The following is a 115,343-nucleotide window of genomic DNA, read 5'->3' as shown; positions in this document are numbered from 1 at the left end:
CATTACGCGGTCGCATCACTGCGGCGCGCTCTCGGTTCAGGTCGAAAAACTGGCCAATCAGGGTTTGATGGCGATCATGGTGGCCAACGCACCGGCGGCGATGGCGCCGTTCGGGGCCAAGCATCCCGTGTTCGGCACAAATCCAATTGCGTTTGCCGCGCCCCGTCCAAGCAAGGATCCGCTTGTGGTGGACCTCTCCCTGTCACGGGTGGCCCGCGGCAAGGTAATGAATGCACGCAAAGCCGGTAAAGACATCCCAGAGGGCTGGGCGCTCGGCAAGGACGGCACCCCGACCACAAGTGCTGAAGCTGCGCTCGAAGGCACAATGCTGCCGATTGGAGAAGCCAAGGGCACAGCGCTGGCACTGATGGTGGAGATCCTGGCCTCGGTCATGACGGGCGCATCTAAAAGCACCGAAGCATCCTCGTTCTTTTCCGCCGATGGACCACCTCCCGGAGTTGGTCAATTCCTGATCGCCATGAAGCCGATGGATACGGAGCATTTCGCTGCTCGCATCGACGCTCTGCTCAGCCTGATTGAAACAATGGAGGGCGCGCGCCTGCCCGGCAGCCGCCGCGCTGACGCCATCGCCAAGGCGCGGGCGGAGGGCATTGACGTACCGGTCCGCTATGCCGACGCGGTCCGGAAGCTTGCAGAAAGTCATGCCTGTCTCTGACCGGCCAAAGGTCAAGGCAGGACTGGTTGAGTTTCAAAAAGGAGGATGTCGATCCGATGTACAAGCATGTCCTGATACCGGTCGCTCTTGATCATGAGACGCTGATCGGCCGGAAACTTGAAAACGCGCGCCATCTTATGGCGGATGGCGGACAAATCACGCTTTTGACCGTCCTTGAAAATATTCCGGGCTTCGTGTCCGAATTCGTGACCATGAAGGTCGACAACCATCTTACGACCAAAGTCGAAAACAAGCTGCGCGAAGCAACCGGCGGAGACGACAGCATCCAGTGCAAGGTTGTCAGTGGGAAGCCCGGTGTTCAGATTGCAGCCTTCGCCGAGGAAAATAGCGTCGATCTCATCATCGTCGGATCGCATCACCCGACCGCCCAGGATTACTTTCTCGGATCAACGGCCTCTCGCGTTGTGCGGCGGGCCGGCTGCTCCGTATTTGTCGTTCGCGGCTAACGACCGGTTTGATTGAGAAAAAGGGCCCCGCTCCAATGAGCGGGGCCAAGGTTGGGGCCACTACTGCAAGGCCGCCGGGAGAAAGAGCGCGATGCCGGGCATGGCGATGAGCGCGGCGACCATCAGACCCATGGTGAAGACGAAGGGGAGTGACCCCATCATGACATCGCTCATGGATCCACTGCGCCGGGCGCCCTGAACCACGTAGAGATTGAGCCCGACAGGCGGCGTGATCAGCGCCATTTCAATCAGCACGATCATCAAGATGCCAAACCAGACGGGATCATAGCCGAGCTCCAGAACGAGGGGCACGACGATCGGAATGGTGACGACCATCAAGGACAGTGTCTCAATGAAGAATCCGAGCACGACGTAGATCGCAACGATGACAAGAAGCGTATAGAACGGTGTCAGCCCGAGAGACCCGAGGAAATCCTGCAGCTCGCGGCCCAACCCGGCTGAAGCCAGAGTAAAGTTCAGGAACGAAGCGCCAATCACAACAAGCATGATCATTGCCGTGATCTTGATCGTGCCCAGAAGGCTAGCTTCCATCATCTTCCAGGTAATGCCGCTCGTTAGCGCTGCAATAAGCATGGCACCGGCCACGCCCACAGCGGCCGCCTCCGTCGGGGTTGCCCAGCCCATATAGATCGACCCGATGATCAAGGTGAACAGCATGATGATCGGCAGGAGCTCGGTGAGCGCCTTGAGCATGTCGATGAAGGGAAAGACACGCCGGGTTCCGCCGAGATCGGGCCGGATCGCGCAAATCAAGGCGGTCACCACCAGAAAGGCAAGTGCCAGCAAGAGGCCCGGCACGAGACCCGCCAGAAACAGCTGCGGGATCGAGGTCTGGGTCAAGAAGCCGTAGACGATCAAGTTGATCGATGGCGGGATCATGATCCCAAGCGTGCCTCCGGCTGCAATAGCGCCGGAAAACAGGCGCTGGTCATATCCGAGACGTTCAGCCTGTGGCATGGCAACGGTCGCAACTGTTGCAGCGGTTGCGACAGACGAGCCTGACGTTGCCGAGAACATTGTCGCGGTTGCCACATTGGCGTGGATCAAGCCGCCTGGAAGCCAAGAGAACCAACGGTCCAATGCCGAGTAAGTCCGGCTTGCGATCCCGGAGCGGACTAGGATCTCCCCAAGAAGCACGAAAAACGGGATGGCGATCAAGGTGGCCGATTTTGAAGACGACCAGACCATGTTTCCAAGGCCGCGTATCAAGGGAAACGAGGAATAGAACTGATCAATTCCAAAGGCGAGCAGGAACAGAACGACCCCCACGGGCAGGGAAATCGACAACAGAGCGAGCAGGGAGACTGACAGGGTTCCAATCATGTTGCAGCCTCCGCCTCACGGGCAGCTGCGTCCGCTTCCGCAAAAACACCAGCAACGCTTTCCGCTTCCTTCAAGCGGGACTGAAGTACCAGGAATGTTGCCGCGACGAGCGTGATCCAGGCTGAAAGGGCAAACCATGCCCATCCCATAAACCACGGCACCTGAACAAGCGCCAATGGTGTTTCAAGCGGTGTGTTTGCCCGGCTGCCATTCACCAGGGAGCGCTCGACAACCGGCCAGCACTTGTAGGCGATCACGGACGCAACAGCCGCCAGCGTTGCCATACAAATGAGATCGAGGACCGCCCGGCCGCGCGATGCGAAACACCCGCGCAGGAAATCGATCCGCACATGGCCCAGTTCCAGAAGGCAGTAGGCCATGCCCCAGGACGTCACGATGGCCATGACATAGCCTGCAATCTCGTCCGTCCCCCCCAGACTGCCGCCGAGCTGACGGACGAGAATTTCAGCGAGAATAAAGGCGGCGCATAGGAGCAGCCCCGCGCCCATCGCAAGTGCGATGAGCCGGTTCACTGCCTTTAGCCGGTCAATGATACGTTCACTTATGCCGGCCACCGCCGTACCCTCCTGTTGCCGTTAATTGGCGATCTGTACGCCAACCGTCTCACCGACACTGGCATTCCAGCGCTGTGCCCAGTCCCCGCCAGCCCGTTCGGCCCAGTCCGGAAGAACTTCCCCAATCAGGATGCCCCGGGCTTTCTCGAAATCGGCATCGGACACTTCAACCAGCGTCATGTTACGCGCATCACCGGCTGGGCATTCACCATTGCCCGTCAGACAGGCAATGTCATTGACCAGCGCATCTTGTGCGACCGCCCATGCTGGATCTTCAAAACCGGTTTTGATCTCGGCCTCGATCAGCGCCTTGTCGGCATCGCTTAGGCTGTTCCAGCGATCCATATTGACAGCCGTCACGACAGAATCCCAACCGCCGAGCGGAATGGGCAGAAGATGGGTTGATACTTCCCACCAGCCCGCCGAGTAGCCAGAGCCGGCGCCGGTGACCGCGCAATCGACAACACCGCGTTGAAGCGCGCCTGGGACTTCTGAGAACGAGACATTGACGCCTTCCGCGCCGAGCGCTTCCAGGAAAATCGCCGTCATGCGCCCGGATGCACGCACCTTCTTGCCCTGAAGATCATCGAGGCTGCCGATCTCGGCATTGCAGAACACCACTTGCGGCGGGTAGGGGGCGATCGCCAGGACATGCGAATTGAAACGGTCCTTGTAGATATCGGCGACCATTGGGCGGGCCGCATTGACCATCGCGCGCGCATCGTCTGCGTTCAGCGCCAGGAGCGGCACGTCCAGCCCCTCAAGCTCGGGAGCATCGGCCACCGCATAGTCGGCAACGGTCATGCCGACATCGTAAACGCCATCCCCAAGCAGGCGGAAGACATCGCCGACACCCAGCCCCATCTGATTGTGGGTGGTCAGTTCCACTTCAATGTTTCCACCGGAGGCGGCAGGGAGTTTTTCCGTCCAGAACGGGGCTTCGAACTCCTTGTGAAGCGGCAGGCCGGACCAGCTGCCGACCACCGATAGGGTTTCCGCTTGTGCCGGGGCGGCCAAAAGGGCCGTGGATGCCAAAAGTATTGTCAGTTGCGTGCGCATGTCAGTCTCCTCTGGAAAGGGGCTGGAAGGTTTCAGCGTTTTTTTGATTTGGTTGGATCACCGGTATCTCCGCAGTCTCCGGCACATCGGTGATCAGCATGTGTCCGGGTGTATGGGTAATGACCAAGGGAAGATTAGCCGAGAGAAGGGCAGCCTGAGGTGTCACGCCGCAGGCCCAAAAACACGGCACCTCATCGGGCTTTATGTCCACCGAGTCACCCCAGTCGGGCGCGGCAAGGTCACGGATGCCGATTTCCCCGGGAGAGCCGGTGTGAACAGGTGCTCCGTGGGCCAGCGGAAATTTCGAAGAGATGGCGATCGCTTCGGCGACACGGTCCCGGGGTATCGGCCGCATGCTGACCACCATGGTTCCGCCAAATGGTCCGGCTGGGGTCAACTCGATGGAGGTGCGGTACATGGGAACGGTGGTATCGGCGTCGATATGGCGGACAGGTATTCCCGCTGCGATCAACGCCGTTTCAAATGTGAACGAACACCCGAGGGCAAAACCGACATGGTCTTCCTTCCAATAGCTGGAGATATCCGGAACCGTCGCCGTGATTCGGCCATTTTCGTAAATGTTATAGGAGGGGACATCCCGGCACAGATCGACGTCGCGGCCAAGCGTCCGGAACTGCGGGCTGCCCGCATCAGTCATGCCGACAACGGGGCACGGCTTCGGATTTCGCTGGCAAAACCGGGCAAAATCAAGAGCGTGGACTTCGCGCAAAACAACCAGGTTTGCCTGTAGATAGCCAGCGGCGAGACCAGCGGTGTGGCGGGTATAGGCGCCTGACCGGATGGCGGCTCTCGCCTCTGACGGCAAGAGTGCCCGTATGTGCTCAAAACTGTTCATTGCAGGTCCGCACTCCTCAACTTCCTTGAGGATGTCGGCTGGCCCTAATCTGGTCAAATCAATAGTTTTTCCGATTTTTGATAAAATATTTTTATGTCTCAAACGTGATTTTGTGCCACTTCCGCTGCGAGCTGCGCCGCACTTTCGATCATTTGACTGCGGGGATCGGCAATATAGGACGCGGTAAATGTCAAAGGCTCTGGCGCCCAACCCGGATTGAACGTCTTCAAAGTCCCGGCGGCAACAAACGGATCGGCAAGAAGGCGCGGCAAGGCGCCGACCCCGAGCCCCGTCTCGACCAGCCGGATGGCTGCGGACAAAGAAGAGGACGGGAACAGCGCGGTATCGGTTTCCACATGCTCTTGAAGCTGGTCCCGCATGTCCCGGTAGGGCCGGGTGTTCTTGGCGTATGTGATGACCGGCTTGTCGAAAAGCCGTGCCGCCAGCGCCGGATCATCGGGGGCATCTGCGGCAGCATACCAATCGAGTTCGAAGCGGGGCAGGGCAATGTTATCAACCGAGTACTCGGACACCGGTCCGAGCAGGAAGGCAAGGTCGATTTCCCGCGCAAGCAAAGCGTTCCGCAGGCTCACGGAGACATCAACATTGAACTCGATCTGCAGTCTTGGGAACCGTTTCGACAGCTCGGTAATGAAGTCCGGCATCCAGCTTTGTGCAATCGTCTCCGATGCCCCCAAACGCAAGTGCCCTTCAAGATGGGCCGGATCTACAATGTCCCTCTCGATCTGATTGGACAGAACTTCCAGCTTCAACGCGTATTGAAGCAGCAATTCACCCTGTTTGGTGAGGCGATTCTGACCGGCACTGCGATCAAACACCTGGGTCCCGAGGGTCTGCTCAAGCCCCTTCATACGGGCCGTGACTGCAGGCTGTGTCAGGTTCAACGACTGCGCGGCCTTCACCACTCCGCCGCTGCGCACAACGATCAGAAATGTCCGCAACTGATCCAGATTGATCCGTAACATCTGCTCCGCCCTTTTTGGACGAACATTGCAGAGCTTCGAACGGAAGAAAAGCCCGCTCCCGTCAGCGTGGGCAATGGAAGCGAACGCAAAAGCACGGATTTATCGGAAAAGAGTTTGGCTGGGGAACCTGGATTCGAACCAGGACTAACAGAGTCAGAGTCTGCGGGTCTACCGTTAACCTATTCCCCAGTAACGCACGAAGTGCGCAATGTCCAAGGGCGAACCGGCGCCCGTTAGGATGAGCGCAGCGTATACATCCAACCTGCTTCAAAATGCAAGGCGGTAAGCCCATATTTTTTCCGTCGGCCCTGCCGGACTACAGTTTAACGCAAGCCTCGAGAATTCGGAACACAGGTACTTTTCGCGGCAATGCCAACCTGTTACAGTTTCGTCAACGATGAATAAGGGTTCTGACCGGACCGCTTCCCAGCGCCGGCTCCTGGAACCCGAAAGGCAAAACAGTGACGCATTCAGGCAAGGAACCGCCCGTAAATGGGCGAAGTGCCCCTGATGAGTCCGGCAGAATTGGCGCCCCAAGTGGGCCCAAGGGACAGAAAAAGCGGCGCCGCAGACGGCGTTCGGGACGGCAGGCGGATGCCAGGAAAAGCCAGTCTCAGAACACGCAGGCAAACCCGGATTCCGCCCGTGACGGGCAGACTCCCTCCGCAAGTCCCTCCGGTCTCATTACAAGTGGACCGTCCGCTCAGCCCGTTCAAAGGGCAGACGGAAACGAGCAGGAGTCTGGCCAGAACCGGCGGAAACGGCGCCGGCGCGGACGGAAGGTGCCCGCCAGTCAGCAACCACAAGCATCCGCATCAAATAACCGCGCTGCAACGCCGGATGGGACTGCCCCGGGCGAGACGGTCCGAGACGGCCAAGCCTTGCACCCGAAACGGCACCGGAAACGCAAGGGCAATGGTTTCGGGGCGCGGGCGGACCAAACGGTCGCTGCAGCCGTCGAGCCATCCGGGCCTGCGAATGCCGATACCCGGGGGGCGCATCCCCATTCTGCGAAAAACGAGGCAGGGCATCCGCATTATCCAAGACGGGGAAGCCGGGCACACCCCAGGAACGGTCATGCACGTCCGGATGCATACAGACTTGGCGGCCCGGCGGTCATTGGCCGGGCGCAACCACTCTATGCAGCGCTCGATCTTGGGACGAATAACTGCCGTTTGCTTATCGCCCGGCCCGAAGAACGCGGCTTCCGGGTCGTCGACGCATACTCAAGAATAGTGCGTCTGGGCGAGGGGGTCGGGTCTCACAAGCGATTGAGCGATGCTGCCATGGAACGGGCCATCGAGGCGCTCGACAATTGTCATCGGAAACTGGCGGATCGCGGTGTCAGCAGGTCCCGCCTCATTGCGACTGAAGCCTGCCGCGCAGCTGAAAACGGCGATACGTTCATAGAACGGGTCAAGACCGAGACGGGTCTTGCACTGGAAGTGGTCAACCGGGAAACCGAAGCGCGCCTTGCCGTTGCCGGCTGCGCATCGCTTGTCGATCATGATGCCGATGGTGTGATCCTGTTTGATATTGGCGGTGGATCCTCGGAAATCGTCTGGCTTGATCTGCGGAACCGCTGCGGAGCCCGCGGTTATGCGCTGACCCGTTTCATCCGCTCCTGGATCTCTTTGCCGGTTGGGGTTGTGAACCTTGCAGAACGCCACGGCGGCATGCATGTCACGCCGGACATTTTTGAATCCATGGTTGAAGATGCCGCATCCCATCTTGCTGCCTTCAATCTTGCAAGCAGCCTGACCGAGGCCATTGGCTCCGGAAAGGTCCATATGCTTGGAACATCCGGGACGGTGACAACGCTTGCCGGAGTTCATCTGGGATTGCGGCGGTACGACCGGCGGAAAGTTGACGGAACTTGGCTGGAAGACACGCAGGTCGGCCGCATGATTGATGAGCTGCGCGACATGCCGTATGAGGCCCGCGTGGAAAACCCCTGCATTGGTGCCGACCGTGCGGATCTTGTGCTCGCTGGGTGCGCAATTCTGGAAGCTATCCGGCGCCGTTGGACCTGCTCCCGTTTGCGCGTTGCGGACCGGGGCCTGCGGGAGGGGATCTTGACCGAATTGATGGCAGCAGACGGCGTATGGGCCCGCAAGAAAAACGGCGCGCGCACCAGCCGCGGCCGCCAAGGAAACAGAACATGAGCAGATCGAAAAAGGGATCGGGCGACCGCGGCCTTCATGTAAAGGTGAAGAGTTCCGCCGGACGACGCGAATCGTCCACCCGCTGGTTGGCGCGTCAGCTGAACGACCCCTATGTCCGCCGGGCCAAGATTGACGGCTACCGGTCCCGGGCTGCCTACAAGCTGATTGAAATCGATGACAAGCACAAATTGCTGAAACCCGGCTATCGGGTAGTCGATCTTGGATGTGCTCCAGGCGGGTGGTGCCAGGTCGCCGTCGAGCGTGTGAAATCCACCGTAGAAGCTCCGAAGGTGGTTGGAATCGATTACCTAGAAATGGACCATGTGCGCGGAACCACATTTCTCCAGAAGGACTTTCTGGACGAGGACGCACCGGCGCTGTTGATGGAAGCGCTTGGCGGTCAAAGGCCGGATGTGGTGTTGTCGGACATGGCTGCGCCGACCACCGGGCACAAACAGACGGACCATTTGAGAACGACCCACCTTTTTGAGATCGCGATCGACTTTGCGCGCCGCAATCTTGTGCCTGGTGGATCCTTTCTGGCGAAGGTGTTCCGGGGCGGAACGGAAAACGCACTCCTTCAGGACCTGAAGCGGGAATTCAAATCTGTGGCGCATCTCAAGCCGCCCGCGAGCCGGAAGGAAAGTCCGGAACTCTATGTGATTGCCAAGGGTTTCCGCGGCAGCGACCTTGACCCAGATGGCTGATAAATCTCTGGCTTCAAAGCGCGCGGATATCGCCTCTTTTCTTTCTGTCACCTGCATGTTATTGACCCGCGCCAACTTCTCCGGCACAGCCGAAGCGACTCGTAAGATGCAAGCCAAATGCCTGCTTGCGTCTTCGCCACCATTTTATAAGGGGAATTGGCCATGGCATCTTTCTTCGTTCCATCGACAGGGGTCCAGGCACTCACGTTCGATGATGTGCTGCTGATCCCCGGACATTCCGAAGTCATGCCTGGTGAGGTCGACCTGCGCACCAAGGTAACCCGCGAGCTGGAATTGAATTTGCCAATCCTGTCCTCGGCCATGGATACGGTCACGGAAGGCCGTCTGGCCATTGCCATGGCGCAGGCGGGCGGGATTGGTGTCATCCACCGCAACCTGACCCTCGACCGCCAGGCTGAAGAAGTCAGAATGGTGAAGAAATTTGAATCCGGAATGGTCGTCAATCCCCTTGTGATCGGCCCGGACGCAACGCTTCAAGATGCTCTCGATCTCATGAAGCGTTTCGGCATTTCCGGCGTTCCGGTGGTGGAAAACGGCGGATCCGGAGGCCAGGTGACCGGCAAACTGGTCGGCATTTTGACCAACCGCGACGTTCGCTTTGCCTCCAACCCCAATCAAAAAATCCAGGAGCTGATGACCCACGATGGGCTTGTTACCGTCAACGACAGTGTCAGCCAGGATGATGCCAAGCGCCTTCTTCACCAAAACCGGATCGAGAAGCTCCTGGTTGTTGACGACAATGGCCACTGCACCGGTCTGATTACCGTCAAGGACATGGAAAAGGCACAGCTGAACCCTAATGCGTCCAAGGACGCGCAAGGGCGCTTGCGTGTAGCAGCCGCGACCAGCGTTGGCGAGGAAGGCTTTGCAAGGGCAGAACGCTTGGTAGATGCAGGTGTTGATATGGTCGTTGTCGATACCGCCCACGGCCATTCCCAAAAGGTCCTGGACATGGTCAGCCAGGTCAAGAAACTGTCCAATTCAGTGCAGGTTCTTGCGGGCAATGTCGCCACATCAGAGGCAACAAAAGCTCTGATCGATGCCGGAGCGGATGCCGTAAAGGTCGGGATTGGCCCAGGATCTATCTGCACGACACGGATTGTGGCTGGCGTTGGGATGCCCCAATTGACCGCGATTATTGAATCGGTCAACGAGGCAAACAAGCAAGGCGTGCCGGTCGTGGCCGATGGCGGTATCAAATTTTCGGGTGACCTTGCAAAGGCGATTGCGGCTGGAGCGGGGTCCGTCATGGTCGGCTCCCTTCTCGCCGGAACGGAAGAAAGCCCCGGCGAAGTGTATCTCCACCAGGGCAGGTCGTATAAATCTTATCGCGGTATGGGATCGGTTGGCGCGATGGCACGCGGGTCGGCCGACCGCTATTTCCAGGCGGAAGTCACCGATAATTTGAAGCTGGTCCCGGAAGGCATTGAAGGCCAGGTGCCGTACAAGGGCATGCTTGGCAGTGTCTTGCACCAGTTGGCGGGCGGCCTTCGCGCTGCGATGGGTTATGTCGGCGGCAAGACAATCGAGGACTTCCAAAAGAAGGCCCGTTTCGTCCAGATTTCCGGTGCAGGCCTGCGCGAAAGCCATGCCCACGATGTCACAATCACCCGGGAAAGCCCGAACTACCCGTCCAACGTGTAATTAAGCCAGATGAAACAGAACCAGACGACCGGTTCTCCAGACAGGAATGACTGATGAAAGACGGCGGGCGCCTTGCTGCGGCAATTGAAGTTCTGGAGGAAATCGAGACCCGCCACCGGCCGGTTCAGGCGGCCCTCAAGGAATGGGGAACGTCTCACCGTTTCGCCGGATCCGGGGACCGGACCGTTATCGGCAACCTGGTTTTTGATGCGTTGCGCAACAAGGCGTCCCTTGGCGCTCATATGGAAGATGCTTCGGCAAGAGCGCTCGTGCTGGCAACCTACTGCCTGACTTGGGAAAAAGGGGTGGATGCGCTGACCGCAGTTCTCGAGTCGGACCCTCATGCACCGGAGCCACTGAGCGGCGCCGAGGTCGAACACCTGTCCAATAACATCGGTCCTGAGCCAACTGCCAGCGACGAGGCCGATGTTCCTGGCTGGCTCTGGCCGCAGTTTGAAGCTGTCTTTGGTGTAGATGCCGTTTCGGAAGGAAAAGCACTTGCGGCTCGGGCCCCGGTTGACCTGCGGGTGAACACGCTGAAGTCCAATCGTGACAAACTCCTGAAGCGCCTGGCACACACCGGCGCTGCGGTCACATCGCGGTCGCCAGTTGCCCTTCGGATCGCGGCCAAGCCGGGTCTGGGACGGATGCCGCATGTTCAGGCGGAGGAGGGATACCAGAAAGGCTGGTTCGAACTTCAGGACGAGGCAAGCCAGTTGGCGGCTCTCCTTTCCGGGGCAAAGCCCGGTGAACAGGTTTTAGATTTCTGCGCAGGCGGTGGCGGCAAAACACTCGCATTGGCCGCAATGATGGAAAACAAGGGTCAGCTTTACGCTTCTGACGCGGATCGCTTGCGCCTTGCACCGATCCACGAACGCCTGCAGCGGAATGGCGTCCGGAACATCCAGGTTCGCGATCCTGCATCATCTGATCTGATCGATCTTCAGGGTCAAATGGACCTGGTGTTTATCGATGCGCCTTGCAGCGGCACGGGCGTTTGGCGCCGTCGGCCAGATTCAAAGTGGCGCTTGTCGGAAAAAGCTTTAGCAGACCGCATCGCCGATCAGCGCCGTGTTCTTGAAAATGCCAGCACATACGTCAAACCCGGTGGCCGCCTGCTTTATGCCACCTGTTCAGTTCTGCCGGCAGAAAACCAAGATCAGGCGGAATGGTTTCTGGAAGCGCACCCGGAGTTTGAGGCTCTATCCGCAAAAGACGTTTGGGAAGGGGCCTTACCCGGTGTTGCCCTTCCAAAGTACGTCTCGAAAACGGGTGGCTTGCTGCTCACTCCGGCATCAACAGACACGGATGGGTTTTTCGTCGCTCTCTTCACGCGGCAACACTAAAAAGGCAGCTTGGGGCGGTCAGGAGGAATCCCGGCGTCTCAAGCCCAAGACATTCGGCAAAGCCTCGCCGTCATGTGTAGGCGATCCGGGCAATTTCCGGTCAGAAGGCGCCTGTTCCGGGTCGCCAATAGACCTTTCAAGACAAGCTTCTTCCGAAGATACGTTCTCCGCTGCCTCCATTGCGGAGACCTTTTGAACGCCCCCTTCACCAGGTCCCTGAACATCCTTCGTGAGCCGGTTTACAAGGCTCTTTACCTCGGGCGGAAAGCCCTTGCCCGCGGACAATCCGGTCAGCACCCGGCGCGCCTCTTTGGGGTAGTCCAAAGCGGCAAGCGCGGCGCCAAGCGCATTCATCGCCGCTGCATGGTCTGGATTGCTTTCCAGAACCTTCACCGCATACCGGAGCGCCAGCTTGTGGTCGCCGGTCCGACGGTTCAAAACGCTCAACCGGACAAGCAAACCTTCTGCTTGCGGCGACAACTCCAAGGCAGCTTCGGCAGCCTCGACCGCGTCCTGCAGGTCGTCCCGTCCTTCCAACGCCTGTGACAGCAAGTCGAACGGTTCCGGGTCCTTTGGCGCGGCCTGTGCGGCACGGATCATCAGTTCGACAACGTCGTCAAACCGCTTGCGCCGTAAAAGCGCTTTGCCAAGCCCAGTTAGGGCGTCAAGAAAACCGGGATCGGTTTTCAAAGCCTTCCGGTAATTTGCAATGGCCGATGGCATATCGGACGATTTGATTTGAATGTCGGCCAGGAGGGTGAGCGCGGCAGCATGGTTTGGAAGAAGGGTCACAAGCCGGCGTGCGGTGACCAACCCATCCGCGTATTGTCCGTCCTGATGTAAGACTGTTGCAAGCCCGTATAACGCATTGATGTCATCTGGCGTGCGATCCAGCACTTCAGCAAAATTCTGCCTCGCATTTTCCGTGTCACCAAGCAGCAGCTGGCAATTCCCGAGGCTTGCTCTCGCCTTCATATGATCCGGTTCAGCGAATACGATCCGCCGCAGCTGGGATTGGGCTTCCTCGACCTGGCCCGATTGCAGCATGGCAAGCGCGGTCCTGTAGGCGATTTCGGTATCTTGCGGCGCCATCTCCAGCGCCTTGAGGTAGGTTGCTAAGGCCCGGTCGAGATGCCCTGAGCGTTCCAAGGCAACAGCTTCATCAAAGGTCGTGCGAGCGGCAGCAATCATAAACGGGTCCTGGCACCTGACCGGTGATCGATCAGCGAATCAAATGTGTCGCGAATACTCACCGTAAAAGGGCGCAGAGGCTGCGGTCAAAAGCCAAATCTTGTCTTGCACAGCTTGCGCATTTTGACAGGGTTGCATCCTCCGCCCGAAACCCTGTGGACGAAGCCATCAAAGAATTACAGTGTGCAGTTCCCAGATCGCAGGAAGTGGGTTCAAATTCGTCAAAAGAGACGCTAGAAGCTGCCCATGACCCATCAACACGACCGCCTTCTCATCATCGATTTCGGATCGCAAGTAACGCAGCTGATCGCCCGACGTTTGCGCGAGCTGAATGTCTACTGCGAGATCCATCCCTTTCAGAACGTCACAGATGCGTTTCTGGCCGAGTTCGCGCCCAAGGCCGTGATCTTCTCCGGCGGACCGGACTCCGTGACGCGGGAAGGATCTCCGCGCCCACCGGAAAGCGTCTACGGTCTTGGGGTTCCGATCCTCGGCATCTGCTATGGCCAGCAAGTGATGATGCAGCAGCTCGGCGGCGAAGTGCATGGCGGCAAGATTTCCGGCGGTGGAGGCACTGCCGAGTTCGGCCGGGCCTTCGTGACACCCGCCGGTACCGATCTGTCGATCCTGAACGGCTGGTTTGCCGGTGGCAAGGAACAGGTCTGGATGAGCCACGGCGATCATGTTGCCAAGCTCGCACCGGGGTTCGAGGTTTTCGGCACCTCGCCAAACGCACCGTTTGCGATCACCGCCGACACAGGCCGGAATTTTTATGCCGTCCAGTTTCACCCGGAAGTGCATCACACGCCGAACGGCAAGACGCTTTACGAGAATTTCGTCAAGCTCGCCGGTTTTACTGGCGACTGGACGATGGGCGCCTATAAGGACGATGCCATCGAAAAGATCCGTCAGCAGGTCGGCGACAAGAAGGTCATCTGCGGTCTGTCCGGCGGGGTTGACAGTTCAGTTGCCGCAGTCCTGATCCATGAGGCGATCGGCGATCAGCTCACCTGCGTGTTCGTCGATCACGGCCTGATGCGTCTCAACGAGGCGGATGAGGTCGTCTCCATGTTCCGGGACAACTACAACATCCCGCTGATCCATGCGGATGAGAGCGATCTGTTCCTCGGCGAACTGGACGGCCAGTCCGACCCGGAAACGAAACGCAAGATCATCGGCAAGCTTTTCATTGATGTGTTCCAGAAACACGCCAACGAGATCGAAGGCGCCGAGTTCCTGGCTCAAGGAACGCTCTATCCGGACGTCATCGAGAGCGTCAGCTTCTCGGGCGGGCCTTCGGTGACGATCAAGTCGCACCACAATGTCGGCGGTCTTCCCGAAAAGATGGGCCTCAAACTTGTCGAGCCGCTCCGCGAGCTGTTCAAGGACGAGGTGAGGGCGCTTGGCCGCGAACTCGGCCTGCCGGAAAGCTTCATCGGCCGTCATCCCTTCCCGGGACCGGGCCTTGCCATCCGGTGTCCCGGTGAAATCACCCGGGACAAGCTGGACATCCTGCGCAAGGCGGATGCGGTCTATATTGACCAGATCCGCAAGCACGGTCTCTACGACGAGATCTGGCAGGCCTTCGTTGCGATCCTGCCCGTTCGCACCGTCGGCGTGATGGGCGATGGCCGGACTTACGATTACGCCTGTGCGCTTCGGGCCGTGACCTCCGTCGACGGCATGACCGCCGATTATTATCCATTCAGCCACGACTTCCTGGGCGAAACGGCGACGCGAATCATCAATGAGGTCGAAGGCATCAACCGCGTGACCTACGACATTACGTCGAAACCTCCGGGCACGATCGAGTGGGAGTAGTCTCCACCCGGCCTTGAAACCTGCTCATCCATGCGCATCCTGATCCTGACCGACGCCTCCGACCGGCACTTCTATTTCTGCAACCGGATTGCGTCGGAAGCGGACCATGTCGTGGGCATCATTACCGGCGGAAAAGAGATCAACCGCCCGTGGACAGAGCAGGTCAAAAGAACGTTGACGCGGCATCCTCTGCAATCCGCCCGCCAGTTTTATTTCAAGAAGCGTTATCGAAGTTACGGGCGGGCCATCCGGGTTGAAAAACGCGAAGCCGAGAAACGCTTTTTTGCCGATGGCGCCCGGCAATTTACAGAGACCTTTTCGGAGTTGGTGATCGGGCCTCTCCAGCCATCCGACAGGTCCATCAACGACAGGCGATTCGTGGAACTGATCCGATCATCCGAACCGGATGCTATTGTTGTCATGGGAACATGCATCCTGGGCAGCGCCATCCTGAAGAGCGCGCCGGTCATCTTGAACATGCATACGGGATTATCGCCCTACTACCGGGGGGGACGGACAAATTTCTGGCCATTTATCGAAAATGACCCCGGTTACTTTGGCGTGACCGTTCACAAGATGTCATCTGGGATCGACACCGGAGACATCGTTTATTCCGAACGGATCAAGGTCGAGACAGGCGACACGTTCGGGTCGATCAACGCAAAGAGCATCGTTGCGGGAACGGGTCTTATGATCAAGGCGCTCAAACACTTGCGGGCCGGGACGATGAACGCGCTGCCGCAATGGACGCCTGGAAAACTGTTTCATGACCGCGACTGGACTTTGAAGGCGGCAAAAATCTATTTCGACAACCGCGAGGCCCTCATCGAAAGGCAGATCCAAGGCGAAACCGAAGACGCCTTTTCGGCCATAGTCACCGTCGAGAATGGGCGGGCAAAGAATGGCTAGGCTTTTGAACCGGGCCCTTTATGCGCATGTGATTTTGTACCATGCCGTTTTTGAAACCGTACCGGATGCCATCAACACACATTTTCACAATGTTACGCCAGACGTCCTATATGCGCAGCTTGCGTGGATGAAGCAGTATTTTGATTTCGTGACCGTTGACGAGTTGCGCGCACGTCCTGACCGGGAGGGAACCTGCGCTGTCACATTCGACGATGCCTACAAGTCCGTCTTTCAGAATGCTCTGCCTGTCCTGAACGATCTTAAGATCCCGGCGACAGTGTTCGTGATCGGCTCGACTCTCAGTGGATCTATTTTTTGGCGCGATAAGATCCGCTGGATCATGAAAAACGGTGCAACGGAAGACTTTCTGGAAGCGGCTTCGCCGTTTTGCACTGAGCATGGAATCCGGTCCGCAAATTTCTACAAGCAAACCAAATCACAGAGCGTCCATACTGCTGAGCTAGTGAGGCACGTCGATGATTTCCTGCAAATGCATGAGGCCTTCGAATGGGATGCTTTGAAGCTTTGCGCGGAACAGCAGCAAGAGCTCCTGGACCATCCTCTCCTCAGCTACGGCAACCACACCCATCACCATTATGTCCTGCCGTCGCTTGAAGCGGATGCGAAACGCGCTGAAATCGGTGAAACCGCAAAGCTGCTGACAGAATGCGGGAAAAAACTGAGCGGTGTTTTTTCAATTCCATTTGGCGGCCGCAACATGTTCGACGCGGAAACGCTGAGGCTCATTCACAACGCCGGATACGATGCTGTGTTATTGTCCCGGACGCGGGTGAACCACGTGACGCGCGGGGCGCTGCCGGAGATATCCGGCGTGCCCTACCTTGAACGCTATATGGCCCCGGAGACGCTTGAGATGTTTCAAGATGGTATTGTCGCACTCATCGCGGACGCAGCGGCGCGCGCGACGTCCACCTAAAACAAAAACAATAGCGGCCATGCCCCCACATCACACCAGACCGAGCCTCGACCCAGACTGCGCTTCTTGCGCCGCACTTTGCTGCGTTGTCTTTGCATTCGACCGGTCGGAATCGTTCGCCTATGACAAGGGCGCAGGAGAAGTCTGCAAGAACCTTGCGCCGGATAACACGTGCAAGATTTTCGAAAAACGAAGTGCGCTCGGTTATCAAGGATGCATTACCTACAATTGCTATGGGGCCGGACAGCGGGTCACCCAGGAAGTGTTCAACGGCAGAAGCTGGCGCGACGATAAGGCTCTTCTGACGCCGATGGGAGAGGCTCTTTCGGTCCTGAGACGGATCCATGAACAGTTGATGCTTTTGCGCGCGGCTACAGGTCTGCCGCTTTCGGAATCTGAAAAGGAAGTTCTCTATCGCCTTGAAGGCAGGCTGACCCCGGAAGCTGCCTGGACCCAGGATGCGCTGGCAGGCTACCCGATTGACACGGTTTGCCGGGACGTGGCTGTGTTTTTAAAGCAGTTGCAGCGTCACGTTTAAGGACCTGTTACTTGGCGCAGGCAATACAAAATGCCGCCAGAGGGTCAACGTACAGTCTCTTGGCGGCTATCTCCTCACCGCACGACACGCAATACCCGTAATCACCATCATCAAGCCGGTTTAGAGCGGCATGAATTCTCTGAATGTCTGCGCGCCGCTGACGTTCGGAGGCTTGCGCCATGGCCTGGCCTTGCAAGGCATCCATACGGGACAAGCGTCCGACGGCCTGCTGATCAAGCGCGACCGTCGCGCGCGCTTCCTCAGACAGCGCACTTAGCTCTTCCAAATCGACTTTCATCGCCAGCAATCTGTTCCGGACGCTTGATGCATCGTTCATCCGACACCCTCCACAGCTCAGCATGGCCGCGGCACTAACTTTTTTCAAGCAGCCGTGTCAGACGGCTCCGCTGCGACACTCTTTCGGCGATTAACGGCATCGTGACTTTGCAACCGCTTGCAATGCAACCAGTATCGCGTTGTGCATTCGGCGGAATATTTCGCACGGACAATAACGTTCGGCCTCACAGTAACCCAACCAGGGTTCGGGCCTAATATCCGTTCAATTTACAACGGCATATACAGCTCAAAAAGGGACACTCATGAAAACTCTGCACCTCCTGGCAGCAAGCTTGTTTGCCGGTCTGGTTTCGGTCTCTAGTGACGCTGCGCAGGCGGGCGATGTTGAAATCGTCAATGCGGAGGCACGAAAATCGGGCGACAGCTGGACGTTTTCAGTCACCTTGCGCCATGAAGACACCGGCTGGGAGCACTATGCGGACCAATGGGCGGTCTATAGCACTTCTGGCGACTTGCTGGGCGAGCGGGTCCTGTTTCATCCGCATGTCGAGGAGCAGCCGTTTACACGGTCACTGTCCGGCGTCAAAATACCGGACGGGATGACAAAGGTGATCATCCGGGCGAGGGACAATGTGGACGGCGTCTCACCGCAGGCGTTTGAATTGACTTTGCCGGATTGAGGGCATTCGGCCGGCCGAAGCGCGAAGCGGTTCTCAGCCTTGTCCGTTCACGAAGGCGAGAATCCCATCCGCGACAAACTGGACCGACAAGGCGGCCAGCAGAACGCCAAGAAGCCGGGTGATCACCAACTGGGCCGTGTCTCCAAGAGCCCGCTCAATCCGGTCGGCAAGCAAAAATGCGCCCAGGCAGCTCAGCAGGATGATCGTGATCACACCGCCAAGACCCGCATAGGTCATTGTGTCCGGGGCCTGGCTGGACAAAAGAATAATCGCGGAGATCGCCGCGGGCCCTGATATCAACGGGATTGCCAGCGGGAAGATGGCTAGTTCGTTCACGGTGCCATGATGGGCGTCGGACGACTCGACCGCTTTTTCAGCCGTCTCGGTCTTGCGCTCCTGCCGCTTGCCGAAAATCATTTCAATCGCAATCAGGAACAGCAAAATGCCGCCAGCAACCCGGAAGGCTGAAACGGAGATCCCAAGAACGTTCAGTACGGTTTGCCCGGTGAAGTAAAAAACACCCAAAATGGCTGCAGCTGTGACCGTTGCCCGGATCGCGACCCTGCGCCGGTCTGCCGGGCTCATTCCGGCCGTTACGGCGAGGAACATGGGGGCAAGCCCAACAGGATCAATGGTGACGAAAAGCGTCGCAAATGCATTGATGTAATAGTCGAGCATGACCCTGTCCGGTCTCCGTAACTGGCGTTGATTCCGGCCTGTTCTAGCGGCCTTTGCGCAAACACGCGACAGCGCGTCCCAAACTATTTTTCGAGCCTGTGCATACCCTTTGTAACCGTCTGTAATTAATGACGAATTACTGAGGCGGAAAACTGTCGGCTATTTGGTCTGCAGAATTGAATCGGATATAAAAGAACCAGCAATAACAAACAAATGAGTGTCTTCCTTGGCTGACCAGGACAACAGCACACCTTCAGGCGCATCGCCCTCCGACATCAAGCCGATCTCAATCGTCGACGAAATGAAAGCGAGCTATCTCGATTACGCCATGAGCGTGATCGTGTCGCGCGCGCTTCCCGACGTACGCGACGGCCTGAAACCCGTTCACCGGCGCATTCTCTACTCCATGAACGAGAACGGTTACGATTGGAATAAACCGTACCGGAAGTCGGCCCGCGTGGTCGGGGACGTCATCGGTAAATACCACCCGCACGGTGACAGCGCGATTTATGAAGCGCTTGTCCGTATGGCGCAGCCTTTCTCCCTGCGGCTTCCCCTCATTGATGGCCAGGGCAACTTCGGCTCCGTCGACGGCGATCCCGCCGCGGCGATGCGCTACACCGAATGCCGACTGGAGAAAGTCGCTCACAAGCTTCTGGACGATATCGACAAGGATACGGTCGATTTCCAGGAAAACTACGACAACTCCGAAACCGAACCGGTTGTTTTGCCGGCCAAGTTCCCGAACCTCCTGGTCAACGGAGCCGGCGGTATCGCGGTTGGAATGGCGACCAACATTCCGCCCCATAATCTGGGCGAAGTGATCGACGCAGCCATCGCCATCATGGAAAATCCGGCGATGACGCTGGAAGAGATCATGCAGATCGTACCGGGGCCAGATTTCCCAACCGGCGGTATGATCCTCGGGCGCGCGGGTATTCGCAATGCCTTTGAAACGGGGCGCGGCTCGGTCGTCATGCGCGCCAAGGTCGATACGGAGGAAATCCGCAAAGACCGCTGGGCGCTGATCGTCACCGAGATCCCTTATCAGGTCAACAAATCGACCATGATCGAGAAGATCGCGGAAATGGTCCGCGACAAGCGGGTCGAGGGAATTTCGGATATCCGCGATGAGAGCGACCGCTCCGGCATGCGCGTTGTCATCGAACTCAAACGCGATGCAGTGCCCGATGTTGTGTTGAACCAGCTCTACCGGTTTAGCCAATTGCAGACCTCGTTCGGCTGCAACATGGTGGCTCTGAACGGCGGCAAGCCGGAGCAGATGAACCTGTCCGACATGCTGCGGGCGTTTGTTTCATTCCGCGAGGAAGTGATCCAGCGCCGGACGCGTTTTCTTCTCAAGAAATGCCGTGATCGGGCGCACATCTTGGTGGGTCTCGGCATTGCCGTTGCCAATATCGACGAAGTCATCAAGCTCATCCGGGCAGCTCCAGATCCGGCAACCGCCCGGTCGCAATTGATGGAGCGGAACTGGCCCGCCAAGGATGTTGAAGATCTGATCCGCCTGATCGACGATCCGCGTCACATGGTGCAGGAAGACGGGACCTATAAGCTGTCGGAAGAACAGGCCCGGGCGATCCTGGATCTGCGTCTGCAGCGTCTGACCGCAATGGGCCGTGAAGAAATCGAAGAAGAGTTGAACAAGATCGGCGCGGAGATCTCGGATTACCTGGATATCCTGCGCTCCAGAGCCCGGATCCAGGAAATCGTCCGGTCCGAAATGCTGGAAATCAAGGAAGAATTTGCGACACCGCGCCGAACTGAAATCATTGAAGGCGGAGCGGATTTCGACGAGGAAGACCTGATCCAGCGTGAAGACATGGTCGTGACCGTGTCCCATGGCGGCTATATCAAGCGTGTGCCGCTGGCCACTTACCGTGCGCAGCGGCGCGGCGGCAAGGGCCGGGCGGGCATGGCCACCAAGGATGAGGATTTCGTCACCCGCCTGTTTGTTGCCAATACCCACACGCCGGTTCTGTTCTTCTCGTCCCGTGGCATTTGCTACAAGATGAAGGTCTGGCGTTTGCCGCTCGGCGGCCCGACCTCGCGTGGCAAGGCTTTGGTCAACATGCTGCCGCTCGAGCAGGGCGAACAGATCACCTCCATTCTGCCACTTCCGGAGGACGAGGAAACCTGGGCAAATCTCGACGTCATGTTCGCGACAGTGCGCGGCACGGTTCGGCGAAACAAGCTCTCCGATTTCGTCAACATCAACCGCAACGGCAAAATTGCGATGAAACTGGAAGATGGCGACGGCATTGTCGGGGTTGATACATGTTCTGAGCATTCGGATGTCATGCTGACCACCAATTCCGGCCAGTGCATCCGCTTCCCGGTGACAGATGTCCGTGTCTTCGCCGGACGGAACTCGGTTGGCGTTCGCGGGATCCGTCTTGCGGACGGAGATCATGTAATCTCCATGCAAATCTTGCATCACATTGATGTCGATGCCGAGGAGCGTGCCGCCTACCTGAAGCTCTCCCGTGCGCTGCGCGGCGAGGCGGATGAGAACGGCAATGGTGCGCCAGATGAAGAAGGCGTTGTTGCCGGCGATCTGCCGCAAGAACGCTATGCGGCCATGAGCGCCGCAGAGCAGATCATTCTGACCATATCCGAGAACGGATACGGCAAGCGTACCTCGTCCTTTGAATACCGGGTCACGGGCCGGGGCGGAAAAGGCATTACCGCAATGGCGGTCAATAACCGGAACGGCGGTCTTGTTGCGTCCTTCCCGGTTGAGGAAAGCCATCAGATCATGCTTGTAACGGATGGCGGCCAGCTGATCCGCTGCCCAGTGGACGGCATCCGGATTGCCGGCCGGGCAACACAGGGCGTGATCGTCTTCAAGACAGCCGACGATGAAAAGGTCGTCGCCGTCGAAGGGATTTCCGAAGTCGACGAAGACGAAGATCTGCTAGAGGCCGAGGAAGGCACAGCGCCAGACGGTGAAACTAGTGGAGAGACACCAACTGATAACTCCGGAGACGCGAATACCGGCGAAGGCGAAGGCGAGGGCGGCCCGGAGGCCTAAACCTTACGGCTTCCGGCATCGTCCGGGATCTGAAACGACAACAGCGGCCAGGGTGGAACCTGAGCCGCTGTTTGCCGTTCGGGGGGAGGTCAATTTGAAAGTTAGTTGGCGGCCGGGTACCGGGCCAGGATCGTTTCATTGACGGTCGGGCTGGCTTTCTCCACCGTCGTATAGGAGACATTACGCACCTTGCGGCCGCCATTCAGAGCAGACGCACAGTCTTCGCTCCAGGCGCCCCACGCTTGTGAGTCGCAGGAATTTGCACGGTCCGGACCGGCTGCGCGGTCGGACTTTGTGGCAAGCAGGCCCTGGGTTGCCGTATGTGTCAGTTCCCCGGCCTGCGAGGCCTTGCTGGAATTGATCGTGAAAATCCCGGCCGCAGCGACCGTCAGGACGGCAAGCAGGAAGACCACTGCAATTTTCATATGCGCGGTCTGGTCTACTGCTTCTGCGGAAATCGCAAAGGGCTGAAACCCGGTCCGGGTTTCGTTCAAGGGGGTTTCCTGCATGCTCCTCATTTTCTTGGCTCCTGCTCACGCCGTATGTCGATGGAGCCACCATGCCCCAGTCCGGGCAAGGGGGATGTGACCCCTGTCACATTTTGGCGGGTGATGAGATTTGCAGCACTTGAAGCCGCTATGCCTTGTGGCCTGCGGGCCGGCAGAGTATGGAAGAACCCATGACACGTATCGCGCTCTATCCGGGTTCCTTTGATCCGGTCACAAACGGCCATATGGACATTTTGCGGCAAGCGCTCGCGCTGGCGGACAAGGTGGTCGTCGCTATCGGCATTCATCCGGGCAAATCACCGCTTTTCAGTTTCGAAGAACGGGTCAACCTGATTCACGCATCCGCGGAAGCAGAGTTCTCCGGCGCTGAAGCTGCCCGGATTGAGGTGATTTCCTTTTCAGACCTCGTGATCAATACGGCCCGGTCCCAAAATGCATCCTATCTTGTCCGTGGTCTGCGGGACGGCACTGACCTTGACTACGAAATGCAAATGGCCGGAATGAACGGAACCCTGGAGCCGGACATCAGAACGGTGTTTTTGCCCGCTTCGCCAAATGTTCGCCACATCACCGCGACACTTGTCCGGCAGATCGCGAAAATGGGCGGGGAAATCTCGGCATTTGTTCCAAAGCCCGTTGCAGATCCGCTCCGGGACCGGGCAAACCCGGTGCCGAACTAAAATATCCACCTGAATTGAACTCTAGGAGACCCCAGTGTCACGACTATTTGCAGTTTTCACTCTGCTGGCCAGCCTGTTTGTTCTGCCGGCCACAGGCCTTGCTCAGGATCTGGATCCTGAAAACACGCTGTATCTGGACCTCAAGGACGGTCGGGTGGTTATTCAGCTGCGTCCGGATCTGGCCCCAAACCACGTTGCTCGGATCAAGGAGCTGACACGCGAAGGGTTTTATGACGGCATCGTCTTCCACCGCGTCATCGACGGCTTTATGGCGCAGACCGGCGACCCCACTGGAACAGGAATGGGCGGGTCAAACAAACCGGACATCAATGGCGAATTCAGTCAGGCGCCGTTCAAGCGCGGCACCCTTGGAATGGCGCGTTCCTCCAGCCCGAACAGCGCGAATTCTCAGTTCTTTATCATGTTTGACGACGGTGACTGGCTAAACGGCCAATACACCGTGTTCGGCGAAGTCGTGGATGGCATGTCTTTTGTCGACAACATCACAAAGGGCGAGCCGCCTGCGAACCCCGACAAGATCGTCAAAATGCAAGTTGCAGCGGACGCCGGCTAAAGCACCGCACAGACTCACAAAACATCCCAAAGGAGACCATAATGGCTGACATCAAAGACGCCGAAAACACATTGCTCATGGAAACCAGCCAGGGCTCGATTGTCATTGAAATGAAACCGGATCTTGCCCCGACCCACGTGGCCCGGATCAAGGAACTGGTGCGCGAAGGCTTCTATGACGGCATCAAGTTTCATCGTGTGATCGACGGTTTCATGGCGCAAACCGGCTGCCCGCAAGGCACTGGCACCGGCGGCTCCGGTCAAAAACTGAAAGCCGAATTCAGCCAGGAAAAGCACGTGCGCGGCACTTGCTCCATGGCGCGCGCCATGGACCCGAACTCCGGCGACAGCCAGTTCTTCATCTGCTTCACGGATGCACCATGGCTCGATGGCCAATACACCGTTTGGGGCCAGGTCATTGACGGCATGGACAATGTCGACAAGATCAAACGTGGTGAGCCGGTCGTTGATCCCGACAACATTGTCTCCTTGAAAGTCGCAGCTGACGCTTAAGTTCAGACACCACAAGCTTATGGCACAGCGCGGGTGGCAACATCCGCGCTGTGTTTGTTTCCGCTTCCGGTTGACCTAATGCCAATCGGGCAGTATCAGCCCCAGCGAACACCCCCGAAAACCGGACCAATCAGCCTTCACCATGCGTGTCGATCAATTTGACTTTGAACTTCCCAATGAACGGATTGCCTTGCGGCCCGCACGTCCCCGCGACGCGGCCAGAATGCTCGTTGTGCGGCCTGGGCAAACACCTGAACTAAGCGACAAGGGCGTACGCGATCTTCCCGCTCTTTTGGAGCCCGGTGATGCACTTGTCTTCAACGATACGAAAGTCATTCCGGCACAGCTTGAGGGCAAACGGATCCGTGGGGATATTGAAGCCGGGATCAGCGTTACCCTGCACCTGAGGTCTGCAGCTGACCGGTGGAAGGCTTTTGTGCGGCCGGCCAAGAAACTCCAGATCGACGACCTTGTTGTTTTTGAAGGCAATGGTGCTCGGTTGACGGCGACGGTGAGGGAAAAGGCCGACGGCGGCGAGGTTCTGCTGGTCTTTGATTGTTCGGGACCGGATCTGGATGTTGCCATTGCACAGGTGGGTCACATTCCCTTGCCGCCATACATTGCGCAAAAACGCGGCGAAGATGAACAGGACCGCCAGGATTATCAGACCATCTTTGCCGAAAAAGATGGCGCCGTCGCAGCCCCGACAGCCGGATTGCATTTCACGCCAGAGCTGCTGGAGGCCATCAAGGCGCGCGGCATCGAGATGCACAGGGTGACCCTCCATGTCGGGGCAGGCACCTTCCTGCCGGTTAAGGCCGACGATACAAATGATCACAAGATGCATGCCGAATGGGGGGAGGTCTCCGGGGAAACCGCTGCCGCTCTTCAAGCCGTCAAGGCGCGGGGCAACAAGGTGGTCAGCATCGGCACAACATCCTTGCGCATTCTGGAGAGCGCGGCGCAGGAAACCGGGACAATTGCACCTTTCGCCGACGAGACATCGATCTTCATCACGCCCGGCTACAAGTTCAAAGCAATTGACGCGCTGATGACTAACTTCCATCTGCCACGGTCGACATTGTTTATGCTGGTCTCGGCGCTGTCTGGTCTTGAGACGATGCGGGCGGCCTATCAGCATGCCATCGACACCGAATACAGGTTCTACAGCTATGGCGATGCGTCGCTGCTGTTCCCAGACGCTAGCCAGGACGCACCTTCATGACCGGGACCAAGAAATTCGGCTTCAAACTGATCACCACCGATGGCATGGCCCGCCGTGGTGAAATCACGACACCGCATGGTGTGGTCCGCACGCCGGCTTTCATGCCGGTTGGAACACAGGCAACGGTAAAAGCCATGTTCACCGACCATGTTCGGGACACCGGCGCGGATGTCGTTCTGGGAAACACCTACCACCTGATGCTCCGCCCCACTGCCGAACGTGTCGACCGGCTGGGCGGCCTGCACAAGTTTATGAACTGGCCGCACACGATCCTGACCGACAGTGGCGGGTTCCAGGTGATGTCTTTGGCACAGCTCCGAAAGCTGGATGAGGACGGTGTCCGGTTCCAGAGTCATATCGATGGCAGCAAGCACCACCTGACCCCGGAGCGCTCCGTCGAAATTCAAGGCCTGCTTGGTTCGGACATTCAGATGCAGCTTGATGAGTGCATCAAGCTGCCAAGCCCGCCCGAAGAAGTGCAGCGCGCCATGGAATTGTCGCTGAGGTGGGCGGAGCGGTCCCGTGCTCAATTTGAGAAAATGGGCGGCCCGGGCAAAGGGCAGGGGCTCTACGGCATTGTTCAAGGCGGAGATGTGCCAGACCTGCGCATCCGCTCCGCTGAAGCGCTCGCCAAACTGCCCATGGAAGGCTACTCCGTCGGCGGCCTCGCTGTTGGTGAGCCGCAGGAGGTCATGTTGAAGATGCTCGACATCACCACCCCCGTCATGCCGGTCGACAAGCCACGCTACCTGATGGGCGTTGGAACACCTGACGATCTTCTGGAGAGCGTGAAACGCGGGATCGATCAGTTTGACTGCGTCATGCCAACCCGTGCCGGACGGCATGGATTGGCATACACCCGGTTTGGCAAGGTCAACTTGAAGAACGCCCGGCACCAGGACGACCCACGCCCCTTGGACGAAGAGAGCACATGCCCGGCGACGAGCACCTACAGCCGTGCTTATCTGCACCACCTGTTTCGCGCAGGAGAAGCCCTCTCCGGAATGCTGCTGACCTGGAACAACATCGCCTATTACCAAACCCTGATGCAGGGCATGCGCGACGCGATTGAGGAAAGCCGGTTCGAGGATTTTTACGCCAAAACCAAGGAAGATTGGGCGCGCGGCGATATCGCCGCGCTGTAATCCAAACTGGAAAGCCGCCGGGCGTTAGGCTGCAAAACCCTCAGACTTGGTAAGATAGCAGCCCGAAATGCGCCAGGTGCCGTCCTCTTGCTGCTCGAAGCTATAAAGGGCAAGCCAGTTCTGCCCTTTCGGACCTGTCACATAGACTTCTTGCGTCGGGCCGAAGCTGGTCATTTTGGATTGCCCGAAAGTCACGTCTTTCGGGCGGTAGACGGGCTGATAGCCATTCCGGACCATTTCCATGAAAAACTCAGGCGTTTGAAACCTCTGCTGCAGCCCGCTTGTAGCAAAGGAAAATGCGGTCCGCGCATCATCGGCGGCAAACGCGTTCATCTGGTTCTTGATAATTGATTGGAAAACGGAACTGTCAAAGTCAGCCTCGGCTGCGGCGGGACTGAGTGTGATCAAGCCAAATAGAAGGCCCGCACCGAGTGGTTTGAGAAGAGATTTCAGCATGACCATTATCTCCGTTTCCAATGACAACGGTTAGTATACGCTGAAATTTCTTTTCCAGATCCTTTACACCCCCAATGAAACGCGACGTCAGCTAGAAGAGTTGTCTCCGTCACTATCTTCGGAGTGTTTTGGTATCACTGCCCGCCAGGCAGCTGCCCCTTCAACCCTCTCCAGTTTTCAGAAAAACTACAAACGCCACAAATGGATGGCGTCAGGCTTCAAGTCCCGGTCCAGACAGGCGGGAATATCGGCAACAAGGCCGGACCGGCCGGAAAAAATTCTGTTGATGAGCGGCCATGCATCCCCGTCTTCGAAGAAATCCCGATGCGGAACGGCAAGCACAAGGGCGTCCGCATCTCTCAAGTCTTCCTCTCCGCAAAGCTGCAGCCCATATTCTGTTCTTACATCTTTGGGAGCGGCCAACGGATCGTGAACCACCACACCGGCACCGAACTTGCGCAGTTCGTGGACGAGATCGATGACCTTCGAGTTCCTCGTATCTGGAACATTTGCTTTGTAGGTCACCCCGAGAATACCGATCTTCGGCGGCATCGCGGTCCCCAGTTTCACGCATTCCTGGATCACTTTGCCGGCCACAAAGCCCGGCATCATTTCATTGGTTCCTCTGCCCGCAAGGATTACCTGCGGCGTCAGACCGATCTCGTGGGCCTTGTGCGTGAGGTAATAGGGGTCCACACCGATGCAATGACCGCCGACAAGGCCTGGCTGGAAGGGAAGAAAGTTCCACTTGGTCCCGGCTCCGGCAAGAACATCCCGCGTGTCGATATCCATCTGATGGAACAGCACGGAAAGCTCGTTCATCAAGGCGATGTTGAGGTCGCGCTGCGTGTTTTCGATAACCTTGGCAGCCTCCGCGACCTTAATTGAGGGCGCAATATGAATACCGGCCTGAACAACCGATCCGTAGACTTGCGCCAACACGGACAGGGCGTCCTCCGATGAGGCCGATACGATCTTAACGATGTCGGCAAATCCGCGCTCGGTATCGCCCGGATTGATCCGTTCCGGCGAGTAGCCAACGTGGAAAGCCTCGCCAAGTTTGCCGCCGGATGTTTCCTCCAGGATCGGAATGGCTATGTCTTCCGTTGCACCGGGAAAGACTGTCGATTCAAAAACAACGATGGCTCCTTTTTTGAGGTTTTGCCCGGCAATCCGGGCTGCCCCTTCGAAAGGCTCCAAGTTTGGCCGTTTCGCATCGTCAACGGGTGTTGGAACCGCGACAATGACAATATCGCAGCATTTCAAGACACCAGCGTCGCTTGAAAAGGATAATTGTCTGAGATTCAGATCCCCGGCACCAACGGATCCAGTGGAATCAACGCCTCTTGTCAGCTCATCAATCCGCCGCGCGCTGATGTCAAAACCATGGACCTGATATCCTTTTGCGGCAAAGGCCACGGCCACTGGTAGGCCGACATATCCAAGTCCAATGACGCCTATGGAAACGTTCGGTAAATCGTCTGTGCTCATGTCAAACCGGAAAAAAGACCGCACTGGCGGGCGCCAGCACGGTCACTCCTAAAGGGTCTCGGCCTAGAGGATCAAGCCCGAAGTTTAGTTCCTGGAGCATCGGGCGTTTTGTCAGCAACACCCGAATATGCTTCATCAATCCCTAGTCGGTCCGCTTAGGGCGGTATGTCGGGTCCGCCTTATCGGCCGCTGGTCTAGGCTATTCGGCTGCTAGCGGCTGCTGAAGCATCTCTTCCATGAACGGCACCAGTTCGCTGGCCAGCTTTGGATCATCAAGTCCGAAGGCGATATTGGCGCTCAAAAAACCGGCCTTGCTTCCACAATCATAGCTCCGCCCTTCAAACTTCAAGGACGAGAACGCCTGATCCTGCATCAAGGACAACATGCTGTCCGTCAGCTGGATCTCGCCGCCGGCCCCTTTCCCCTGGTTTTCCAGAAGCTGGAAGATTTCCGGCTGAAGAATGTAGCGGCCGGTAATCATGAGATTGGATGGCGCCGTGCCGGGGGCAGGCTTTTCGACCATGTTCGAAATCCGGCTGGCGGATTCGTTAATCGTGTCCGCAAGCTCCACAATCCCGTATTGGTGTGTCTGGTCTTCAGGCACTTCTTCCACGGCGATGATATTTCCACCGGTCCGGTCATAGAGATCGACCATCTGCTTCAGGCAGCTGACTTGCGATTTGATGATCACGTCCGGCAACAGGATCGCAAAGGGTTCGTCGCCGATAATATCGCGTGCGCACCAGATTGCATGGCCAAGTCCGAGCGGGGCCTGCTGCCGCGTAAAGCTGGTGGAGCCTGGCTTTGGCCTGTGCGCTTCAAGGAGCTCCAGCGCGGCCGTCTTGTTGCGCGACTTCAGCGTATCCTCCAGCTCGTAGGCCATATCGAAATGATCTTCGATAACATGTTTGTTCCGGCCGGTGACGAAGGCGATATGCTCAATGCCGGCGGCACGAGCCTCGTCGACAACATATTGAATGATCGGACGGTCAACGATCGTCAGCATTTCCTTCGGAACGGCTTTGGTCGCGGGAAGAAAACGCGTCCCAAGCCCTGCGACTGGCAAAACGGCCTTCCGGATGGGTTTGCTCATTTGATGTCGTCTTTCTTTTTTCCGTCGGATCAAATCGCCCAGAAGATAGCGATACCGAACCCTTGATACAATATCGGCCCTTTCAGGGCCCATAGCCGCGCCGTAACGGTTTAAGCTGGATTGGGCAAGGCGTTAGCCGCGATTTTCCGCAATTCACACCGCCCTCCGGAAGCAAAGTCTATCACCACCAAATTTCGGATAGCAGAGAACATCTATCGGATTAAATCGATTAGATTCTGGTGCCGCTCATCCGCCGCAACTGGTTGCGGCTCGCCAAAAAGAAGGATATGGAACACGCGAAGATGGCAAGGAGTGAACGGGCGCAAAGCTCTGTCACCAGTTTTCAAAGGCACACAATGACAAGCGCAAATCGCTCGGTATCGGTCGGCAATGTGACGTTCGACAATAATGCGGCCTTCAGCCTGATCGCAGGACCATGTCAGATGGAAAGCCGTGACCATGCCTTGGAGTGCGCGGCAGCAATCAAGGAAATCACCGGGAAACTTGGCATAGCAACGGTTTTCAAGGCATCCTTTGACAAGGCCAACCGGACATCCATCTCGGCGACCCGCGGCGTTGGCCTCAAAGAAGCTTTGCCGGTCTTCGCGGAAATCCGTGAAAAATATGGCATGCCGACGCTGACCGACATCCATTCGGCTGATCAATGTGGCCCGGTTGCCGAAGCAGTTGATGTGTTGCAAATCCCTGCGTTCCTGTGCCGGCAGACCGACTTGCTGGTTGCGGCCGCGAATACCGGTGCCGTGATCAACGTCAAAAAGGGGCAATTTCTGGCCCCATGGGACATGAAAAATGTCCTTGGAAAAATCGTTGAATCAGGAAATCCCAACGTCCTTCTCACGGAGCGTGGTGCGAGTTTTGGTTACAACACACTGGTGAGCGATATGCGCTCTCTTCCAATCATGGCTGAAACCGGAGCCCCGGTGGTGTTCGATGCTACGCACTCGGTGCAGCAGCCGGGCGGGCTTGGAACATCGTCCGGCGGTGACCGGCGCATGGTCTCAGTCCTTGCCAAGGCCGCCGTTGCGGTTGGTATTGGTGGCCTGTTCATGGAAACGCATCCAGACCCGGACAACACCACGTCCTCTGACGGGCCGAATATGATCCCGCTAAAAGACCTTGGGGGTTTGCTCCGGCACCTGCAAAGCCTCGATCAGATTACAAAATCCGCCGGAGCATCCGGCGCCTAAACTGACCTTTGCCGCGGCTAGACCGCGGCTTTCTTATGCTCTACGTGTGCGCATAACTGGCCGGATACCGACCTGGCAATCGCAGAGAGTGTCTTCCCACAAGGTACATGCGACAAGGGAGTTCGTTTCATGACCGCAATTATCGACATCGTCGGACGTCAAATTTTCGACAGCCGGGGAAACCCGACTGTTGAGGTCGACGTATTTCTTGAAGACGGTTCCTTTGGCCGCGCAGCTGTCCCGTCCGGGGCTTCAACCGGCGCTCATGAGGCTGTCGAGCTGCGCGATGGCGGCAGCAAGTATCTCGGAAAAGGTGTTCAAAAAGCTGTCGACGCCGTCAACGGCGAAATCTTCGAGACCATCGGAGGCCTTGAGGCAGAAGACCAGCTTCAGATCGACAGTGCCATGATCGAACTGGACGGCACGCCGAACAAGGCACGCCTTGGCGCCAACGCCATCCTCGGCGTGTCCTTGGCCGTTTCCCGGGCAGCAGCTCAGGCATCCGGTCTTCCGCTCTACCGCTATGTCGGAGGCACGTCCGCGCGCACACTGCCTGTTCCGATGATGAACATTATCAACGGCGGTGAGCATGCCGACAATCCGATCGATTTCCAGGAATTCATGATCATGCCGGTCGGGGCTGAAAGCCTCAGCGAAGCCGTGCGCATGGGTTCAGAAGTCTTCCATACCTTGAAGAAAGCTCTGTCCGCTGCCGGTTACAACACCAATGTCGGCGATGAAGGCGGCTTTGCTCCGAACCTGGCATCCACGGATGACGCCATCGGGTTCGTCATGAAGGCAATTGAAAGCGCGGGTTACAAGCCGGGTGAGGACATGTTCCTTGCACTCGATGCAGCGTCGACCGAGTTCTTCAAGGACGGGAAATACGTTCTGGAAGGCGAGGGTAAGACACTAAGCCCTGAGGAAATGGCGAAGTATCTGGAAGATCTGGTCAACCGTTACCCGATCATCTCCATCGAGGACGGTCTTGCCGAAGACGACTGGGACGGCTGGAAGGCCACCACGGAACTGGTTGGAAACAAATGCCAGTTGGTCGGCGATGATCTGTTCGTGACCAACTCGGAGCGCTTGCGCAAAGGCATCGGCCTTGGCGTCGCCAACTCGATCCTCATCAAGGTGAATCAGATCGGAACGTTGTCCGAAACCCTGGATGCTGTCGAGACCGCCCACAAGGCTTCTTATACAGCCGTTATGTCTCACCGCTCCGGTGAAACCGAAGACTCAACCATTGCCGATCTTGCAGTGGCCACCAACTGCGGGCAGATCAAGACGGGGTCGCTGGCCCGCTCTGACAGGCTTGCAAAATACAATCAGCTGATCCGTATCGAAGAAGAGCTTGGACCTCAGGCAATCTATGCAGGCCGGTCCGTTTTGAAGGGCTGACCTTTCCAAACGGCAGACCAAGAAAACCCCGCAACCTCCAAGGTTTGCGGGGTTATTTTGTTGAAAACAGGATCGTCTTTAAAGGTTTGTCTCGGGAAACTGCGCTGCTGCGATCAACGGATCCCCGGAGTAAATTGCGGGATGGCACAGGTCCGTGACCTCCAGCAGCCGGAAACAGGCAACGGATGCATCCGCCGCATTTCCGAACGGTCCGATCAATAGGGAAACGGTCCCCGGCTTTTCTGAGCTCTCAAATAGCAACGGTCGAAGATCGCGCATGCGTTCTTCGTTCTGATCCTTGATGGTGGCCCAAGCTTGGGCCGCAGCTGCAGTCGAGGAATAGTACCCGACAAGCGCCCCGAAATCGCTTCGCTTAAGAAGGCTTTCGCCGCCACTGCTACGGAACCGGCCAGACGCGCCTGACGGAGATACAATCAGCTCATCTGGCGCAAGCCCGCCCGAAGGCGCGTTGACTGGCGCCGGTTCAAACCGCGCCTCGGGATTGATCGATGCCGTGGTTTCTGGCGGTTCAGACGTTTGCGGCAACTCGACAACGCGCACCGGATCGGTGAAGTAGGTCGGGAGGTCTACGGAAGGAGCAGGTTGGGTTTCCAACGTCCTGTTGAGATTGATGGTCCGCGGCACTCTCCGTCCATCAGCCGAATTTATTTCGGCGAGCGGCTCCTGCCGCGCCCCGCTAGCAGGGGCGGGAGCAACTTGATCCAGGCCACTCTCAGAGACCAAAAGCTCCACAGGGCCCGGCTTGGCAACCGGCACCATTGGCCGGGCACCATTGTTTGCAGCCAATAGTGCGCGCTCTGAAGGATTGGCTGCTGAAATATCATCAGCGGATCCAACTGCATCTGCCGCAGAAGTCGGTGCCTCAATGACACTTGTCTTCTTTTCCAATGCCGCAATGCGGCGTGAATAGGCGATGTTTTGCTCCGACAAAGCACTCAACCGCCGGCGGAGCCCGATGATTTCCTTTTGCAGCACTTCGATATGCGCAAGGCTGACCGGATCGGCAGTCTGGCCGGCCCCGCCAGGTACGCGCATGACCTCGATGGGCAAACGTCCGGCAACTGGCGTGGATGCCGTCGTCTCAATATCCCCAGGGGGCGGCAGCGTTATACTCGCGACTTCTGTGGACGGTATGCGCGCATGTCCGGAAGCAAATTTGAAGGACGCAAGTCCTATTGTTGCCATCAAAACCGCAGCGAACGCCCACGATAAAACCCCAACACGCATGGGCGTGAAGGTTTCCTGGACAGTTTCCCGCACTGTTTTTCTCGCTTGCGGCTGCACCACCGAATCCTGCGGTCTGGAACGAATCTCAACGAAGATAGGTCATTTGTCGTTAATTATGGTTAATGAAATGGAAACGTGGGCAAGGCTGCGAAGAGTTCTTCCAAACTTCTGTGGATCGGGGCATATAGAGCGCCGACTAACGCCCACTGGATTGGCCGCAAAAGGTACCAACACTTCATGACAACGCGTACTTGCCATTCGATTGTTCTTGCTGCCGGACTTGGCACCCGTATGAAATCCGATCTACCAAAGGTCATGCATGAAATTGCAGGTTTACCGCTGGTTGGCCACGTTCTAAAGGCGCTTGCACAAGCGGGATCCGAACGCATATCCGTTGTTGTCGGACCGCAGATGCCGGACCTTGAAGCGCTTGTTCGGGAGATCACCCCATCGGTCAACTGTTATGTCCAGACGGACCGGCTCGGAACCGCGCATGCAGCTCTGGCCGCCAAGTCGAGCCTGGAGCAGCCTGCAGACGACGTCCTTGTGCTGTTCGGAGATACACCGCTGGTGACACCGGAAACGATCTCACGGGTAAGGGACGCACTGGCAAATGGGGCTGATGTTGTCGTGCTGGGCTTTGAAACTTCCAATCCTCACGGGTATGGACGCTTGATCCTGTCAGACAACGGACTGCAGGCGATCCGGGAGGAAAAGGATGCTTCGGAAACCGAGCGGAACATTACGGCTTGCAACTCCGGAATAATGGGCTTTTCCGGCGAAAAGGCACTCTCTCTGCTTGAGGCCATCGGCAACAGCAACGCAAAGGGTGAGTATTACCTGACCGATGCTGTTGAGATTGCAAACGCGCATGGCTTGAATGTCACAGCTGTGATGGGCACTGAAGCAGAAACCCAAGGCATCAACACTCGCACGCAATTGGCCACTTGCGAAGCAGTTTTCCAGCAACGCAGACGGGAGAACATTCTTGATATTGGCGTGACGCTTCTTGCACCGGAAACGGTGTTTTTTGCGCACGACACCGAAATCGAGCCTGATGTGGTGGTGGAGCAGAATGTCGTATTCGGGCCGGGAGTAACCGTGAAAAGCGGCGCTCGAATTCGCGCATTCTCCCATCTTGAGGGAGCTGTGGTCGGGGCGGGCAGCGTTGTTGGCCCCTATGCGCGTTTACGGCCTGGAACGGTGCTCGGCGCTGACACTCGGGTTGGCAACTTCGTGGAAGTCAAGAACACCACAATGGGCCACGGCGCAAAAGCGAACCACCTGAGTTACATCGGAGACGCAAGTGTCGGTTCCAAGAGCAATATCGGCGCAGGAACAATTACCTGTAACTATGATGGCTTCTTGAAACATCGTACCGATATCGGCGAGAGCTGTTTTGTCGGATCCAACTCAACGCTGGTTGCCCCCGTCCGCTTGGACGCCGGTGCTTTTGTTGCGGCCGGAAGTACAATCACGGACACGGTGCCGGAGGATGCAATGGCATTCGGACGCAGCCGCCAGAGTGTGAAAGAGGGCCGGGCAAAAGAGCTGCGCGCGCGCCTCAAAGCCGCCAAAGACAAAAAATCATAAATTCAATCAATTGGTTCAGACGCCTGTCACGATCTGAAACAGGGTTTGATTTCATCTATCTCCCAAGCCTCGTCTAAGCAGGACGGCAAATTAGTATGGGATTTAAGGGATAACAGTATGTGTGGGATTGTCGGTATTTTGGGCGGTGAGCCTGCGGCAGGGCGTTTGGTCGATTCATTGAAACGCCTAGAGTACCGCGGATATGATTCCGCTGGCGTCGCAACACTGATCGAAGGTCAAATCGTCCGGCGCCGCGCTGCGGGGAAGCTCCGCAATCTGGAAACAGCGCTGGAGCAGGCACCGCTCGAGGGGGTAACCGGAATTGGCCACACAAGATGGGCAACGCACGGAGCCCCAACCGTTAACAATGCCCATCCGCACCAGGCCGGGAAGGTCGCACTCGTTCACAACGGCATCATCGAGAACTATCTCGAGCTCCGCGAAGAAATCTCTGCATCGGGCGCGATTCTGGACACTGAGACGGATACAGAAGTCGTCGCCCATCTGATCAACACAGGTTTGGCGGACGGTCTGTCCCCGCAAGATGCCGTTGCGAACGTCTTGCCGCGCCTGAAAGGGGCCTTCGCCCTCGCCATGATGTTTGCTGGCCAAAACGATCTGCTGATCGGTGCCCGCAAAGGTTCGCCACTGGCGGTGGGTCATGGGACAGGCGAAATGTATCTAGGGTCTGATGCAATTGCCCTGTCGCCCTTCACCGACCGGATCACCTACCTGGAAGAAGGCGATTGGGTTGTCATGACCCGGACGAGCCATCAGGTCTTCGACAAAGACAACAAACCAGTCTCAAGACCTGAAGCGAAGTCCACCGTGAACGCCGCGCTGATGGACAAGGGCAATTACAAGCACTTCATGGCCAAGGAAATTCATGAGCAGCCCGAAGTGCTCGGACATACGCTGTCGCAATATGTCGACTACACGCAAAACAAGGCCAATGTGGCGGGCTCTGAACAACTCCGGTTCAAGGATCTCTCCCGCCTGGTTATTACGGCTTGCGGCACGGCCTATCTTGCGGGTCTCGTTGGAAAATACTGGTTCGAAAAGTATGCGCGCCTTCCGGTCGACATCGATATTGCCAGCGAATTCCGGTACCGGGAGACACCGCTCAGTTCTGCCGACAGCGCCCTGTTCATTTCCCAGTCAGGTGAGACGGCGGACACACTAGCTTCCCTTAGGTACTGCAAGTCCCAGGGGGCTTCGATCGGGGCGATTGTAAACGTGCCTGAAAGCACAATTGCCAGGGAATCCGATGTCATTTTCCCGACCATTGCCGGGCCCGAGGTCGGGGTCGCATCGACAAAGGCTTTCACTTGTCAGTTGGCCGTTCTTGCGGCACTGGCGCTGCAAGCAGGCCGGGAGCGCGGCACCTTGACCTTTGAGGAGGAGGCAAAGCTCGTTTCAGAGCTAACAGAACTGCCGACATTGACCCTGAAGGCCCTCAGCAACGAGGTCGAAATCCAGAAACTGTCGCAGCAACTGTCAAAAGCAACGAATGCACTTTACCTTGGCCGCAACACCAGTTTTCCAATTGCCTTGGAAGGTGCGCTGAAGCTGAAGGAACTTTCCTATATCCATGCGGAAGGCTATGCGGCAGGTGAGCTCAAGCACGGCCCAATTGCGCTTATTGATGAGAACATTCCGGTCGTCGTGATCGCACCATTTGACGCGATTTACGAAAAGACCGTTTCCAACATGCAGGAAGTCGCCGCGCGCGGCGGCCGTATCATCCTGATCACAGATGAACGTGGGGCGGCCCAATGCGGAACTTCGCCGGAAACCGTCGTTGTGCTTCCGGAGATGTCGGACATTGTCGCGCCGATTGTCTATGCCCTTCCGGTCCAAATGATCGCGTATCACACGGCGGTCTTCATGGGCACAGATGTGGATCAGCCGCGCAATCTGGCAAAATCCGTCACTGTCGAGTGAGGTCATGACAGAACCGGCCATCATCGGCGTTTTTGAGGAAGGTCACCGTTCTGCGGTGATCGGACTTTGGACAAAATGCGGCCTTATCCGCCCTTGGAACGATCCGCACAAGGACATCGACCGGTGTCTAAGTGTTCCGCTAAGCCGGCTGTTCATCCTGGAGCAGGGGACGAAGGTGATCGGAACTGTCATGACCGGATATGACGGGCACCGGGGCGCAGTTTATTATCTGGCCGTTGACCCTGATGCGCAAAAATCAGGCCTCGGCCGGCAATTGATGAACCATTGCGAAGATTACCTGACATCGCTTGGATGTCCGAAGATTAATCTGTTCGTGCGCAGCGATAGCGAATCGGTTCAAGCTTTTTACCGCACGCTGGGTTACGAGCAGGAAACGTCGGCGGCTTACGGAAAGCGCCTCATCCCTGACACTTAGGAGCGTGCCAGCTTTGCCAGTGCGTGTTAGAGGCTGGGCGGGCTCGAGGGGCGGCTGACCACATACCCCGCGCACCCCAGCATGAAGACCGCGGCCGCAACGGCGATCCACGGATCAGGGCGGCTCATCCAGAAGAAAACCGAATACCCAAACGTCATACCTGCCAAGGCGATCAGTTTTGCCCGCAACGGGATCGCCCCATATTCGCGCCAGGCAATAACTGGTGGGCCGAATACCGGGTGTTCCAGGATTCGGTTTTCAAGGGCGGGAGAGGACCGGGCAAAGCAGGCGGCTGCCAGGATAAAAAATATCGTGCTGGGCAACAGAGGCAGAAAAGCTCCAATGAGGCCAAGCCCGACGCACCCGGTTCCAAGCACTTTAAACGTGGTCCGCCGCAAACACTGCCTCCAATTCCGGCAAATTTGAGAGAAAGCCGCCAAAAAATATTCACTGGGTGGATATCGCACCGCGATAAATAGGCTTATCTATAGGCAGGGCCGATGCACACACAAGCTTGTATAAGGATTTGATCAGGTTACACCCATGACCAAGCACAAGCATAAATCAGACGACGGCCATAAGATAGGCCAGAGGCCGGGTGCGGCAACCCGCCTGCGGAATTACTTTCTCACGGGACTGGTCATCACGGGTCCGATTGGGATCACGCTGTGGCTGACCTGGACATTCATTCAATGGGTCGACAGCTGGGTCAAACCAGTTGTGCCGAGGGTATATAATCCGGACACTTATCTTCCGTTTCCGGTTCCCGGGTTCGGTTTGATTGTCGCCATCCTAGTTCTTACGATTGTCGGTTTTCTCGCGGCAAACTTTTTAGGCCGCAGCCTGATTTCATTCGGGGAAAACCTCGTTGGACGTATGCCACTTGTTCGTAATCTTTACAGTGGCTTGAAGCAGATTTTTGAGACAGTGCTTGATGAACGCGGAAACAGCTTCTCCCGCGCGGCCTTGATTGAGTATCCCCGGCCCGGGCTCTGGGCAATTGTCTTCATTTCCACCGATACAAAAGGCGAAGTCGCCAAACGGCTCAAGGACAAGTCGGCCACGGTGTCCGTCTTTCTCCCGACAACGCCGAACCCGACCTCCGGCTTTCTCCTATTTGTTCCCAAGGAAGACATCATCGAATTGTCCATGGGGGTTGAAGACGCTGCCAAGCTGGTCATCTCGGCAGGCCTTGTCAGCCCGCATTACCCTGAGCTCCTGGAAGACGAGATCGTCAACCCGGAGGATCTGGAGAAGATCCGGAAAACCGGCAGTGATTGATTATCCGGCCCGCAGCAGCCGGATCGCGGCGTCCCGTCCGAACAGATAAAGCAGACTGCGCAGGGCTTCGCCCCGTGCGGTGTCCAGATCCGGGTCCGTTTCGAGGATGAGACGTGCGTCATCGCGCGCCGTTTCCATCAAATCGGCATGAAACTCAGCGTTTGCGATGCGAAATCCCGGTGTTCCGGACTGCCGCGTGCCCAAAATTTCACCACCACCGCGCAGTTTCAAATCTTCTTCGGCAATCAAGAACCCGTCATTGGTCTCCCGCATGATGTTCAGTCGGGCTCCTGCTGTTTCGCCAAGCGGCCCCTTGTACAGAAGCACACAGGAGGACGGCTTGTCGCCACGTCCAACCCGCCCGCGCAGCTGGTGCAATTGAGCAAGACCAAATCGTTCCGCATGCTCGATCACGATGATTGTCGCATCTGGCACATCAACTCCCACCTCGATGACAGTCGTTGCGACGAGCACGTTGGTGCGGCCCGATTTGAAATCCGCCATGGCCGCGTCCTTTTCATCCGAACTCATGCGTCCGTGGACGAGTGAAACGGTCTGGTTCAGGGCGTGTTCCAGGACGCGGTGCCGGTCGGCAACGGCTGCCAGATCGATCTTCTCAGACTCTTCGACGAGCGGACATACCCAATAGACTTTCTGTCCCTCCTGTATTGCAGAGCCGATGCGGGCAATGATTTCATCCAGCCGGTCGAGGGAAACAGAAACGGTCTTGATGGGTTTCCGGCCCGCCGGTTTGTCGGTGAGCCGGGACACATCCATATCGCCAAAGCAGGTCAAGACCAGCGTGCGCGGTATTGGAGTTGCGGTCATCACAAGAACATCGACGCCCTGGTTCTTTCCGGACAATGCGAGCCGCTGGTGGACGCCGAAACGATGCTGTTCATCAACTACCACCATCCCAAGGTTCTTGAACGCGATGGAGCCCTGGAAGAGGGCATGTGTTCCAACCACGAGATCGATATCGCCTGCTTCGAGTTGCTCCTGGCGGATCCGGCGCTCCTTCTGACTGTCTTTGCCGGTGATCAAGGCGAGCCGTATTCCGGTCGCCTCGCATAAAGGCTGCATGGACGCAAAGTGCTGGCGGGCCAGGATTTCGGTCGGCGCCATAAGTGCGCCTTGTGCTCCCGTTTCAATAACCTGTGCCAGGGTCGCAAGAGCGACCACCGTTTTTCCCGATCCAACGTCTCCTTGGAGAAGACGCAGCATCCGTACCGGCTTTGCCAGGTCCTCATTGATCTCCTGGATTGCCTGGCTCTGGCTGCCGGTCAGTTGGAAGGGTAGTGCACCAACCACCGCGGCTTGAAGCTTGCCGGATGGTGAGCGCGCAATCCCCCCGAGGGTCCGCATATGCGCCCTGACGAGGGCAAGGGCAAGCTGGCTCGCCAACAGCTCGTCATAGGCCAGCCTTTCCACAAAGGGGGAGGTGGGCTCAATGTCGCTTCGCTCTGAAGGGACGTGCAGCGTCCGCAACGCATCTGCAAAATCGGGCCAGCCCGTTTTCTGCAAATGAGGACCATTCAGCCATTCCGGCAATCTGGGCAACTTATCCAGGGCGGCCTGCATCGCCTTGTGCAAGGTCTTTGAGGACAAGCCGGCTGTCAACGGGTAAACGGCCTCGATCTGGGGCATGCTGGCTGCTTCGCCGGGCTCAAGGGAGTAGTCCGGATGCACCATTTGCGGACGGTCGTTAAACCACTCTACCTTGCCAGACACGATCCGCCGCTGACCTTCCGGATACGTCTTTTCCAGCCAGTCCCGCCGGGGATGAAAGAAGACGAAGTCGATGGCACCGGTATCGTCATAGGCATTGATCTTGTAGGGCGCCTTGGAGTGGCGCGGCGGCGCCGCATGACGTCCAATTGTGACATCCAGCGTGACGATGTCGCCGTTTTCCGAATAGGCGATCCCCGGCCGGTGACGGCGGTCTATCAGGCTGGCCGGGGCGTGAAACAGAAGATCTGCGACTGTCGCATCCCGGTCAGGCTGTGTTCCGACCAGTCCGGAAACGAGTTTGGCAATCTTCGGGCCGATCCCCGGCAACGTGGAAACCGGGGCGAACAGCGGGTCTAGGATCGGTGGACGCATTCGGAAATGGCATTCCCTGAGGGGTGAACTGGCGGCGGCCGGTCATAGGCCGGTGCAGTGTTGTGCCATGAAGGCAAACCACTGCGCAAGAAACAGAACAATCTGTGAACTTGAACGCTGACATTCTGGATCATCAGCGTTATATACCACCAACTCATTCTTCCATCGGCGGTGCAGTGCGGGCAATTCCCCCTGCATACGCATGACTGCGAGTTAGGTCCAAATGTCTGAAACGCAAGCGCCTCACGAAACCGGAGATCAGCCGCGCGACCCAAGACGCAAGAAGATTCTGTTTCGCTGCTGGCACCGGGGCATGAAGGAAATGGATCTTCTCCTCGGCGGATTTGCAAATGCTGAGATCGACAAACTCAATGATGCAGAACTTTCTGAGCTTGAGCACCTTCTGACAGCGCACGATCAGGATCTGTATGCCTGGATCACCGGCCGCAAACCCTTGCCGCCGGAATGGGACGGGCCGCTCTACCGCCGCATCATCGCCTATCATGAAACTGCCGGGCCTGCCGGTTTCATAAAATAACAAGACCAAGGATCACGCTGTGTTTGACAGCCTGTTGAGAGACCGGGCCAACCTGACTTTGGCCGGAGTGCCTGATGGCGCCGAAAGTTATGCGCTTGCGCGCCTTCTGGCTGAAACACCGGACAATGGATTGGCGCTTGTCTTTATTGCCCGCGATGCAACGCGCATGGCCATGGTGAGCGAGGCCCTGGCCTTTTTCGATCCGTCAATCGAGGTTCTCCAGCTTCCGGCCTGGGATTGCCTTCCCTATGACCGCGTTTCTCCGAACCCTGCCATCAGCGCCCGGCGTCTGATCGCACTTGGCCAGCTCGCCCATGGTGTTTCGAAGACCGGCAAGACCGTCTTGATGACCACCTTGAACGCGGCCATCCAGCGCATGCCGGAACGCGAGTTCATCGCGCGCCAGACCCTGTCGCTGGCACCGGGCAACCGGGCAGACATGTCAGCGATTTCCCAGTGGCTGGAAACCAACGGCTTTTCCCGCACTCCAACCGTCCGCGAAACCGGTGAGTATGCAATCCGCGGCGGCATCGTGGACCTTTATGCCCCCGGAGATGAAGAGCCGGTCCGGCTGGACTTCTTTGGCGACACACTGGAATCCATCCGCTCGTTCAATCCTGAGACACAGCGCACCTCAAAACAGCTCAAACGTCTCGATCTCGTGCCGATGAGCGAAGTTGTTCTGTCTGAAGAAGCCGTTTCAAAATTCCGGAAATCCTATCTTTCAAATTTTGGTGCAGCGAGCCGGGAAGACGTTCTTTATCAATCCATCAGCGACGGCCGCCGCTATGCCGGAATGGAGCATTGGCTGCCGCTGTTCCACGACCGGCTTGAAACGCTCTTTGATTACATCGGTGAAACGCCAGTTGTCCTGGACACCAGCATGGCCGACGCGGTGCGCGAGCGGGCTGATCAGATCCAGGAACACTACAAGGCCCGCGAAGAGGCCCGTGAAATCGGCGGCAGCGGATCGGTGCCCTACATGCCGGTGGCACCCGAGAGCCTTTATTTTTCGGAAGCTGAATGGACCACCGCCATCGCGGACCGGGCAAGCGCCTATCTTGATGCCTTCACGCCGCCGCCGGGCAGCGGCAAGAAAGTCGTCGAACTGGGCGGCCGTCAGGGCCGGAGTTTTGCGGCGGAGCGCAGTGCGGGCGACATCAATATCTTCGATGCGCTTACCACCCATGTCCGGTCTCTGCAAAAGGACGGCAAACGCACGGTGATCGCATGCTGGTCGGACGGCTCAAGAGACCGGCTCGGGCAGATCCTTGGCGATCACGGCCTTGAGACCGTCCAGGAAGTTGAAACGCTCGCACAGGCGGAAGCCCTGCCGGCGAAAACGACGGCCCTTTGTGTCCTTGGCATCGAACACGGCTTTGAACTCAGCGATATTGTCTTCATTGGCGAACAGGACATTCTCGGCGACCGGCTGGTGCGCAAGTCACGCCGCAAGGCCAAGGGCGCGAATGTCATCACCGAGGCAACCGGCCTGTCAGAAGGCGATCTTGTCGTCCATGTGGAGCACGGCATCGGCCGCTTTATCGGGCTGAAGACGGTTGAGGCAATCGGCGCTCCGCATGATTGCCTGGAGCTGCAATATTCCGGCGGCGACAAGCTTTATCTTCCCGTTGAAAACATTGAACTTCTGTCGCGCTACGGCTCCGAAGACCAGGAAGCCCAGCTCGACAAGCTGGGCGGCGGCGCCTGGCAGGCCCGCAAGGCCAAACTCAAGAAGCGCATTCTCGAGATTGCAGATGGCCTGATCAAGACGGCAGCGGCCCGGGCATTGAAGACCGCACCGGTCGTGGAAACGCCTGAAGGGGTCTACGACGAGTTCGCGACCCGCTTTCCCTATGAGGAAACCGAAGACCAGCTCACCGCCATTGATTCGGTGTTTGAAGACCTGACGTCCGGCCGTCCCATGGACCGGCTTGTTTGCGGCGATGTCGGGTTTGGAAAGACGGAAGTGGCGCTCAGGGCCGCTTTTGTTGCAGCCATGTCCGGCCGCCAGGTGGCCGTGGTCGTCCCGACCACGCTGCTGGCCCGCCAGCATTTTAAGACATTTTCAGAGCGGTTTCACGGATTGCCGATCAATGTCGCCCATGCCTCGCGGCTGGTGCCCACCCGGCAGCTGACCCAAACCAAAAAGGGCTTGGCCGACGGATCGATCGATATTGTGGTCGGAACCCATGCGCTCCTTGGCAAGGCGGTTCAGTTCCGCGACCTCGGCCTGCTCATCATCGATGAGGAGCAGCATTTCGGCGTCAAGCACAAGGAGCGCCTCAAGGAACTGAAATCGGACGTGCACGTCCTGACGCTGTCAGCCACCCCGATCCCAAGAACGCTTCAGCTGGCGCTCACCGGTGTGCGGGAGCTGTCGCTGATCGCAACGCCGCCGGTCGACCGTCTGGCAGTGCGCACATTCGTATCGCCCTTTGATCCCTTGGTGGTGCGCGAAGCCCTGCTGCGCGAACACTATCGCGGCGGCCAGAGCTTTTATGTCTGCCCGCGTCTGTCCGATATCGCCGAGCGCAAGGCATTCCTTGAGGAGCAGGTCCCGGAACTGAAGGTCGCCGTGGCCCATGGCCAGATGCCGCCCAGCGAACTTGAAGACGTCATGAACGCCTTTTACGAGGGCAAGTACAATGTTCTTCTCTCGACGACCATCGTCGAATCGGGCCTCGATATTCCGACAGCCAACACCCTGATCGTTCACCGCGCCGACATGTTCGGTCTTGCGCAGCTTTATCAGCTCAGAGGACGGGTCGGACGGTCCAAGATCCGCGCATACGCGCTCTTCACGGTCCCGGCGAACAAGACACTGACGGCGACCGCCGAGCGGCGCCTCAAGGTTTTGCAATCCCTGGAAAACCTCGGTGCGGGCTTTCAGCTGGCAAGCCACGACCTTGATATTCGCGGCGCCGGGAACCTGCTGGGCGAAGAACAGTCCGGGCACATCAAGGAAGTGGGCTTCGAGCTCTACCAGCAGATGCTGGAGGAGGCCGTTGCCCAGCTCAAGGACGGCGGGGCGGAGTTCGGCGAGGAACAGTGGTCGCCCCAAATCAACATCGGCACACCGGTTCTGATCCCGGAAGACTACGTTCCGGACCTGCAGCTCCGACTGCAACTCTACCGCCGCCTCGGTGATGTAACCGAAGCATCGGAAATCGATGCATTTGGCGCGGAGATGATCGACCGTTTCGGCCCGCTGCCGGAAGAAGTCCAGCATCTCTTGAAGATCGTTTACATCAAGGGTCTGTGCCGCAAGGCCAATGTGGAGAAGGTGGACGCCGGGCCGAAAGGCATTGTCGTGGCCTTCCGGAACAGCGAATTCGCCAATCCGGCAGGGCTTGTGTCGTATATTGCCGAACAGGGCGTATTGGCGAAAATCCGCCCTGATCAAAAGGTCGTTCTGACCCGCGACTGGGACAAGACAGACGCCCGGCTAAAAGGCACGGCCACGGTGCTGACAAAGCTTGCGCGGTTGGCGGCCGCGTAAGGGCAGCCGCGATGCAGTGCCGCGTCACGGCGGGCGGTCATGCATCGGCTTGGCATGGCAAAGCGTTGCGAGACCCTTGGTTTCACGGGCCGGGCAAAGAGGGCCTGTCACCGCATTTGCAATGGGGTTAACGGCCAATTTAATGAGTCTTCTCAAGACTCTATTAAGCCTGTCCAGCGATAGTCAAAACTCCAGATGACCACGAGTTGAGTGTTTAGGTCTTAAAGTGCCCCGAGCAGCTACCCGACAGCGCAAACAATCCAAATTCCGCCGCCTGATCACGCCTGCCATCGCGATTGCCGCTTTGGCTTACTTCGGTTTTCACGCCATGAATGGAGAGCTTGGTCTTGTTGGCCGCGCCCTGATTGAAAACAGGGTGGCCGAACTGGAGACAGAACTTGGCGAGCTGACCAAAGAGCGCCAGCAATTGGTCGCGCGGGTCAGTCTGCTCCGGCCGGAAAGCCTCGATCCGGATATGCTTGATGAACGGGCAAGGCTCACCCTGAACCTTGCCAACACCAACGAACTCGTTGTGCTGCGGCCGGGCCACCGTTACTAAGTAAACTGTATTTTGGTTGATTTTTAACAATAAACCAATTTCTGGTTATCTATCATTTTTCCTAGTAACTGCAACCACATAGAGCCAATGCTGCACTGCGAGATTCATGGATTGGATTGACAGCTGCATCGGGTTAGGGTGCATCTACTTGTCTTAGGGGAAACGTCACGCCGAGTGAGGGTTATGGCCGCAGCATCCAAAACGACAACCGCTGGCGCAAAGTCGACCAGCCGGTCCCGCAGCACTGCCAAGAAGGCAGAGCCAGCGATCGCCGAGTTCAAAAAAGATGAAGAACTCCACGCCTACCGCGAAATGCTCCTGATCCGCAGATTTGAAGAAAAAGCCGGCCAGTTATACGGTATGGGTCTGATCGGCGGTTTCTGTCACCTTTATATCGGGCAGGAAGCCGTTGTGGTAGGGATGCAGATGGCCAAGATCGAGGGTGATCAGATGATCACTGCCTACCGCGATCACGGCCACATGCTGGCCATGGACCTGGACCCGAAAGGCGTTATGGCCGAACTCACCGGACGCCGCGGCGGATTGTCGAAAGGCAAGGGCGGGTCCATGCACATGTTCTCCAAGGAGAAACATTTTTACGGCGGTCACGGCATCGTCGGTGCGCAGGTCTCGCTTGGAACCGGTTTGGGGTTCGCCAACAAATACCGTGAAAACGGTAATGTTTGCATGACCTTCTTCGGAGACGGCGCCTCCAACCAAGGGCAGGTCTACGAGAGCTTCAACATGGCCGAGCTCTGGAAGCTGCCGGTCATTTACGTAATTGAAAACAACAAGTACGGCATGGGCACCAGCGTCGAACGCTCTTCGTCCATGACCGACCTGTCCCAGCGCGGCGCCTCCTTCAACATCCCCGGCGAAAAGGTCGACGGCATGGATGTGCGTGCCGTCATGGCCGCATCCAAGAAGGCCCTGGAATGGTGTCGGGCCGGCAAAGGCCCCTACATTCTGGAGATGGTGACCTACCGCTACCGCGGCCACTCCATGTCCGACCCGGCCAAGTACCGGTCGAAGGACGAAGTTCAGAAAATGCGCACCGAGCATGATCCGATTGAACAGGTCCGCAAGCGTTTGCTCGACAACAAATGGGCAACGGAAGACGATCTGAAAGCAATCGACAAGGAAATCCGCGGCCGGGTTGCCGAAGCTGCCGAATTTGCGCAAAGCGATCCGGAGCCGGACGCCTCTGAACTCTACACCGACATTTTGCTTTAAGGCCGGGGGACATTATGCCAATTGACATTTTGATGCCGGCGCTTTCGCCGACAATGGAAGAAGGCAAGCTTGCCAAGTGGCTGAAAGCCGAAGGTGACAGCGTATCTGCCGGCGATGTGATCGCCGAAATCGAGACTGACAAAGCCACGATGGAAGTGGAAGCCGTAGACGAGGGAACACTCGGTAAAATCCTGATCGCCGAGGGCACCGACAACGTCAAAGTGAACGAAAAGATCGCCATTCTGCTGGGCGAAGGCGAAGATGCCAGCGCCATGGATGGCGGCGGGAGTGCACCGGCGGCGGCTTCAGAAGCGCCAGCCGCCACTGAAGCGCCGAGTTCGCCAGCCGTTGCGTCCGCGCCGACCCCTCAGGCCCCGGCACCGGAAACCGCAGAGGATCCTGAAATCCCGGCAGGCACGACCATGAAGGCGTCGACTGTCCGTGAAGCGCTTCGCGACGCGATGGCCGAGGAAATGCGCCGCGACGGCGATGTCTTCGTCATGGGCGAGGAAGTTGCCGAGTATCAGGGCGCTTACAAGATTACCCAAGGCTTGCTTGACGAGTTCGGTGCAAAGCGGGTTGTCGACACGCCGATCACGGAACACGGGTTTGCCGGCCTGGGCGTCGGTGCTGCCATGGCGGGGCTGAAGCCGATCGTGGAGTTCATGACCTTCAACTTCGCCATGCAGGCGATTGACCAGATCATCAACTCTGCTGCAAAGACGCTGTACATGTCCGGCGGCCAGATGGGCGCTCCAATCGTGTTCCGCGGTCCGAATGGCGCGGCGGCCCGCGTTGGTGCCCAGCACAGCCAGGACTACGCCGCATGGTACGCCCATGTGCCGGGACTGAAAGTCGTGCAGCCATATTCGGCTGCGGACGCCAAAGGCCTGTTGAAAGCCGCCATCCGGGACCCGAACCCGATCATCTTCCTGGAAAACGAGATCCTCTACGGCCACTCGTTTGAAATTCCGGACATGGAAGACTTCGTTCTGCCAATCGGCAAGGCGAAGATCGAGCGCGGCGGAACGGACGTTACGCTGGTGTCCTGGGGCATCGGCATGACCTACACCATGAAGGCCGCCGAAGAGCTGGCCGGAATGGGCATCTCAGCGGAGGTGGTTAACCTGCGCACGATCCGCCCGCTGGACATCGACACCGTTCTGGCATCGGTCCGCAAGACCGGCCGGATCGTGACCGTGGAAGAAGCCTTCCCAATGTGCTCGGTCTCCTCCGAGATCGCATTCCAGGTCCAGGAAAAGGCCTTCGACTATCTCGATGCCCCGATCCTGCGCGTTACCGGTAAGGACGTTCCGATGCCCTATGCCGCAAATCTCGAAAAGCTCGCATTGCCGAGCGTTGCGGAAGTCATCGACGCGGTCAAAGCCGTCACCTACACGGCCTAAGGCGAGGGGATACGGGACATGCCAATCAATATCACCATGCCGGCTCTCTCTCCGACGATGGAGGAGGGCAACCTGGCCAAATGGCTGGTCAAGGAAGGCGACACGGTTTCCGCAGGCGACGTTATCGCCGAGATCGAAACCGACAAGGCCACCATGGAAGTGGAAGCCGTCGATGAGGGAACGGTCGGCAAGATCGTCGTTCCGGAAGGCACCGCGGCCGTCAAGGTCAATGAGCTGATCGCTGTGCTTTTGGAAGATGGCGAAGATGCCAGCGCCATTGACACATCCGGCGGCGGCGGAGCAGCCCCGGCTGCAGCTGCTCTGGAAACTGCTTCGGCAACCGATGCAGGGGCACAGGAAGTCATACCGGTTGGCGCAGAAGCGGCAACCGCACCGGTGCCGGTACCGAAAGGGGCTGACGGCAACCGGATTTTTGCGTCTCCACTTGCACGGCGTCTGGCGCAACTCAACGGCCTTGATCTGAAGGCTCTATCGGGTTCCGGCCCGCATGGCCGGATCGTCAAGAAGGACATTGAGGCAGCTGTCGCCGCCGGGACCGGCAAGGCAGCTCCGGCAACTGCTGAGGCTCCGAAGGCAGCTCCGGCAGCCTCCGCGCCAGCAGCAGGCCCGTCCGCCGATCAGGTTCTCAAGAACTTTGCCGAAGGCTCTTACGAACTCGTGCCGCATGACGGCATGCGCAAGACCATCGCAAAGCGCTTGACCGAATCCAAACAGACCATCCCGCATTTCTATGTGTCCGTGGACTGCGAGCTGGATGCCTTGCTGGCGCTCAGAGCCCAGCTCAACGGCAGTGCCTCCAAGGACAAGGACGGGAACCCCGCTTACAAGCTGTCGGTCAATGACATGACCATCAAGGCGCTTGCTCTGGCCCTGCGCGATGTTCCGGATGCAAACGTGTCCTGGACGGACGACAACATGGTCATGCACAAGCATGCCGATGTCGGCGTTGCAGTCTCGATCCCGGGCGGCCTGATCACGCCGATCATCCGCCGCGCAGAAGAAAAGCCGTTATCCGTCATTTCCAACGAGATGAAGGACCTGGGCAAGCGCGCTAAGGACCGCAAGCTGAAGCCCGAGGAGTATCAGGGCGGCACCACGGCTGTGTCCAACATGGGCATGATGGGCGTCAAGAACTTCTCCGCCGTCGTCAATCCGCCGCATGCGACCATTCTCGCGGTCGGCGCGGGTGAAAAACGCCCTGTCGTGAAAGACGGCGAGCTGGCTGTCGCGACGGTCATGTCGGTCACGCTGTCAACCGACCACCGCTGTGTGGACGGGGCGCTTGGCGCGGAACTTCTGGCGGCCTTCAAGGGCTACATCGAAAATCCGATGAGCATGCTGGTCTGATGCAAGCTCTCAAAGGCGCGGTACCTCTGCCGCGCCTTTATTGACTGATGACTTCTTTCGCCGGGGAACGCACCATGGCAGATACCAATTACGACGTGATCATCATCGGCTCCGGACCGGGCGGCTACGTGACCGCGATCCGGGCTGCACAGCTCGGTTTCAAAACCGCAATTGTCGAGCGCGAACATCTCGGCGGCATCTGCCTGAACTGGGGCTGTATCCCGACCAAGGCGCTTCTGCGCTCAGCTGAAATCATGGACCATGCAAACCATGCCAAGGGCTTCGGCCTGACGCTGGACGGGACCATGAAAGCCGACGTGAAAGACGTGGTTGCCCGCTCACGCGGCGTCTCCGCACGCTTGAACGGTGGTGTCGGCTTCCTGATGAAAAAGAACAAGATCGATGTGATCTGGGGCGAGGCCAAGCTGAAAAAGCCAGGCGAGATTGTTGTCGGCAAGCCGTCAAAACCCGCTGTTGAGCCTCAGCATCCGGTGCCGAAAGGCGTAAAAGGCGAGGGCACCTACACGGCCAAACACATTATCGTCGCGACCGGCGCCCGGCCGCGCGCGCTCCCGGGGATTGAACCGGACGGCAAACTGATCTGGACCTATTTCGAGGCAATGAAACCGTCCAAGATGCCGAAGTCGCTCGTGGTCATGGGATCGGGTGCCATTGGGATCGAGTTCGCCTCTTTCTACCGGTCCATGGGCGTCGACGTCACGGTTGTCGAACTCATGCCGAATGTCATGCCGGTCGAAGACGAGGAAATCTCGAAATTCGCCCGTAAGGCGCTTGAAAAACGCGGTCTCAAGATCATCACGGAAGCCAAGGTGACCAAAGTCGACAAGGCCGCCGACAGCATCACCGCGCATGTGGAAACCAAGGACGGAAAAACCAGCCAGATCAAGGCCGATCACCTGATTTCAGCGGTTGGCGTTCAAGGTAACATTGAAAACCTGGGGCTTGAAGGCCTGGGTGTCAAAACCGACCGCGGCTGCATCGTCATCGACGGCTACGGCAAGACCAATGTTCCGGGCCTCTACGCCATCGGAGACGTTGCCGGACCACCCATGCTGGCCCACAAGGCTGAGCATGAAGGCGTTATCTGCATCGAGAAGATTGCCGGTGTCGATGGCGTGCATCCAATGGATCACCGCAAGATCCCGGGATGCACCTATTGTAATCCGCAGGTCGCCTCCGTTGGCCTGACCGAAGCGAAAGCAAAAGCCGACGGCCGCGAAATCCGGGTGGGCCGTTACCAGTTCAACGCCAACGGCAAGGCGATTGCGCTTGGCGAAGATAACGGCATGATCAAGGTCATTTTCGACAAGAAGACCGGCGAACTTCTGGGCGCTCATATGTGCGGCGCGGAGGTCACCGAGCTTATTCAGGGCTTTGTGGTCGCCATGAACCTGGAGACGACCGAAGAAGAACTGATGCACACCATCTTCCCACATCCAACGCTGTCGGAAATGATGAAGGAATCGGTTCTCGACGCTTACGGCCGCGTTTTGAACGCCTAACATCTTTCATCGAAGCTTCATTAGACCCGGGCAGCAAAATCACTACCGTGCTGTCTGGGTATAAATTCTTGCCCTGGAGGATGTGATGGACGTTAAAGCTATTCTGATTTGGGTCGCCATCGGGATCATTGCCGGCTGGCTCGCAAGCATTTTTGTCGGTGGCGGCGGATTGATCCGGTATCTGATCATTGGCCTGATCGGCGCCTTCGTCGGCGGGTTCCTGTTCAAGCTTGTTGGGATCAACATCAATCTTGGCAATCAATATGTGAACGAGATTGTCGTTGCTGCCATTGGTGCGATTGTCGTGGTTCTGCTTGCACGGCTCATCGCCTGATTTTTCCCGGACTTTAGGAGCCTCCCGCGATGGGTTTGATCATTACTGTTATCATCGGCCTGATCGCGGGGGCGGTCGCCCACCGGGTTCTGAACAGCCGCGGAGGTTTTCTTGGCAGCCTCATCGTCGGCCTGGTCGGCGCGCTCATCGGCGGCGAACTGGCATCTATTTTGAACCTAAATGTCACCGGGGGGATCCTTGACCGTCTCATTATTGCGGTTCTCGGGTCGATCCTGTTCCTGTTCATCTGGAAGAAAGTCTTCAAGTAACAAAGGACGGTTTCCGGATGACGCATCTGAATGCTATCAGCGACTTCCCGCTGACAACCACCGACAAACTGCGGTATGGCGATACGGACCGCCAGGGTCATGTGAACAATGCCGTGTTCGCCACTTTCCTGGAAACCGGCCGCGTCGAATTCCTGATGGACGACCGCATGCTGGACGAGGGGACGGCATTCGTCATTGCACGGCTGGAACTGGACTATCTGGCGGAGGTGACCTGGCCGGGCGACGTCCACATTGGGACCGCCGTGCTGGACACCGGCCGCAGCTCCTTCAAGCTGTTCCAGAAGGTTTTCCAGAATGGAGCCGCCGTGGCACAGGCGGTGACTGTCATTGTGCTGACCAACGAAATCACCCGCAAATCGCACCCCTTGCCGGAAAAAGCCCGTCAGCGGCTAGCGGACCTGACGAGACCTGCGTCATAATGCTAGCTGGCATGAACGGTTTGCGGCTTGATCTTTCGACATAAAAACGACACTTAAGGCCCATGGTTACGATCGTCGACACGCTAAATCGCTCGCAGGAAAAAACGGACGCGCGCCCGCGCCACCCCGAAAAGGCACACCGGCCGGACAACCCTGTCCAACGGAAGCCCAAGTGGATCCGGGTCAAGGCGCCGACGTCACCCGTCTATAAAGAGACCCAAAAGACAGTTCGTCAGAACAATCTTGTGACGGTCTGCGAAGAGGCGGGATGTCCGAATATCGGCGAATGCTGGTCCAAGAAGCACGCCTCCTTCATGATCCTCGGCGACACCTGCACACGCGCCTGCGCCTTCTGTAACGTGCGCACTGGCATGCCCGGACCGGTAGATCCCAAAGAACCGCAAGGCGTTGCTGACGCTGTTGCTGCCATGGGCCTTGAGCATGTTGTGATCACATCGGTTGACCGGGATGATCTGGACGACGGCGGGGCGACGCATTTCGCCGACGTCATCAATGCAATCCGGAAAACATCGCCCGCAACGACCGTCGAGGTGCTGACACCTGACTTCCTGCGCAAGGATGGTGCCCTTGAGATTGTCATCGAGGCGAAACCCGACGTGTTCAATCACAACCTGGAGACCGTTCCCTCGAAATATCTCAAGGTTCGGCCCGGTGCGCGGTACTTCCATTCTATCCGCTTGCTTCAAAGAGCTAAGGAGCTGGATGCGGAAATGTTCACCAAATCGGGGATCATGGTTGGCCTCGGGGAAGAGCGCAACGAAGTCCTTCAACTCATGGATGACTTGCGGTCGGCGGACGTCGATTTCCTGACCATCGGACAGTACCTGCAGCCCTCCAAGAAACACCACCCGGTGATGGACTTCATTACCCCCGAAGACTTCAAGGGCTACGAGCGTATTGCATATGCAAAAGGGTTCTTGAAAGTCTCGGCCACACCGCTGACTCGGTCGTCCCATCATGCCGGTGAGGATTTTGCAGATCTTAGAGCGGCCAGGCAGGCGAAACTCGGCCACTAAGCAGCACAAAAAGGCTCACAAGAAAGCGGAAGACGAGACCGGTGCGGTATGCCTAGTTTTTCATCCACTCATCGTGTTAATCACGACGCCGACGACATGTTCCGTCTGGTTGGTGATGTGGAGAAGTACCCGCAGTTTGTTCCCCTTTGCCAGGACCTTCAGGTTCGCGGGCGCAAGGAGCTGGCCGACGGACGCACCGTGTTGATTGCCGACATGACCGTTGCCTACAAGCTGTTCAAGGAAACCTTCACGAGCCGCGTGGAATTGCGCCCGGACGAACAGGTCATTCTGGTTGAGTATCTCGACGGCCCTTTCAAACACCTCGAAAACCGCTGGACCTTCGAAACATCGGGGGAGGGCGTTTGCACCGTCGGTTTCTACATTGATTACGAATTCAGAAGCCGCACGCTCGGGTCGCTGATGGGCGTGATGTTCGACAGAGCGTTCCGGAAGTTCTCAAGCGCCTTTGAAGCGAGAGCCGATCAGGTCTACGGAAGCTAGCCGCTTCTCAGCAACCCGCAGCCTTACTTAAATGCTTCGCTGATATTGCGAAGGCGTGTCTTGGTGTCGGTGAACCCGGTATCGCCCCGCAGGCTCTCCACCTCGCGCGCCTTTAACCCGAGATCATCGAGGGTGGCAAAGGACGTGCTGTCCGCACACACTGTCCGGCGCGTGGTGCCCAAATTCTCTTCCAGAATGAGGGTGCGGCCGGCCTCGACTTCTTCCTCGGTCCACATAACCGTTGTCGAAGACACCCAGAACGTGCGGCCGCAATATTCCGCTTTGTGATATCCCTGTTTTGGAACCGGCAAAATTTCGTGGAATCCGGTAAAGGTTCCGTTGGAGTGCTGAGACCGGATATAAAAATCCCCCTGCGCAAAAGCGGTTCCGCTCAAGCTCAGTCCCCAGACGACAATCAAAGAATGCACTGCCAGCGACCGTTTCATGATAGGGGCCCTCAATTTCAGGTGGTCTCTATTTCTCGCTTCCGTTCATTCTATAGTCCAGACCTTATGCAGATCTTACGCCGCAAACCGCCAGTCAGTTCGCATGATACGACTTGGTTGGTTTGTCGCCGGCAGCCGGACGAAAGGAATCGCGGATCGCGGCAAACCGGTTGACCCGGTTCACGGTTGCACCGTCATTTTGCATCACCACCCGCGGGTCTTCCGATATCCCCAACCGGGCAAGGTTTACCTGCTGCTCAGGGTTCGCACAGATCGGGCGCCATCCCTTGCCCCAGTTGGATTCAACCCGCACGACAAACCGCTGCTCGACCTCCAGCTGGGTCCAGGCAACCGTTGCATACCGCACCCAGTAAGACCGGCCGCAATACTGCACCTCAATAAGACCCTTTGCCTTGCGCTGATAGATCTTGTGAGATCCCCGGAATGTCTCATTCAAGTCGCGGGAAATCATGTAGATGTCACCGTTGAACATACCACCGGCGTGGGCGTATGACGTAAAGCTCAAGCCAAACAGCATCAGAGCTGCGACGAGCGCGTTTCGGATTGACATATCCATTCCTTATCCGCGAAATCATTTCGCGTTGATCTAGTGGTTCGATCATCACCTTACGTAACGGATTTTGAAAGTCCGTTAGGTTTCGCAAACGGCTTTTATTAAAATTGTCTGATTATTTCTCTGCGTGTCGGGAGGCCAGGCACTTTCCTCAGCGGAGGTGGAAAGAGCCTTCTTTGTTCCCGATCCCGCTGGGCTGAAACAGGGCGCCGATTGCTGACAGCCGGCTCTTCGGCCCGCTCTCCCCCTCACCAAGAAGAAGCACTTGTTCCGCTGGCAGATCAATTCCGATATCGGTCAGCTGCACCTGCTGATCAGGACGCTGGCAGATAGGACGCCACCCGCGGCCGAAATTGTATTCGATCTGAACCAGGTTGCCGCGCTCGACCTCAAGATGCGTCCAGGCAACCGAATGCCCCCGGACGTAATAGTCACGGCCGCAATAGGCGACCTTCTTCAATCCCTTGGAATATTCACGGAAAAGCTTGTGACTGCCGACAAATGTTCCACTGTCGTTGCGCGAGATCAGATAAAAATCCCCCGGCTGCGGAATACCCGCGGCCATTGCACCACCGGCAACTGCAAAAAATGCGACTATAAATGTCAGGCAGCGTTTCATGCTCGTCCAATTGCTCAAGAGGCCTAGGGCTACCTCTATACTCATGACCTATAGGGAAGCATAGCTGGAAGTTGTGACGCCGTTAACAGCGGTTTAACTATTCGATTGCGTTTAAAATTGTCATAAATGCCGAGCTGACGGTTTCCGCGCGGATCGATGTTCGGCCCTTGTCGGCAAACCAGCAGTGAAGGTGCAGGGTCTCGTGGCCGGTGCGGGCCAGAGCAATGTGAACGGTGCCGACCGGTTTGGCCTCACTGCCGCCGCCCGGACCTGCAATCCCGGTCACCGATACGGCGATCTGCGCCCGGGACCGGGCCAGGGCTCCCTCGGCCATGGCAACGGCGACTTCCTTGCTGACAGCTCCATGCCGGGCGATCAACTCCACAGGGACCCCGAGCAGATCTGATTTGGCCTCATTGGAATAGGTCACGAACCCCCGGTCAACGACCGCGGAAGAGCCGGCAACTTCCGTTAATAGGCCGCAGATCAACCCGCCCGTACACGATTCGGCCGTCGCCACCATGAGGCCCTTCGCCTTGAGCTTTTCAAGAAGGTCTTCCGCCGCCGGAATCAGGTCCGCATAGTCCTTGTTCATGTCGTTCCTCCGGTTTCAGTTGTCTGCATCTTTAAAGGGAAGCCGGACCGTAACGCTGGCAAGGGCCGCAATTCCCTCCTTGCGGCCTGTGAAGCCGAGCCGTTCCGACGTCGTTGCTTTCACGGACACTCTTGCCAAAGGAAGTCCGCAGATTTGGGCAATGGATGCTCGGATAAGCTCTCTATGCGGTCCGATCTTCGGCTCTTCGCAGACAATGGTGACGTCAATGTGTGCTAGCCGGCCGCCGCGCTCCGACACACGCCGGACGGCGTCAATCTGGAAACGGTCCGAGGCGGCCCCTTTCCATGCCGGGTCGCTGGGCGGAAAGTGCTGGCCAATATCGCCATCGCCGATGGCCCCGAGCGTTGCATCTGTGATCGCATGCAACACAACATCCGCATCGGAATGCCCCTTCAAGGACCGGGTATGTGCGATGTCAACACCGCCCAAAATGACGGACGCGCCATCGTCAAACGCGTGGACGTCATATCCAATGCCAGTTCTGACGTCATGAAGTTCCGACAAGGGCGGAAGACTGTCCTGATTGGATGAAGTGGTCATTTTCCTCGCCTGATATTCCGCACGTGCCAGGTCTGCGGGGGTTGTAATCTTGAAATTGGACGCATCCCCCTCGCTCAACATGACTTTAAGCCCGGCCCATTCCGCAAGCCCGGTATCATCGGTAAAGTCCATACGGCCCGCGTCAGCTGCTTTTGTGTGCGCGTCAAGGATCTTTTCAAGTGAGAACGCCTGCGGCGTCTGCGCGGCCCAAAGGTTTGTCCGGTCGACGGTCTCCAGCGGGTGGTCCTGCCCATGTGACCGCTTGATCGTGTCTGACACCGGCACCGCCGCAAGAGCTCCGTCAGCGCCCGTTTCCAGGACCTTGAAAATCCTGTCCAGAACCTTCATTGACACAAATGGGCGTGCGGCATCATGGATCAGCACATCATCACAGCGGCCGGTCAGGTTCTTCAAGCCGTTGAAGACAGATCCTTGCCGGGTCTGCGCCCCGGCCACAGCTGGAACGAGCTTGGCACGGGTTTCCGGCCTGCAACAGGCAACCGCCGCGTCATAGATGGCCATGTCATCAGGATGAATAACAACCAAGATATGCAAAATCCGAGGATGTCTTGCGAGCGCATTCAGCGTATGTGACAGGATGGGACTTCTGGCCAGGTGCCTGTATTGTTTCGGCAAGTCGCTTGCAGACTGCGTCAGACGGGTGCCGCGTCCGGCGGCAACCACCAGGGCAGCGGCTGTTTTGGCCATGAAGTGTGCTCCGTTTTCGAGGAATCGAGAAGGGTCCTCCACCGTCTTTAAACGGGAAGCGGTGTTTCCCGCAATTTTCTACTTGTTGCAGCGCTCGTATTGTCTACTATATAGGCAATGAGAAGAATGCACACACAATAAGCAAAAACAGAAATGACCGCACTCCGCACAAACCTCAGCATCGGATGCCACGACCTTCCAAATCGTGCAGTACTAGCGCCGATGTCGGGCGTCAGCGACTTGCCGTTCCGCCGCTTGGCAGCGTCCTTCGGAGCGGGCATGGTTGTCAGCGAGATGGTCGCCAGCGAATCTTTTGTGCGCGGCAATGCCGAGACCCAGATGCGCGCCGAAGCACAGGACAAGGGGCTGCATGTGGTTCAGCTGGCGGGCCGCGAGGCAACCTGGATGAGCGAGGCAGCGAAGGTCATTGCAGGTCTGGGCGCCGACGTCATCGACATCAACATGGGGTGTCCAGCCAAAAAAGTAACGTCCGGCTATTCAGGGTCTGCGCTGATGCGCGATCTCGATCACGCTCTTGAGCTGATCGAAGCGACCGTAGAAGCGGTTGATATCCCAGTCACATTGAAGATGCGCCTCGGTTGGGACGAAAGAACAATCAATGCGCCGGAACTTGCCCGGCGCGCTGAAGGCGCAGGCATTCAGCTTGTAACGGTCCACGGACGCACACGCTGCCAATTCTACAAGGGCACGGCGGACTGGGAAGCAATCCGGCGGGTCAAGGACGCGGTTGATATTCCCCTGATCGCGAATGGCGACTGTAAGTCGCCGGAAGATGCGCTGGCCATGCTCGACGCGTCCGGTGCCGACGCCGTGATGATTGGGCGGGGAGCTTACGGGCGCCCCTGGCTGCCGGGGCATGTCGGCCATTTCCTGGCAACCGGAGAGAGACCCCCGGCACCTTCCGGACAAGACTTTGCCGATCTGGTGAGCGCGCATTATGAAGCCATACTGGGCCATTATGGCGTGATTCCCGGCATCCGCATCGCCCGCAAACACCTTGGCTGGTATCTGGAGGCCGCAAACGATACGGACGCCGAAGCCGTTCCAGGCGATGTCCGCAAACTCCTCATGACATCGCATAAGCCGGACGACGTTCTGGCAATGATCGGCGACTGGTTTTCTTCCTCGAACAGACGGACTGCCGCGTGATAGACACCTTGTCCCAAAGCGGCCGGGCGGCTGCATTGGCCAGTGATGGCCCGATGATTTTAGACGCACTTCCGCATCCGGTTCTTCTGGTCGCTCCCGATGGTGTCATTGAATCCGCCAACATGGCCGCTGAAATCTTCATGCGCTCCAGCGTCTCCGTCTTGCGCCGTCATCCGATCAGCGAGTTCGTGCCGTTCGGCAGCCCGCTCCTTACCCTGATCGATCAGGTTCGCGAGCGCAGTGCGCCGATCAACGAGTACAAGGTCGATATCGGCACCCCCCGCATTGGGGCGCCGAAGGTAGTCGACATCAATGCATCCCCGGTTGCCGACCGGCCGGGCGCGGTTGTCCTGATGTTTCAAGAACGCACGATGGCGGAAAAAATCGACCGCCAGCTCACCTCACGCGGCGCTGCCCGGACGGTAACGGTCTTGTCTGCGATGCTGGCACACGAGATCAAGAACCCGCTGTCTGGCATAAGGGGCGCGGCTCAGTTGATCGAGCAATCGGTTCCGAGTGAAGACCGGGCGTTGACCCGCCTGATCATGGATGAAACCGACAGGATCGTGAAACTTGTCGATCGCATGGAAGTCTTTTCCGACGAGCGGCCGATTGAACGCGAGCCGGTCAACATTCACGTGGTGCTCGATCACGTCAAACGGTTGGCTGACACGGGATTTGGGCGCAACAAGCGGATTGTCGAGACTTATGATCCGTCACTGCCTCCGGTCTTTGCGAACAAGGACCAGCTCATTCAGGTGTTCTTGAACTTGATCAAGAATGCCTGCGAGGCGATCGGCGATGATCCGGACGGTGAGATCAAGATATCAACCGCCTTCAGGCCCGGCGTGCGCTTGTCCGTTCCCGGAACTGACGAAAAGGTCAGTCTGCCGCTGGAATTCTGCGTGGAAGATAACGGGACAGGGGTGCCCGATGACCTCCTGCCACATCTCTTCGAGCCCTTCATCACCACCAAAACCAACGGATCGGGTCTTGGACTGGCCCTGGTCGCCAAGATCATCGGGGATCATGGCGGGGTGATCGACTGCAGCAGCCAGCGCCAGAAAACCGTGTTCCGGATCCTGATGCCAGCCTTCTCCGAAACCGTTCAGCCACTGGACCGGAAACAATAGGGAAAGAACCGACTATGCCGACTGGCACCATTCTTGTTGCAGACGATGACGCCGCGATCCGCACGGTTCTAAACCAGGCCCTGTCGCGAGCCGGGTATTCCGTCCGGCTGACGTCGAATGCATCAACGCTCTGGCGTTGGGTCTCCTCCGGAGACGGCGACCTCGTGATCACCGATGTCGTGATGCCGGACGAGAACATTTTCGATGTGCTGCCGCGGATCAAGAAGATGCGCCCGGAGCTGCCTGTTCTGGTGATGAGTGCTCAAAACACCTTCATGACAGCAATCAAGGCATCGGAAAAAGGGGCTTACGAATATCTTCCAAAGCCATTTGATCTCAAAGAATTAACGGGAATAGTTCAACGCGCTCTTGAAGAGCCGAAGCGCAAACCCGCAGTCGACATCGACGATGCGGGCGAGGGCATGCCGCTGGTCGGCCGGTCACCGGCAATGCAGGAAATCTACCGTGTTCTGGCCCGGCTGATGCAGACGGACCTGACGGTCATGATCAACGGGGAGTCTGGAACCGGCAAGGAGCTGGTCGCCAAGGCCCTTCACGATTACGGAAAACGGCGCAACGGGCCGTTCGTCGCAATCAATATGGCAGCGATCCCGCGCGACCTGATCGAGGCCGAACTTTTTGGCCACGAAAAAGGGGCCTTTACCGGGGCACAGCATCGAAGCTCCGGCCGTTTCGAACAAGCAGATGGCGGAACGCTGTTCCTAGACGAAATTGGCGACATGCCCATGGAGGCGCAAACGCGCTTGCTGCGTGTTCTTCAGCAGGGTGAGTACACAACGGTCGGCGGCCGGACACCAATCAAGACCGATGTCCGGATTGTTGCCGCCACCAACAAGGATCTACGGCACCTGATCAACCAGGGCCTTTTCCGCGAGGATCTTTACTTCCGCCTGAACGTTGTGCCGATCCGGCTTCCACCGCTGCGTGAGCGTGTCGAGGATATTCCTGATCTTGTCCGCCACTTCTTTTCGCTGGCAGAAAAGGAGGGGCTTCCCGCAAAGCAGGTCGATCAGGCCGCCCTCAACATGCTGCGCCGGTACCGTTGGCCGGGCAACGTGCGGGAGCTGGAAAACCTTGTCCGGCGGCTGGCTGCGCTCTATCCGCAGGATGTTATCGGCGAGGCGCTGCTCGAACATGAGCTCAGCCAGCCAACCGCGGAGACCGTTGGCGATGAGGCTCCGGAGACGGTCAATCTTTCCGCTTCGGTTGAAAAGTATCTCGCTGGCTACTTCGAAACATTTGGAGATGCACTGCCGCCGCCCGGGCTCTATCACCGGATTTTGCGCGAGGTTGAGTATCCGCTAATCAGCACCGCCCTGGCCGCGACCCGGGGCAACCAGATCAAAGCTGCCGAGTTACTTGGGGTGAACCGGAATACTTTGCGCAAGAAAATCAGGGATCTTGATATTCAGGTCATGCGATCAACGCGCTGAAAAACAGCTGCTTTTCGAGAGAACAACTGCTTTTAGACGGGCGGCAAACGCCCGTTTCAAACACACGTCTGCCAACCACGCAGCCCCATGCGTAACCCATACGTAATCCACCACATTTTTTGAGTGCCCTGACCAGGCTGTCGCAATTTCGCAACATTGTGTGATAACTTTGCCGCAATTCGCCTGTTCGATCTGCCAGGCATCAATCATTTGCGTTCAGGAACAGGATGATAGTCGAAGCGGTACAGAACACGGTCGCTCAATCGAGTGCCGCCGGCAAGAGATGGCGGCGCCTCGGCCTCGCAATCATGACGGTCGCGCTGATGTCGATCGGCGTCACGTTTGCCATTTTGATGGGCTTCACGCCCATTGCGCCGACCCGGGATGTCATTTTCGCCGCCATGACGATGAATGGCGTGCTGGCCGCGATTCTTCTCGGGTCGATCGTCTTTGAAATCCTGAAACTGTGGCAGGCACGGCGGCGGGGCAGGGCGGCTGCCCGTCTCCATGTTCGTGTGGTGGCGTTGTTCAGCGTGATCGCTGCTGTTCCAGCGGTTTTGATGGCAATTCTTGCAGCCGTGACGCTCGACCGCGGCCTTGACCGCTGGTTTGAAGACCGGACGCGGCAGATCATCGACAATGCCCTTACCGTCGCACAGGCCTATCTCCAAGAGCATGCCCGGGTGCTGCGCGGCGATCTTCTGGCCATGAAGAACGACCTCGACCGGGCCAAGACCGTCTACGACTTCGAACCCACACGCTTTGACCAGTTTTTCGCCACTCAGGTGTCTTTGCGCGGGATCCTCGCGGCCTTTCTTTTGAACGAGCAGGGAGAAGTTGTCACACGCGTGGTACTTGATCCCAACATCGATGTCCCAATGCCGCCGGCCGACAGCTTCTTCAAAGCCAGATCAGGAGACCCGATCCTGATCGCGCCGGGCAGCTCCAACATTGTTGGCGGCATCATGAAGCTGTCAGCCTATGAAAATTTCTATCTTTATGCCGTCAAACCAATCGATCCGCGGGTGATCGACCATCTGCGACTGGCCGAAACCGGTGCCTCTGAATATCAGCAGATGGAAAACAGCCGCTTCGGCGTTCAGGTCGCGTTTGCACTCGTTTATCTTGGGGTGGCCCTCATCTTGATCCTGTCGGCAATCTGGATCGGGTTTGGGTTTGCAAATCGGCTTGTGTCCCCGATCCGGACCCTCATTTCAGCCGCCGACGAGGTTTCAAAGGGCAATCTCGCCGTCAAGGTTCAGACGGAAAAATCCGGCGGTGATCTTGCCAATCTGGGGTCAACCTTCAACAAGATGACCGGTCAGCTGCTTGGGCAACGCGACGCATTGCTGGCCGCGAACGAACAAATCGACCGCCGCCGCCGTTTCAATGAAGCCGTTCTGTCCGGTGTTTCCACCGGTGTGATCGGCATTGATGATGAAGCTTCGATTATGCTGGTCAACCGGTCGGCTCAGGTCCTCCTTCAGGTCCAGGAGATTCAAGTCCTCAACAAACCGCTCTCAGAAGTCGTTCCAGAGCTTGAGGAGTACATTTCCAATCTGGTGGAGCTTACAGCCGACAGGCTGCCTGAAACACAGATCGAGATCATGCGCGGCGGTCGCACGCGCACCATGAGCGTTCGCGCCACGTCGGAACAGTCATCGCGCCGCGAGCATGGGTATGTCATCACGCTCGACGACATTACCGACCTTGTGTCCGCGCAGCGGAACTCCGCATGGGCGGATGTGGCACGCCGCATTGCCCATGAAATCAAGAACCCGCTGACACCGATCCAGTTGTCCGCAGAACGGATCCGCCGGCGCTATGGCAAACGGATTGAAGAAGACCGGGAAGTATTCGACCAGTGCATTGATACGATTGTGCGCCAGGTTGGAGACATTGGTCAGATGGTCGATGAGTTCTCGTCTTTCGCGCGGATGCGCAAGCCGGCCAAACGCGAAGCGGATCTGCGCGAAACGATCCGAGATGCCGCGTTCATGCAATCGGTCGCAAATCCCGATATCAGCGTGAAGGCGGCGCTGCCCGACGCGCCGGTGATGGCGACATTTGATGCCCGCCTTCTGGGACAGGCTTTGACCAACGTCATTAAAAATGCTTCGGAAGCCGTCACCGCGCGCGAAGGCGAGGATTTGCCTCCCGGAACGGTACGGGTAGAAATCCGGAGAGAACCGGAAGATATGCCGGAGCGCATCATCATCGATGTGATCGACAACGGCATTGGTTTGCCGGAAGAGAACCGGACACGCCTTCTGGAACCCTACATGACCACACGTGAAAAGGGGACCGGCCTTGGCCTCGCCATCGTCCGCAAGATCCTGGAAGATCATGGCGGCGGCATCGACCTTCTCGACGCACCGGAAACCGCGACCGGCGGCACCGGCACACTCGTCCGCCTGACCCTGGCGGTCCACGCAGAAAGCGACGCCGGTCAGACAGAACCCCACACCACACAGGACCAAGCAGTAACAGCCCATGGCGCATGATATTCTCGTAGTTGATGATGAAACCGATATCCGGGAGATGATTGCGGGAATCCTGGATGACGACGGGTATGGAACTCGTACCGCCCGGGACTCCGACAGTGCCCTGGCAGCCGTCAAGGAACGCAAGCCGTCCCTCGTAATCCTGGATATCTGGCTGCAAGGGAGCCGGCTGGACGGTCTGGCGCTTCTCGATGTCCTGAAGGAAACGGACCCGCATTTGCCGGTCGTGATCATCTCCGGTCATGGCAACATCGAGACAGCCGTTTCTGCCATCAAGCGCGGGGCCTACGACTATATCGAAAAACCATTCAAAGCCGACCGGCTGATCCATATTGTTGAGCGGGCCCTCGAAGCGTCGAGCCTGAAGCGTGAGATCCGCGATCTGAAACAACGCAGCGGCGAGACAAGCGGGATCATTGGCGAATCTTCCGCCACTCATGGACTGCGTCAGACCATCCAGAAAATCGCGGGCACCAACAGCCGGATCCTGATTGTTGGCCCATCGGGTGCCGGCAAGGAGCGCGCTGCGCGGATGATCCACGAGCTCTCGCCACGGGCCAAAAGTCCGTTCGTTGTCCTGAACTCGGCCACGATCACTCCGTCGCGCATGGAAGAGGAACTCTTCGGGATCGAGGCTGAGAACGGTAGTTTGAAAAAGATTGGGGCTTTGGAAGAAGCCCATGGCGGCACGCTCTACCTTGACGAAGTGGCTGATATGCCTGCCGAAACCCAGGGGAAAATCCTCCGGGTTCTCGTGGATCAGAGTTTCGCGAGGGTGGGCGGCACGCAGAAGGTTCAGGTGGATATCCGGATCTTGTCATCCACGTCCAAAAACCTTGAAGAACATATTGCCTCCGGCCTGTTCCGCCAGGATCTCTACCACCGTTTGAGTGTGGTGCCTCTGCGCGTCCCGGGCCTTGCGGAGCGCCGCGAGGATATTCCGGTTCTCGTCCATCATTTCATGGAGCAGATATCGACGGCCTCGGGCATACCGTTGAGACCAATCGGGGACGATGCCATGGCCGTTCTGCAGACCCATGACTGGCCCGGCAACGTCCGTCAGCTGCGCAACAACGTTGAGCGTTTGATGATCTTGAGCCGCGGAGATCCGGACAGCACGATTACGGCGGATCTTCTGCCTTCGGAAATCGGAGAAACACTGCCCAGCCTACCATCGTCCGGCGCAGGCGAGCATCTGATGTCCGTGCCCTTGCGCGAAGCCCGCGAAGTGTTCGAGCGGGAGTATCTCCAGGCTCAAATCAAACGCTTTGATGGAAACATCTCGCGGACGGCGGAGTTTGTCGGTATGGAACGGTCAGCGCTCCATCGCAAACTCAAGACACTCGGTATGACGTAAGGTGCGGCGTCACTGTCCGGCGCGATAGCCATAAAAGGGATATCCGATGAAAATCGTCATATGCGGAGCAGGGCAGGTCGGGTACGGCATCGCCGAACGGCTTGCAGCAGAGCAAAATGATGTCTCGGTGATCGACTCATCTCCGCAACTGATCACGGCCATTGGCGACCAGCTGGATGTCCGGGGATTTGTCGGCCATGGCGCCCATCCCGACGTGCTGGCGCAAGCCGGCGCCGAAGAAGCGGACATGATTGTCGCGGTCACTCTTTATGACGAAGTGAACATGGTGGCCTGCCAGGTCGCCCACTCCGTCTTCAATGTTCCGACCAAGGTCGCCCGTATCCGCGCGCAGTCCTATCTTCAAGGCCGCTGGCGCAATCTGTTTTCCCGCGAAAATCTGCCGATTGACGTAATCATCTCTCCGGAAATCGAAGTGGGCGAGATGGTCCTGAGGCGCCTTGCACTGCCTGGAGCCGTCGAGACCGTGCGGTTTGCCGACGACAATGTGGTCGTGGTCGGTATCATGTGCGAGGAAGACTGTCCCGTCATCGACACACCGTTGCGCCAGCTGACCGAATTGTTCCCGGACCTGGGAGCCGTCGTCGTCGGCCTTTACCGGAACAATCACCTTTTTGTGCCCAAGAGCAGCGACTCCATCATGGTCGGTGACCTTGCCTATGTGGTTGCGCGCCGGGACCAGGTCCGCCGGACCTTGAGCATCTTCGGCCATGAGGAGCCTGAAGCGGCGCGTGTTATTATCGCAGGCGGCGGCAATATCGGTCTCTATGTTGCCCAAGCCCTGGAACAGCGCCAGTCCGGCACGAAGATAAAGTTGATCGAAAGCTCCCGCGAGCGCGCAATGTCAGTTGCCGATCAGCTCAAACGCTCGGTCATCCTTCATGGCAGTGCGCTCGATCAGACCATTCTGAACGAGGCCGATGCCGCAGATACGGACACCATGATCGCCCTGACCAATGAGGATGAAGTCAACATCCTGTCTTCGGTCATGGCAAAGGAACTGGGCTGCAAGCGGTCGCTGTCACTCCTCAACAATCCAAGTTATCCCGCTTTTGCAAATGCGCTCGGCATTGATGCGTTCATCAACCCCCGGGCAGTCACAATCTCGCGCATCCTGCAGCATGTGCGCCGTGGACGGATCCGCGGTGTTCATTCCTTGCAAAACGGTGCCGCAGAAATTGTGGAGGCCGAAGCGCTCGATACGTCTCCGCTGGTTGGAAAACCACTTCGGGTCATCGACTTGCCATCGGGGATCCGGGTCGGAGCGGTGTTCCGCAACGGTGAAGTCCTGACCCCCAATGGCGACCTTCAAATCCAGGCTCAGGACCGCATCATCATCTTCGCAGTTGCGAACCGGGTCCGCCAGGTTGAACAGATGTTCCGGGTCAGCCTTGACTTTTTTTAAGGCAAGCTGCGCACGATACGCACTTGCTTTTCATGGTCTTAAGCGCCAGAACTATCTGGAATACCAGTCGGTTCTATAACCGTTCATGCTTAAGAGGACTTGATGAGCCGGATTGCCTACGTCAACGGACAATATGTGCGCCACACCGATGCCGCTGTGCACATTGAGGACCGCGGGTATCAATTCGCTGATGGCGTCTACGAGGTTTGTGAGGTCTGGAACGGCAACATCGTCGATGTCCCGCGGCATCTGGACCGGCTCGACCGCTCTTTGACCGAGCTTCAGATTGACTGGCCGATGACACGGTCGGCAGTCGAATTCGTGCTGAGGCAGGTGGTGCGCCGCAACAAGGTCCATGACGGGATTGTCTATATTCAGGTCACACGCGGCGTTGCCAAGCGGGATCATTTCTTTCCGGCAGACGACGTTGCCCCGTCCATCGTGATCACCGCGCGCCGGTCAAGCCCGGAAGCTGCGAACGCACAAGCGGAAAAGGGAATTTCCGTCTTCAGTTATCCGGAAAACCGGTGGCCGAGGGTCGATATCAAGACGGTTGCTCTTCTCCCGAATGTGCTTGCAAAACAAGCCGCTAAGGAAAAGGGCGGAAAAGAAGCCTGGTATGTGGACGCAGATGGCTGCGTGACGGAAGGCGGATCGACCAACGCGTGGATCGTGACAAAAGCTGGGGCTCTCGTAACCAGGCCCGCAGAAAACGGTATCTTGCGCGGTATCACACGCACAGTGATTCTGGACCTGATCGAGCGCGAAGGGCTCGTGTTCGAAGAGCGGCCATTCACACTTGAAGAGGCCTATGAAGCCAAAGAGGCTTTCGTCACGGCGGCTTCGACAATCGCGATGCCTGTTATCCGAATTGATGACAGGATTATCGGAAATGGGCACCCGGGTTCGGTTGCAACCCGATTGCGTGAACAGTTTCATACTGCTACTGATCTTCAGGCGGTATGAATCGCAAGGGCCTGCCCGTTTAGGGCTGGGACAGGGAAACTGGGGCAGACAGGCTTCCTGTATTGGGCAATGCAAAAAATATGCGGTTGTTACGTTAAAGTCAGTTGATTGATCGGCTGTTGACGATAAGCTGCGGATAGACCGGATGCTCGGCCGCATCCGGAACAAACAGGATAAAAAGACTGATGGCTGAGCGCGCACAAAACCTACAAGACACGTTCCTAAATCACGTTCGCAAACAAAAAACTCCCCTGACAATTTTTTTGATCAATGGCGTTAAATTGCAGGGTGTTGTCACGTGGTTCGATAACTTTTGCGTTCTGCTGCGCCGCGATGGGCATTCCCAGCTTGTCTACAAACATGCCATTTCCACAATTATGCCCAACGGACCTGTACAATTGTTCGATCAGGCAGAGGAAAACGCTGAAAAGGCAAACTGATTGAAACCGAAGTCTCGCGCGGACGACTTTTCGAAATCAAACGGAACCGAGGAACCGGGGCTGAAATCCTTGCGCCAAAAAGATGCGGGGGTAGACCGTCTGCCCCAGCCTTTCCGCGCGATGATTATAGAGCCGGATCTTCAGACACGCAGTGATGCGTCCGGCACCGCTCTCCACTCCAATCGCAGCCCGGAAGCCAGGCTTGAAGAAGCGATTGGCCTCAGCGCTGCCATCAATCTTACAATCGTTCAATCCGGCATCGTGCGCATCAACAATCCGAAGCCGGCAACCCTGTTTGGCGAAGGTAAGGTTGCTGAGTTTGCGGGGCTCGTGGCAGCTGAAGATCTCGACCTCGTCGTGATTGATCATCCGCTGACGCCCGTCCAGCAGAGGAATCTCGAGCGCCGGTTGAAAACGAAAGTGATCGACCGAACCGGCCTGATCCTGGAAATTTTCGGCGACCGAGCCCGGACCAAGGAAGGCCGGCTTCAGGTCGATCTGGCGCATTTGAGCTGGCAGAAAAGCCGTCTGGTGCGATCTTGGACCCACTTGGAGCGCCAGCGGGGCGGAGCAGGCTTCATGGGCGGTCCGGGCGAGACCCAGATCGAGGCCGACCGGCGCCAGATCCAAGAGCGTATCCTGGTCCTGCAGCGCCAGCTTGAAAATGTCCGGCGGACACGCGACCTTCATCGCAAGAAGCGCAAGAAGATCCCGCAGCCGGTCGTGGCTCTGGTCGGCTATACCAATGCAGGCAAATCTACGCTCTTCAACCGGCTAACCGAGTCCGATGTCTTTGCCAAAGACCTCTTGTTCGCGACCCTGGATCCAACCTTGCGAAAGGTCACGCTTCCGCATGGCCGTGAGGTGATCCTGTCGGACACGGTCGGTTTCATCTCGGATTTGCCGACGCATCTTGTGGCTGCCTTCCGGGCAACGCTTGAAGAGGTTCTTGAGGCAGACTTGATCCTGCACGTGAGGGATATCTCCCACCCGGATACGGACGCGCAGGCAGAAGACGTTAAGAAGACCCTCATTGACCTTGGTGTCGACGCCGTCTCCGGCGCACCGGTCATCGAAGTGTGGAACAAAATTGATTGCCTCGACCCGGCGTACCGCGAAAAACTGCTCGCGGAAGCCTCTAGCGACGGGCCTGTCGCGCTATCGGCCTGGACAGGTGAGGGGCTCGACAGATTGTCAGTCCGGGTCGACGCCTTCATGGCACAGCATGACGACATCCTGTCGGTCAAACTGCCGGTCTCCGAAGGTGCCTTGCTTGCCAAGCTCTACCAGATCTCGGAAGTGCTTGAGCGTTTGGATGGCGATGAGTTCATCACGGCCGAGGTGCGCGTATCCGACAAGCAACGGGGACCTTTCCGCGAGACTTTTTCAAGCTTTGTTGTCGCCGGTGACGAAAGCTAGCGGGCTTCGAGGTTACTGGACGGGCCGCATCTCCACCGATTGCGGCACGAAACGGCAGCAAACAAGCTGGTGAAGGTTCACCGTTGGCAGAACCTTGTTCAACTGGTCCCGGCGAACCCGGTTTTCGGGGGTGTCTTTGAATGCGACCAGCAGCGGCTTGCGAAACAGGACTTTGGAATGCGCGCGGATTGAGCCCAAAGCCATCTCCTCGGCCAGAAAAAGCATTACATTCGGATCGGTGATCGCCACGTCGACACGGCCGGCCGCAAGCATGCGCACGAGATCACGTTCCGTATCCGCACCGGCATCCCCTGCAAAACGCTGGTCAATCTCGGCTTGCAGCGCCTCCGGATAAACATAGTTGGACACGAATCCCACCGTGTATTTATCGAAAACCTCTTGCAGACTGTTCCATCTAACAGGCTGCCCAGCGGTGAAGACGACCCCGATCTGGGACATCTCGACAGGTTTCGATGAAATGTAACCTTCGAGAATTTCTTCCGGCCATGCCGGGAAGAACGCAAGGTAGTCATTTTGGGCCGTAAGAGCCTTGGCGCGGGGCCAAGCCATGTAGTCGATTTCCAACTCGACGTTGATCCTGGCAAGTGATGATCTCAAGACAGCTACGGCAATCCCGTCTTCATCAAGCATCGGTCCGGCATAGGGCGGCCAAACCAGCGACGCGATCCGCCAGGTTTCCGACAGAGCGTTTTTGCCGGACGAGACCAGCAGGACAACGCCAAACCACATTATAATAAGATGCTTCATGCCCGCCGGACGTCCATAATCGTAGGCGGATACAATCAGGCATCTAGTGGCCGGTTGTAAATCTTGCGAATTTTACTCGGGCGACAGCCTGCGGGTTCCGGGCTGCCTTGCAAAGACCGTTAAACGGCGGCAGGCCGTTTTGCTGCTTGCCAGGCGTCCTCCATCTGGTCGAGAGTCATGGCGTCCAAAGTCGTTCCGGATGCCGCCGCCTGATCCTCAATGGCGGAAAAGCGGGTTCTGAATTTCCGGTTTGTGCGCTTGAGTGCCTCCTCAGGATCAATATCGAGATGCCGCGCGAGATTGGCGAGCGCGAACAGAGTGTCACCGAGCTCACCGGCAATTTTATCGCGGTCGGGTTCCGGCGCGCTCAGCTCTGCGTCCAGTTCATGAGTTTCTTCACGGATCTTGTCCAGCACCAGCCGCGGATCATTCCAGTCGAAACCGACTTTTGACGCCCGGCGCTGCAATTTGTCTGCCTCAAGGAGAGCCGGGAAGGCACTCGGCACGTCATCCAGGAACCCGGTCTTCGGTTCAGGAATACCCTCAGCGGCGCGGGCGGCTTTCCGCTCCGCCTTTTCCTCCGCCTTGATCCGCTCCCAAATGCCTTTAACAAGCTCCGGCTTTTCGCCCGTCTCATCACCGAAGACATGCGGATGGCGCCGGATCAGTTTTTTCGTAATACCCTCAACAACATCTTCGAAGTCGAAGTGTTGCTCCTCCTCGGCCATGCGGGCGTGGTAGACCACTTGCAGGAGGAGATCACCAAGCTCCTCGCGCAGATTGACATAATCCTTGGCGTGGATGGCATCGGCCACTTCATAGGCTTCTTCAAGCGTGTAGGGCGCGATCGTCTCAAAGGTCTGCTCAAGGTCCCATGGACACCCTGTTACGGGCGTGCGCAGCGCTGCCATGATTTCGATGAGACGGGCAATATCGCGGCTGGGGGTCATGAAAGGTCCTTGGTGATTTGAGCGGGACAAAACCTGCCTCCTATGTCGCAGGTTCGCCCGCTTCTTTCAATCCGGACAGTCGCCCCCCGAAGGATTCGCCTCCTGATGAACAAATGAAACAAAATTGAACTTGATCACATTTGGTGTTTCCGTGCAGATCTCTTTCAAACACCCGGGAAGCGCCCTAAAATCAGCAACGACAGTAGAGCCTTAGCGCTCGTCCGGCACGTCCAGGGCGGGTTCTGGCAATGCTCGCAACCCAATTGACAGAGAGCTCATCGATGAAACTGCGATATCTAATTCCGGCGCTTGCCGGTTGTCTTGCAACGGCTCCGGTCCAGGCAGATGAGGCCTGCGGCGATGTCGTTATTGCGGAGATGAACTGGGCTTCCGCCGCTGCCATGGCCCAGATCGACAAGATCATCTTAGAGGAGGGCTTTGGCTGCGATGTTGAGCTGGTGATTGGTGACACCGTACCGACCTTCACATCAATGGTCGAAAAGGGCGAACCCGACTTTGCTCCGGAGATCTGGGTCAATTCGGTCCGCGAACCGCTCGATGCCGCTGTGTCGGAGGGCAAGATCCTCATCGGCGGAGAGGTCTTGAAGGAAGGGGGCGTGCAGGGGTTTTGGATACCGGCAGCGCTCGCAGAAGAACATGATCTGAAGACCGTTGCCGATGCCCTGGCCCGGCCAGAGCTGTTTCCTGGGGCAGAAGACGGCACCAAGGGAGCGTTTCACACCTGCCCGCCGGGATGGGATTGCGGCCCGATCAGTGAAAACCTGCTGAGAGCCTACGGTGCCCTGGATGGCGGCTTCGAGATTGTCGAAACCGGGTCCGCAGCAGCCCTTGATGGCACCATCGCGCGGGCCGTGGAACGGGGCGAAGGCTGGATCGGCTACTATTGGGGCCCGACGGCCCTTCTTGGAAAATACGAAATGACCCTGCTTGATTTCGGCGTGCCGTTTGATGCGCAGGAATGGGCCAGATGCACCTCTGTGCCGGACTGCCAAGATCCGAAGAAAAACGGCTGGCAAACCGGTGAGGTGTACAGCCTGGCAGCCGCGCCCTTTGCGGAAAAAGCCGGTGTTGCGATGGATTATGTCACCAAGCGCAGTTGGGACAACGCCACCGCCAGCGCGGTTCTGGCTTGGATGGATGAAAATCAGGCCACGAGCGAAGACGGTGCCTACTTTTTCCTCGAGAGCTTTCCCGATGTCTGGACGGCCTGGGTGAGCCCTGAAGTTGCCGAAAAGGTCAAATCAGCCCTTTGAGGAGCTAGCGGACAAGGTTCCGCCCCGCACAAGAGCGCGGGGCGGTTTTTGCCGTATTGTCACAAGGCTTGGCAGGCGGCACAGTAATAAGCCTTCCGCGTATCGATCTCGACGCGGGTAATCGCGCCTGCACATGCGGGGCAATTGTCCTTGCCGAAGATGTTTACCCGTTCCCGGTACCGGCCTTTTCCGGGCGCAGCATTATCAACCGTGATGATCGCATTGCGTTTGACACCGAGCTCCAGCAGCTGGACGGCATCCGCCCACAAGCGGTCGAATGCCTCGCGGGTTAAATCCTTCCCGGGAAGATCAGGATGGATCCGCTGCCGCCACAGGATTTCACTCCGGTAGATGTTGCCGATGCCGGCCAGCACAGACTGGTTCATCAGCAATTTGCCAACTGAGGACCGGCTTTTCGAGATCCGGGTGAAGACGAGATTGGGATCGGCATCCGGCCTCAAAAGATCCGGGCCGATACGGGCGGTCAGCCTGGCAAGGTCATCTGGATCCAGAATTTCACAGGCGGTCGGTCCGTTGATGTCGACAAGATGGGTGTCCCCCGCGAGCCGGATCCGGACTGCGCCGCGCGGCTCTGGCTCCGGCATTTTCCGCTTCCGGATCCGGCCAAACAATCCAAGGTGAATGTGAAGGATAGCCTCGCCTTCAAAGCGGTAAATCAGATGCTTGCCATAGGCCTCGACGTCTCCGCACACCCGTCCGTCCAACCAATCAGCGCCTTCTTCGAAACGGCCCTGCGGCGAAGAAACCCGAAGCGCGCGGCCCTTCAATATCTTGCGGTGGTCTCGGGCGGCACGGTGGATCGTATGACCTTCAGGCATGAATGCGCTCTGGTGAGAAAGTGGAGGATATATGCCGCGGGTGCGGCACATACCAAACACTAGGGCACCCTCAATGTCAGGAAAGGCCCTGCCGGTGGATTGGCGAGTAGGGTTTCTGAAAACGCTGCCCGCACTAACCCCGCACGGATGGATGCCAGAAAGTAACAGCGCGCTCTAGAAACGCCACCAGACCGTAAAACGTCATGCCAGCGAGCGCTGCAACGGTAATCTCGGCCCAGACCAGATCAAGATCCATGCTGCCGACGGCGGTTGAAATCCGGAAGCCCATCCCCGAAATCGGCGAGCCGAAGAACTCCGCCACAATTGCCCCGATCAGCGCCAGCGTTGTGTTGATCTTGAGCGCATTGAAGATAAAGGGCATGGCCATTGGAAGGCGCAGCTTGAAAAGCATCTGCCAATAGTTTGACGCATAGGTTCGCATCAGATCCCGCTGCATCGCCTCGGAGGCCGCCAGCCCGGTGACCGTGTTCACCAGCATCGGGAAGAACGTCATGATGATGACAACCGCAGCCTTGGAAGGCCAGTCGAACCCAAACCACATGACCATGATCGGGGCGACACCGATGATCGGTAGCGCCGATACCAGATTGCCGATGGGCAGCAACCCCCGGCGCAGGAACGGCACGCGGTCAACGAGAATAGCAATGATAAACGCGCTGCCGCAGCCAAGGGCATAGCCAGCCAGGACGGCCTTCAGAAATGTTTGCTTGAAATCGGTCCACAGGATCGGCACGGAGGTTATCAGCCGCGCCCAGATCTCGGACGGGGAAGGCAACAGTGCATTGGAGATCCCCTGACCGGGTTTACCGGCCCCGGTCACGATCAATTCCCACAACACCAGCAATGTGATCCCAAAAACAGCCGGGATTGCGAGATTGACAATCCGGCTGAGGATAGGCGAACGCAGGTTCCAGCTTGCCAGCCGATCGACAAACAGCCATGCAGCAGCCCAGTTGGCAGCTGTCAACGCCCAAAACCCAGTCGCAGCCAGCCCTACATGGGCGCGGACACTTGTAATCAGCAGATAGGCCGACACGGCGGCCACCACGCCCAGGACCAGATCACCTGCCTTGTTGCGGGCAAAGCCAAGCTCATACCGCACACCGGCGAGGGCGAGGATCACCAGACAGGCGGCAAGGCGCGGCACTGACAGAACACCGATATCGGGTTCAAAAACGGTAGAGACAAAGCCAAGGCCAACCATCGCCACGATGAACCAGGCCAGCACCGAGGACATCTCGATTTTCTTGGAAAGACTTGCCGTTGTCATCGCGCCAGCCCCATGCGTTTCAAGGTGAGTTTTTCAAGCGCGCCGATCAGGGCAACCAGTGAGCCGGCAAGAATGGCTGCCATGATCAGGGCCGACCAGATCTGAACGGTTTGCCCATAATAAGACCCGGCAAGAAGCCGCGCCCCAAGGCCCGCAACAGCACCGGTTGGCAACTCACCGATGATGGCGCCAACGAGAGACGCCGCCATACCAATTTTCATCGACGTGAAGAGATATGGCACGGCATAGGGCAGGCGAAGCTTGAAGAAGGTTTGCACGCGCGTCGCCGAATAGGTGTGCATCAGATCCATATGCATGACTTCGGGCGAGCGGAGCCCCTTCACCATGCCGACCGTAACCGGGAAGAATGAGAGATAGGTTGAGATCAGCGCTTTGGGCAGCGTGCCCGTGATCCCGATATTGCCAAGCACCACGATGATCATGGGCGCAATCGCGAGGATCGGAATGGTTTGCGATGAAATCACCCAGGGCATCAGCGACTTGTTGAGCACCTGACTGTGCACGATCCCGATGGCGAGCAAAATGCCGAGCCCGGTGCCAATCGCAAAACCGAGCAGGGTGGAGGTCAACGTGATCCCGCTATGATAGATCAGCGAGCGCTTGGAGGTGATCTTCTTTTCCACCGTCGTGTCCCAAAGCTCGATCGCAACCTGATGCGGGGCCGGCAGCTTGGGACGGTCCTGCGCCATTGTATCGGCCACCAGCTGGCTGAAGGGGACATCGACGCGGTCCGCGCGCTCATAAAGGTCCCGCTGGAACGGCGCGTTCAAGGCAAACGTGCCAACATACCAGATGGCCAGAATGGCGAGCACAACGACAAGGACCGGACCGGCGGTCCCGGACATCAGACCGGAGAAGGGATTGGTGCTGCGGGAGGAAGAAAGGGCGGCATCGGTCATTGGATCACCGCTGGTGTTTGCAGAACTCTCAGATTTGTCATCCCGGACAAGCAAAGCGGGATCCGGTATCGGTGGGGCTCAAGGGCGATTGTGGCGTCCCGATCCCGGCTCTCAGCGGAGCTTCGGCCGGGATCACGCTCGTTGAAGATCTGCAAATCAGTCATCATAGGAGTGCCCCGCCTTGAGTCCCTCGCGGACGCGGTGGGCAATTTTCAAAAATTCGGGGCTTTCGCGCAGGTCAAGCGTGCGATTGCGCGGTAAATCGCTGTCAATCACATCGTAAATCCGGCCAGGACGGGGGCAGAGCACCACAATCTTGGTCGACAGGTAGACGGCCTCCGGGATGGAATGGGTGACGAACACAACAGTCTTGTTGGTCTTGTCCCAAAGCTGGTGCAGCTGATCGTTGAGGTGATCCCGGACAATTTCATCAAGCGCGCCGAACGGCTCATCCATCAATAGAAGATCCGGCTCCACCGCGAGAGCGCGGGCAATGGACGCCCGCTGCTGCATACCCCCGGACAGCTGCCACGGATATTTCTGTTCAAAGCCGGCAAGGTTGACCAGTTCCATGTTCTTGGAAATGCGTTCCTGCTGCTCTGCCTTGGAAAGGCCCATGATTTCAAGGGGAAGCGCAATGTTCTTGGCAATCGTGCGCCAGGGATAGAGCGCAGCTGCCTGAAACACATATCCATAGGCCCGGTTCAGCCGCGCCTGCTCTGGCGAGAGACCGTTGACGGTAATGCTGCCAGCAGTCGGCTGTTCCAGATCGGCAATCACCCGCAAAAGCGTGGTCTTGCCGCAGCCGCTCGGCCCGATAAAGGAGACGAAATCACCTTCCTCGATCTTCAAATCGATATCGGAAAGCGCATGCACCGGGCCGTCATTGGTCTGGAACGTCAGCGAGAGTTTCTCGATGTCAATCACCCGCTTGGCCTGTTCGCTCATGGCATCTTCCAGTCCATCTTCAATTTCCGCAGCAGTCAACATACTTTCCCCAGTTCCCGGCAACGGCAGCCCGTATCTTCCGTGTCTGCCGGCAGATGTTTCCCGCCACCGGCAGACGCGGTGTTGATCTTAAACCCCACTCACGGGAATGCCGGTCCGCTCCACCTTGCGCGGTGCGGTGAGTTCCTTCCAGGTGGACAGGGCCTTGTTCACGGCCTGGAACGGCTCGCGCTTGACGAACTCGCCATGTCCTTGTTGCGGATTGACCGTGCCGTCTTCCACGGCAACCCGGCCGCGTGTCAGCGTATACCGCGGAAGGCCCTTGACCTGCTTGCCTTCAAACACGTTGTAGTCGATGGCCGATTGCTGCGTGGAGGCAGAGATCGTCTTTTCCTTGGCTGGATCCCAGACAACGATATCCGCATCCGCGCCAACCAGAATGGCACCTTTTTTCGGATAGATATTGAGGATCTTTGCAATATTGGTTGACGTCACCGCGACAAATTCATTCGGCGTCAGCCGGCCGGTACCGACCCCGTAGGTCCACAGCATCGGCATGCGGTCCTCAAGTCCGCCGGTCCCATTCGGAATCTTCGTGAAATCACCAATCCCGGTGCGCTTCTGGTCCGTGGAAAAGGCGCAGTGGTCGGTGGCAACCACCTGAAGGGACCCGGAGGCAAGACCCGCCCACAAGCTGTCCTGGTGCTTTTTGTCCCGGAAGGGCGGCGACATGACACGGCGGGCGGCGTGGTCCCAATCAGCGTGTTTGTATTCGCTGTCATCCAGTGTGAGGTGCTGGATCAACGGCTCGCCGTAAGCGCGGATGCCGTTTTGGCGCGCCCGGCGGATCGCCTCATGGGCCTGTTCCGAAGACGTGTGCACGATATAGACCGGAACGCCCGCCATATCGGCAATCATGATCGCCCGGTTGGTGGCTTCGCCTTCCACTTCCGGCGGGCGGGAATAGGCATGGGCTTCCGGACCGTTGTTGCCTTCCGACAGGAGTTTTTGCTGGAGCGTTGCAACGACGTCGCCATTTTCCGCATGGACGAGCGGCAGGGCGCCCAGCTCCGCACAGCGCTGAAAAGAGGCGAACATCTCGTCGTCATTCACCATCAAGGCGCCTTTGTAGGCCATGAAGTGCTTGAAGGTGTTGATGCCCTTTTGCTGCACCACGGTCTGCATCTCGTTGAAGACCTGCTCACCCCACCAGGTGATCGCCATGTGGAAGGAGTAGTCACAGTGCGCCATGGTGGACTTGTTGTCCCACATCTGGATCGCTTCAAGCAGGCCCTGGCCGGGCGAGGGCAGGGCGAAGTCGACCACCATCGTGGTGCCGCCTGCAAGTGCTGCACGGGTGCCACTGTCGAAATTGTCAGAGGAAAACGTGCCCATGAACGGCATTTCAAGATGGGTATGCGGGTCGATCCCGCCGGGCATGATGTAACAGCCGGTCGCATCCAGGGTCTCGTCGCCGGAAAGGTTCGGACCGATCTCGACGATCTTGCCCCCCTCAACCTTCACATCCGCCTCGTAGGACAGGTCCGCGGTAACAACGGTCCCGCCCTTGATCACTTTACTCGTCATGTTGTTCCCCTCATGCGTTCGTTCTTCGCAATCTTGTTTATCCGTCTTGATCGGTCACCGTCGGGCTCTCCGATCCCGGATCTCACGTTGTTCGTCCGGGATGACAAAGACCAGTGGACAGTACGCGACCCAATCCACCAAAAATGTCCGTCGTCATCCCGGACAAGCGAAGCGCGATCCGGGATCGGGGAGCCCCGGCTACTTGTTCAAGTCCTGATAAAGATCGCTCCATTCCGGATTATCTTTCTCTATCAGTTCAAATTTCCACTGGCGCCGTCAGCGCTTGATCCGTTTTTCCATCTGTATGGCATCGGCGAATTCATAAAATTCCTGATACCAAACCAAACTTCTTACGCTGTATTTTCTGGTGAACCCTTCGATCTGTTTTTCCCGATGCTCATAAACCCTTCTGGCCAAGTGGTTGGTGACGCCCGTGTAGAGCGTTTCATAGGGCTTTGACGCAAGGATGTAGACCCAGGCTGACACCGCTTATGCTTCTCCTTAGACAGGCCGCTGGCTCTCCGATCCCGGATCGCGCTGCGCTTGTCCGGGATGACCGAAGAGGGGGCGCAAAAACCCCAGCTTTTGTCATCCCGGTTGAGCCGGGACCGGTAGGCCTCAAGACCAGCCTTAACTCCTCACTCCACAATCTCCGCCGTCTCGACCACCGCGTGGAACAGCACGTCACATCCGGCCTTGGCCCAGTCCTTGGAAATCTCTTCGGCCTCGTTGTGCGACAGGCCGTCGACACAAGGGCACATGATCATTGCGGTCGGGGCGACCTTGTTGATCCAGCAGGCATCGTGGCCCGCGCCCGAGATAATGTTCTGGTGCGAATAGCCGAGCCGTTCCGCCGCGTTGCGGACAGCCGCAACACACGTCTCGTCGAAGGTGACCGGATCGAAGCCGCCGACCTTTTCAAATTCAACCTCAAGGCCCATTAGATCGCAGATCTTCTTGGCGCCCTTCTTCATGTCCTCTTCCATCTGGGCGATTACATTGATGTCCGGCGAGCGGAAGTCGATGGTGAAGACCACCTTGCCCGGGATGACGTTTCTGGAATTCGGATAAACATCGATATGCCCGGCAGCGCCGACCGCATGCGGCTTGTGGGACCAGGCGATTTCATCAACGAGGTCGAGGATCCGTGCCATGCCAAGACCGGCGTTCTTGCGCATCGGCATCGGGGTTGACCCCGTGTGGCTGTCCTTGCCCGTGATCGTGACTTGTGTCCAGGACAGGCCCTGTCCGTGGGTGACCACACCGATATCCTTGCCTTCGGCCTCCAGGATTGGGCCCTGTTCGATGTGAAGCTCGAACATGGCGTGCATTTTGTCCTTGCGGGCGCCGACTTCCTCATCGCCCACCCAGCCAATGCGCTTCAGTTCGTCGCCGAACTTGAGGCCTTCAGCGTCTTCCTTGGCATAGGCTTCATCGAGGGTGTGGATGCCGGCAAAAACGCCGGAAGCCAGCATGGCCGGGGCAAAGCGCGTGCCTTCCTCATTGGTCCAGTTGGTCACCACAATCGGGTGCTTGGTCTTGATACCGAGGTCGTTCATGGTCCGGACAACTTCAAGCCCGCCGAGAACACCAAGCACACCGTCATATTTGCCGCCGGTCGGCTGGGTATCAAGGTGCGAGCCGACATAAACGGGCAGGGCCTCCGGATCGGTGCCGGGCCGTGTCATGAACATGTTGCCCATCGTATCGACACCCATGGTCATGCCGGCATCTTCACACCATTTCTGGAACAGCTTGCGCCCTTCCGCATCGGCGTCCGTCAATGTCTGGCGGTTGTTGCCGCCGGCAACCCCGGGGCCGATCTTGGCCATATCCATCAGGCTGTCCCACAGCCGGTCGGCATTGATGCGAAGATTTTCGCCCGGAGCTGCCATATCGTTTATCTCCTCAAGAGGTCTTTGTTTCTCAGGTCAGTCGATGGTTTCAAGAACGGTTCTGAGCTTGCCGAACAGCTCGTCGATCTGGCCCTTGGTGATGATCAGCGGCGGGGAAAGCGCAATGATGTCACCCGTCGTGCGGATCAAAATGCCGTCGTCATAGGACTTCAGGAAGGCCGAAAAGGCGCGTTTGGTCGGCTCACCGGCAATCGGGTCCAGTTCAACGGCGCCGATAAGCCCGAGGTTCCGGATGTCGATGACATTCGGGCAATCCTTCAAGGAGTGCAGCCCGTCTTCCCAGTAGCCGGCAAGATCCGCCGCGCGGGTGAGCAAGCCTTCGTCCTCATAGGTGTCCAGCGTTCCAAGGGCGGCGGCACAGGCGACCGGATGGGCGGAATAGGTATAGCCGTGGAACAGCTCGATCATATGAGCCGGTCCGTCCATGAAGGCCTGATAGATATCGGAGGTACAGAACACGGCCCCCATCGGAACCACACCGGATGTCAGCCCCTTTGCGGTGGTGACCAGATCCGGTGTCACACCGAAATGATCCACCGCAAAAGGCGAGCCGAGGCGGCCAAACCCGGTGATGACCTCATCGAAGATCAACAAGATGCCGTGCTGGGTACAGATCTCGCGAAGACGCTCAAGATATCCTTTGGGCGGAATGAGCACGCCTGTCGATCCCGCAACCGGTTCGACAATCACAGCGGCGATCGTCGACGGATCGTGAAGTTGAATGATCCGGATCAGATCCTCGGCATATTCCGCACCGCTTTCCGGCATCCCGCGCGAAAACGCATTGCGGTCCGGGTCATGCGTATGGCGCATGTGATCAACGCCCGTGAGCATTGAGCCGAAGTGTTTACGGTTATTGACAATTCCGCCAACGGAAATACCGCCGAAACCGACGCCGTGATACCCGCGTTCGCGGCCAATGAGCCGGGTACGGGTGCCCTGGCCAATCGCGCGCTGGTAGGCGAGGGCAATTTTCAGGGCGGTATCGACACTCTCAGACCCGGAATTGGTGAAGAACACATGGTCCAGCGGCGACGGCATCATCGCCGCAAGGCGCGCTGCCAACTCAAACGCCTTTGGATGGCCCATCTGAAACGCGGGCGCATAATCGAGCTGCGCGACTTGCTGCTGGACCGCTTCAACGACCTTCGGCCTCGAGTGTCCGGCATTGCAGCACCAAAGGCCGGCGGTACCGTCCAGAACCTGACGGCCATCGGACGTTGTGTAGTGCATGTCCTTGGCCGACACGAACATGCGCGGGGCCTGCTTGAACTGCCGATTGGCCGTGAACGGCATCCAGAAAGCTTCAAGGTTGTTGGTAGCAGCCTGGCTCGATGCTGCTGATGCCGGTGCCGACATACGTCCTCCTTGCGGCCAGGTTTCCTGGCCGACTGTTGATCACTTACAAGGGGGAGAGTAGACATGCTGAAGCTTCCGCGCAAAGGCGGAATCGCGTCTCAGCGTTCGGTCCTCTCCATCCGCTGCTCAATCTGCCACCGGAACGGGCGTTGCCTCATTGTCCGGTGACGAAACCTCTGGTGTGCCTCGTTGGGCAATGCCGGTTTTCCGGCAATTTTTCCGGCCAAAAAGCCAAATTCGATGCCAGCTTACCAACACCATTGCGGTGAGGAATCGGATCGAATAGCCTTCTGACCACTTGGTCAATTTACGGTAGGATTGATTTGACCAACTGGTCAAGATGCAAATTCGGTCGACATGACTAATTTCTGATCATCTGGCTCTGGATGGGCGCCACAGGAGAGTGTGAATGGCAGATATCGGCGGGCAAACCGCAGCGGCTTCGAAACCGGTGGGGCTGAGCCGCATCCAGGAAAAAAACCGCAATCTCATCTTGGAGGCGGCCCTGGGAGAGTTTTCCCGGTATGGCTTTTCCGGTGCGACCGTGGAACGGATTGCAGCCGAAGCGGGCATGTCGAAGTCCAATCTCCTGTATTATTTTGCCTCCAAGGAGGCCATCTACAATGCGGCTCTTGCACATATTCTGGATGTCTGGCTTGCACCGCTAAAGACACTTGATGCCAATGGCGACCCGGCCGAAGAACTTGCCGCTTACATTCGCCAGAAGATTGAGATTTCCGCGTCCTTTCCCGAGGCGTCCAGACTGTTCGCCAATGAGGTGATGCAAGGCGCACCACAGATCCTGCCGATCCTTGAAGCTGACCTGAAGCGCCTCGTAACCGAGAAATCCGCAATCATCGACGGCTGGATTTCAGCTGGAAAGATAAAGCCGGTCGACCCGCTCCATTTGATTTTCACCATTTGGGCAACGACGCAGCACTACGCGGACTTTTCCGTTCAAGTACGGGCGCTGACCGGACGCGATTTATCGGACCCCGGCTTCAAGGCGGAAACGGAAATGGCCGTCACAAGCCTGATCCTGAACGGGATTGGGCTGGACTGGCCGAAGGAAGCAGCATCCAGCGCATGACCGACCGACCTTCCGACCATCAGGCAACCGGCCGTATTGAAATCACCAACCGCTACTGGATCCATAAAGATGATCTGAGCGAGGATTTCATACGCGCGTCCGGTCCAGGCGGCCAGAACGTCAACAAGGTTTCAACCGCTGTTCAATTGCGTTTCGACCTCTCTGGCAACACAACCTTGCCCGAAGACGTCAAATCACGGGCAGCAAGGCTCGCAGGCAGCCGGCTGACGCTCAACGGCGAAATCATTCTACAGGCCGACCGGTTCAGAACCCGGGAACGCAACCGGGAAGACGCCCTCAACCGCTTGATCTCCTTGCTCGCCAAGGCAACGGAAAAACCGAAACCGCGCAGGCCGACCAAACCGACCCTCGGTTCGAAAAAACGGCGCCTTGAAGCAAAGAAACAGCGCGGTCAAATCAAGAAAATGCGGGGCAGGGCCGCGCATGACGGCTAAATGCGTCACTGTAGCCCGGCTGACGGCCCGGCATTGCGTGTTGATATTCAGGCGGAATGAACCACATCCCGGGTTCCGGCGTTATTGCCACAACAAGTATTTTGGAAAACAAGGACATTCCGCTGGATGCCAACCGCAGACGCGTCTCTTCCACAAGTGCCAGCGGTCTTGGCTGGGCCGGTTGTGCGCCGGACCCTGCCGGATCGCCTGACCTTTTGGCTCGCAGCACGCGCGCCGGCACGGGTCCGCATCGAATTGATGCCTCCAGACTCTCCGGAACTGGTTTACGAGTTTGATTCAAGCAGTACCGGGCTTGCGTGTCTGAAGGCAGGCGAAAACCTTTGTTATCTCCTGATTGACCTTGCGCTTGAGGCTGATCTTCCCCAGGAAACGCTGATCGGCTATCGGATTAGCCTGTTGATGGATGACGCGCCCGAGGACGGGTGGCAGGATCATACGCACTGGGCGCCGGACCTGTGTTATCCGGACCGGCAAACGCCGTTCCTGCGGGTTCCCCGCAAGGTTTCCTCGGTGATGCACGGCTCCTGCCGCAAACCGCACAGCAAATGCCTGGACGGGCTAGTGGCGGCCGATCAGGTCGTTGCCGATGCAATTGCTTCCGGCTCATCCATGCCCGATACCCCTCACATCCTGCCTGAACTACTCGTCCTGAGCGGCGACCAGGTATACGTCGATGACGTTGCCGGCCCCATGCTGCAGGCAATCATGCATCTGACAGAAGTGCTTGGCCTTCCCGATGAAGCCTTCCATGGCACTCAGGACGGTCTGCCAGATAGCGGATCGGCCCTGCGCACAAGTGGCGGCTGCCTCTATCACCGGGACGACCTGCTTCCCAAGATTGATCAAAACGCATCTGTCTTCGATGTTCTTTTCGGCGGTACAAGCAAACCGATCTTCACCTCGGCGCATGCCCGCAACCACCTGATAACACTTGGCGAAATGCTCGCCATGTATCTGCTAGTGTGGTCTCCGGAAGCTTGGAAGCTGATCCCTGAACTGACCGCTCCCGCCACGTTGTCCGAGAAGGACCGGGCCATGTATGAGCGGGAAGAAAGGGCGATCACAGAATTCAGGACAAGCTTGCCGAGAGTGCGCCGGCTTCTCGCTCATTTGCCCACCGCCATGATCTTTGATGATCATGACGTGACCGATGACTGGAACCTGTCGCTCGCCTGGGAAGATGCCGCCTACGGTCATCCCTTGTCACGCCGGGTCATCGGAAATGCCCTGATTGCCTATGGCATAAACCAGGGTTGGGGCAACCGGCCGCAAAAAATCCTGACGGACTTGAGACCGGCATTTGCGGCGGCCTTGTCCGCCCCGGGGTCGCAGGATCATGAGGACGCCATCGATACCATCCTGGACTATGAGGGGTGGGATTTTGAATGGCCGACAGATCCCCCTTTGATCGCGCTGGATACCCGGACGCGGCGCTGGCGGTCAGAGCGCAACGGCCACTATCCCTCCGGACTGCTGGACTGGGAAGCTGCGACCGATCTTCAAGCGAAATTGCGGGGCAAGGATGCTGTCCTTCTGGTATCGGCTGCCCCGATTTTCGGGGTAAAGCTGATTGAGGCAGTACAGAAATTTTTCACGGTCATCGGAAAACCCCTTATGGTGGATGCCGAGTACTGGATGGCTCATCCAGGCACTGCCAGCGCGATCCTCAACATCTTCCAGCACCGCAACACGCCACGCCACTTCGTGATCCTGTCCGGGGATGTGCATTATTCTTTTGTTTACGATGTTGAGCTGAGGAACGGGCGGACGGCACGCAATGGCGTATCTGGAGAAAACCCCGAGATCTGGCAGATCTGCTCCAGCGGCATCAAGAACAAATGGCCGGACCGCCTAATTTCATTGCTCGATCAAGGTAACCGCTGGGCTTTCTCGCCAAGGTCACCGCTCAATTGGCTGACCAAGAGGCGCGGCATGCGGATTGTGCCCCGCAAACCTGTCGGGACGCCCCATGGGCACCGGATCCTGAACGCCGCCGGTATCGGTCTTGTCGAACTTGACGACGAGGGAGCGCCAACGCGGATCCGCCAGATCACCTCTGACGGCAAGAGCTTTCCCTTTGAACGCAGGGAAGAGGAAGCGCGGCTTGATTAGCAGCCTTACCTGACCGGTTTTCGTGTCTTGACGGTCATCTTAGGGGTTTATTCGGCGGCCCGGATGGGCTTCTGTCATGCCGCATCACTCTTGTCGAGCTGATTGGTTTGCGGCGCGGTCGACTCACGGACAACTAGGGATCCACGAATGGAAAAGTCTTTCTGGTCCGACTGCGACGACAGCAACCGGTCGAGCGCTCTGGATGCCAGGTCTTCGATTGGCTGCCGCAGTGTTGTCAGCCGCGGCACGACCAGGGAGGCAAGCTCGATATCATCAAAACCGGCGACAGAAAGCTGTTTCGGCACGGAAATTCCGATATCCCGTGCACATCTCAAGACACCGATGGCCTGCTGATCGCTGGCAGTTGCGATTGCTGTTGGCCGCAAGGCCGGTTCCTTGTCCAAGAACCGTCTCCCGATCTCTTCGCCAGCGTCAAAATCGAACTGGCCATGCTGGACGACAATATCAATCGGGTCACCCGGCGTAGACAGTTCGGTAATCCGTCCAACAAATCCGGCCCGCCGGTCACGCGCAACTTCCATATGCTCCGGACCGGCGATATAGGCAATCCGGCGATGTCCGATCGAATGAAGATGATCAGCAACACGCCGCGCACCGTCCTTTTGATCCGTTGTCACCAGCGGGTGGCTCAAGTACCGGCGGTCGAGAGAAACAATCGGCAGATCCGTGTCAAACGGCTGGCTGTCATCAGAGCTGGCAACGACGATGACGCCGGATACCGCCCGGTCCTGCAATGCCCGGACCTGCGTCCGTTCCGCATCCGCATCATGGTGGGAGTTTGCCAGCATCACAGACAGGCCGCGCGTAACTGCCTCCATTTCAATATACTTGGCGAGCTGCGCAAAAAACGGGTTGGTGATGTCCGGAACGATCAATCCGATGACATCAATGTTCTGGTTCCGGTGTCCCGCCGCCAGAAGCCCGGGATCGAAGTCAAGTTCTTCCATGGCAGCGAGAACCTGCTGCCGCAGCTGATCGATCACACTGTCGTTGTCCGCAAGCACCTTGAAAACCGTGCTAACGGATACGCCGGCCGTCCGGGCCACGTCTTTGATTGTCGGCATACCCAATCGCTCTCGCCGTCTGATTTCTTAAACTTGAAACATTCAATCGGCTGTCAATCAAGAAAAAGAAGTCCTTAAGTTATAGCACTGGTAAAATTCAGAGGTTTCATTGCGAATATTACGCAGGGTTTAAACGCCTTTGATTGCTGCACCGTCAAACCGGCATAAGCAAACGAATCGTCGGATTGCCCCCGGTCCTTATTGTCTCACTTTCTCACAGGCGCCGTGGATTCCCGGATGATAAGTGCGCCAGGAATGGCAAGATCGCTGCCGTCCCAAATTTCAGCAAAGATTTTTTGAAGCGCGTTTGCGGCAATGTCTTCCGTCGGCTGGCGCAGTGTTGTTAGTCTTGGTACCACAAGAGAGGCGAGATTGATGTCGTCAAACCCTGTGACCGATAGCTCCTGAGGCACATGGATGCCAAGGTCTCTTGCACTGCGTAACACGCCAATCGCTAGCTGGTCGTTGGCGGCGGCAATCGCGGTGGGTCTCTTGTCCTCGGCAAGATTTTGCAGCAGTTTGCGGCCAGTCATCTCGCCGGAATCATAGTCAAACTGTGCTTGAACGACATTCAGGTCGATCGGGTCTTCGTGGGTCGACAGCGTCTTGATGCGTGCCATGAAACCATCACGCCGGGCACGCGCGACCTCCATGCTGTCCGGACCGGCGATATAGGTAATACGCCGGTGACCGAGCTTGAACAGGTGATCCGCGATCTTTCCAGAACTTTCAAAATGATCGGTCGCGATCAACGGATGAGACCCGAACCGGCGGTCAACCGACATCACAGGAATGTCTGTGTCAGACGGAACATGCCCGTCTGAGGCAGCCGCAATCAAGATCCCGCATACGGAGCGGTCCTGAAAAGCAGCGATCTGGGTGCGTTCCACTTGCGGGTCGTCATGAGAGTTGGCCAGCATGACCGAATGCCCACGTTTGGCCGCCGCCATTTCGATGTCTTTTGCCAGCTGGGCGAAGAACGGATTGGTAATATCCGGGACGATCAGTCCGACCACATCGATGCTGTTGGTCCGCAAGGCGCGCGCGGCACGGTTCGGCTTGTAATCAAGCTCTTCCATGGCCGCCAGAACCCTCTGCTGGAGAGGTTGCTTGACAGTCGCGTTGCCGGCCAAAACCCTGGAGACCGTGCCAACGGAAACCTCTGCCTTTTTGGCGACGTCTTTAATCGTTGGCATATGTCGTCAGTCTCCTTACGGCCGGTCCGTGAGACTATCAACCACTCCAGCGGACAACAATCAAGCCAGCGTGATGTCCGGAGCCGCCAACATCTTTTTGCAAATGCGAAAAGATATCCGCTGTTTCAGAGGGATGGAAAGTGAGCCAAAAGCAGGGCCCGTTCAAATAACCTCACCTAGGCAGGGACGGCGGCATAAAAGCGGGCGATTTCATCCCGCGTGGGCAGAGAGGCTGCAGCGCCCATTCGGGTCGTCGCGACAGCAGCGGCTCTCATTGCGAAACCGATTGCATCCCGGACCGGTTTGCCGTCCGCCAGCTCGCTTGCAAGCGCACCATTAAAGCAATCTCCGGCCGCAACGGTATCAACACTGTCCACGCGAGGCGCTGGAAGAGCGCCGCTATCACCATCAAGCCACCAGGCAACACCGTCGCCGCCCATGGTGATAATAGCGCCGCGCAATCCGCGCTTGGAAAGTTCTTGTGCAGCCTCCAGGGCTTCTGCGAGCGTCTGGGGGACCGCGCCCAGCAGGCCGCCGGTTTCGCTGGCGTTGGGCGTGATGACATCAAATGCCGCAAGACTGTCCGTGCCCCATGGAATGTCCGGGGCAGGGGCCGGATCCATGATGACCAATGCGCCTCCGGCCTTGGCGAGCCGCGCCGCTTCTATGCTGGCAGTCAGCCCGACTTCGTTTTGAAGAAGCAAAACACTGCTGGCGGCCAATTTGCCTTTATGCTTGCGGACATCTTCTGCCGTGATCGCATCATTTGCGCCCCGTGCCAGACGGATGATGTTATCTCCATCCGGCCCGACATCGATGAACGCGGTTCCGGTGGCCGTCTTGCGGAACCGGAACAAGTCACACTTCACGCCGAACCCGGCAAGCTGCTGTTCAGCCAGTTGCCCGAAACTGTCCCCGCCGACCGCGCCGATGAGTGTGACATCGGCCCCCATTCGGGTCGCTGCCACCGCCTGGTTGGCCCCTTTGCCGCCAAGTGCGCTTGCACTGTCCTTGACGGCCACCGTTTCACCAACGGCCGGCCAGCGGTCGAGATAGTTCACCAGGTCAACATTAATGCTTCCGAAGACGGTTACCGGGCTCAAAACGCAACCCCACTGATCAAGATAAGATTTGCATAAGGCGTGGTTTCGCCCGTGCGGATAACGGCACGCGCCTTGGCTGTCCGCGCTTTCAAGCCCTCATGATCGATCTTGGAAACCGAGACCGCCGATGGCCAAGCCTCCAGCTCTTCCAGCATCATCCGTTCAACATTCTCAGCCGCTTCCTGCGCATAGACCGCAGCTTCCACGGCCAATTCGCTGCGCAGCGCGGCCAGAACGTCCTTGAGGCTTGGCACACCCGCCATAACAGCCAAATCGATGACCGGAGTACCGGAAGGGACGGGCAGGCCGGCGTCGGCCACGACGATTTCATCCATATGCCCGAGCGCCGCGACCAGGGCGCTCAGATGCCGGTTCAACAAGATGCCGCGTTTCATTTGGCCGCATACTTTGCGCGGTAATGGTCAAGGATGACCGCAAAGACGATGACGACGCCGGTAATCATCTGGCGCATGAAGTCGCTCAGGCCAATCAGAATAAGACCGTTGGCGAGAACGCCGATGATGACAGCGCCCAGCAACGTGCCAATCACGGAGCCGCGGCCCCCGCTGAGGCTTGTACCGCCGATGATAACAGCGGCAATTGCGTTCAGTTCAAATCCGATTCCGGCAATTGGGCTAGAGATGTTCAAGCGGGCCATGTAGACGATTGCCGCGATCCCGGCAGTAAATCCGCAAATCGTGAAGGCAGCAACCTTGTAGCGGAATACGGAATGTCCGGCGAGGCGCACTGCTTCTTCATTGTTCCCGATCCCATAGAGAATCCGGCCGAAAACGGTGAAGTTCAAAATGAACCAGGCCACAAACACCAGCAGCAGCGCGACGAGGAAAACGACGGGGACGCCGTAGATCATCGCGGAGCCGAATTCCTCAAAGGCAAGCGGAAACGAATAGATCGTCTGCGCATCCGACACTTGAAGCGCGGCACCGCGGGCAATGTTGAGCATGCCGAGGGTGATGATGAAGGAGGGCAGGGCCCAATAGGCGCTGATCACACCATTGAACACTCCGCACAGAACACCGGTCATGGTGGCGGCCACAACCGCAAGCGCAATGGCCTCGGCAGGTCCGAAACCCGGCAAGGTAATCGCCTTGCCCGCCACCACGGCAGCAAAGGCCATGACCGAACCGACGGACAGATCGATCCCGCCGACCAGAATGACGAATGTCATTCCAACCGCAAGAACGAGATTGATCGTGATCTGCGTCAGGATATTGGTGATGTTGTTCGGGGTCAGAAAGTGTTCCGTGAAAACGGAAAAGAACACGATCAACGCCAGAAGCGCGAGGCCGATGCCTGCATTGTGCAAGACCGTCCGCAACGACAGTTGCGGCGTTGACCGGCCGCTTTCGGAAAGGGTTTGAGTTGTCATTGAGCTTGTCCTCCGGCGGCGTTTGCACGGCCATATGCCAGGTTAAGGATGTTTTCTTCTGAGAAGTCGGGGCGCTTGAGCTCCCCTTGAATTTCATGATCTGCAAGGACGAGGATACGGTCGGACAAGGTCATGAGTTCCGGCATTTCCGAGGAAACAACGAGCAGCGCCACGCCTTCGCGCGCCAGTCCCTTCAAGATTGCGTAGATTTCCGCCTTGGCCCCCACATCGACGCCCCGGGTCGGCTCGTCCAGAAGCAGAACCCGCGGGTTGCGGACGAGCCACTTGGCCAGGACAACCTTTTGCTGGTTTCCCCCGGACAGGCTGGAAACCGGATCGGACGTCTTTCCGTATTTGAGCTTGAGACGCGCACCGGCCTCACGCGCCTGCCGGTTCTCGGCGGGAAACTGCAAGAGCCCAAGCTTTGAAACGGCATCCATATTCGCCATGGATGTGTTGGCGGCAATCGGCATATCGAGGACAAGGCCTTCGCCCTTGCGGTCCTCGGTCACGAACCCGAGACTGCTTGCAATCGCGTCCCGTGGACCGGAAAAGCGGATCTCCTGGCCATCGCGGAAAATGCGGCCCGACTGAACCGGATCCATTCCGAAAATCCCGCGCAGGATCTCCGTCCGGCCCGCTCCGACAAGTCCGGCAATGCCAACGATTTCGCCGTAGTGGAGGTCAAATGTAACACCCCGGTCTTTGGGATTGGCCGCTGTCCGCAAATCGTCAAGCCGGAGCGCGACATCCTGCTGATGAACGTCCTGGTGCTCTTCCTTGATTTCAGCTTCCAGGCGCCGTCCGACCATGCGCTGAACGACACCTTCCGGCGATGTCTGCGCGATCAGGTCCGTCGCAATTGTCTTGCCGTTTCTAAAGACGGTTACCCGGTCACAAATCCGGAAGACTTCATCCAGGTGATGCGACACGAAGACGACGGTGACTCCATCCGCCTTGATGGCCTCCACGATTTCGAAGAGCCGCTCGGTTTCCCGTTTTGTAAGGGTCGCCGTTGGTTCGTCCAGAATGAGAATTCGGCTCTTAGACTGCAAGGCACGGGCGATTTCCACGAGCTGCTTGTGCGCAATTCCCAAGGAACTGATCGGCGCGCGCACATCGATGTCATCAAGCCCAATCGCCTTGAGCGCTTTTACCGCCCGTCTGTTCAATTCCTTGCGGTCCAACAGGCCAAGGCGGGTCCTGGGCAGTTTTTCGATCGAGATGTTTTCGGCGATACTCAGATGATCAAGCAGGTTGAATTCCTGATGGACTACCTGAACACCATGCTGTTTTGCCTCATGGGGGCTGGCGGGATTGTAGACGCTGCCATCCAAGAGGATGTCACCGGAATCGTATGGAAACGCACCGGACAAGATCTTGATCAGCGTCGACTTGCCTGCGCCATTTTCTCCAACAAGCGCATGAACTTCCCCCTGTTCAAGGGAAAAACTGACGCCGTCGAGCGCTTTGACGCCGCCAAAGTACTTTTTCAGTCCGTCGACGGAGAGAAAAGCACTGCCATGCGTTGGTAAAGGCGCCGCGCCGGGTGCTGCTGCTGCCATGATCCGTCTCGTTTTAATGAAAGAGAAGAGGGGCCCCCGCCCAAAGGCTGATCAGACGGGGGCGTATGGAAACGGCGGTTAGTTCGCTGTTACCAATTCAATCGGCGTCTTGACCCAGCCCTCAAGCTCAGGTCCGCCCTGTACGACTTCCAGTGCCAGATCGATGGCATTGGCCGCCATGTCTGTGCCGAACTGGTCAACGGTCGCCAGCATCCGGCCGTCTTCGATCATCGGGCCAACAGCCGGGATGTTGTCAAAGCCAACGACGAGAATGTCATCGCGGCCGGCACTTTCCAGTGCCTTGACGACACCAATCGCCATGGAATCGTTGGCAGCCATAACGCCTTGAATGTCCGGATGGGCCGTCAGCATATTGGAGAAGACCGAATTGGCCTCTTCGGTTTCCCAATGAGCCGTGCGGCTGTCGAGCAGGTCGAGCTTGAACTCAGCAACGGAGTCTTCAAAACCGAGACGGCGCTGAGTGGCATTATCCGCCCCCGGATTGCCCTCGATGATGACGACCTTACCGCCTTCGCCGAGTTTTTCGCCGAGCGCATCACCGGCAAGCTTGGCACCACCGCGGTTGTCCGGACCAACAAAGGCCAGTTCAACGCCGCGTTGTTTCTTCGCATCTTCATCCAGCGCGACATCGAAGTTCACCACAACGATCCCGGCATCCATCGCCTTCTTCAATGGCCGGACCATGGCCCGGCTGTCGGCAGGCGCGACCACAATGGCGTCGACACCTTGGGTGATGAAATTCTCGACCGCATTGATCTGGGATTCAAAATCGGTCTCGTTCTGCATGCCGACCGCGAGAAGTTCGTAGTCGCCGCGCTTTTCCTGGTGCGCTTGCGCGCCCACCATCATGTTCTGAAAAAACTCGTTGGCGAGCGATTTCATGATCAGGCCAACCACAGGCTTGTCATCTGCCATCGCGGTCCCGGCAAGCATAGCAAGGCCGCTCACCGCGCCAGCGGCGATCTTCAATAACTTCATGATTTTCCTCCCAAAAAGGTCTCACCTCCCACCGCTTTCCGCAGGTGGCCAAGGTTGATCTATTTGAATACACGTGCGGGCAGGTCCGTCAATATGAAACGTTTCATTTTTTTGAATGCATTCATTTTTTGCTGAGCCAGGTGCGCTGCAGCATCAAAAATAGAAGTGCAGATACAAACGCTTCGGGACTGACGACAACTGAGGCAGGACCTCCAATTATTTTTGTGAAGAAGGCCCGGTCGGGCCGGATTTTATGGATATGCCGGAAGGCAACCGGCTAGTCTACAGGCGCATAGGCCGGCCGGAAGACCACAAGAAACGGACATGGGGACATGAAGCTGACCCAAGAAAACCGCATCGTCTTGTCAAGTGACCACACCGCCATTGACCTTCGGAGGGCCATTCATGATCACACAGCCCGCATTGAGATGATCCAAGCCTGACTTACCCGGTCGTCGAAAATATGACCCCTGGAATTGGCCGCGGACCGGGCTCAGATCTGAAACCACCCTTGCGGGGAAGGGCGTGACCGCTATCTCGTTATCGTATGAAGAAAACACCAGACCTTTCCAGCGCCCATGTGAGCGACATCGTGCAGATGGCGCTTTCAGATCATGTCAGTTTCGACGTTATTCAGCGGGAATACGGATTGAGCGAGCCGCAGGTCAAAGAGCTGATGCGCTCGAACCTGAAACCGGGAAGCTACCGGGCCTGGCGCAAGCGCGTCCGGGACTTCGGGGACAGGCGGGCACATTACAAGTGAAAAGCCTAAAGACTTTCCGGGACAAGCGGGCCTTTTTTTGTGAGACCGCACTCCAAACCTATGATCGCCGCCTGGAAAACCCCGGCAGGACCTGAATAACTCCATGAAATTCCTTCAGAAAAAGACCTTAAAATGTCGATGAGTAAACCGCGAATTGGCATCATCGGGGCCGGCATGGCCGGTCTTGCCTGCGCCCGCAGTCTGGCCGCATCAGGCGTATCGCCCACTCTTCTCGACAAGGGAAGGGGCGTTGGCGGACGCTTGGCAACACGCCGCGCTCCGGGCGGTCTTTCGTTTGACCATGGCGCGCAATATGTCACGGCCAGGTCTGACGGGTTCATCGCAACGCTCAATAGTCTTTGCGACAACGGCGAGGCTGCGGAATGGGTTATGGAGGGTCAAACAGCCTTCACCGGCGTTCCATCGATGAATGCGCTGGCGAAGGCCCTTGCGGAGGGGCTCGATATCCGCCGGGAAACAAAAGCCGACAGGATCGAAGCTCACGGCAACGGCTGGACCGTTTTTGCGGGTTCCGACAGTTTCGTGTTCGACGTGCTGATTGTCACCGCCCCAGCGCCCCAAACCGTTGACCTGCTCGGCGGCGATCACCCCCTTGCGCGCCAGATCGCGCATGTGCGGTTGTTGCCGTGCTGGACGTTGATGGCCGCATTCACGCAGCCGCCGGACGTGACGTGGGCCAGCCGGCGCGACCCGTCCGGCGTTCTTGCCTGGATATCTCGCGAAGCGTCCAAACCGGGCAGGGCGGACACGGCCGCGTTCGTGGCGCAGGCAAGCCCCGAGTGGAGCAAGGATCATCTCGACCATGACCGGGCAGATGTTGAGACACTTCTTCTAAAAGCCCTGTCTGACACGCTGTCGGTCGATCCAGGATCGGCCCATCATGCAGCTGCCCATCGATGGCTCTACGCTAAGACCGAAACGCCGCTCGGATCGCCCTTTCTCAACAACGCCGAGGCGACGCTCTATTTCGGCGGAGACTGGTGCCTTGGGGCAAGGGTCGAGGCCGCTTGGCAAAGCGGAACCGCCATTGCCGAAGACGTGCTCCGGCAATTGGCGTGATCCTTTGAAAATGCGCCGGTGCCCTTCCTGATTGAAAAAACACCTGGTGTTGGCCTTGTCCGGCTTCCCGTCCCGCGCGGCGGCGGCGTCGCACCTTGGAAGGCGTCAAAAATCAATGCGGATTTGGGTCCTGCAAGGGTTCTGACCGGATCGCAGATGTCTTGAGGATCCGTCGCTCCATCAAGCGCTGGAAGAGTGCCGGCGACAAGCGGTTCAGCAAGTTGGACGCCCGCGCCACCCGGCCGATCGGGATGAAATCACGCTTGGCGGCAAGACCCCGGTAGAGTTCTTCGGCCGCCTGCCCGGGAGTTACGCTGTCGATTGCATCCTTTGCAGCGCCCGGACGGGCAAGACCACTGGATGGCGTTCCCGGATTGGTCGCGATGAAACTGGGCGCGGCGATGAGACAGGACACACCGTGGGGCCGTTCCTCGGAGCGAAGTGAGCTGAAAAAGCCCTCCAGTGCATGTTTGCTGGCCGCATAGGCGGTGCGATAGGCAAGGGGACTGAAGCCTGCCACCGACGAAATGGCGAGATGCGTTCCCCGGGACCGGCGGATATCCGGTCCGAACAGGCCAGCCATTGCGACAGCGGCAAAGTAATTGACCTCGAACACCCGGCGGTGATCTTCGGTCAACTGCTCCGCAAAAGGGCCGATATGCGTGATGCCCGCGTTGTAGACCACCATGTCGATGCTGGGCCGCGCTTCGCGGAGTGAAACCGCGGTTTCGGCAAGTTGAACACCATCGGTGATATCGCAGCCAATGGCGCAGGTCCGCGGCAGATCCCGCAACTGATGCAGTTCGGGGCCCGGCAAATCCAGCGCCACGACGAACCAGCCATGGTCTCTGAGTTTGGCTCCAAAAGCTTTGCCGAGGCCGCCCGCGCCACCCGATATGATCGCCGTCTTTGTCAAAGCCCTGCCTCCTTCCGCCAGAGTTCAAAGACTTCTGCGCTGGACAGGGCCGGCGTGTAGCCGAAGCGTGTTTTAAGGGCCTGGTTGTCCAGGACCGGGCGGTACTGCAAAAACCGCACCTGCTCCGGACCGAATCTTGACAGGCCCAGAGGCTTTGCGACCGCCAGTGCTGTTTTGACCAGCCAGGCCGGAAGGCGGATCAAGGGCTTTCCAAGAATATCGGCAAGGTCCGCCATGGACAGGGCACCATCACCGGCCACGTTAAACGTACCCGGCGGGCCGTCCGTCGCCGCCCGCTCCAGAATGCGGGCTAGATCCTCGGTCCAGATGAATACGAACGGACTGGCGCTGCCATTTAAAGCGATCAGGCGGGGCCGGCGGAAAAGGGACGTGATCTGGTTCTCAACACCAGCTCCCAAAACGGTGCATACCCTCAGAACAACCTGTTCGAGGTGCGGCGTTTCCCGGCGGGCAGCCGCCAGAAGCATTTCGACCTGGCGCTTGTGATCCGAATAGGGAAACTCCGGATTTCCGCGCACCGGGTCGCTCTCGCGCAACCAGGCAGCATTGTCCGCGTGATAACCATAGGCGGCGCCGGAGGAGGTCACCACCAGCCGTTTGACCTTGGCAGTGAGGCAGGCGGACAGAACGTTGCGCGTCCCCGTAACATCGACCTTATAGGCGAGTTCTCGGTTTTTGGGCTCAAGAACCGAGGCAAGATGGATGACGGCATCCGGACATTCGCCGGGCAGAATGTGCGCCGGGTCCGCTCCAGTAACATCCATGGGCAAGAACCGGATGCCGTCCGGGAGATCGGAGGGTTTTGCAATATCGGTCACCAGAACATCGTGGCCACCCTGCGCCAATAGGCTGACAAGCCGCCGTCCGACCATGCCGGCTGCGCCCGTAATCAGAATACGGCTCATCTTGCCGCCTCCGTGCGGGCAAACACCTTCGCTATCGTCAAGCCGGAAATCGCGTGCCACACACCCCAAAAGGCGGCCACGATCGCCATCCCGCCAAGGCCATGAAAAAACGAAAAGATCAGCGCGAGGCCCAGCCCGGAATTCTGGATGCCGGTTTCTATCGAGATTGCACGGCGGTCGTAGGGGGCAAGCCCCGCAAGCGTTGCGGTCAGGTATCCGCCGGACAATGCAATGGCATTGTGCACGACAACCAGCGGAATGATGGCCGGGCCAAAAGCAAGCAGGAAATCCCAGTTCGCATAAAGCGCAACGACGATAAATCCGAGATAAATCGCCATGGACAGTTGCTGCATTGGGCGCCGCAATTTGTCAGAAACGGCCGGGAGCCGGTGGCTCACCGCCATACCGGCAGCCAGCGGAACGATCAGCATCAAACTGACCGTCAGGGTGACTTGCACCGGATCTATATAGATGGTTGTCAGAAGATCCCGCGCAGGCGGATAGAGACTTCCCCAAAACGCGATGTTCAAAGGCGTCAAAAGGATTGCGCCGATCGTGGTGAAGGCCGTCAGCGATATCGCCAATGCCGCGTTGCCGCCGGCGCGGTGCGTGATGAAGTTGGAGATGTTTCCGCCTGGGCAGGCCGCCACCAGGATTAGCCCGAGCGCGACCGAGCCGCGCGGCTGCACGACCAAAACCAGCAAGAAGGTGAGGGCGGGCAATACCAGAAACTGAGACAGAAGGCCCGTTACAAAGGCTTTGGGGGCCCGCAGGCCAGCCCGGAAATTTGCCGGCTGAATATCGAGCGCCACGGAAAACATGACGATCGCAAGCACGGCATTCAAAAGCCAGAAGGCACCGGGGGCAAAGTTGAGGACAGCTGCGTCAATATCAATCATGACGCAGACCCTGATGCGGGCAGGACATCAGACGCCGCCCTGGGGGCCGCATGCTCTTCGCAGGTTCGCGTCTTTGATGTTTTTAAGCGCGTTGATCCGTTGATGGACCGCTTTCAGATAGGCCTTCTTGTCGACGTAATAGGCCATCCGGGCAAGCTCAAGATAGTCGACGCCGCCTGTTTCGCGCTCAAAGCGCTGCGCCTTGTGCGCCCGGATCCGGTCCGCTTCCGGATTGCCGGTCTCAAGGCCCTTTATATAGTGCGCCACCAGTTCGGCCTGATCATGCCGTCCCTGCCAGCCCAATCCCGTTGCCTCCAGCATGCCCAGAACAAACAGGTCATCCCGCTGAGGGTGCATACAATTGAGGTAGAGGTGAGGGGCAGCGCCCACCCAATTCAGCTCGGCCTTGTCGATGAACGGATAATCCAGGACATAACCTGTCGCCGTTACGATCATGTCATAGCAGCCAGAGGTGCCATCCTTGTAATGGACGGTTTCGCCGTCCATCCGGTCAATGTCCGGACGGATCTTGATATCGCCGTGACCGGCATGGAACAGGATCAGCGAATTCACCACCGGATGGCTTTCGTAGAGCTTGTAGCCGGGCTTTGGAAAGCCGAGACGCTGGGCATTTCCTGCAAACCAGTTCAGCGCAATACCATCGATCTTCCGGCGGGCCCACATCGGCAGACGGCTTGTTCCGGAGAGCGTGTCCGCCGGTTTGCCGAACATGTATTTCGGCACGAAGTAATAACCCCGCCGCATCGACAATTCGACGCTTTTCGCGTGATGGACAGCATCGACCGCAATATCACAGCCGGAGTTTCCAGCGCCCACGATCAGCACCCGTTTTCCGTCAAACTGCCTGGCGGTTTTATAGCCGGCCACGTGGATCAATTCGCCAGAGAACTTGCCCTGAAAGGACGGGAAGTTGGGCGTGGACAGGGTTCCGTTTGCGATGAGAACACCATTGAAAACGTCTTCCCGGTCGACACCGCCGCTGTCGCGCCAGACAACCTTCCAGCCCGCCGTGTTCCCGTCCATAGGCTCGGTTTTCAGCACCTTTGCCCCGAAGATGAAATTCTCTTAAAGGTTGTAGGCCTTCGCAAAGTCCTGGAAATACCGGAGCATTTCGGCATGGGACGGATAGTCCGGTGTCCCGGCGGGCATTGGAAAATCGGAGAATTCGGTCTTCGTCCTGGACGAGATCAGATGCGCGCTTTCATACATGGTCGACCGTGGTCCGCGAATGTCCCACACGCCGCCCACATCCGAGTGCAGCTCAAACCCCTGAAACGGAATCACCTTTTCCTTCATAACCTTCGCCATTGCCAGCCCCATGGGCCCGGCACCTATCAAGGCAAAACATTCCCTTGCGCGAGCACAAGGTGACGCGCTTTTATCGCTTTGCATGTTTCCTCCCAACCACGCAGGTGGTATTCTTATATTGAACAATTGTTCAGACTAAGCAAGCGGTTTGTCAATGGCAAAAGCAGAAGTTGCAATCCGGCGCCGGGCGCCGAGCAAAAAGTCCCTTGAAACCAAGGCGCGGATCCTGGATGCAGCAGAGACGCTCTTTGCCCGACGCGGGTTTGACGGCACATCGGTTCGCGATATTGCAAAACTGGCCGGGGTTCAGGTGGCATTGGTGCACCACCATGGCGGCCCCAAGGAGGACTTGTTTCATCAGGTTATCTCCCGGCGTGCGAAACCGCTTTCAGACCTGCGCCTGACCGCACTTGAGAGCCTGAAATCCGCGGGCGAGGGACTGACGGTGCGCGCTGTACTTGCCTGTTTTGTGGAGCCGTTTTTGGACCGCACACTCAAGGATGAGGCGCCATGGAGGGCCTATGGCAGGCTGATCGCGCTGGTGTCGGCCGACGAACGCTGGCGGGAGATTGCGGCAGATTGTTTCGATCCCACGGCAGCCGTTTTCGTGGACGAGCTTTCAGAACTGATGCCGGAAGCCACACGCCTTCAGGTAAGTTCCGCCTTTGTGTTCATGGTGTCCGGCATGCTCGCATTGACAGCCAGCAGCTGGCGGATCGGTGCGGTTGCGCAAAGCGACGATGCGGCCGATTTATCCGGAACGCTGCTGGATTTTTGTGAAGCTGGTTTCTCAAGCGTATGCGGCGGTGCCAATCCGTCTGCCTGACAGGAACGACACCGCCAAATTCCTTGTGGGGAAGGGCAGAAATGGCCGAAGCGCTTGGTTGGAGCGGTCTGTCAAAGCCATTTCGGTTCTGTCGGGAAGACACTTGCAACAGACTGATAAGGCCAGGGTGCACCTCACCCGGGAGCCGGACAACGACCCAAACTATTCAGCGGCTTTGCGAACTCCGCGATAATTGTCAGGCCGATATCCCGGATCTTTTTCTAACTTTTCATCCACAGTCGGATGAACGCTTTGGCCAACATAACCGTCTGCCAACACAGTCCTTTTAAAGAGCGGGAGTCGCCGATAAACACCTTTTAAGTCATTTTCCACCGGATCCATCAGGTTCGGTTTGCGATCCTGATGACCAACGTAGTCCCACTCGAGTGCAATGCCATGTTTGACGGCCTTCGAGCACATCCAATGGAACGTAATGTTGGAAAGCCCGTCTACTTTTTTACCACCACCGACACCGCCATGGGCACCTGCGAACCACACCTGTTCAATTGTCTGACCGGCCGGGCTGTTAATTCCCTTCTTCCAAAGAGTTGGCGAAAAGGCGCCCCTTTGTTCGTCAATCGCTACCGCATGGTAGGCGTGTTTTACGTTGCGGCCTAGCTCAACGTCATGAAACTGGAACTTTCGATTGATGAGAGCTGCTTCATCCAAGATTGGAATGCCCAACGAACCAACAGTGTCCCAAACACCAACGAACTCGATCTCTATGTTTGGGTGCACACACTCTGCAAGGTTCGTCTCTGCGATAGGAGGCCGATCCCCAGGACGGGTACGATAGTATTCGTAGGCTTCATCAATAACTTCGTCATACGATTCCACCACGCCCAAATGCCGCAAAAGACTGCTGCCTTTGTCCACTTTGGCGCGATCAATGATGCCCACGGCACCTATTAAACCGCCAATGCTACGTGCAGTGAAAGCACCTCGGCTGAAACCAAGAAGGTAGATTTTGTCGCCTGGATTATAGTGCTCTATCAGGAACCGGTAGGCATCCTTAACGTTTTTGGAAAGACCAACCCCAAAAGCTCCCCCCAACAATCGGTCTATGAAGCCGGACGTGCCAACGCCTTCATCGTAGTGAGCAAGTTGCAGATCGCTATGTTCATCGCGTTTGTAAAGTGCTCGATAAAAATGAGCGACATTTGTCGGGTATTCTTGGTCTTCGGTCTGCCAAGTACCGTCGCACAATATGACAAGTTTCTTTCCAGCCATGACGAAACTCCGAAAAAAAAGCATTATTAAAACAACTCGATTATACACCAAATGGACGTATAATGGAATGCATGCAATTTCTACGGAGCCAAAATGCAGGATGAGTGCAACGGATTTGAAAATGTGAAGGTTCGAACCTTCCGCATCCAAAAAGACCTCACGATATGGCGAATGCCTCCAACATCGCGTTAATTGGGTTCTTGAGACGATGACGACGCAAATTCAGCCTTGGGGGTCACGGATAGCGGCCCGCCTACATACATTGTTGTCACTAGCGAGAATGGTCGCGATTTTTGCGAGGCAGTACGGTCACAAGCAGGGACGTGAACCGGGCAGGGCGGGAGCCGGGTTGACCACCCGCAGCCCCACCATATCGAAGGGCCGGCAAGTCTTACGGGGAGAAGGCGGTATCGATTTGACAGGGAAACCAAAGCTCACAAAGACACGCTTAGTTGATAGGCACAAGCCTTAAATCAGCGCGACCTCCAACGGTTGCTTTTGACAGCGTCAGGATGCTGTAGTTCATCTTCAGCAGTGCTGCACGAATGCCTTCATACTCGGTATGACTTACCTTACAACAAGCTGGTCGAGCGTGTCGGTCAAGCTGTCTCTGATATCCGCCAACTCATTCCACATCACGTCATAAAAGTCCGCATCGATCATGACTGTGTCCTGGTAACGAATTCTGAAGTAACAGTGACGATACACGGGTTCGCCGTTGCCCCGGCGTTTAAATTGACTGGTTGGCAACAAAGGCTCATCGCTCAACATATTGCAACTTACTATGGTGTCCGCCGTCGCAAGATCGCCGTCCTCTTGAAAATAGTAATAATGCGTGTACCTCTTCGGCCGGTTTGAAACGCGGACGACCGCGCTGCGCATTGATGCATCTTTTAAAACCGTCATGTCGGGGTCGGTGTCAGGGTCAAGGGAAAGTATCACCCTCATCTGACGTCTGGTGTTATCAAGGTTCTTGTTCGACTTCTCATTGTAGATATAAAGGATGCGAAAGAGTTTTCCGGTTCTTTTTTCGATTTCCTCTTCGATTGTCTCGATGCTGCTTAAGTAGAGTTCACTTTCTTCGCTTAAGACTTCGCGATAATACGAATTGCGACCGAAGCCTTCGCAATATTTGAACTTCATTGGACCTATACCAGCAATCTTGCTTTCAATATCTGGGGCAAACGGGCAAGCCGGATTGTCTTGCTCCCCGGCATAGACGGAAAAAGGGTGGGCGAGGATCCAGAATAACAGAGTGCTAAAGACGACAAGTCTTTTCACACCTCGCAGCGCATCGTCAAATCTCACAAATTTTTCGCCTTATAAGTGTTTTTGCCAGACTTGCTATTCTGTATTGATTTTACTTAGCGCAAGACTAGCAATTTATTGGTGTTTCACAAAGTGTTTCGCGTTCGCCACGCTTTGAGGTTTGGCTGTTGAAAGGACACTCTAGAAATCGGAGTTGCGGGTGGCATCGCTGAAAGACCGAAATGCCGATGGAAGAGCAAACAGTTCGAAGCCTGCCTGATAGCCTATTGGTTTCAAACAGAAGCCGCACTTGGAAATAGCGCGCACCCGTGGAGTTTCAAGTCTAAATGCAACACCACCCGGATGTGTTCGGAGCAGGGAGGTTAGACCCCACTCAGGTGTGCTGGTCAGGGTTGCTAAGGCTGAGTGGGGTCGGATGGTTTGCGAGATGATGGAACCTATTGAGCCGCATGAATACTCATTAGTAGCTCGGCATTAATGCAGCGGGCCGTTGAATATCTCCTCACGAAATACTTCTCGGGGCGTTCGGTAACCCAGGCACTTTCGTGGCGTGTCGTTAAGGCGGTCTATGAGAAGGCGGATCGCGGGTTCAGAAACACTCAAAACGGTTGTGTCCCTTGGTAGGTAACGTCGAACGCGTTTGTTCATGTTCTCAACACTACCCTTTTGATAAGGCGCGGAGGGGTCGCAAAACCAGGCATCTATTCCCAGTCCTAGTTTCAACTGCCGCCAAGAGACAAACTCAAATCCACGATCAAACGTCAGGCTTTGCCGCGCATAGCAGGGCAACGGGCTCATTTCCTTGATAAGCCGGTCCATAATTGGTTTGGACTGACGGTCGTTGTTTTTGAATAAAACGACAAATCGGCTCTTCCGTTCAATCAACGTGGCCACATTGGCTTGGCCCTGCGCGCGCTCAAAGATCATCAAGTCGCACTCCCAGTGACCGAACTCCTTGCGTTCTTGTACTTTTTTGGGCCTGTGTCTGATCCGTCGTTCTTCTGGAAATACCGGATTTTGCGGTTTCCGAGCAAAACGGGGGCGGCGCTTCTTACGGCGCTCCGGCAGAAAACGAGCAAGTTGTTCTTCGCGGCCTTCAGGGGAGTAAACATATTGGTAGATGGTCTCGTGACAGACCGTCGCTTTCATGTGTGGCCCTATCTTCATGCGACCCGCAATCTGTTCAGGTGTCCATCCATTCTTAAGTCGTTGAATGACATCGCGTCGCAACGCTTCAAATCGATACAGCTTGCCACTACGGCGGCGTCGGTCCCGTGCGATGTCGTTCGCCGTCATAGGCCAATATCCGTCTGCATCACGGAACTCATTATCATGCCAGTAGTTGCGTCTGATCTCGCGGGAGATCGTGGAACGGTCACGACCCAGGTGACGGGCGATATCAGACTGGCTGAACTTCTGGTCCCGCATCCGAGATATCGTTTTACGCTCTTCAAAACTTAAATGACCAAATCGCAGGCCCATATCTCTTTCTCCCAAAAGCACGCATCATACTGATTTTGTTGCATTTCAGGATAGAATGTGCCCCGGCTACATACATAATTCGCATAATCAATATTATGGAATATTTATTGTGCTATATTTTCTGGCGGAATTCAGCCCGTTGCTGGAGGCTCAATCCGGCGCGCCGTCTGTTTCATCTGCATCCGCATCAATGATCGTCTGCGCAAGGCCGTAGGAAAATCCGGCGCGAACCAGTGCGGCCAGATCCTTCGTGCGCCGGTCGGCCCGGTGCTCCGCGCGCCGGTATGGACCCAGCCGACGCCGTTTGGCGTAGGCCCAGGCAGCCGCACCATCCGTATCTTCAGAGGTTTCAAGCAGCTCATCGATCAGGGCACCGTCGATCCCTTTGGACTTTAAAAATGCCACGATCCGCAATGCCGATTTGCCGCGCCGCCGCAGGCTTGCGATTTTGGTTTCCGCGTAAGCCCGGTCATTCACAAGGCCTGTCTGGACAGCCTTATCGACCACGGCATCAATCGCTTCGGCATAGCTTTCAGGAGCAAGATCATGGGCCATGCAGGCCTTATAGACCTTGCGCTCCAGGACCTTGCGCAAGTTGTCCGCAGAAGATGCGTAACGTTCGAGATAATAGACCGCTTGGCGCTCAAGCCGGTCCTGGCTCGGGATTTTGGGACGCCGCTTTTCAGACATGCATCTGAGCACTCACCACCGCCTCCAGTGCATCCAACTGGACGGTCATGCCATCATAAGCCGGCTTAATACGGTCCGGCAGTTCAGCCAGGAGCGTTTGGTAATCGAGATCGTTATGCAAGTTGGTGAAAATGGCCCGTTTGGGCGCGATCCGCTGTGTCCAGGCCAGCGCGTCCGCCAGACAAAAATGGCTTGGATGGGGATTCCGCCGCAGGCAATCAAGGATCAGCACGTCTAGTCCTTCCAAGCGTGAAAGGCTTTCATTTGGAATATCAGACACATCCGGGATATAGGCGATCCCATCGATCCGAAACCCGAGCGCCAGGATATCACCATGAACAACCTCTATCGGTTCCAGGCTGACCACACCGCCGGCACCTGAAATCCGGATGGGCGTGTTGGACACTATGCCATGATGATCCAGGATTGGCGGATAGCTGGAGCCTTGCGGCGTCTCAAAACAATAGCCGAAAGCTGCCATTGCCCGCTCAAGCGTCGCGTCATTCATATAGACCGGAACGCGTTTTTTGCTGCGGATCATGAAAACACGCAGATCGTCGATACCGTGCAGATGATCGGCATGCGCGTGGGTGTAAACCACGCCATCGACATGCTGCACATCTGCATCCAAAAGCTGCTGGCGAACGTCCGGACCGGTGTCAATCAACACCGTTGTGCACCCGTTTTCCCCAAACTTTTCCACAAGCAGTGAACACCGCAGGCGCCGGTTTTTCGGGTTGGCCGGATCGCACTGGCCCCAATCATTGCCGATGCGCGGAACGCCGCCGGAAGACCCGCAGCCCAGGATCGTAAACTTGAGGCTCATGCAGCCGCCGAACCGGTTTTGGCAAGACTGCGCGGCACTTTTTGGAACAAACGAAAGAAGTTTTCCGTCGTCTGCCGTGCCATTTCCGCCTCGGACACACCTCTTGTTTCGGCAAGGACCGCAGCTGTCATGGCCGTATAGGCCGGCTCATTGCGTTTGCCCCGCCGCGGCTGCGGTGCCAAGTATGGCGCATCCGTCTCGACAAGCAGGCGGTCGGCCGGGATTTCCTTTGCAATTGCACGCAGGTCGTCGGAGCGCTTGAACGTCAAAATACCGGAAAAGGAAACATAAAGGCCCAGCTCGACACCTTTCATTGCAAGATCACGGCCGGACGAGAAGCAATGCAACAGGGCCGGGAACGCCCCCTTCCCCATTTCGTCCTCAAGGATTGCGGCCATATCCGCATCGGCATCGCGCGCATGAATGACAAGTGGAAGCCCGGTCTGACGTGCGGCTTCGATATGGATCCGCAAGCCCTCGGCCTGCGCGTCTCTGGGGGCCTTATCGTAAAAGTAGTCGAGCCCCGCCTCACCAATTGCAACCACCTTCGGATGCTGGCTCAGCGCAATAATCTCTTCGGCCGGTATCCCGCGTTCAGCACCGGCATTGTGCGGATGGGTACCAACGGAACAAAAAACGTTCGGAAATTCTTCTGCAATTGCAAGAACCTGCGGAAATTTGCGGATATGCGTGCAGATCGTGACCATCAGGTCTACGCCGGCGTCCTTGGCCCGCGCAATCAGATCCGGGCGCTCTCCATCAAAGTCCGGAAAATCGAGATGGCAATGGCTGTCTACGAGCATTTTGGTCCTTGTTTATCACCTTGGCGTCTTTGGCCTGACATCCGCGTCTTTTTACGCGCAATCGCACTGTCAGGTTTGGCGCAACTTCAAAAAGAAATCCAGGACCGCTTGTTTGCGGTCAAGATTAAGCGCATCCGTTTCGGCAAAGAGCGTCCGCATGTCATCCCATATGCGAACATAGCGGTAAGACTCGGATATGCCCGCGCCAACATGTCCGCGCATCTTCACATGCAGCCAGTTTGCCACCAGATGCTGGAAACTCTCCCAATTATCTGTCTGGCCCCGGGCCGCAACAAGATCGGCCAGCGCATGAACCTTGCCAAGATCTGCGGCCGGCCCCGCATCGGCCAGAGCCTGAACACCTGAGGCAATTGTCAAGCCGTCTCCGGCAAGCAGCATGAATGCAGAACGCAGGCTGCCATCTGCCGCGGCAGAAATTTGCTGCAAGGCGCGTTCATCCTCCGGAGCCTGAGGAGCCAACTGCCGGATGCCATTTTTGATATCTTCAGCCGTCAAGGCGTCCATATCCAGGCAGCGGCACCTTGACCGGATCGTCGGTAATAGCCGCCCCGGCGCATGACTGAGAACCAGGAAGATGCATCTTTCCGGCGGCTCTTCCAGGATTTTCAGCAATGCGTTGGCCGAACTTGCATTCATGTCGTCCGCGGCATCCACAATGCACACCCGCCAGGCCCCGGCAGAAGCTGTGGTTCCGAAAAACGAAACGGTCCGCCGCACTTCGTCCACCGGCAGATCGGCCTTGAACCGCTTGTTCTTTTCATCCCAAGGACGGCGTAAATGCAGGATATTGGGATGGCCTCCGGCGCGGACCTGCCGGGCGACGGGATGATCACCCGGAACATCCAGGCTCTGCGCGGCCAGAACATCGCCGGAAAACCGGTCCGGATGGGAAATGACGAACTTTGCGAAGCGGAACGCAAGCGTTGCCTTGCCGATCCCCTTCGGCCCGCCCAGGATCCAGGCATGATGCAACCGCTCCGACCGGTACGCATTCAACAGCACCGCCTCGGCGCGCGCGTGCCCAATGACCTGATCTTGCTCGTGCGGCAGCGGAAGACCTGGCAGTGCGTCTACTTCCGGCACATCAACCGGCTCGTTGCGGCGGGCCATGGTCAGCTCATCTCTTCGAGTGCGGATACCCGGCTGGCGTCCGGAAAGGCATCGCTAAACCGCTCACGAACCGCCGTCTCGATAGCTGACGTGACTGCATCCTGATCCCCGGTGCCGTCAATCACTTCAAACCGGTAGGCTTCCTTAACTGCAAGGTCGAGAAACAATCGCCGTCTGTTTTCATGAACCGCAAGCGCCTCGTCCTCGAACCGGTCCGGACCGCCCGCACCATCAGCCTTTGACCTCGCCGCAACTCTTTTCAGGCCGATTTCCGGCGGCACATCAATGAGGATTGTCAGCTCGGGTCTTCTGCCTGCCGTTGCCGCGACTTCAAGGAGATCGAGATAGGCCGGATCGACACCTGCCTCACCCTGGTAGACGCGGGTTGAGTCCGCATACCGGTCGCAAAGGACCCATTCGCCCCGCTCCAGAGCTGGATTGATTGTATTATCGACGTGATCAGCCCGTGCGGCCGCAAACAGCATCGCCTCGCCGCGCGGCCCCAAATCCTTCGCACCGCCGGACAAAAGCATATCCCGGATTTTCTCAGCTCCCGGCGAACCGCCCGGCTCGCGGCTCACGGTCACAGTCTGCCCATGCGCTTCCAGAAACGCCTTGAGACGTCTGATTTGGGTGGACTTTCCAGCACCCTCACCGCCTTCAAAAGTTATGAAATGTCCTGGCAATGCTTGCTCGGCCCTTGAATCAAAACGCCGCTGGTTCCGCCAGCAGTTCTGCGCCCGTTGTTTATCACGCAGGCGAACCAGATTTCTAGAGCATCTCCCAGCCAGATTGAAACGCCGGGCGATCAATCAGATCGGGAAAAGATGTCCTAGCCAAGCCAGCCAAACATGAGCTCAAACAATCCATCCATGGCACGGCCCGTCATGCTCGAAACGCCAACATCCGCCCCGGCAACAAGCGGCGTCTGAAAAATCAGCCCGTCCTTGCCATAAACCTGCAGCTCTCCGATTTGCCGGCCTTTTTCGACCGGAGCCGGAACCGGTCCCTGGTAGACAACGCGGAGCCTGTAATCAAGTTTGCTGCCCCTCGACAAAAAGACATCTATATCCGCCGGTGCAACCAATGCGACCGACCCCGTTTCGCCGCCAAATACGGAGGCCTCGGCCACCTCTTCACCGGATTCGAAGATCGTTTGAACGGAGTAATATTCCCAAGCGCCATCAAGTACGTTTTTCAGCGTTTCAAGCCGGTGATTGTCCGAATTAAGCCCCGCAACGGCAGCAATAACGCGGGTTCCATCGCGCGAGACCGATCCAAGACCCGAATATCCATCGTCCGGGTCGGCACCCCCGCCAAGTCCGTCGAGACCCCGAATCTCTCCAAGCAAGGGATTCTTGTTGCGCTGAAAAATGCCGTTCCAAGTGAACTCGGGCTCTGAAAACAAACGGTACCTTTGCGGATAGCTGGCCAAGATGTACTGCCCAAGCAGCACCTGATCGCGGACCGTTGTCTGGCTTTTCTGCTTTTCATGTCCTGTCGGATTGGCAAACCGGCTGCTGGTCATGCCAATCTCGGCGGCAAGCCCGGTCATCCGCGCCGCGAACGCTTCTTCCGACCCGTCCACGCATTCCGCCAGCACAATGGCCGCATCATTCGCATTGTGAATGAGAAGACCGCGCAGCAGGTCAATGACAGGAATTTCGGATTTGATGGCCGCGAACATGGTGGACCTGCGCGACGGCGCGCCGCCCGTCCGCCAGGCATGTTCGCTCACACGGCAGAGCTGATCCGGCCTTAATTCCCCGTCTTCAAGTGCCTTGAAGACCGTGGCGGCGGTCATCACCTTGGCCAGGGAGCCTGGCGCAAACGGCTCGTTTGCGCCTTTGGAAAACAAGATTGTTCCGGAATTTGGCTCAAGCAAAAACGCCTTCGGCGCCTTGGTATCAAGCTCTGCGGCAGAGGCCTGGTGCCCTATGATCAAGAATGACCACAGAGCGAGAAGAAAAATGCACATCAAGCTGCGTGTCATGGACGGACCCTTTGGAGACATATCCAAGCGGACCGCACTTCTCCGGCCCTGTCAACGGGCAGCACCTTCTGCCACCGGCGTCAGTTTGACGCCGCTTTGTCCGTCAGAAGCCGCATGGACAGACCCGACGCCGCCATATCCGCGAGCGCTTCGTGGGCGCCGCCGATCCGCTTGTTCGCGGCGAAAGAGGAGACCGCGCTTCCAGGAACGACCGTTCCGGGGGCTGGAACCCGAAGGACGCCGAGTGTCCCAGCCTGCGGCGAAGCAGGCGCCTGCGGTGCATAGGCGGCTGGAACCGGTTCAAAGGCGTTGTTCGATGCAACCTTGATCGTCGGCTGACCGGCTTCAAACGCGATTGCCGGATCGAATGCCACAGTCAGCGCACCGGTATTGCTGCCAGCTGCTGCAAGTGTTTGAGGGGCAGTGTATGGGCGCGGCCGCGGTGCGGAGGTTGGCCCAACCACAAGGCGCTGAATGTTCTGGGCGATCTGCGTGCCAGGGCGGGTTGCGCCCGGCTGAACGGCGCCCGGGCCTTGATAGGATGCCAGAAGGTAGGATTCATCCTGACCGTGGAGCGGTGCCCGGCCGACATATTCGACCTTCACCTTGCCAATGCCTTGAGACTTGGTGCCGAGCATGGAGGCAACGCGCTCGGACAAATCGATGACACGGTTGCCATGGAATGGCCCGCGGTCATTGACCCGAACGATCATGGACCGGCCATTTTCCACATTGGTAACGCGTGCATAAGACGGAAGCGGCATGGTCGTATGCGCCGCTGTCAGCGCATTGCGGTCGAAGATTTCGCCATTTGCCGTTTTCCGGCCATGGAAAGTCGGGCCGTACCAGGACGCGAGCCCTGCGGATTTATAGTTCGGGTCTTCTTTCGGATAGTACCACTTGCCGGCGATCTTGTATTTCTTGCCGACAACATAGCGGCCACCGCCCTTGGGAACCGGCTTACCGGATGCAACCATGCGCGGGCTGGCCTTGACGCCGTATTTTTCTGGGCTGAACTTTGCTTTCGGCTGTTCTGGAGCTGCGCTACAGGCCGCGACGGCCGAAACAGCCGCAATCGCAATCATGCCTGTTCTGATTTGCCGCCAGAACGGACGCCCGGTCCGGTCATCCTTGCGGGAGAAAACGCCTGTTTCCCTGCCCGACTGCCCTGCCACATGGCAAGCCTGTCCGCCGTTGCCTCGCATTCCGCCATCCTACTCACTACGCGCCAGCAGCCCCACTGCTTACGCGGATTGCCCGAAGCGAATACTCGCATCAGCATTGGGCAGCCTGTCGATCCGGTTGGATCTGTCCCCGAAGAACGCAAAGCCCCCGCATCGCGCCCTCAACTGCCCTTTAAAGCGCAAGTGTCTTACTTCAAAGTAAACCGTGCGTCGACCCATGGACGGACGTTAAAATCAGGTTTCCAGTGCTCAAGCACGGCAGCAGCCGGTTCCCATACCTGATCAAGGGCATAAATTATTGTATTATTTATCTAAATTCAGACAGACAAACTCCGGTCCAACCTGTGCCCCGCAGGGCACACCTTGCCGGAAATCGACATAGCGCTGGAATGTGATGCAGGTCACACTGCCCCCTGTCAAATCCACATAGGGTGTTCTTATTGCTGGTGACCGCCCTGTCACAAGCAATGCTGGACCCCACCTCCAGCTTAGGCCGCCGGTCCAAAACCCTGCCCACGACACCGGACCGGCGGCCGCTTTACCAGAGGCAATGACCCGGTGCTGCTGTCCTTTTACCAGCCCCTTCCCCAGTGGACACGGCACCGGGTCATGCCCGGTTCCGGCGCTCTGATCCACATCTAATCAGCAGCGCATATGAATTTGCCCGCAAAGGCCTCTTGACTTTCGCCGCAAGACAAACGAAACGGGTGCCTGCTGCCTGGAGGGGTGGCAGAGTGGTCGATTGCAGCGGTCTTGAAAACCGCCGAGCGTGCAAGCGTTCCGTGGGTTCGAATCCCACCCCCTCCGCCATTTTATGAGCAGCCCTTCCATATATTTTCGTATTTTCGAATGCCGCCCCAAAGCACAAGGTTTGGACGGTCTTCTGGTTGATCGGAAACGATCACTCGAAACGGTTTATTGTGCTGGGACGCTTCACAAGCTGCAACGTTAGGCCGATCACCAGCGGCAGCATAAGATCCACACCGGAAGTGATCGAGCATCCCAGCCATGGCCCGAACGTCAACTCAGTCCCTTTGAGATCCGTGCGCTTTGACGTGGAAATGATCACGCGCGCCCGTCAGGACCAAAGCGAATTCATCGATTTCCTCGATAACCGCGTCGGCGGCCCGGAAAAGTCCGGTCTTCGGGCGCATGCCCCGTTGCGCAGAAATCAGGGTTTCGCGGGCGGCCCCGAGAGCGGCCAGAAGCTCCCCACGATCAAAGTCCAGCGGAGGCCGGGTGCGGCGGCCGTTATTCATGGTAGCCTTCTCCATTCGGCTCAATGTTCTTATTTTGTTCTATATTCGCGCTTCATGCTCGTCAAGGAACCCAGAGCTGTGAATTTGCTAACGGCGCACTCTGCCGGGATATGATTAGGACCAGTGAAAGCAAGCGCCCCCGCAACCGTCTGCGTGCGCGACAACCTCGGTTCACCAGCTGGACATCACCCCTACGCTCAGTGGACCGGGCAAAGGGCTGTTTTGTCGCCCAGCCCCAATGAGGCAGCTATCTCAGGAAGTCTTGCAATTGACCGCAGATCACACTGCTCGTTTTCGCAGAAGTGACCGCCCCGTGTTCCGGCGATCACATTCTGCGACACGGACATTTAAGCTGCAGCCTTCAGATTAAGCTGCTCCAGCTGGAACCTAACATCTGCAATATGGTCGAGCTTAAGCGGAAACTGCAAGGTGGTTCCGGATGTGTTGCTGACAGAGACACGTGCCTGTATGGGTTCCCTCAGCGACTTCGTTGTGAACTCCACGGGCGTGCCTGCCGGGCGATTGAGATCAACATCCAGAATGCAGTTGGCCGAAGATATCTTCACGCAACGTACGGGGACAGATTTGCCATCCAAGAACACGCTGGAAGCCCAATCGACGTCATAGATCCGATAGGTTTCGTCATCCGAGCTGTTGCCAATCGCGCCAAGGAAAGTTTCGACCTCGCTCCCAAGCAGAACGGCCTCATCATATACGACCGAACTACCGCTTTTGACTAGCTGAGAAGAAGAGGCGCAGTTTTCTGCGTTGTCGCGCATGACAGAGACGCTGTCTTTGACCTTTGCAGCGTTTGACGAGACTATCTCCATGCTTTCGGCAATTTCGGCGGTCGCTGCCTGTTGTTGTGAAACCGACGCGGCGATGCTGTTGGCAACTTCGCTGATCTCGCGAACCGTGTCGTAGATCTCGCCCATGTGTTGCTCGGCACCTTGTGCAGTGCGTTGAACGGCACCAACCTGGTTGCCGATTTCTCCGGTGGCCCGCGCGGTCTGGGCGGCAAGTTCTTTTACTTCTGAGGCAACAACGGCAAAGCCCTTGCCAGATTCTCCTGCACGAGCCGCCTCTATGGTCGCGTTCAGCGCAAGCAGGTTTGTCTGGTCCGCAATATCGCGGATCAAATCGACGACACTGGTAATTTGTTCAGCAGCAGCAACAAGTTCCGTGAAGTTTGAACGGGTTTCCTCGGCCTTGCCGGATGCCCTTGTCGCGATTTCGGCGGAATGGTCCGCGTTGCGCTGAATTTCCTGAATAGATGAAATAAGTTCCTCGGCCGCAGACGAAACCGTGGTCACCATACCGGACGTTTCGGTCGCATCTTTGTCGAGAGTCATCGCCTGCGAAGTCGAGTTGTCCGCGTTCAGAGTGAGGTCCTCGGCAGAGTTCGACATTTGGGTTGACGAGTCAGACATGCGGTTGAAGATCCCACGGATGGTGTTTCCGAAGATGCCCACCATCTGGTTGACTTCGTCCCGCCTCCGGTCTGACTGCTCGCGAGCCTTCTCCTGCGCCTCGCGCATGGCCTGCCGCTCGATGAGGCCATCGCGGAAAACAAGAACGGATCGGGTCATTTCGGCGACCTCATCCTGGCCGCGTGGCGCCGGCACATCTGTGTCGAGCTTGTTCTCAGACAGATCTTTCATGGTCTGGGACAGGTGTACAATCGGCCGGCTGATCAGGCCGCCCAGGAGGTAGGAGGCCAGCAATCCCAGGAACAGTCCAACGGCCGTCCCGATCACAGAGAACAGAATTGCGCTGGAAGTCTGAGCGTGAACAAGTTTCTCGATCTTGTGTTCAGCTTCGCTTGCTATTGCCCTTATCTTCTGAAGATCTCTGGAAATTATCTTTACCTCACCCTGCAACACTTCGGCGGACAAGCTGTTAATATCCTGAGACAGTGTTCGGAAGTTGATAAGAGCGCTTACGTAGGTATCTAGCTGCCGAACAGCAGCTTCGACCACCGTAGCTTCCTCGGCCGCAAGAGCTGCCATCGCTCCGCTGGTGAGGTCTTTTTTGACCCGCTCGATTTCGGACAGAGCATAGTCTAGTTCCCCTTCCTCACCCGAGTGGATATACCTGTTAGCGTGGTCTCTTGCGACAATAAGATGAATGACGGCATCCGTAACAAGCGCGAGAGTCTCACTCGGCTTGCCATCAGCAAGCTCCGCGTTTTGTCTCTGCGCGAATACAGCCATGATTTCTTCCTGAAGCTTATCACCTGTTGTGTGGAGCTGATTGTCAACGATTTCGCTTTGCTGGCGCCGCTCTTCCGCGAGTTTTTCAAAATTGCCCCAGTAAACCTCGATATGTTTCTGGGCGTCTTTCAGAAGGTCTATTTCCGACGGGTCTTTTAGCGTGCCAAGTTTATCAGCGACCAGTTTTGCAACATTCTCGTGCGCAGCACTGGCAGCCTTTTCATTCTCCGGCGTAGAATGTGAGACAAATTCAATCGCCTTGATTTCCATCTCGGCAAAGGCTTGGGTGATATCTGCAGCTGCAACCAGTGCGTTCCCGTGTTCGGAAAATTCGGTAAATTCTTGATCGAGCGACTGAAACATCAGCGCCGACTTGCCGCCGATCACCACCATGACAAGCAGTAGTGCGCCAAAGGCGCAGAGAAGTTTGTGCGTCAAGCGCAAGTTATAAAACCAAGCCACGATTTTCCCCTCCAAAAGCGTGGTTAAAAACAATCAGCGTGCGGTAAGGCTGTGTACCGTCTCGATCAGGACCTCATTTGTGAATGGTTTCGTCAGAACCGCATCGGCCTGTGTTCCGGACATCTGCAACGCTTCATCGGCAGAAATACCGGATCCGCCACCGGACATGGCAATCACTTTTGGCCCACCAACTTGGGACTTCAGTGTGAACACGACGTCCGTTCCGTCCGAAGCGGGCATCATGATATCAGTAATGACAAGGTCAAACCGATCCCTGGCGGCGAGTTCCAATCCCTTGCTACCGTCCTCAGCCTCAACCACGTCATGCCCGGCTTTCCGCAAGGTCGCGGCGATTGAATGCCTGACTGGCAGCATGTCGTCGATCAATAAAATCTGGCACATCCTGGGGTTTCCTCAGCAGAAGTTTGTCGCAACCCTAAGTAATAAAGGGTATATCCAAGGTAATAACGCAACCAAATCCACGTCCCTTAGGTTGCGGAAGACCTTTTCCAACCTGAATTAATCCACCAGATTCATTAATAATTCTCTTAACAACAGAAAGACCAAGGCCAGATCCTTTTTTACTTGTTCTTTTTGTGTAAAAAGGCATGAATATCTTATTTACATCTGCGTCAGGAATGCCGGGACCGTCGTCGGCAATTGAGATCTTGATTCGTTGGGTTTGTGACGCAGTAAGATCTATGCGTATCCGCCCTGAATGCTCACATGCCTGTGAGGCGTTGACAATGAGATTAATAACTACTTGCGCAAATAGTGTTTCATTTATTGGTATTTTTAGATGCTGTGACAGACTACCAGTGCTGGTTTCAATCACCATGCTGGCCGGAACCATCAAGCGCGCCAAATCGATGATCCGGAGCAGTCCTTCAGGCAACTGAGTGGCGGAATCTCCCCCCTCAAAACGACCACGAGAAAGACCGAGCAGAGATTGCGAGAGCTCTGCCGCCTGATTGGCGCTATAGAGTGCGATTTCCAGATCCTTGCGCATGTTGGCATCGGTTATGTCTGGAAGATGAAGAGAAAGGAGGCTGGCAACAGGATGGAGCAGATTGTTTAACTGGTGAGCAAGCGCTCCGGAAGCCGTGCCCAGAGCTTCCAGGCGATTGCGGGTATTGTCCTGCTGGGCTCTGAGCCGTTGTTCGGTAATGTCCCGTTGTATGCCAAGAAAAGCGGTGAGCTGTCCTGACCGGTCAAATATCGGCCCAATCCGTAAGGCATTCAAAAACGGCTCTCCCGATTTGCGGTAATTGACGAGAGTGACTTCAACGGGTTGCCGGTCAGCAATCGCCCGACGAATTCGGGCTACATCGTCACTACTGGTCTCCTCACCTTGCAGAAACCGGCAATTGCGGCCAAGCACGTCTGCGCGCTGATAGCCGGTGGTTTTTTCAAAGGATGGATTCACATAAGCCAGTGGCAAGTCCGGTCGCGACGCATCGGACAGGCTTATGGTGTCAGGCGAACCTTCCAGTATTGACTTGAGGAGCTCCGGAGACTGGCCGGCGATGTCCTCGAGTACGTCGTAACCGTCATTTTTCCAGCTCTTCATAAGCGCCCCGCTTTGCTTCATTGCCAGCAACTTTCATTGCGACAAAGTATTCAGAGACCTGCAAGAATGGAAGCATCAGCACGACTTGGCGCACAACGTTGAGCGTTTTCCCAATGTAGCTCGCTTAACTTGGCGTGTAGCTTCTTGTTTTTGAACAAGAATGAAAAGGAGAGTTGCGATATTCAGCTTCTGGGCCTGACGCGGGCCTACGAAGACGCCAGTTTTATGAAGTATTTCGACAACCATACTCAAATCAAAGAGGTGTTCTAACAGGCCAATATCAACGAGTGGATGCGTTTTGAAATTACCAACCCGCCACTGCCTGACCAAATCTCGAACATTCCGGACGTTTGCTGACGCGGACGATTTAACTGGTCCTTGTCACCGAGACATCGGAAAGCCGCTGCAGGCGCAGCGGCTTCTTTTGAATTCCGCCGCATACAAGGAAGCGGCCGTCGCAATCAGGGTATACTTTTGCCAGCCAACTCAGCTACATAGCAAGCTCTAGGGATGTTACCGACCAAGTGCGGCAGGATGGGGAAGCGGATGGAACATGGCGGGGATCTGACCCGGGCAATCGACCAGTATGGCGGTACTTTCGATGATTGGCTGGATCTGTCAACCGGCATTAACCCGCACACCTACCCGGTCCCGAACGCTCTAAGCAGATCCGCCTGGACAGACTTGCCGGGCC

General features: G+C 57.4%; 106 protein-coding genes, 2 tRNA genes and 1 pseudogene (2 of these 109 running past the window's edge). 53 read left to right on the top strand and 56 right to left on the bottom strand.

All coding sequences use genetic code 11. The features are described 5' to 3' along the window. Nucleotides 1-676: the 3' portion of an Ldh family oxidoreductase gene (locus tag E1180_RS20770; RefSeq protein ID WP_155194436.1), read on the top strand. 341 nt of this gene lie to the left of the window's left edge; the window shows 676 of its 1,017 coding nt (coding positions 342-1,017); the start codon falls outside the window, past its left edge; its stop codon occupies nt 674-676. Between the two features lie 26 nt (nt 677-702). Next, nucleotides 703-1,143 (top strand): universal stress protein, encoded by a 441-nt coding sequence (locus tag E1180_RS20765; RefSeq protein WP_208997279.1) that lies wholly within the window; start codon nt 703-705, stop codon nt 1,141-1,143. A gap of 60 nt (nt 1,144-1,203) precedes the next feature. On the opposite strand, the gene E1180_RS20760 is transcribed toward E1180_RS20765, so the two are convergent. The 6 genes from E1180_RS20760 to E1180_RS20735 all read right to left on the bottom strand — a co-directional run bounded on the left by E1180_RS20760 (nt 1,204) and on the right by E1180_RS20735 (nt 6,152). After that, nucleotides 1,204-2,487 carry a TRAP transporter large permease gene (locus E1180_RS20760; RefSeq protein ID WP_155194433.1) on the bottom strand — a complete coding sequence of 428 codons (1,284 nt, stop codon included), beginning with the start codon at nt 2,485-2,487 and terminating at the stop codon, nt 1,204-1,206. Next, a complete protein-coding gene (locus E1180_RS20755) occupies nt 2,484-3,062 on the bottom strand; it encodes a TRAP transporter small permease subunit (protein ID WP_208997278.1) in 579 nt (192 codons plus the stop codon). Before E1180_RS20755 ends, E1180_RS20760 begins: the two co-directional genes overlap by 4 nt. Nucleotides 3,063-3,083: 21 nt before the next feature. Further along, nucleotides 3,084-4,121, bottom strand: coding sequence for a TRAP transporter substrate-binding protein (locus tag E1180_RS20750; protein WP_155194431.1), 1,038 nt, complete (start codon nt 4,119-4,121; stop codon nt 3,084-3,086). 1 nt (nt 4,122) lies between these two features. Beyond that, nucleotides 4,123-4,977, bottom strand: coding sequence for a putative hydro-lyase (locus E1180_RS20745; protein WP_155194429.1), 855 nt, complete (start codon nt 4,975-4,977; stop codon nt 4,123-4,125). A gap of 98 nt (nt 4,978-5,075) precedes the next feature. Next, nucleotides 5,076-5,963, bottom strand: coding sequence for a LysR family transcriptional regulator (locus tag E1180_RS20740; protein WP_155194426.1), 888 nt, complete (start codon nt 5,961-5,963; stop codon nt 5,076-5,078). Between the two features lie 115 nt (nt 5,964-6,078). Continuing rightward, nucleotides 6,079-6,152, bottom strand: a tRNA-Gln gene (locus tag E1180_RS20735). A 593-nt stretch (nt 6,153-6,745) separates the two neighbouring features. Between E1180_RS20735 and E1180_RS20730 the strand changes: the two genes are divergently transcribed. The 4 genes from E1180_RS20730 (at nt 6,746) to E1180_RS20715 (ending at nt 11,846) form a co-directional block, all read left to right on the top strand. After that, a complete protein-coding gene (locus E1180_RS20730; RefSeq protein WP_283404436.1) occupies nt 6,746-8,128 on the top strand; it encodes a Ppx/GppA phosphatase family protein in 1,383 nt (460 codons plus the stop codon). Further along, nucleotides 8,125-8,835, top strand: a complete 711-nt coding sequence (locus tag E1180_RS20725; protein WP_155194422.1) for an RlmE family RNA methyltransferase — start codon at nt 8,125-8,127, stop codon at nt 8,833-8,835. The genes E1180_RS20730 and E1180_RS20725 overlap by 4 nt, the downstream gene beginning before the upstream one ends. 162 nt (nt 8,836-8,997) lie before the next feature. Continuing rightward, nucleotides 8,998-10,500: an IMP dehydrogenase gene (gene guaB / locus E1180_RS20720; protein ID WP_155194419.1), complete on the top strand. Its 1,503-nt coding sequence runs from the start codon at nt 8,998-9,000 to the stop codon at nt 10,498-10,500. 53 nt (nt 10,501-10,553) lie between these two features. Then, on the top strand, nt 10,554-11,846 hold the full coding sequence (locus E1180_RS20715; protein ID WP_155194417.1) for an RsmB/NOP family class I SAM-dependent RNA methyltransferase: 1,293 nt from the start codon (nt 10,554-10,556) through the stop codon (nt 11,844-11,846). 18 nt (nt 11,847-11,864) lie between these two features. On the opposite strand, the gene E1180_RS20710 is transcribed toward E1180_RS20715, so the two are convergent. Further along, the gene (locus tag E1180_RS20710) at nt 11,865-13,037 is read right to left on the bottom strand and encodes a tetratricopeptide repeat protein (protein ID WP_155194414.1); all 1,173 of its coding nucleotides are present in this window, start codon (nt 13,035-13,037) and stop codon (nt 11,865-11,867) included. Between the two features lie 246 nt (nt 13,038-13,283). Between E1180_RS20710 and guaA the strand changes: the two genes are divergently transcribed. From guaA to E1180_RS20690, 4 genes are read left to right on the top strand one after another with little or no spacing between them, the layout of a single operon-like run. Further along, a complete protein-coding gene (gene guaA / locus E1180_RS20705) occupies nt 13,284-14,858 on the top strand; it encodes a glutamine-hydrolyzing GMP synthase (RefSeq protein ID WP_155194412.1) in 1,575 nt (524 codons plus the stop codon). Between the two features lie 30 nt (nt 14,859-14,888). Continuing rightward, the gene (locus tag E1180_RS20700) at nt 14,889-15,767 is read left to right on the top strand and encodes a formyl transferase (RefSeq protein WP_155194410.1); all 879 of its coding nucleotides are present in this window, start codon (nt 14,889-14,891) and stop codon (nt 15,765-15,767) included. Next, on the top strand, nt 15,760-16,704 hold the full coding sequence (locus E1180_RS20695; protein ID WP_196220662.1) for a polysaccharide deacetylase family protein: 945 nt from the start codon (nt 15,760-15,762) through the stop codon (nt 16,702-16,704). The genes E1180_RS20700 and E1180_RS20695 overlap by 8 nt, the downstream gene beginning before the upstream one ends. 19 nt (nt 16,705-16,723) lie before the next feature. Next, nucleotides 16,724-17,242: a hypothetical protein gene (locus E1180_RS20690; RefSeq protein WP_155194406.1), complete on the top strand. Its 519-nt coding sequence runs from the start codon at nt 16,724-16,726 to the stop codon at nt 17,240-17,242. A 7-nt stretch (nt 17,243-17,249) separates the two neighbouring features. On the opposite strand, the gene E1180_RS20685 is transcribed toward E1180_RS20690, so the two are convergent. After that, entirely contained in the window at nt 17,250-17,579 is a 330-nt protein-coding gene (locus E1180_RS20685; protein ID WP_155194403.1) for a TraR/DksA family transcriptional regulator, read from the bottom strand. Between the two features lie 262 nt (nt 17,580-17,841). Here E1180_RS20685 and E1180_RS20680 point away from each other — a divergent pair, with 262 nt between their 5' ends. Further along, nucleotides 17,842-18,219 carry a hypothetical protein gene (locus tag E1180_RS20680; protein WP_155194401.1) on the top strand — a complete coding sequence of 126 codons (378 nt, stop codon included), beginning with the start codon at nt 17,842-17,844 and terminating at the stop codon, nt 18,217-18,219. A gap of 33 nt (nt 18,220-18,252) precedes the next feature. On the opposite strand, the gene E1180_RS20675 is transcribed toward E1180_RS20680, so the two are convergent. Further along, on the bottom strand, nt 18,253-18,897 hold the full coding sequence (locus E1180_RS20675; RefSeq protein WP_155194398.1) for a MarC family protein: 645 nt from the start codon (nt 18,895-18,897) through the stop codon (nt 18,253-18,255). 226 nt (nt 18,898-19,123) lie between these two features. Here E1180_RS20675 and gyrA point away from each other — a divergent pair, with 226 nt between their 5' ends. Further along, nucleotides 19,124-21,949 (top strand): DNA gyrase subunit A, encoded by a 2,826-nt coding sequence (gyrA, locus tag E1180_RS20670; protein ID WP_155194396.1) that lies wholly within the window; start codon nt 19,124-19,126, stop codon nt 21,947-21,949. Between the two features lie 101 nt (nt 21,950-22,050). Here the strand turns inward: gyrA and E1180_RS20665 are convergent, their stop codons facing one another. Continuing rightward, complete coding sequence (locus E1180_RS20665; protein ID WP_155194394.1) at nt 22,051-22,467, bottom strand: phosphopantetheine adenylyltransferase; 417 nt, start codon at nt 22,465-22,467, stop codon at nt 22,051-22,053. Between the two features lie 161 nt (nt 22,468-22,628). Here E1180_RS20665 and coaD point away from each other — a divergent pair, with 161 nt between their 5' ends. From coaD to tgt, 5 genes are all read left to right on the top strand, one after another. Then, nucleotides 22,629-23,138: a pantetheine-phosphate adenylyltransferase gene (coaD, locus tag E1180_RS20660; RefSeq protein WP_155194392.1), complete on the top strand. Its 510-nt coding sequence runs from the start codon at nt 22,629-22,631 to the stop codon at nt 23,136-23,138. Nucleotides 23,139-23,172: 34 nt separating this feature from the next. Continuing rightward, nucleotides 23,173-23,712: a peptidylprolyl isomerase gene (locus tag E1180_RS20655; protein WP_425280942.1), complete on the top strand. Its 540-nt coding sequence runs from the start codon at nt 23,173-23,175 to the stop codon at nt 23,710-23,712. A gap of 41 nt (nt 23,713-23,753) precedes the next feature. Further along, nucleotides 23,754-24,224: a peptidylprolyl isomerase gene (locus tag E1180_RS20650; protein WP_155194390.1), complete on the top strand. Its 471-nt coding sequence runs from the start codon at nt 23,754-23,756 to the stop codon at nt 24,222-24,224. Nucleotides 24,225-24,366: 142 nt separating this feature from the next. Beyond that, nucleotides 24,367-25,449, top strand: coding sequence for a tRNA preQ1(34) S-adenosylmethionine ribosyltransferase-isomerase QueA (gene queA / locus E1180_RS20645; RefSeq protein WP_155194387.1), 1,083 nt, complete (start codon nt 24,367-24,369; stop codon nt 25,447-25,449). Beyond that, nucleotides 25,446-26,594, top strand: a complete 1,149-nt coding sequence (tgt, locus tag E1180_RS20640; protein ID WP_155194385.1) for a tRNA guanosine(34) transglycosylase Tgt — start codon at nt 25,446-25,448, stop codon at nt 26,592-26,594. The genes queA and tgt overlap by 4 nt, the downstream gene beginning before the upstream one ends. A gap of 24 nt (nt 26,595-26,618) precedes the next feature. Here the strand turns inward: tgt and E1180_RS20635 are convergent, their stop codons facing one another. The 3 genes from E1180_RS20635 to galU all read right to left on the bottom strand — a co-directional run bounded on the left by E1180_RS20635 (nt 26,619) and on the right by galU (nt 29,634). After that, on the bottom strand, nt 26,619-27,050 hold the full coding sequence (locus E1180_RS20635) for a DUF4864 domain-containing protein (RefSeq protein WP_155194383.1): 432 nt from the start codon (nt 27,048-27,050) through the stop codon (nt 26,619-26,621). 186 nt (nt 27,051-27,236) lie between these two features. Then, nucleotides 27,237-28,541 (bottom strand): nucleotide sugar dehydrogenase, encoded by a 1,305-nt coding sequence (locus E1180_RS20630; protein WP_155194381.1) that lies wholly within the window; start codon nt 28,539-28,541, stop codon nt 27,237-27,239. 199 nt (nt 28,542-28,740) lie between these two features. After that, on the bottom strand, nt 28,741-29,634 hold the full coding sequence (gene galU / locus E1180_RS20625; protein ID WP_155194379.1) for a UTP--glucose-1-phosphate uridylyltransferase GalU: 894 nt from the start codon (nt 29,632-29,634) through the stop codon (nt 28,741-28,743). Nucleotides 29,635-29,990: 356 nt separating this feature from the next. On the opposite strand from galU, the gene kdsA reads away from it, so the two are divergent. Together kdsA and eno are read left to right on the top strand one after the other, a co-directional pair. Next, nucleotides 29,991-30,842: a 3-deoxy-8-phosphooctulonate synthase gene (kdsA, locus tag E1180_RS20620; protein WP_155194377.1), complete on the top strand. Its 852-nt coding sequence runs from the start codon at nt 29,991-29,993 to the stop codon at nt 30,840-30,842. A 129-nt stretch (nt 30,843-30,971) separates the two neighbouring features. Beyond that, nucleotides 30,972-32,246: a phosphopyruvate hydratase gene (gene eno, locus E1180_RS20615; RefSeq protein ID WP_155194375.1), complete on the top strand. Its 1,275-nt coding sequence runs from the start codon at nt 30,972-30,974 to the stop codon at nt 32,244-32,246. Between the two features lie 78 nt (nt 32,247-32,324). Here eno and E1180_RS20610 read toward each other — a convergent pair whose 3' ends face one another. Beyond that, on the bottom strand, nt 32,325-33,527 hold the full coding sequence (locus E1180_RS20610; protein WP_155194373.1) for a hypothetical protein: 1,203 nt from the start codon (nt 33,525-33,527) through the stop codon (nt 32,325-32,327). Between the two features lie 204 nt (nt 33,528-33,731). On the opposite strand from E1180_RS20610, the gene glmU reads away from it, so the two are divergent. The 3 genes from glmU (at nt 33,732) to E1180_RS20595 (ending at nt 37,467) form a co-directional block, all read left to right on the top strand. Beyond that, nucleotides 33,732-35,087, top strand: coding sequence for a bifunctional UDP-N-acetylglucosamine diphosphorylase/glucosamine-1-phosphate N-acetyltransferase GlmU (glmU, locus tag E1180_RS20605; protein WP_155194371.1), 1,356 nt, complete (start codon nt 33,732-33,734; stop codon nt 35,085-35,087). A gap of 117 nt (nt 35,088-35,204) precedes the next feature. Beyond that, a complete protein-coding gene (gene glmS / locus E1180_RS20600) occupies nt 35,205-37,031 on the top strand; it encodes a glutamine--fructose-6-phosphate transaminase (isomerizing) (RefSeq protein WP_155194369.1) in 1,827 nt (608 codons plus the stop codon). A gap of 4 nt (nt 37,032-37,035) precedes the next feature. Next, nucleotides 37,036-37,467, top strand: coding sequence for a GNAT family acetyltransferase (locus tag E1180_RS20595; RefSeq protein WP_155194367.1), 432 nt, complete (start codon nt 37,036-37,038; stop codon nt 37,465-37,467). A gap of 26 nt (nt 37,468-37,493) precedes the next feature. On the opposite strand, the gene E1180_RS20590 is transcribed toward E1180_RS20595, so the two are convergent. Next, complete coding sequence (locus tag E1180_RS20590; RefSeq protein ID WP_155194365.1) at nt 37,494-37,865, bottom strand: YbaN family protein; 372 nt, start codon at nt 37,863-37,865, stop codon at nt 37,494-37,496. Nucleotides 37,866-38,010: 145 nt separating this feature from the next. Between E1180_RS20590 and E1180_RS20585 the strand changes: the two genes are divergently transcribed. Beyond that, complete coding sequence (locus E1180_RS20585; RefSeq protein WP_155194362.1) at nt 38,011-38,748, top strand: DUF502 domain-containing protein; 738 nt, start codon at nt 38,011-38,013, stop codon at nt 38,746-38,748. Here the strand turns inward: E1180_RS20585 and recG are convergent, their stop codons facing one another. After that, nucleotides 38,749-40,851 (bottom strand): ATP-dependent DNA helicase RecG, encoded by a 2,103-nt coding sequence (recG, locus tag E1180_RS20580; protein WP_155194360.1) that lies wholly within the window; start codon nt 40,849-40,851, stop codon nt 38,749-38,751. Between the two features lie 223 nt (nt 40,852-41,074). On the opposite strand from recG, the gene E1180_RS20575 reads away from it, so the two are divergent. The 12 genes from E1180_RS20575 to E1180_RS20520 all read left to right on the top strand — a co-directional run bounded on the left by E1180_RS20575 (nt 41,075) and on the right by E1180_RS20520 (nt 53,561). Then, entirely contained in the window at nt 41,075-41,389 is a 315-nt protein-coding gene (locus tag E1180_RS20575; protein ID WP_155194358.1) for an FAD assembly factor SdhE, read from the top strand. Between the two features lie 19 nt (nt 41,390-41,408). After that, entirely contained in the window at nt 41,409-44,891 is a 3,483-nt protein-coding gene (gene mfd, locus E1180_RS20570; RefSeq protein ID WP_283404434.1) for a transcription-repair coupling factor, read from the top strand. A 226-nt stretch (nt 44,892-45,117) separates the two neighbouring features. Then, complete coding sequence (locus E1180_RS20565) at nt 45,118-45,450, top strand: FtsB family cell division protein (protein ID WP_283404433.1); 333 nt, start codon at nt 45,118-45,120, stop codon at nt 45,448-45,450. 183 nt (nt 45,451-45,633) lie between these two features. Further along, nucleotides 45,634-46,683, top strand: a complete 1,050-nt coding sequence (gene pdhA, locus E1180_RS20560) for a pyruvate dehydrogenase (acetyl-transferring) E1 component subunit alpha (RefSeq protein WP_155194356.1) — start codon at nt 45,634-45,636, stop codon at nt 46,681-46,683. 14 nt (nt 46,684-46,697) lie between these two features. Further along, nucleotides 46,698-48,089 carry a pyruvate dehydrogenase complex E1 component subunit beta gene (locus tag E1180_RS20555; protein ID WP_155194354.1) on the top strand — a complete coding sequence of 464 codons (1,392 nt, stop codon included), beginning with the start codon at nt 46,698-46,700 and terminating at the stop codon, nt 48,087-48,089. Nucleotides 48,090-48,107: 18 nt separating this feature from the next. Continuing rightward, on the top strand, nt 48,108-49,457 hold the full coding sequence (locus E1180_RS20550) for a pyruvate dehydrogenase complex dihydrolipoamide acetyltransferase (RefSeq protein ID WP_155194352.1): 1,350 nt from the start codon (nt 48,108-48,110) through the stop codon (nt 49,455-49,457). A gap of 74 nt (nt 49,458-49,531) precedes the next feature. Next, complete coding sequence (lpdA, locus tag E1180_RS20545; RefSeq protein ID WP_155194350.1) at nt 49,532-50,980, top strand: dihydrolipoyl dehydrogenase; 1,449 nt, start codon at nt 49,532-49,534, stop codon at nt 50,978-50,980. A gap of 85 nt (nt 50,981-51,065) precedes the next feature. Continuing rightward, nucleotides 51,066-51,314 carry a GlsB/YeaQ/YmgE family stress response membrane protein gene (locus tag E1180_RS20540; RefSeq protein ID WP_155194347.1) on the top strand — a complete coding sequence of 83 codons (249 nt, stop codon included), beginning with the start codon at nt 51,066-51,068 and terminating at the stop codon, nt 51,312-51,314. 29 nt (nt 51,315-51,343) lie between these two features. After that, entirely contained in the window at nt 51,344-51,583 is a 240-nt protein-coding gene (locus E1180_RS20535) for a GlsB/YeaQ/YmgE family stress response membrane protein (RefSeq protein WP_155194345.1), read from the top strand. Between the two features lie 17 nt (nt 51,584-51,600). Next, entirely contained in the window at nt 51,601-52,023 is a 423-nt protein-coding gene (locus E1180_RS20530; protein ID WP_155194343.1) for an acyl-CoA thioesterase, read from the top strand. Nucleotides 52,024-52,085: 62 nt separating this feature from the next. Next, nucleotides 52,086-53,060: a lipoyl synthase gene (lipA, locus tag E1180_RS20525; protein ID WP_155194340.1), complete on the top strand. Its 975-nt coding sequence runs from the start codon at nt 52,086-52,088 to the stop codon at nt 53,058-53,060. 48 nt (nt 53,061-53,108) lie between these two features. Beyond that, nucleotides 53,109-53,561, top strand: coding sequence for a type II toxin-antitoxin system RatA family toxin (locus E1180_RS20520; RefSeq protein ID WP_155194338.1), 453 nt, complete (start codon nt 53,109-53,111; stop codon nt 53,559-53,561). Nucleotides 53,562-53,584: 23 nt separating this feature from the next. Here the strand turns inward: E1180_RS20520 and E1180_RS20515 are convergent, their stop codons facing one another. The 5 genes from E1180_RS20515 to E1180_RS20495 form a co-directional block, all read right to left on the bottom strand. Further along, nucleotides 53,585-54,007, bottom strand: coding sequence for a hypothetical protein (locus tag E1180_RS20515; protein ID WP_155194335.1), 423 nt, complete (start codon nt 54,005-54,007; stop codon nt 53,585-53,587). A 94-nt stretch (nt 54,008-54,101) separates the two neighbouring features. Beyond that, a complete protein-coding gene (locus E1180_RS20510; protein WP_155194333.1) occupies nt 54,102-54,578 on the bottom strand; it encodes a hypothetical protein in 477 nt (158 codons plus the stop codon). 154 nt (nt 54,579-54,732) lie between these two features. After that, a complete protein-coding gene (locus E1180_RS20505) occupies nt 54,733-55,200 on the bottom strand; it encodes a hypothetical protein (RefSeq protein ID WP_155194331.1) in 468 nt (155 codons plus the stop codon). 97 nt (nt 55,201-55,297) lie between these two features. Then, complete coding sequence (locus E1180_RS20500; protein ID WP_155194329.1) at nt 55,298-55,795, bottom strand: CinA family protein; 498 nt, start codon at nt 55,793-55,795, stop codon at nt 55,298-55,300. A gap of 15 nt (nt 55,796-55,810) precedes the next feature. Beyond that, nucleotides 55,811-57,064, bottom strand: a complete 1,254-nt coding sequence (locus tag E1180_RS20495) for a bifunctional 2-C-methyl-D-erythritol 4-phosphate cytidylyltransferase/2-C-methyl-D-erythritol 2,4-cyclodiphosphate synthase (RefSeq protein WP_155194326.1) — start codon at nt 57,062-57,064, stop codon at nt 55,811-55,813. A gap of 153 nt (nt 57,065-57,217) precedes the next feature. Here E1180_RS20495 and dusB point away from each other — a divergent pair, with 153 nt between their 5' ends. The 9 genes from dusB to hflX all read left to right on the top strand — a co-directional run bounded on the left by dusB (nt 57,218) and on the right by hflX (nt 68,930). Then, nucleotides 57,218-58,234 (top strand): tRNA dihydrouridine synthase DusB, encoded by a 1,017-nt coding sequence (dusB, locus tag E1180_RS20490; RefSeq protein WP_155194324.1) that lies wholly within the window; start codon nt 57,218-57,220, stop codon nt 58,232-58,234. Between the two features lie 53 nt (nt 58,235-58,287). Further along, a complete protein-coding gene (locus E1180_RS20485; RefSeq protein WP_155194890.1) occupies nt 58,288-59,367 on the top strand; it encodes a two-component system sensor histidine kinase NtrB in 1,080 nt (359 codons plus the stop codon). A gap of 14 nt (nt 59,368-59,381) precedes the next feature. Continuing rightward, nucleotides 59,382-60,821, top strand: coding sequence for a nitrogen regulation protein NR(I) (ntrC, locus tag E1180_RS20480; protein WP_155194322.1), 1,440 nt, complete (start codon nt 59,382-59,384; stop codon nt 60,819-60,821). A 227-nt stretch (nt 60,822-61,048) separates the two neighbouring features. Beyond that, on the top strand, nt 61,049-63,325 hold the full coding sequence (locus E1180_RS20475) for a sensor histidine kinase NtrY-like (RefSeq protein WP_155194320.1): 2,277 nt from the start codon (nt 61,049-61,051) through the stop codon (nt 63,323-63,325). Then, nucleotides 63,315-64,682 carry a nitrogen assimilation response regulator NtrX gene (ntrX, locus tag E1180_RS20470; protein ID WP_155194317.1) on the top strand — a complete coding sequence of 456 codons (1,368 nt, stop codon included), beginning with the start codon at nt 63,315-63,317 and terminating at the stop codon, nt 64,680-64,682. The genes E1180_RS20475 and ntrX overlap by 11 nt, the downstream gene beginning before the upstream one ends. Before the next feature lie 46 nt (nt 64,683-64,728). Continuing rightward, nucleotides 64,729-66,105, top strand: coding sequence for a Trk system potassium transporter TrkA (trkA, locus tag E1180_RS20465; RefSeq protein WP_155194315.1), 1,377 nt, complete (start codon nt 64,729-64,731; stop codon nt 66,103-66,105). Between the two features lie 102 nt (nt 66,106-66,207). Next, the gene (locus E1180_RS20460) at nt 66,208-67,071 is read left to right on the top strand and encodes a D-amino-acid transaminase (RefSeq protein WP_155194313.1); all 864 of its coding nucleotides are present in this window, start codon (nt 66,208-66,210) and stop codon (nt 67,069-67,071) included. Between the two features lie 182 nt (nt 67,072-67,253). After that, nucleotides 67,254-67,511: an RNA chaperone Hfq gene (gene hfq / locus E1180_RS20455; protein WP_187300740.1), complete on the top strand. Its 258-nt coding sequence runs from the start codon at nt 67,254-67,256 to the stop codon at nt 67,509-67,511. Next, the gene (gene hflX, locus E1180_RS20450) at nt 67,512-68,930 is read left to right on the top strand and encodes a GTPase HflX (RefSeq protein ID WP_155194312.1); all 1,419 of its coding nucleotides are present in this window, start codon (nt 67,512-67,514) and stop codon (nt 68,928-68,930) included. A 12-nt stretch (nt 68,931-68,942) separates the two neighbouring features. On the opposite strand, the gene E1180_RS20445 is transcribed toward hflX, so the two are convergent. After that, nucleotides 68,943-69,698, bottom strand: a complete 756-nt coding sequence (locus E1180_RS20445) for a substrate-binding periplasmic protein (RefSeq protein WP_155194311.1) — start codon at nt 69,696-69,698, stop codon at nt 68,943-68,945. A gap of 119 nt (nt 69,699-69,817) precedes the next feature. Then, on the bottom strand, nt 69,818-70,648 hold the full coding sequence (gene mazG / locus E1180_RS20440) for a nucleoside triphosphate pyrophosphohydrolase (RefSeq protein WP_155194310.1): 831 nt from the start codon (nt 70,646-70,648) through the stop codon (nt 69,818-69,820). A gap of 281 nt (nt 70,649-70,929) precedes the next feature. On the opposite strand from mazG, the gene E1180_RS20435 reads away from it, so the two are divergent. Then, nucleotides 70,930-71,922 (top strand): ABC transporter substrate-binding protein, encoded by a 993-nt coding sequence (locus E1180_RS20435; RefSeq protein ID WP_155194309.1) that lies wholly within the window; start codon nt 70,930-70,932, stop codon nt 71,920-71,922. 59 nt (nt 71,923-71,981) lie between these two features. Here the strand turns inward: E1180_RS20435 and E1180_RS20430 are convergent, their stop codons facing one another. From E1180_RS20430 to aptA, 8 genes are all read right to left on the bottom strand, one after another. Continuing rightward, a complete protein-coding gene (locus tag E1180_RS20430) occupies nt 71,982-72,761 on the bottom strand; it encodes an Fpg/Nei family DNA glycosylase (protein WP_155194308.1) in 780 nt (259 codons plus the stop codon). A 133-nt stretch (nt 72,762-72,894) separates the two neighbouring features. Next, on the bottom strand, nt 72,895-74,052 hold the full coding sequence (locus E1180_RS20425; protein WP_155194305.1) for an ABC transporter permease: 1,158 nt from the start codon (nt 74,050-74,052) through the stop codon (nt 72,895-72,897). After that, nucleotides 74,049-74,972 (bottom strand): ABC transporter permease, encoded by a 924-nt coding sequence (locus E1180_RS20420; protein ID WP_155194303.1) that lies wholly within the window; start codon nt 74,970-74,972, stop codon nt 74,049-74,051. The genes E1180_RS20425 and E1180_RS20420 overlap by 4 nt, the downstream gene beginning before the upstream one ends. A 156-nt stretch (nt 74,973-75,128) precedes the next feature. Then, complete coding sequence (locus tag E1180_RS20415) at nt 75,129-75,920, bottom strand: ABC transporter ATP-binding protein (RefSeq protein ID WP_155194888.1); 792 nt, start codon at nt 75,918-75,920, stop codon at nt 75,129-75,131. Nucleotides 75,921-76,049: 129 nt separating this feature from the next. Further along, complete coding sequence (gene hydA, locus E1180_RS20410) at nt 76,050-77,507, bottom strand: dihydropyrimidinase (protein WP_155194301.1); 1,458 nt, start codon at nt 77,505-77,507, stop codon at nt 76,050-76,052. A 276-nt stretch (nt 77,508-77,783) separates the two neighbouring features. Beyond that, nucleotides 77,784-77,993: a GIY-YIG nuclease family protein gene (locus E1180_RS20405; RefSeq protein ID WP_425280941.1), complete on the bottom strand. Its 210-nt coding sequence runs from the start codon at nt 77,991-77,993 to the stop codon at nt 77,784-77,786. 152 nt (nt 77,994-78,145) lie between these two features. Then, the gene (locus E1180_RS20400) at nt 78,146-79,402 is read right to left on the bottom strand and encodes a Zn-dependent hydrolase (RefSeq protein ID WP_155194299.1); all 1,257 of its coding nucleotides are present in this window, start codon (nt 79,400-79,402) and stop codon (nt 78,146-78,148) included. A 36-nt stretch (nt 79,403-79,438) separates the two neighbouring features. Then, nucleotides 79,439-80,782: an omega-aminotransferase AptA gene (gene aptA, locus E1180_RS20395; protein ID WP_155194297.1), complete on the bottom strand. Its 1,344-nt coding sequence runs from the start codon at nt 80,780-80,782 to the stop codon at nt 79,439-79,441. A 409-nt stretch (nt 80,783-81,191) separates the two neighbouring features. Here aptA and rutR point away from each other — a divergent pair, with 409 nt between their 5' ends. The 3 genes from rutR (at nt 81,192) to E1180_RS20380 (ending at nt 84,460) form a co-directional block, all read left to right on the top strand. Then, the gene (gene rutR / locus E1180_RS20390; RefSeq protein WP_155194294.1) at nt 81,192-81,872 is read left to right on the top strand and encodes an HTH-type transcriptional regulator RutR; all 681 of its coding nucleotides are present in this window, start codon (nt 81,192-81,194) and stop codon (nt 81,870-81,872) included. Continuing rightward, nucleotides 81,869-82,327 carry an alternative ribosome rescue aminoacyl-tRNA hydrolase ArfB gene (gene arfB / locus E1180_RS20385; RefSeq protein WP_155194291.1) on the top strand — a complete coding sequence of 153 codons (459 nt, stop codon included), beginning with the start codon at nt 81,869-81,871 and terminating at the stop codon, nt 82,325-82,327. The genes rutR and arfB overlap by 4 nt, the downstream gene beginning before the upstream one ends. A gap of 126 nt (nt 82,328-82,453) precedes the next feature. After that, on the top strand, nt 82,454-84,460 hold the full coding sequence (locus E1180_RS20380; RefSeq protein WP_155194288.1) for a metallophosphoesterase family protein: 2,007 nt from the start codon (nt 82,454-82,456) through the stop codon (nt 84,458-84,460). A 74-nt stretch (nt 84,461-84,534) separates the two neighbouring features. Here E1180_RS20380 and E1180_RS20375 read toward each other — a convergent pair whose 3' ends face one another. From E1180_RS20375 to E1180_RS20345, 7 genes are all read right to left on the bottom strand, one after another. Next, nucleotides 84,535-85,545: a LacI family DNA-binding transcriptional regulator gene (locus tag E1180_RS20375; protein WP_155194285.1), complete on the bottom strand. Its 1,011-nt coding sequence runs from the start codon at nt 85,543-85,545 to the stop codon at nt 84,535-84,537. 206 nt (nt 85,546-85,751) lie between these two features. Further along, nucleotides 85,752-86,741, bottom strand: coding sequence for a LacI family DNA-binding transcriptional regulator (locus E1180_RS20370; protein ID WP_155194283.1), 990 nt, complete (start codon nt 86,739-86,741; stop codon nt 85,752-85,754). Nucleotides 86,742-86,917: 176 nt separating this feature from the next. Further along, nucleotides 86,918-87,844 carry a ribokinase gene (locus E1180_RS20365; RefSeq protein WP_155194281.1) on the bottom strand — a complete coding sequence of 309 codons (927 nt, stop codon included), beginning with the start codon at nt 87,842-87,844 and terminating at the stop codon, nt 86,918-86,920. Further along, on the bottom strand, nt 87,841-88,239 hold the full coding sequence (rbsD, locus tag E1180_RS20360; RefSeq protein WP_155194278.1) for a D-ribose pyranase: 399 nt from the start codon (nt 88,237-88,239) through the stop codon (nt 87,841-87,843). The genes E1180_RS20365 and rbsD overlap by 4 nt, the downstream gene beginning before the upstream one ends. Then, nucleotides 88,236-89,234 carry an ABC transporter permease gene (locus E1180_RS20355; RefSeq protein ID WP_155194275.1) on the bottom strand — a complete coding sequence of 333 codons (999 nt, stop codon included), beginning with the start codon at nt 89,232-89,234 and terminating at the stop codon, nt 88,236-88,238. Before E1180_RS20355 ends, rbsD begins: the two co-directional genes overlap by 4 nt. Continuing rightward, nucleotides 89,231-90,799: a sugar ABC transporter ATP-binding protein gene (locus E1180_RS20350; protein WP_155194273.1), complete on the bottom strand. Its 1,569-nt coding sequence runs from the start codon at nt 90,797-90,799 to the stop codon at nt 89,231-89,233. The genes E1180_RS20355 and E1180_RS20350 overlap by 4 nt, the downstream gene beginning before the upstream one ends. A 78-nt stretch (nt 90,800-90,877) precedes the next feature. Then, nucleotides 90,878-91,798 (bottom strand): sugar ABC transporter substrate-binding protein, encoded by a 921-nt coding sequence (locus E1180_RS20345; protein WP_155194271.1) that lies wholly within the window; start codon nt 91,796-91,798, stop codon nt 90,878-90,880. Between the two features lie 547 nt (nt 91,799-92,345). Here E1180_RS20345 and E1180_RS20340 point away from each other — a divergent pair. Together E1180_RS20340 and E1180_RS20335 are read left to right on the top strand one after the other, a co-directional pair. Next, the gene (locus E1180_RS20340) at nt 92,346-92,561 is read left to right on the top strand and encodes a TIGR03643 family protein (protein WP_155194269.1); all 216 of its coding nucleotides are present in this window, start codon (nt 92,346-92,348) and stop codon (nt 92,559-92,561) included. Between the two features lie 132 nt (nt 92,562-92,693). Next, nucleotides 92,694-93,641: an NAD(P)/FAD-dependent oxidoreductase gene (locus tag E1180_RS20335; RefSeq protein WP_208997276.1), complete on the top strand. Its 948-nt coding sequence runs from the start codon at nt 92,694-92,696 to the stop codon at nt 93,639-93,641. 112 nt (nt 93,642-93,753) lie between these two features. Here the strand turns inward: E1180_RS20335 and E1180_RS20330 are convergent, their stop codons facing one another. The 4 genes and pseudogenes from E1180_RS20330 to E1180_RS20315 all read right to left on the bottom strand — a co-directional run bounded on the left by E1180_RS20330 (nt 93,754) and on the right by E1180_RS20315 (nt 97,699). Then, nucleotides 93,754-94,557, bottom strand: a complete 804-nt coding sequence (locus tag E1180_RS20330) for an SDR family NAD(P)-dependent oxidoreductase (protein ID WP_208997275.1) — start codon at nt 94,555-94,557, stop codon at nt 93,754-93,756. Further along, nucleotides 94,554-95,483, bottom strand: a complete 930-nt coding sequence (locus tag E1180_RS20325) for an SDR family oxidoreductase (RefSeq protein WP_155194265.1) — start codon at nt 95,481-95,483, stop codon at nt 94,554-94,556. The genes E1180_RS20330 and E1180_RS20325 overlap by 4 nt, the downstream gene beginning before the upstream one ends. After that, nucleotides 95,480-96,382 (bottom strand): bile acid:sodium symporter family protein, encoded by a 903-nt coding sequence (locus tag E1180_RS20320; RefSeq protein WP_155194263.1) that lies wholly within the window; start codon nt 96,380-96,382, stop codon nt 95,480-95,482. Before E1180_RS20320 ends, E1180_RS20325 begins: the two co-directional genes overlap by 4 nt. A gap of 27 nt (nt 96,383-96,409) precedes the next feature. Further along, nucleotides 96,410-97,699 (bottom strand): annotated as a pseudogene (locus E1180_RS20315) (flavin-containing monooxygenase). Between the two features lie 166 nt (nt 97,700-97,865). Between E1180_RS20315 and E1180_RS20310 the strand changes: the two are divergent. Continuing rightward, nucleotides 97,866-98,537 carry a TetR/AcrR family transcriptional regulator gene (locus tag E1180_RS20310; protein WP_155194261.1) on the top strand — a complete coding sequence of 224 codons (672 nt, stop codon included), beginning with the start codon at nt 97,866-97,868 and terminating at the stop codon, nt 98,535-98,537. A 162-nt stretch (nt 98,538-98,699) separates the two neighbouring features. Here the strand turns inward: E1180_RS20310 and E1180_RS20305 are convergent, their stop codons facing one another. The 10 genes from E1180_RS20305 to E1180_RS20260 all read right to left on the bottom strand — a co-directional run bounded on the left by E1180_RS20305 (nt 98,700) and on the right by E1180_RS20260 (nt 109,166). Continuing rightward, complete coding sequence (locus tag E1180_RS20305) at nt 98,700-99,767, bottom strand: DUF2235 domain-containing protein (protein WP_196220661.1); 1,068 nt, start codon at nt 99,765-99,767, stop codon at nt 98,700-98,702. A gap of 567 nt (nt 99,768-100,334) precedes the next feature. After that, the gene (locus tag E1180_RS20300; protein WP_155194256.1) at nt 100,335-101,075 is read right to left on the bottom strand and encodes a hypothetical protein; all 741 of its coding nucleotides are present in this window, start codon (nt 101,073-101,075) and stop codon (nt 100,335-100,337) included. Nucleotides 101,076-101,510: 435 nt separating this feature from the next. After that, on the bottom strand, nt 101,511-102,518 hold the full coding sequence (locus tag E1180_RS20295; protein WP_155194253.1) for an IS30 family transposase: 1,008 nt from the start codon (nt 102,516-102,518) through the stop codon (nt 101,511-101,513). Between the two features lie 150 nt (nt 102,519-102,668). Then, the gene (locus tag E1180_RS20290) at nt 102,669-103,208 is read right to left on the bottom strand and encodes a regulatory protein RecX (protein ID WP_155194250.1); all 540 of its coding nucleotides are present in this window, start codon (nt 103,206-103,208) and stop codon (nt 102,669-102,671) included. Further along, complete coding sequence (locus E1180_RS20285; protein ID WP_155194248.1) at nt 103,201-104,034, bottom strand: MBL fold metallo-hydrolase; 834 nt, start codon at nt 104,032-104,034, stop codon at nt 103,201-103,203. Before E1180_RS20285 ends, E1180_RS20290 begins: the two co-directional genes overlap by 8 nt. Beyond that, the gene (locus E1180_RS20280) at nt 104,031-104,837 is read right to left on the bottom strand and encodes a TatD family hydrolase (RefSeq protein ID WP_155194246.1); all 807 of its coding nucleotides are present in this window, start codon (nt 104,835-104,837) and stop codon (nt 104,031-104,033) included. Before E1180_RS20280 ends, E1180_RS20285 begins: the two co-directional genes overlap by 4 nt. A 69-nt stretch (nt 104,838-104,906) precedes the next feature. Next, nucleotides 104,907-105,968, bottom strand: coding sequence for a DNA polymerase III subunit delta' (locus tag E1180_RS20275; protein WP_155194243.1), 1,062 nt, complete (start codon nt 105,966-105,968; stop codon nt 104,907-104,909). Nucleotides 105,969-105,970: 2 nt separating this feature from the next. Continuing rightward, nucleotides 105,971-106,654: a dTMP kinase gene (gene tmk, locus E1180_RS20270; RefSeq protein WP_155194241.1), complete on the bottom strand. Its 684-nt coding sequence runs from the start codon at nt 106,652-106,654 to the stop codon at nt 105,971-105,973. Nucleotides 106,655-106,800: 146 nt separating this feature from the next. Further along, nucleotides 106,801-107,961, bottom strand: coding sequence for a D-alanyl-D-alanine carboxypeptidase family protein (locus tag E1180_RS20265; protein WP_208997272.1), 1,161 nt, complete (start codon nt 107,959-107,961; stop codon nt 106,801-106,803). Between the two features lie 80 nt (nt 107,962-108,041). Then, nucleotides 108,042-109,166 carry a septal ring lytic transglycosylase RlpA family protein gene (locus E1180_RS20260; RefSeq protein ID WP_425280940.1) on the bottom strand — a complete coding sequence of 375 codons (1,125 nt, stop codon included), beginning with the start codon at nt 109,164-109,166 and terminating at the stop codon, nt 108,042-108,044. Nucleotides 109,167-109,865: 699 nt separating this feature from the next. Between E1180_RS20260 and E1180_RS20255 the strand changes: the two genes are divergently transcribed. Next, nucleotides 109,866-109,955 (top strand) — tRNA-Ser (locus tag E1180_RS20255). Between the two features lie 215 nt (nt 109,956-110,170). Here E1180_RS20255 and E1180_RS20250 read toward each other — a convergent pair. The 4 genes from E1180_RS20250 to E1180_RS20235 all read right to left on the bottom strand — a co-directional run bounded on the left by E1180_RS20250 (nt 110,171) and on the right by E1180_RS20235 (nt 114,649). Continuing rightward, complete coding sequence (locus tag E1180_RS20250) at nt 110,171-110,404, bottom strand: hypothetical protein (RefSeq protein WP_155194238.1); 234 nt, start codon at nt 110,402-110,404, stop codon at nt 110,171-110,173. A gap of 347 nt (nt 110,405-110,751) precedes the next feature. Then, complete coding sequence (locus E1180_RS20245) at nt 110,752-113,079, bottom strand: methyl-accepting chemotaxis protein (protein WP_155194236.1); 2,328 nt, start codon at nt 113,077-113,079, stop codon at nt 110,752-110,754. Between the two features lie 33 nt (nt 113,080-113,112). Continuing rightward, nucleotides 113,113-113,481, bottom strand: coding sequence for a response regulator transcription factor (locus E1180_RS20240; RefSeq protein WP_155194234.1), 369 nt, complete (start codon nt 113,479-113,481; stop codon nt 113,113-113,115). A 34-nt stretch (nt 113,482-113,515) separates the two neighbouring features. Further along, on the bottom strand, nt 113,516-114,649 hold the full coding sequence (locus E1180_RS20235; RefSeq protein ID WP_196220660.1) for a two-component system sensor histidine kinase NtrB: 1,134 nt from the start codon (nt 114,647-114,649) through the stop codon (nt 113,516-113,518). 546 nt (nt 114,650-115,195) lie between these two features. On the opposite strand from E1180_RS20235, the gene cobD reads away from it, so the two are divergent. Continuing rightward, a protein-coding gene (gene cobD / locus E1180_RS20230; RefSeq protein ID WP_155194230.1) for a threonine-phosphate decarboxylase CobD crosses the window boundary here: on the top strand, nt 115,196-115,343 show its start. Its footprint extends 854 nt past the window's final position; only the first 148 of its 1,002 coding nucleotides appear in the window; its start codon is at nt 115,196-115,198; its stop codon lies beyond the right edge, outside the window.

The organism is Roseibium denhamense (assembly GCF_009711415.1).
Taxonomy (GTDB): Bacteria; Pseudomonadota; Alphaproteobacteria; order Rhizobiales; family Stappiaceae; genus Roseibium; species Roseibium denhamense.
This window is presented reverse-complemented; position numbering and strand designations above follow the sequence as displayed.

What these genes read in the sequence shown, in the direction of transcription:
- E1180_RS20665 (WP_155194394.1), bottom strand. Translation starts at nt 22,467, where the DNA reads ATGAGGAGCATGCAGGAAACCCCCTTGAACGAAACCCGGACCGGGTTT.
- E1180_RS20520 (WP_155194338.1), top strand. Translation starts at nt 53,109, where the DNA reads ATGCCTAGTTTTTCATCCACTCATCGTGTTAATCACGACGCCGACGAC.
- E1180_RS20695 (WP_196220662.1), top strand. Translation starts at nt 15,760, where the DNA reads ATGGCTAGGCTTTTGAACCGGGCCCTTTATGCGCATGTGATTTTGTAC.
- E1180_RS20275 (WP_155194243.1), bottom strand. Translation starts at nt 105,968, where the DNA reads ATGGCCCGCCGCAACGAGCCGGTTGATGTGCCGGAAGTAGACGCACTG.
- E1180_RS20700 (WP_155194410.1), top strand. Translation starts at nt 14,889, where the DNA reads ATGCGCATCCTGATCCTGACCGACGCCTCCGACCGGCACTTCTATTTC.
- E1180_RS20400 (WP_155194299.1), bottom strand. Translation starts at nt 79,402, where the DNA reads ATGGCAGCTCCGGGCGAAAATCTTCGCATCAATGCCGACCGGCTGTGG.
- E1180_RS20435 (WP_155194309.1), top strand. Translation starts at nt 70,930, where the DNA reads ATGAAACTGCGATATCTAATTCCGGCGCTTGCCGGTTGTCTTGCAACG.
- E1180_RS20540 (WP_155194347.1), top strand. Translation starts at nt 51,066, where the DNA reads ATGGACGTTAAAGCTATTCTGATTTGGGTCGCCATCGGGATCATTGCC.
- E1180_RS20310 (WP_155194261.1), top strand. Translation starts at nt 97,866, where the DNA reads ATGGCAAAAGCAGAAGTTGCAATCCGGCGCCGGGCGCCGAGCAAAAAG.
- E1180_RS20265 (WP_208997272.1), bottom strand. Translation starts at nt 107,961, where the DNA reads ATGACACGCAGCTTGATGTGCATTTTTCTTCTCGCTCTGTGGTCATTC.
- galU (WP_155194379.1), bottom strand. Translation starts at nt 29,634, where the DNA reads ATGAGCAAACCCATCCGGAAGGCCGTTTTGCCAGTCGCAGGGCTTGGG.
- E1180_RS20495 (WP_155194326.1), bottom strand. Translation starts at nt 57,064, where the DNA reads ATGGCCAAAACAGCCGCTGCCCTGGTGGTTGCCGCCGGACGCGGCACC.
- E1180_RS20505 (WP_155194331.1), bottom strand. Translation starts at nt 55,200, where the DNA reads ATGAAACGCTGCCTGACATTTATAGTCGCATTTTTTGCAGTTGCCGGT.
- E1180_RS20760 (WP_155194433.1), bottom strand. Translation starts at nt 2,487, where the DNA reads ATGATTGGAACCCTGTCAGTCTCCCTGCTCGCTCTGTTGTCGATTTCC.
- rutR (WP_155194294.1), top strand. Translation starts at nt 81,192, where the DNA reads ATGGCAGATATCGGCGGGCAAACCGCAGCGGCTTCGAAACCGGTGGGG.
- E1180_RS20355 (WP_155194275.1), bottom strand. Translation starts at nt 89,234, where the DNA reads ATGACAACTCAAACCCTTTCCGAAAGCGGCCGGTCAACGCCGCAACTG.
- E1180_RS20710 (WP_155194414.1), bottom strand. Translation starts at nt 13,037, where the DNA reads ATGATTGCTGCCGCTCGCACGACCTTTGATGAAGCTGTTGCCTTGGAA.
- E1180_RS20425 (WP_155194305.1), bottom strand. Translation starts at nt 74,052, where the DNA reads ATGACAACGGCAAGTCTTTCCAAGAAAATCGAGATGTCCTCGGTGCTG.
- E1180_RS20325 (WP_155194265.1), bottom strand. Translation starts at nt 95,483, where the DNA reads ATGAGCCGTATTCTGATTACGGGCGCAGCCGGCATGGTCGGACGGCGG.
- E1180_RS20745 (WP_155194429.1), bottom strand. Translation starts at nt 4,977, where the DNA reads ATGAACAGTTTTGAGCACATACGGGCACTCTTGCCGTCAGAGGCGAGA.
- E1180_RS20240 (WP_155194234.1), bottom strand. Translation starts at nt 113,481, where the DNA reads ATGTGCCAGATTTTATTGATCGACGACATGCTGCCAGTCAGGCATTCA.
- E1180_RS20345 (WP_155194271.1), bottom strand. Translation starts at nt 91,798, where the DNA reads ATGAAGTTATTGAAGATCGCCGCTGGCGCGGTGAGCGGCCTTGCTATG.
- E1180_RS20500 (WP_155194329.1), bottom strand. Translation starts at nt 55,795, where the DNA reads ATGAACAAGGACTATGCGGACCTGATTCCGGCGGCGGAAGACCTTCTT.
- E1180_RS20650 (WP_155194390.1), top strand. Translation starts at nt 23,754, where the DNA reads ATGGCTGACATCAAAGACGCCGAAAACACATTGCTCATGGAAACCAGC.
- E1180_RS20550 (WP_155194352.1), top strand. Translation starts at nt 48,108, where the DNA reads ATGCCAATCAATATCACCATGCCGGCTCTCTCTCCGACGATGGAGGAG.
- E1180_RS20740 (WP_155194426.1), bottom strand. Translation starts at nt 5,963, where the DNA reads ATGTTACGGATCAATCTGGATCAGTTGCGGACATTTCTGATCGTTGTG.
- kdsA (WP_155194377.1), top strand. Translation starts at nt 29,991, where the DNA reads ATGACAAGCGCAAATCGCTCGGTATCGGTCGGCAATGTGACGTTCGAC.
- E1180_RS20285 (WP_155194248.1), bottom strand. Translation starts at nt 104,034, where the DNA reads ATGAGCCTCAAGTTTACGATCCTGGGCTGCGGGTCTTCCGGCGGCGTT.
- E1180_RS20235 (WP_196220660.1), bottom strand. Translation starts at nt 114,649, where the DNA reads ATGAAGAGCTGGAAAAATGACGGTTACGACGTACTCGAGGACATCGCC.
- mazG (WP_155194310.1), bottom strand. Translation starts at nt 70,648, where the DNA reads ATGACCCCCAGCCGCGATATTGCCCGTCTCATCGAAATCATGGCAGCG.
- E1180_RS20415 (WP_155194888.1), bottom strand. Translation starts at nt 75,920, where the DNA reads ATGAGCGAACAGGCCAAGCGGGTGATTGACATCGAGAAACTCTCGCTG.
- E1180_RS20295 (WP_155194253.1), bottom strand. Translation starts at nt 102,518, where the DNA reads ATGGGCCTGCGATTTGGTCATTTAAGTTTTGAAGAGCGTAAAACGATA.
- arfB (WP_155194291.1), top strand. Translation starts at nt 81,869, where the DNA reads ATGACCGACCGACCTTCCGACCATCAGGCAACCGGCCGTATTGAAATC.
- lipA (WP_155194340.1), top strand. Translation starts at nt 52,086, where the DNA reads ATGGTTACGATCGTCGACACGCTAAATCGCTCGCAGGAAAAAACGGAC.
- trkA (WP_155194315.1), top strand. Translation starts at nt 64,729, where the DNA reads ATGAAAATCGTCATATGCGGAGCAGGGCAGGTCGGGTACGGCATCGCC.
- recG (WP_155194360.1), bottom strand. Translation starts at nt 40,851, where the DNA reads ATGCGTCCACCGATCCTAGACCCGCTGTTCGCCCCGGTTTCCACGTTG.
- guaA (WP_155194412.1), top strand. Translation starts at nt 13,284, where the DNA reads ATGACCCATCAACACGACCGCCTTCTCATCATCGATTTCGGATCGCAA.
- E1180_RS20445 (WP_155194311.1), bottom strand. Translation starts at nt 69,698, where the DNA reads ATGAAGCATCTTATTATAATGTGGTTTGGCGTTGTCCTGCTGGTCTCG.
- aptA (WP_155194297.1), bottom strand. Translation starts at nt 80,782, where the DNA reads ATGTCGGCACCGGCATCAGCAGCATCGAGCCAGGCTGCTACCAACAAC.
- E1180_RS20635 (WP_155194383.1), bottom strand. Translation starts at nt 27,050, where the DNA reads ATGCTGAAATCTCTTCTCAAACCACTCGGTGCGGGCCTTCTATTTGGC.
- E1180_RS20575 (WP_155194358.1), top strand. Translation starts at nt 41,075, where the DNA reads ATGTCTGAAACGCAAGCGCCTCACGAAACCGGAGATCAGCCGCGCGAC.
- E1180_RS20725 (WP_155194422.1), top strand. Translation starts at nt 8,125, where the DNA reads ATGAGCAGATCGAAAAAGGGATCGGGCGACCGCGGCCTTCATGTAAAG.
- E1180_RS20380 (WP_155194288.1), top strand. Translation starts at nt 82,454, where the DNA reads ATGCCAACCGCAGACGCGTCTCTTCCACAAGTGCCAGCGGTCTTGGCT.
- glmU (WP_155194371.1), top strand. Translation starts at nt 33,732, where the DNA reads ATGACAACGCGTACTTGCCATTCGATTGTTCTTGCTGCCGGACTTGGC.
- E1180_RS20715 (WP_155194417.1), top strand. Translation starts at nt 10,554, where the DNA reads ATGAAAGACGGCGGGCGCCTTGCTGCGGCAATTGAAGTTCTGGAGGAA.
- eno (WP_155194375.1), top strand. Translation starts at nt 30,972, where the DNA reads ATGACCGCAATTATCGACATCGTCGGACGTCAAATTTTCGACAGCCGG.
- lpdA (WP_155194350.1), top strand. Translation starts at nt 49,532, where the DNA reads ATGGCAGATACCAATTACGACGTGATCATCATCGGCTCCGGACCGGGC.
- glmS (WP_155194369.1), top strand. Translation starts at nt 35,205, where the DNA reads ATGTGTGGGATTGTCGGTATTTTGGGCGGTGAGCCTGCGGCAGGGCGT.
- E1180_RS20675 (WP_155194398.1), bottom strand. Translation starts at nt 18,897, where the DNA reads ATGCTCGACTATTACATCAATGCATTTGCGACGCTTTTCGTCACCATT.
- E1180_RS20370 (WP_155194283.1), bottom strand. Translation starts at nt 86,741, where the DNA reads ATGCCAACGATTAAAGACGTCGCCAAAAAGGCAGAGGTTTCCGTTGGC.
- E1180_RS20535 (WP_155194345.1), top strand. Translation starts at nt 51,344, where the DNA reads ATGGGTTTGATCATTACTGTTATCATCGGCCTGATCGCGGGGGCGGTC.
- E1180_RS20690 (WP_155194406.1), top strand. Translation starts at nt 16,724, where the DNA reads ATGCCCCCACATCACACCAGACCGAGCCTCGACCCAGACTGCGCTTCT.
- E1180_RS20420 (WP_155194303.1), bottom strand. Translation starts at nt 74,972, where the DNA reads ATGACCGATGCCGCCCTTTCTTCCTCCCGCAGCACCAATCCCTTCTCC.
- rbsD (WP_155194278.1), bottom strand. Translation starts at nt 88,239, where the DNA reads ATGAAACGCGGCATCTTGTTGAACCGGCATCTGAGCGCCCTGGTCGCG.
- E1180_RS20685 (WP_155194403.1), bottom strand. Translation starts at nt 17,579, where the DNA reads ATGAACGATGCATCAAGCGTCCGGAACAGATTGCTGGCGATGAAAGTC.
- tgt (WP_155194385.1), top strand. Translation starts at nt 25,446, where the DNA reads ATGACCGGGACCAAGAAATTCGGCTTCAAACTGATCACCACCGATGGC.
- E1180_RS20680 (WP_155194401.1), top strand. Translation starts at nt 17,842, where the DNA reads ATGAAAACTCTGCACCTCCTGGCAGCAAGCTTGTTTGCCGGTCTGGTT.
- guaB (WP_155194419.1), top strand. Translation starts at nt 8,998, where the DNA reads ATGGCATCTTTCTTCGTTCCATCGACAGGGGTCCAGGCACTCACGTTC.
- E1180_RS20750 (WP_155194431.1), bottom strand. Translation starts at nt 4,121, where the DNA reads ATGCGCACGCAACTGACAATACTTTTGGCATCCACGGCCCTTTTGGCC.
- E1180_RS20320 (WP_155194263.1), bottom strand. Translation starts at nt 96,382, where the DNA reads ATGATTGATATTGACGCAGCTGTCCTCAACTTTGCCCCCGGTGCCTTC.
- queA (WP_155194387.1), top strand. Translation starts at nt 24,367, where the DNA reads ATGCGTGTCGATCAATTTGACTTTGAACTTCCCAATGAACGGATTGCC.
- E1180_RS20460 (WP_155194313.1), top strand. Translation starts at nt 66,208, where the DNA reads ATGAGCCGGATTGCCTACGTCAACGGACAATATGTGCGCCACACCGAT.
- E1180_RS20430 (WP_155194308.1), bottom strand. Translation starts at nt 72,761, where the DNA reads ATGCCTGAAGGTCATACGATCCACCGTGCCGCCCGAGACCACCGCAAG.
- E1180_RS20585 (WP_155194362.1), top strand. Translation starts at nt 38,011, where the DNA reads ATGACCAAGCACAAGCATAAATCAGACGACGGCCATAAGATAGGCCAG.
- hydA (WP_155194301.1), bottom strand. Translation starts at nt 77,507, where the DNA reads ATGACGAGTAAAGTGATCAAGGGCGGGACCGTTGTTACCGCGGACCTG.
- E1180_RS20305 (WP_196220661.1), bottom strand. Translation starts at nt 99,767, where the DNA reads ATGGCTGGAAAGAAACTTGTCATATTGTGCGACGGTACTTGGCAGACC.
- E1180_RS20290 (WP_155194250.1), bottom strand. Translation starts at nt 103,208, where the DNA reads ATGTCTGAAAAGCGGCGTCCCAAAATCCCGAGCCAGGACCGGCTTGAG.
- E1180_RS20530 (WP_155194343.1), top strand. Translation starts at nt 51,601, where the DNA reads ATGACGCATCTGAATGCTATCAGCGACTTCCCGCTGACAACCACCGAC.
- E1180_RS20350 (WP_155194273.1), bottom strand. Translation starts at nt 90,799, where the DNA reads ATGGCAGCAGCAGCACCCGGCGCGGCGCCTTTACCAACGCATGGCAGT.
- coaD (WP_155194392.1), top strand. Translation starts at nt 22,629, where the DNA reads ATGACACGTATCGCGCTCTATCCGGGTTCCTTTGATCCGGTCACAAAC.
- E1180_RS20340 (WP_155194269.1), top strand. Translation starts at nt 92,346, where the DNA reads ATGAAGAAAACACCAGACCTTTCCAGCGCCCATGTGAGCGACATCGTG.
- E1180_RS20510 (WP_155194333.1), bottom strand. Translation starts at nt 54,578, where the DNA reads ATGTCAATCCGAAACGCGCTCGTCGCAGCTCTGATGCTGTTTGGCTTG.
- E1180_RS20335 (WP_208997276.1), top strand. Translation starts at nt 92,694, where the DNA reads ATGTCGATGAGTAAACCGCGAATTGGCATCATCGGGGCCGGCATGGCC.
- E1180_RS20260 (WP_425280940.1), bottom strand. Translation starts at nt 109,166, where the DNA reads ATGCGAGGCAACGGCGGACAGGCTTGCCATGTGGCAGGGCAGTCGGGC.
- E1180_RS20250 (WP_155194238.1), bottom strand. Translation starts at nt 110,404, where the DNA reads ATGAATAACGGCCGCCGCACCCGGCCTCCGCTGGACTTTGATCGTGGG.
- pdhA (WP_155194356.1), top strand. Translation starts at nt 45,634, where the DNA reads ATGGCCGCAGCATCCAAAACGACAACCGCTGGCGCAAAGTCGACCAGC.
- E1180_RS20555 (WP_155194354.1), top strand. Translation starts at nt 46,698, where the DNA reads ATGCCAATTGACATTTTGATGCCGGCGCTTTCGCCGACAATGGAAGAA.
- E1180_RS20630 (WP_155194381.1), bottom strand. Translation starts at nt 28,541, where the DNA reads ATGAGCACAGACGATTTACCGAACGTTTCCATAGGCGTCATTGGACTT.
- E1180_RS20595 (WP_155194367.1), top strand. Translation starts at nt 37,036, where the DNA reads ATGACAGAACCGGCCATCATCGGCGTTTTTGAGGAAGGTCACCGTTCT.
- dusB (WP_155194324.1), top strand. Translation starts at nt 57,218, where the DNA reads ATGACCGCACTCCGCACAAACCTCAGCATCGGATGCCACGACCTTCCA.
- E1180_RS20485 (WP_155194890.1), top strand. Translation starts at nt 58,288, where the DNA reads ATGATTTTAGACGCACTTCCGCATCCGGTTCTTCTGGTCGCTCCCGAT.
- E1180_RS20515 (WP_155194335.1), bottom strand. Translation starts at nt 54,007, where the DNA reads ATGAAACGGTCGCTGGCAGTGCATTCTTTGATTGTCGTCTGGGGACTG.
- E1180_RS20375 (WP_155194285.1), bottom strand. Translation starts at nt 85,545, where the DNA reads ATGCCGACAATCAAAGACGTGGCCCGGACGGCCGGCGTATCCGTTAGC.
- E1180_RS20475 (WP_155194320.1), top strand. Translation starts at nt 61,049, where the DNA reads ATGATAGTCGAAGCGGTACAGAACACGGTCGCTCAATCGAGTGCCGCC.
- ntrX (WP_155194317.1), top strand. Translation starts at nt 63,315, where the DNA reads ATGGCGCATGATATTCTCGTAGTTGATGATGAAACCGATATCCGGGAG.
- ntrC (WP_155194322.1), top strand. Translation starts at nt 59,382, where the DNA reads ATGCCGACTGGCACCATTCTTGTTGCAGACGATGACGCCGCGATCCGC.
- E1180_RS20280 (WP_155194246.1), bottom strand. Translation starts at nt 104,837, where the DNA reads ATGCTCGTAGACAGCCATTGCCATCTCGATTTTCCGGACTTTGATGGA.